This is a genomic window from Acidovorax sp. Root217 (genome assembly GCF_001428645.1).
Classification (GTDB): domain Bacteria; phylum Pseudomonadota; class Gammaproteobacteria; order Burkholderiales; family Burkholderiaceae_C; genus Acidovorax.
In genome coordinates, this window is the sequence record NZ_LMIH01000012.1 from 848,571 (window position 1) to 962,067 (window position 113,497).

General features: G+C 67.7%; 99 protein-coding genes and 1 pseudogene (1 of these 100 running past the window's edge). 48 read left to right on the forward strand and 52 right to left on the reverse strand.

Annotated elements, in window-relative coordinates; translation table 11 throughout:
- Positions 1–31 precede the first annotated feature (31 nt).
- From ASE31_RS13955 to ASE31_RS13980, 6 genes are read right to left on the reverse strand one after another with little or no spacing between them, the layout of a single operon-like run.
- Entirely contained in the window at positions 32–1,156 is a 1,125-nt protein-coding gene (locus tag ASE31_RS13955) for a lipocalin-like domain-containing protein (protein WP_082604142.1), read from the reverse strand.
- 10 nt (positions 1,157–1,166) lie between these two features.
- Complete coding sequence (locus ASE31_RS13960) at positions 1,167–2,246, reverse strand: PLP-dependent cysteine synthase family protein (protein ID WP_057202198.1); 1,080 nt, start codon at positions 2,244–2,246, stop codon at positions 1,167–1,169.
- A 40-nt stretch (positions 2,247–2,286) separates the two neighbouring features.
- Entirely contained in the window at positions 2,287–4,878 is a 2,592-nt protein-coding gene (locus tag ASE31_RS13965; protein ID WP_057202199.1) for an FtsX-like permease family protein, read from the reverse strand.
- Positions 4,879–4,898: 20 nt separating this feature from the next.
- Positions 4,899–5,555 (reverse strand): ABC transporter ATP-binding protein, encoded by a 657-nt coding sequence (locus ASE31_RS13970; RefSeq protein WP_057202200.1) that lies wholly within the window; start codon positions 5,553–5,555, stop codon positions 4,899–4,901.
- The gene (miaA, locus tag ASE31_RS13975) at positions 5,552–6,523 is read right to left on the reverse strand and encodes a tRNA (adenosine(37)-N6)-dimethylallyltransferase MiaA (protein WP_057202201.1); all 972 of its coding nucleotides are present in this window, start codon (positions 6,521–6,523) and stop codon (positions 5,552–5,554) included. Before miaA ends, ASE31_RS13970 begins: the two co-directional genes overlap by 4 nt.
- Positions 6,510–7,751, reverse strand: coding sequence for a multidrug effflux MFS transporter (locus tag ASE31_RS13980; protein ID WP_057202202.1), 1,242 nt, complete (start codon positions 7,749–7,751; stop codon positions 6,510–6,512). Before ASE31_RS13980 ends, miaA begins: the two co-directional genes overlap by 14 nt.
- A gap of 148 nt (positions 7,752–7,899) precedes the next feature.
- Between ASE31_RS13980 and ASE31_RS13985 the strand changes: the two genes are divergently transcribed.
- A complete protein-coding gene (locus tag ASE31_RS13985) occupies positions 7,900–9,288 on the forward strand; it encodes a serine hydrolase (RefSeq protein ID WP_157412464.1) in 1,389 nt (462 codons plus the stop codon).
- On the opposite strand, the gene ASE31_RS13990 is transcribed toward ASE31_RS13985, so the two are convergent.
- Both ASE31_RS13990 and gdhA read right to left on the reverse strand, forming a co-directional pair.
- Positions 9,248–10,159, reverse strand: a complete 912-nt coding sequence (locus tag ASE31_RS13990) for an alpha/beta hydrolase (protein ID WP_057202203.1) — start codon at positions 10,157–10,159, stop codon at positions 9,248–9,250. The genes ASE31_RS13985 and ASE31_RS13990 overlap by 41 nt on opposite strands.
- A gap of 139 nt (positions 10,160–10,298) precedes the next feature.
- Entirely contained in the window at positions 10,299–11,642 is a 1,344-nt protein-coding gene (gene gdhA, locus ASE31_RS13995) for an NADP-specific glutamate dehydrogenase (protein WP_057202204.1), read from the reverse strand.
- Between the two features lie 253 nt (positions 11,643–11,895).
- Here gdhA and ASE31_RS14000 point away from each other — a divergent pair, with 253 nt between their 5' ends.
- On the forward strand, positions 11,896–13,065 hold the full coding sequence (locus ASE31_RS14000) for a glycerophosphodiester phosphodiesterase (RefSeq protein WP_057202205.1): 1,170 nt from the start codon (positions 11,896–11,898) through the stop codon (positions 13,063–13,065).
- A 60-nt stretch (positions 13,066–13,125) separates the two neighbouring features.
- On the opposite strand, the gene ASE31_RS14005 is transcribed toward ASE31_RS14000, so the two are convergent.
- Together ASE31_RS14005 and mutL are read right to left on the reverse strand one after the other, a co-directional pair.
- A complete protein-coding gene (locus ASE31_RS14005; protein WP_057202206.1) occupies positions 13,126–13,806 on the reverse strand; it encodes a hypothetical protein in 681 nt (226 codons plus the stop codon).
- 65 nt (positions 13,807–13,871) lie between these two features.
- Positions 13,872–15,875, reverse strand: a complete 2,004-nt coding sequence (gene mutL, locus ASE31_RS14010; protein WP_057202207.1) for a DNA mismatch repair endonuclease MutL — start codon at positions 15,873–15,875, stop codon at positions 13,872–13,874.
- A gap of 96 nt (positions 15,876–15,971) precedes the next feature.
- Between mutL and ASE31_RS14015 the strand changes: the two genes are divergently transcribed.
- Positions 15,972–16,622 carry a DedA family protein gene (locus tag ASE31_RS14015; protein ID WP_057202208.1) on the forward strand — a complete coding sequence of 217 codons (651 nt, stop codon included), beginning with the start codon at positions 15,972–15,974 and terminating at the stop codon, positions 16,620–16,622.
- A gap of 85 nt (positions 16,623–16,707) precedes the next feature.
- Here ASE31_RS14015 and ASE31_RS14020 read toward each other — a convergent pair whose 3' ends face one another.
- Positions 16,708–16,953, reverse strand: a complete 246-nt coding sequence (locus tag ASE31_RS14020) for a glycine zipper 2TM domain-containing protein (RefSeq protein WP_057202209.1) — start codon at positions 16,951–16,953, stop codon at positions 16,708–16,710.
- Between the two features lie 283 nt (positions 16,954–17,236).
- On the opposite strand from ASE31_RS14020, the gene ASE31_RS33020 reads away from it, so the two are divergent.
- A complete protein-coding gene (locus tag ASE31_RS33020; RefSeq protein ID WP_057202210.1) occupies positions 17,237–18,820 on the forward strand; it encodes a methyl-accepting chemotaxis protein in 1,584 nt (527 codons plus the stop codon).
- A 9-nt stretch (positions 18,821–18,829) separates the two neighbouring features.
- On the opposite strand, the gene ASE31_RS14030 is transcribed toward ASE31_RS33020, so the two are convergent.
- The 3 genes from ASE31_RS14030 to tsaE form a co-directional block, all read right to left on the reverse strand.
- Positions 18,830–19,162: a cupin domain-containing protein gene (locus ASE31_RS14030; protein WP_057202211.1), complete on the reverse strand. Its 333-nt coding sequence runs from the start codon at positions 19,160–19,162 to the stop codon at positions 18,830–18,832.
- 98 nt (positions 19,163–19,260) lie between these two features.
- Positions 19,261–20,718, reverse strand: a complete 1,458-nt coding sequence (locus ASE31_RS14035; protein WP_057202570.1) for an N-acetylmuramoyl-L-alanine amidase — start codon at positions 20,716–20,718, stop codon at positions 19,261–19,263.
- A 4-nt stretch (positions 20,719–20,722) separates the two neighbouring features.
- Positions 20,723–21,277, reverse strand: a complete 555-nt coding sequence (gene tsaE, locus ASE31_RS14040; RefSeq protein ID WP_057202212.1) for a tRNA (adenosine(37)-N6)-threonylcarbamoyltransferase complex ATPase subunit type 1 TsaE — start codon at positions 21,275–21,277, stop codon at positions 20,723–20,725.
- Positions 21,278–21,289: 12 nt separating this feature from the next.
- Between tsaE and queG the strand changes: the two genes are divergently transcribed.
- Together queG and ASE31_RS14050 are read left to right on the forward strand one after the other, a co-directional pair.
- Positions 21,290–22,336, forward strand: a complete 1,047-nt coding sequence (gene queG, locus ASE31_RS14045) for a tRNA epoxyqueuosine(34) reductase QueG (protein ID WP_200961109.1) — start codon at positions 21,290–21,292, stop codon at positions 22,334–22,336.
- 83 nt (positions 22,337–22,419) lie between these two features.
- The gene (locus ASE31_RS14050; protein WP_057202213.1) at positions 22,420–23,733 is read left to right on the forward strand and encodes an ArgE/DapE family deacylase; all 1,314 of its coding nucleotides are present in this window, start codon (positions 22,420–22,422) and stop codon (positions 23,731–23,733) included.
- Positions 23,734–23,836: 103 nt separating this feature from the next.
- Here the strand turns inward: ASE31_RS14050 and ASE31_RS14055 are convergent, their stop codons facing one another.
- On the reverse strand, positions 23,837–24,652 hold the full coding sequence (locus ASE31_RS14055) for a helix-turn-helix domain-containing protein (RefSeq protein WP_057202214.1): 816 nt from the start codon (positions 24,650–24,652) through the stop codon (positions 23,837–23,839).
- 216 nt (positions 24,653–24,868) lie between these two features.
- Between ASE31_RS14055 and ASE31_RS14060 the strand changes: the two genes are divergently transcribed.
- The 8 genes from ASE31_RS14060 (at position 24,869) to ASE31_RS14095 (ending at position 33,445) form a co-directional block, all read left to right on the forward strand.
- Positions 24,869–26,458: an ABC transporter substrate-binding protein gene (locus ASE31_RS14060; RefSeq protein ID WP_057202215.1), complete on the forward strand. Its 1,590-nt coding sequence runs from the start codon at positions 24,869–24,871 to the stop codon at positions 26,456–26,458.
- 49 nt (positions 26,459–26,507) lie between these two features.
- A complete protein-coding gene (locus ASE31_RS14065; protein ID WP_057202216.1) occupies positions 26,508–27,497 on the forward strand; it encodes an ABC transporter permease in 990 nt (329 codons plus the stop codon).
- 18 nt (positions 27,498–27,515) lie between these two features.
- Positions 27,516–28,346: an ABC transporter permease gene (locus tag ASE31_RS14070; RefSeq protein WP_057202217.1), complete on the forward strand. Its 831-nt coding sequence runs from the start codon at positions 27,516–27,518 to the stop codon at positions 28,344–28,346.
- Positions 28,343–29,995, forward strand: a complete 1,653-nt coding sequence (locus tag ASE31_RS14075) for an ABC transporter ATP-binding protein (protein WP_057202218.1) — start codon at positions 28,343–28,345, stop codon at positions 29,993–29,995. The genes ASE31_RS14070 and ASE31_RS14075 overlap by 4 nt, the downstream gene beginning before the upstream one ends.
- Positions 29,996–30,068: 73 nt before the next feature.
- Complete coding sequence (locus ASE31_RS14080) at positions 30,069–30,995, forward strand: glyoxylate/hydroxypyruvate reductase A (protein WP_057202219.1); 927 nt, start codon at positions 30,069–30,071, stop codon at positions 30,993–30,995.
- 52 nt (positions 30,996–31,047) lie between these two features.
- Complete coding sequence (locus tag ASE31_RS14085) at positions 31,048–32,034, forward strand: alpha/beta hydrolase (protein ID WP_057202220.1); 987 nt, start codon at positions 31,048–31,050, stop codon at positions 32,032–32,034.
- A gap of 11 nt (positions 32,035–32,045) precedes the next feature.
- The gene (locus ASE31_RS14090) at positions 32,046–32,681 is read left to right on the forward strand and encodes an FMN-binding negative transcriptional regulator (RefSeq protein WP_057202221.1); all 636 of its coding nucleotides are present in this window, start codon (positions 32,046–32,048) and stop codon (positions 32,679–32,681) included.
- A 26-nt stretch (positions 32,682–32,707) separates the two neighbouring features.
- On the forward strand, positions 32,708–33,445 hold the full coding sequence (locus ASE31_RS14095) for a class II aldolase/adducin family protein (RefSeq protein WP_057202223.1): 738 nt from the start codon (positions 32,708–32,710) through the stop codon (positions 33,443–33,445).
- A 9-nt stretch (positions 33,446–33,454) separates the two neighbouring features.
- Here ASE31_RS14095 and ASE31_RS14100 read toward each other — a convergent pair whose 3' ends face one another.
- The gene (locus ASE31_RS14100; protein ID WP_235514447.1) at positions 33,455–34,114 is read right to left on the reverse strand and encodes a GDSL-type esterase/lipase family protein; all 660 of its coding nucleotides are present in this window, start codon (positions 34,112–34,114) and stop codon (positions 33,455–33,457) included.
- The gene (locus ASE31_RS14105) at positions 34,111–35,016 is read right to left on the reverse strand and encodes an AEC family transporter (RefSeq protein WP_057202226.1); all 906 of its coding nucleotides are present in this window, start codon (positions 35,014–35,016) and stop codon (positions 34,111–34,113) included. The genes ASE31_RS14100 and ASE31_RS14105 overlap by 4 nt, the downstream gene beginning before the upstream one ends.
- A gap of 127 nt (positions 35,017–35,143) precedes the next feature.
- On the opposite strand from ASE31_RS14105, the gene ASE31_RS14110 reads away from it, so the two are divergent.
- The 3 genes from ASE31_RS14110 to ASE31_RS14120 all read left to right on the forward strand — a co-directional run bounded on the left by ASE31_RS14110 (position 35,144) and on the right by ASE31_RS14120 (position 38,127).
- On the forward strand, positions 35,144–36,106 hold the full coding sequence (locus ASE31_RS14110) for a tripartite tricarboxylate transporter substrate binding protein BugE (RefSeq protein ID WP_057202228.1): 963 nt from the start codon (positions 35,144–35,146) through the stop codon (positions 36,104–36,106).
- Positions 36,107–36,172: 66 nt separating this feature from the next.
- Positions 36,173–37,072, forward strand: a complete 900-nt coding sequence (xerD, locus tag ASE31_RS14115) for a site-specific tyrosine recombinase XerD (RefSeq protein ID WP_057202230.1) — start codon at positions 36,173–36,175, stop codon at positions 37,070–37,072.
- A 47-nt stretch (positions 37,073–37,119) separates the two neighbouring features.
- On the forward strand, positions 37,120–38,127 hold the full coding sequence (locus tag ASE31_RS14120; RefSeq protein WP_157412465.1) for a tripartite tricarboxylate transporter substrate binding protein: 1,008 nt from the start codon (positions 37,120–37,122) through the stop codon (positions 38,125–38,127).
- A gap of 67 nt (positions 38,128–38,194) precedes the next feature.
- Here the strand turns inward: ASE31_RS14120 and ASE31_RS14125 are convergent, their stop codons facing one another.
- The 3 genes from ASE31_RS14125 to ASE31_RS14135 form a co-directional block, all read right to left on the reverse strand.
- Positions 38,195–39,475 carry an EAL and HDOD domain-containing protein gene (locus tag ASE31_RS14125; protein WP_057202232.1) on the reverse strand — a complete coding sequence of 427 codons (1,281 nt, stop codon included), beginning with the start codon at positions 39,473–39,475 and terminating at the stop codon, positions 38,195–38,197.
- A gap of 113 nt (positions 39,476–39,588) precedes the next feature.
- Positions 39,589–40,860 carry an EAL and HDOD domain-containing protein gene (locus ASE31_RS14130; RefSeq protein ID WP_057202233.1) on the reverse strand — a complete coding sequence of 424 codons (1,272 nt, stop codon included), beginning with the start codon at positions 40,858–40,860 and terminating at the stop codon, positions 39,589–39,591.
- An 82-nt stretch (positions 40,861–40,942) separates the two neighbouring features.
- The gene (locus ASE31_RS14135) at positions 40,943–41,746 is read right to left on the reverse strand and encodes a ferritin-like domain-containing protein (RefSeq protein WP_057202235.1); all 804 of its coding nucleotides are present in this window, start codon (positions 41,744–41,746) and stop codon (positions 40,943–40,945) included.
- A 103-nt stretch (positions 41,747–41,849) separates the two neighbouring features.
- Here ASE31_RS14135 and ASE31_RS14140 point away from each other — a divergent pair, with 103 nt between their 5' ends.
- The 3 genes from ASE31_RS14140 (at position 41,850) to ASE31_RS14150 (ending at position 44,117) form a co-directional block, all read left to right on the forward strand.
- On the forward strand, positions 41,850–42,374 hold the full coding sequence (locus ASE31_RS14140; protein ID WP_057202237.1) for a gamma carbonic anhydrase family protein: 525 nt from the start codon (positions 41,850–41,852) through the stop codon (positions 42,372–42,374).
- A 151-nt stretch (positions 42,375–42,525) separates the two neighbouring features.
- Positions 42,526–43,518 (forward strand): Hsp33 family molecular chaperone HslO, encoded by a 993-nt coding sequence (locus tag ASE31_RS14145; protein WP_057202239.1) that lies wholly within the window; start codon positions 42,526–42,528, stop codon positions 43,516–43,518.
- Between the two features lie 107 nt (positions 43,519–43,625).
- Entirely contained in the window at positions 43,626–44,117 is a 492-nt protein-coding gene (locus tag ASE31_RS14150) for a CZB domain-containing protein (RefSeq protein WP_057202241.1), read from the forward strand.
- Here the strand turns inward: ASE31_RS14150 and ASE31_RS14155 are convergent.
- The 6 genes from ASE31_RS14155 to ASE31_RS14180 form a co-directional block, all read right to left on the reverse strand.
- On the reverse strand, positions 44,077–44,553 hold the full coding sequence (locus tag ASE31_RS14155; RefSeq protein WP_157412466.1) for a hypothetical protein: 477 nt from the start codon (positions 44,551–44,553) through the stop codon (positions 44,077–44,079). The genes ASE31_RS14150 and ASE31_RS14155 overlap by 41 nt on opposite strands.
- A 32-nt stretch (positions 44,554–44,585) precedes the next feature.
- A complete protein-coding gene (locus tag ASE31_RS14160) occupies positions 44,586–44,864 on the reverse strand; it encodes a septum formation initiator family protein (RefSeq protein WP_057202245.1) in 279 nt (92 codons plus the stop codon).
- 103 nt (positions 44,865–44,967) lie between these two features.
- Positions 44,968–46,254 carry a phosphopyruvate hydratase gene (eno, locus tag ASE31_RS14165; protein WP_057202247.1) on the reverse strand — a complete coding sequence of 429 codons (1,287 nt, stop codon included), beginning with the start codon at positions 46,252–46,254 and terminating at the stop codon, positions 44,968–44,970.
- 167 nt (positions 46,255–46,421) lie between these two features.
- Positions 46,422–46,712, reverse strand: a complete 291-nt coding sequence (locus ASE31_RS14170; RefSeq protein ID WP_007859228.1) for a DUF1330 domain-containing protein — start codon at positions 46,710–46,712, stop codon at positions 46,422–46,424.
- Between the two features lie 3 nt (positions 46,713–46,715).
- The gene (gene kdsA / locus ASE31_RS14175; protein WP_057202249.1) at positions 46,716–47,573 is read right to left on the reverse strand and encodes a 3-deoxy-8-phosphooctulonate synthase; all 858 of its coding nucleotides are present in this window, start codon (positions 47,571–47,573) and stop codon (positions 46,716–46,718) included.
- Positions 47,574–47,609: 36 nt separating this feature from the next.
- Complete coding sequence (locus tag ASE31_RS14180) at positions 47,610–49,280, reverse strand: CTP synthase (RefSeq protein ID WP_057202251.1); 1,671 nt, start codon at positions 49,278–49,280, stop codon at positions 47,610–47,612.
- Positions 49,281–49,392: 112 nt separating this feature from the next.
- Between ASE31_RS14180 and coaBC the strand changes: the two genes are divergently transcribed.
- The 4 genes from coaBC (at position 49,393) to ASE31_RS14200 (ending at position 52,310) form a co-directional block, all read left to right on the forward strand.
- Positions 49,393–50,616, forward strand: coding sequence for a bifunctional phosphopantothenoylcysteine decarboxylase/phosphopantothenate--cysteine ligase CoaBC (coaBC, locus tag ASE31_RS14185; protein WP_057202253.1), 1,224 nt, complete (start codon positions 49,393–49,395; stop codon positions 50,614–50,616).
- A gap of 40 nt (positions 50,617–50,656) precedes the next feature.
- Entirely contained in the window at positions 50,657–51,160 is a 504-nt protein-coding gene (locus tag ASE31_RS14190; RefSeq protein ID WP_057202255.1) for a hypothetical protein, read from the forward strand.
- Positions 51,157–51,603: a dUTP diphosphatase gene (dut, locus tag ASE31_RS14195; protein WP_057202257.1), complete on the forward strand. Its 447-nt coding sequence runs from the start codon at positions 51,157–51,159 to the stop codon at positions 51,601–51,603. Before ASE31_RS14190 ends, dut begins: the two co-directional genes overlap by 4 nt.
- Before the next feature lie 209 nt (positions 51,604–51,812).
- A complete protein-coding gene (locus tag ASE31_RS14200; protein WP_057202259.1) occupies positions 51,813–52,310 on the forward strand; it encodes a glycine zipper 2TM domain-containing protein in 498 nt (165 codons plus the stop codon).
- 62 nt (positions 52,311–52,372) lie between these two features.
- On the opposite strand, the gene ASE31_RS14205 is transcribed toward ASE31_RS14200, so the two are convergent.
- On the reverse strand, positions 52,373–52,897 hold the full coding sequence (locus ASE31_RS14205) for a peptidylprolyl isomerase (RefSeq protein WP_057202261.1): 525 nt from the start codon (positions 52,895–52,897) through the stop codon (positions 52,373–52,375).
- 53 nt (positions 52,898–52,950) lie between these two features.
- Here ASE31_RS14205 and ASE31_RS14210 point away from each other — a divergent pair, with 53 nt between their 5' ends.
- Positions 52,951–54,090, forward strand: a complete 1,140-nt coding sequence (locus ASE31_RS14210) for a cupin domain-containing protein (protein ID WP_057202263.1) — start codon at positions 52,951–52,953, stop codon at positions 54,088–54,090.
- Between the two features lie 2 nt (positions 54,091–54,092).
- Positions 54,093–54,620: a hypothetical protein gene (locus ASE31_RS14215; RefSeq protein WP_157412467.1), complete on the forward strand. Its 528-nt coding sequence runs from the start codon at positions 54,093–54,095 to the stop codon at positions 54,618–54,620.
- Positions 54,621–55,170: 550 nt separating this feature from the next.
- Here ASE31_RS14215 and ASE31_RS14220 read toward each other — a convergent pair.
- From ASE31_RS14220 to ASE31_RS14245, 6 genes are all read right to left on the reverse strand, one after another.
- Complete coding sequence (locus ASE31_RS14220; RefSeq protein WP_057202268.1) at positions 55,171–56,007, reverse strand: MBL fold metallo-hydrolase; 837 nt, start codon at positions 56,005–56,007, stop codon at positions 55,171–55,173.
- 76 nt (positions 56,008–56,083) lie between these two features.
- Positions 56,084–57,181, reverse strand: coding sequence for an outer membrane protein assembly factor BamC (gene bamC, locus ASE31_RS14225; protein WP_057202269.1), 1,098 nt, complete (start codon positions 57,179–57,181; stop codon positions 56,084–56,086).
- A 42-nt stretch (positions 57,182–57,223) separates the two neighbouring features.
- On the reverse strand, positions 57,224–58,120 hold the full coding sequence (gene dapA, locus ASE31_RS14230) for a 4-hydroxy-tetrahydrodipicolinate synthase (RefSeq protein ID WP_057202271.1): 897 nt from the start codon (positions 58,118–58,120) through the stop codon (positions 57,224–57,226).
- A 32-nt stretch (positions 58,121–58,152) separates the two neighbouring features.
- Positions 58,153–58,707 carry a bifunctional 2-polyprenyl-6-hydroxyphenol methylase/3-demethylubiquinol 3-O-methyltransferase UbiG gene (locus ASE31_RS14235; protein ID WP_057202273.1) on the reverse strand — a complete coding sequence of 185 codons (555 nt, stop codon included), beginning with the start codon at positions 58,705–58,707 and terminating at the stop codon, positions 58,153–58,155.
- A 6-nt stretch (positions 58,708–58,713) separates the two neighbouring features.
- Positions 58,714–58,881 (reverse strand): hypothetical protein, encoded by a 168-nt coding sequence (locus ASE31_RS14240; RefSeq protein ID WP_157412468.1) that lies wholly within the window; start codon positions 58,879–58,881, stop codon positions 58,714–58,716.
- Between the two features lie 30 nt (positions 58,882–58,911).
- Complete coding sequence (locus ASE31_RS14245) at positions 58,912–60,129, reverse strand: MFS transporter (protein WP_057202277.1); 1,218 nt, start codon at positions 60,127–60,129, stop codon at positions 58,912–58,914.
- A 117-nt stretch (positions 60,130–60,246) separates the two neighbouring features.
- On the opposite strand from ASE31_RS14245, the gene ASE31_RS14250 reads away from it, so the two are divergent.
- The 7 genes from ASE31_RS14250 to ASE31_RS14280 all read left to right on the forward strand — a co-directional run bounded on the left by ASE31_RS14250 (position 60,247) and on the right by ASE31_RS14280 (position 70,174).
- The gene (locus tag ASE31_RS14250) at positions 60,247–62,229 is read left to right on the forward strand and encodes a DNA topoisomerase IV subunit B (protein WP_057202279.1); all 1,983 of its coding nucleotides are present in this window, start codon (positions 60,247–60,249) and stop codon (positions 62,227–62,229) included.
- The gene (locus ASE31_RS14255) at positions 62,229–63,212 is read left to right on the forward strand and encodes a hypothetical protein (RefSeq protein WP_057202281.1); all 984 of its coding nucleotides are present in this window, start codon (positions 62,229–62,231) and stop codon (positions 63,210–63,212) included. Before ASE31_RS14250 ends, ASE31_RS14255 begins: the two co-directional genes overlap by 1 nt.
- A gap of 49 nt (positions 63,213–63,261) precedes the next feature.
- On the forward strand, positions 63,262–64,215 hold the full coding sequence (locus ASE31_RS14260) for a hypothetical protein (protein WP_057202282.1): 954 nt from the start codon (positions 63,262–63,264) through the stop codon (positions 64,213–64,215).
- Positions 64,212–64,988, forward strand: coding sequence for a hypothetical protein (locus ASE31_RS31605; protein ID WP_157412469.1), 777 nt, complete (start codon positions 64,212–64,214; stop codon positions 64,986–64,988). Before ASE31_RS14260 ends, ASE31_RS31605 begins: the two co-directional genes overlap by 4 nt.
- Positions 64,989–65,065: 77 nt before the next feature.
- Positions 65,066–65,863 carry a lytic transglycosylase domain-containing protein gene (locus tag ASE31_RS14270; protein WP_157412470.1) on the forward strand — a complete coding sequence of 266 codons (798 nt, stop codon included), beginning with the start codon at positions 65,066–65,068 and terminating at the stop codon, positions 65,861–65,863.
- A complete protein-coding gene (parC, locus tag ASE31_RS14275) occupies positions 65,860–68,214 on the forward strand; it encodes a DNA topoisomerase IV subunit A (protein ID WP_057202289.1) in 2,355 nt (784 codons plus the stop codon). The genes ASE31_RS14270 and parC overlap by 4 nt, the downstream gene beginning before the upstream one ends.
- 208 nt (positions 68,215–68,422) lie before the next feature.
- Positions 68,423–70,174: a methyl-accepting chemotaxis protein gene (locus tag ASE31_RS14280; protein WP_057202574.1), complete on the forward strand. Its 1,752-nt coding sequence runs from the start codon at positions 68,423–68,425 to the stop codon at positions 70,172–70,174.
- 28 nt (positions 70,175–70,202) lie between these two features.
- Here ASE31_RS14280 and ASE31_RS14285 read toward each other — a convergent pair whose 3' ends face one another.
- Complete coding sequence (locus ASE31_RS14285; RefSeq protein ID WP_057202291.1) at positions 70,203–70,661, reverse strand: RidA family protein; 459 nt, start codon at positions 70,659–70,661, stop codon at positions 70,203–70,205.
- 147 nt (positions 70,662–70,808) lie between these two features.
- Between ASE31_RS14285 and ASE31_RS14290 the strand changes: the two genes are divergently transcribed.
- The 3 genes from ASE31_RS14290 (at position 70,809) to ASE31_RS14300 (ending at position 75,885) form a co-directional block, all read left to right on the forward strand.
- Complete coding sequence (locus tag ASE31_RS14290) at positions 70,809–73,376, forward strand: DNA internalization-related competence protein ComEC/Rec2 (RefSeq protein WP_082604144.1); 2,568 nt, start codon at positions 70,809–70,811, stop codon at positions 73,374–73,376.
- A gap of 92 nt (positions 73,377–73,468) precedes the next feature.
- Positions 73,469–74,926, forward strand: coding sequence for a circularly permuted type 2 ATP-grasp protein (locus tag ASE31_RS14295; RefSeq protein WP_007854621.1), 1,458 nt, complete (start codon positions 73,469–73,471; stop codon positions 74,924–74,926).
- The gene (locus ASE31_RS14300; RefSeq protein WP_057202295.1) at positions 74,926–75,885 is read left to right on the forward strand and encodes an alpha-E domain-containing protein; all 960 of its coding nucleotides are present in this window, start codon (positions 74,926–74,928) and stop codon (positions 75,883–75,885) included. Before ASE31_RS14295 ends, ASE31_RS14300 begins: the two co-directional genes overlap by 1 nt.
- 42 nt (positions 75,886–75,927) lie before the next feature.
- Here the strand turns inward: ASE31_RS14300 and ASE31_RS14305 are convergent, their stop codons facing one another.
- The gene (locus ASE31_RS14305; protein ID WP_057202297.1) at positions 75,928–76,860 is read right to left on the reverse strand and encodes a LysR family transcriptional regulator; all 933 of its coding nucleotides are present in this window, start codon (positions 76,858–76,860) and stop codon (positions 75,928–75,930) included.
- Positions 76,861–76,943: 83 nt separating this feature from the next.
- Here ASE31_RS14305 and ASE31_RS14310 point away from each other — a divergent pair, with 83 nt between their 5' ends.
- Positions 76,944–77,867 (forward strand): carbon-nitrogen hydrolase family protein, encoded by a 924-nt coding sequence (locus tag ASE31_RS14310; protein WP_057202575.1) that lies wholly within the window; start codon positions 76,944–76,946, stop codon positions 77,865–77,867.
- Here the strand turns inward: ASE31_RS14310 and ASE31_RS14315 are convergent.
- The gene (locus ASE31_RS14315; RefSeq protein ID WP_057202299.1) at positions 77,864–79,195 is read right to left on the reverse strand and encodes a PLP-dependent aminotransferase family protein; all 1,332 of its coding nucleotides are present in this window, start codon (positions 79,193–79,195) and stop codon (positions 77,864–77,866) included. The two genes, ASE31_RS14310 and ASE31_RS14315, sit on opposite strands and share 4 nt — an antisense overlap.
- Positions 79,196–79,286: 91 nt before the next feature.
- On the opposite strand from ASE31_RS14315, the gene ASE31_RS14320 reads away from it, so the two are divergent.
- Positions 79,287–79,904 carry a DJ-1/PfpI family protein gene (locus ASE31_RS14320; RefSeq protein WP_057202301.1) on the forward strand — a complete coding sequence of 206 codons (618 nt, stop codon included), beginning with the start codon at positions 79,287–79,289 and terminating at the stop codon, positions 79,902–79,904.
- A gap of 2 nt (positions 79,905–79,906) precedes the next feature.
- Here the strand turns inward: ASE31_RS14320 and ASE31_RS14325 are convergent, their stop codons facing one another.
- Positions 79,907–80,209: a VF530 family DNA-binding protein gene (locus tag ASE31_RS14325; RefSeq protein WP_057202303.1), complete on the reverse strand. Its 303-nt coding sequence runs from the start codon at positions 80,207–80,209 to the stop codon at positions 79,907–79,909.
- Positions 80,210–80,254: 45 nt separating this feature from the next.
- The gene (locus tag ASE31_RS14330; RefSeq protein WP_057202305.1) at positions 80,255–81,172 is read right to left on the reverse strand and encodes a LysR family transcriptional regulator; all 918 of its coding nucleotides are present in this window, start codon (positions 81,170–81,172) and stop codon (positions 80,255–80,257) included.
- 173 nt (positions 81,173–81,345) lie between these two features.
- On the opposite strand from ASE31_RS14330, the gene ASE31_RS14335 reads away from it, so the two are divergent.
- The 7 genes from ASE31_RS14335 to ASE31_RS14365 all read left to right on the forward strand — a co-directional run bounded on the left by ASE31_RS14335 (position 81,346) and on the right by ASE31_RS14365 (position 91,652).
- Complete coding sequence (locus ASE31_RS14335; protein ID WP_235514449.1) at positions 81,346–82,227, forward strand: alpha/beta hydrolase; 882 nt, start codon at positions 81,346–81,348, stop codon at positions 82,225–82,227.
- A 439-nt stretch (positions 82,228–82,666) separates the two neighbouring features.
- Entirely contained in the window at positions 82,667–83,911 is a 1,245-nt protein-coding gene (locus tag ASE31_RS14340; protein WP_157412471.1) for an efflux RND transporter periplasmic adaptor subunit, read from the forward strand.
- Positions 83,912–83,957: 46 nt separating this feature from the next.
- A complete protein-coding gene (locus ASE31_RS14345; protein ID WP_057202309.1) occupies positions 83,958–87,191 on the forward strand; it encodes an efflux RND transporter permease subunit in 3,234 nt (1,077 codons plus the stop codon).
- A gap of 19 nt (positions 87,192–87,210) precedes the next feature.
- Positions 87,211–88,695, forward strand: coding sequence for an efflux transporter outer membrane subunit (locus tag ASE31_RS14350; RefSeq protein WP_057202311.1), 1,485 nt, complete (start codon positions 87,211–87,213; stop codon positions 88,693–88,695).
- 153 nt (positions 88,696–88,848) lie between these two features.
- Positions 88,849–90,285 (forward strand): NAD-dependent succinate-semialdehyde dehydrogenase, encoded by a 1,437-nt coding sequence (locus tag ASE31_RS14355; protein ID WP_057202313.1) that lies wholly within the window; start codon positions 88,849–88,851, stop codon positions 90,283–90,285.
- A gap of 174 nt (positions 90,286–90,459) precedes the next feature.
- Positions 90,460–90,981 (forward strand): MarR family winged helix-turn-helix transcriptional regulator, encoded by a 522-nt coding sequence (locus tag ASE31_RS14360; RefSeq protein WP_057202316.1) that lies wholly within the window; start codon positions 90,460–90,462, stop codon positions 90,979–90,981.
- Complete coding sequence (locus ASE31_RS14365; RefSeq protein ID WP_057202318.1) at positions 90,978–91,652, forward strand: GNAT family N-acetyltransferase; 675 nt, start codon at positions 90,978–90,980, stop codon at positions 91,650–91,652. Before ASE31_RS14360 ends, ASE31_RS14365 begins: the two co-directional genes overlap by 4 nt.
- Before the next feature lie 46 nt (positions 91,653–91,698).
- Here ASE31_RS14365 and ASE31_RS14370 read toward each other — a convergent pair whose 3' ends face one another.
- The 14 genes and pseudogenes from ASE31_RS14370 to bfr all read right to left on the reverse strand — a co-directional run bounded on the left by ASE31_RS14370 (position 91,699) and on the right by bfr (position 109,340).
- The gene (locus ASE31_RS14370; RefSeq protein ID WP_369819459.1) at positions 91,699–93,909 is read right to left on the reverse strand and encodes a diguanylate cyclase domain-containing protein; all 2,211 of its coding nucleotides are present in this window, start codon (positions 93,907–93,909) and stop codon (positions 91,699–91,701) included.
- A pseudogene (locus tag ASE31_RS33110) lies at positions 93,901–93,990 on the reverse strand (MHYT domain-containing protein); the annotation flags it as partial. The gene ASE31_RS14370 and the pseudogene ASE31_RS33110, both read right to left, overlap by 9 nt.
- A gap of 334 nt (positions 93,991–94,324) precedes the next feature.
- Positions 94,325–96,436, reverse strand: a complete 2,112-nt coding sequence (locus ASE31_RS14375) for a TonB-dependent siderophore receptor (protein ID WP_235514473.1) — start codon at positions 96,434–96,436, stop codon at positions 94,325–94,327.
- 284 nt (positions 96,437–96,720) lie between these two features.
- Positions 96,721–97,437, reverse strand: a complete 717-nt coding sequence (locus tag ASE31_RS14380) for a TonB-dependent receptor (RefSeq protein WP_057202324.1) — start codon at positions 97,435–97,437, stop codon at positions 96,721–96,723.
- A gap of 154 nt (positions 97,438–97,591) precedes the next feature.
- Complete coding sequence (locus ASE31_RS14385; RefSeq protein ID WP_057202325.1) at positions 97,592–99,799, reverse strand: TonB-dependent siderophore receptor; 2,208 nt, start codon at positions 99,797–99,799, stop codon at positions 97,592–97,594.
- A gap of 33 nt (positions 99,800–99,832) precedes the next feature.
- The gene (locus ASE31_RS14390; protein WP_057202327.1) at positions 99,833–100,066 is read right to left on the reverse strand and encodes a hypothetical protein; all 234 of its coding nucleotides are present in this window, start codon (positions 100,064–100,066) and stop codon (positions 99,833–99,835) included.
- Complete coding sequence (locus ASE31_RS14395) at positions 100,063–101,250, reverse strand: PepSY domain-containing protein (RefSeq protein WP_200961110.1); 1,188 nt, start codon at positions 101,248–101,250, stop codon at positions 100,063–100,065. The genes ASE31_RS14390 and ASE31_RS14395 overlap by 4 nt, the downstream gene beginning before the upstream one ends.
- 212 nt (positions 101,251–101,462) lie before the next feature.
- Positions 101,463–103,547 carry a TonB-dependent siderophore receptor gene (locus tag ASE31_RS14400; protein ID WP_057202328.1) on the reverse strand — a complete coding sequence of 695 codons (2,085 nt, stop codon included), beginning with the start codon at positions 103,545–103,547 and terminating at the stop codon, positions 101,463–101,465.
- A 106-nt stretch (positions 103,548–103,653) separates the two neighbouring features.
- The gene (locus ASE31_RS14405) at positions 103,654–105,816 is read right to left on the reverse strand and encodes a TonB-dependent siderophore receptor (protein ID WP_157412472.1); all 2,163 of its coding nucleotides are present in this window, start codon (positions 105,814–105,816) and stop codon (positions 103,654–103,656) included.
- A 74-nt stretch (positions 105,817–105,890) separates the two neighbouring features.
- Positions 105,891–106,223 carry a DUF3325 domain-containing protein gene (locus ASE31_RS14410; protein ID WP_057202330.1) on the reverse strand — a complete coding sequence of 111 codons (333 nt, stop codon included), beginning with the start codon at positions 106,221–106,223 and terminating at the stop codon, positions 105,891–105,893.
- 10 nt (positions 106,224–106,233) lie between these two features.
- Complete coding sequence (locus tag ASE31_RS14415; RefSeq protein WP_057202332.1) at positions 106,234–107,952, reverse strand: PepSY domain-containing protein; 1,719 nt, start codon at positions 107,950–107,952, stop codon at positions 106,234–106,236.
- Positions 107,949–108,257: a hypothetical protein gene (locus tag ASE31_RS14420; RefSeq protein ID WP_057202334.1), complete on the reverse strand. Its 309-nt coding sequence runs from the start codon at positions 108,255–108,257 to the stop codon at positions 107,949–107,951. The genes ASE31_RS14415 and ASE31_RS14420 overlap by 4 nt, the downstream gene beginning before the upstream one ends.
- Before the next feature lie 101 nt (positions 108,258–108,358).
- Positions 108,359–108,535 carry a hypothetical protein gene (locus ASE31_RS31610; protein ID WP_157412473.1) on the reverse strand — a complete coding sequence of 59 codons (177 nt, stop codon included), beginning with the start codon at positions 108,533–108,535 and terminating at the stop codon, positions 108,359–108,361.
- 328 nt (positions 108,536–108,863) lie between these two features.
- On the reverse strand, positions 108,864–109,340 hold the full coding sequence (bfr, locus tag ASE31_RS14425) for a bacterioferritin (RefSeq protein ID WP_057202336.1): 477 nt from the start codon (positions 109,338–109,340) through the stop codon (positions 108,864–108,866).
- Between the two features lie 359 nt (positions 109,341–109,699).
- On the opposite strand from bfr, the gene ahpC reads away from it, so the two are divergent.
- The 3 genes from ahpC to ASE31_RS14440 all read left to right on the forward strand — a co-directional run.
- A complete protein-coding gene (gene ahpC, locus ASE31_RS14430; RefSeq protein WP_007854684.1) occupies positions 109,700–110,275 on the forward strand; it encodes an alkyl hydroperoxide reductase subunit C in 576 nt (191 codons plus the stop codon).
- 182 nt (positions 110,276–110,457) lie between these two features.
- The gene (gene ahpF / locus ASE31_RS14435; RefSeq protein ID WP_057202338.1) at positions 110,458–112,065 is read left to right on the forward strand and encodes an alkyl hydroperoxide reductase subunit F; all 1,608 of its coding nucleotides are present in this window, start codon (positions 110,458–110,460) and stop codon (positions 112,063–112,065) included.
- Between the two features lie 207 nt (positions 112,066–112,272).
- On the forward strand, positions 112,273–113,497 hold the 5' portion of the coding sequence (locus ASE31_RS14440) for a TonB-dependent hemoglobin/transferrin/lactoferrin family receptor (RefSeq protein WP_057202340.1). The gene runs 1,013 nt beyond the window's last position; only the first 1,225 of its 2,238 coding nucleotides appear in the window; it begins with the start codon at positions 112,273–112,275; the stop codon falls past the right edge of the window.

The following is a 113,497-nucleotide window of genomic DNA, read 5'->3' on the forward strand; positions in this document are numbered from 1 at the left end:
ACAAAGGCACGCTGCAAGCACCAAGCACCGACTACAACTTCAACGTGTTCGCATACCCCGTCATCTCCAGATACCCCTTCCCCACCACCGTCCCCTCCCGCACCAACTCCGACAATCCTTCCCAGTAGATAGCCCCCGTAGATGCACTGCTATCGAGCTCCTGGTCGTCCAGCAGACTCCTCACCAGAAACACCCCCACAGGCGTCTGCACCCGCCACTGCACCGGATAGCGCGCCCCGCTCACAGGACTCGTCCACCACCGCTCGGGCGTGAACACCACCTCGGCCGCATCGAACACGCGGGCCGCCTGCCCAGGGGCGCGGAACGACCCACCGGCCCACAGCGCAGACCCATCCGCACGCCGCAACCGGAACGCCGTGAGCGCACTGCCATCCAGTAGGTTCATCCCGATCCAGTCCCACCCCTGCGCCTCGGGGTGCAGCAGCGCCTCGCTCCACTCATGGTCCATCCAGGCGCGGCCACTGCCTGGGGCTATGGCCATGCGCTTGCCATCGAGCACGATGGCGCCGCCCACCGCCAGCTGCGGCTGGCTGTAGTAGTAGCTGGCCTGGGTGCTCTCGGGGCCCTTGCGCGAGAGGCCCTCGCGGCCCTGCAGCAGCACGGGCTGGGTGGCGTCGAATTGCAACTGCAGGCCGAAGTGCTCGCCCTGGATGCGCGCGGTATAGCGGCCGCCCCCGCCCCCCGGCAGGTCGCTGCGCACCAGGCTCCAGTCCTGCAGTCGGATGGCTGTGTCGGATTCACTCGCCTGGGCCACGCCGAAGCCTGCGCGGGCGATGCGCTGGTCGTGGTGCAGGCGCTGGCCCTTCAGATCGGTAAGGGCGGCATGCGCGAACAGCAGTTGCTTCGCGGCAAAGGTCGACCGGATGCCCTGCGCCACGTCTACGCGCGAGCGGAAGAACGTGACCTGGAAGCCCCATTCGCGGCCGCCCGCCTGCGCATGGCCGGTGATGTACCACCATTCGGTACGCTGCTCGGAGTGGCTGCCGTGGTCGCGGGGGAAGGCCAGGGTGCGGGCAGGCAATGCCTGGGCGTGGCCGCTCCACGCGCTACCCAGGGCACCGGCCAGGCCCAACACGAGTGCCTTGCGGCGTGAGGGTGCGGGAGGTACGCCAAAGAGCATTGGGTACGGCGGCATGCGGCCTGCCTCAGTCCATCAGCGCCTGTACTTTGCGCTGTGCCTCGGTGCAGTCGCCGAAACTCCGGGCCACCCACTCGGGGTTGAAGTACGTGGGCAGGTAGCGCTCGCCCGCATCACACAGCAGCGAAAGAATGGAACCCTGCTCGCCGCGCTCGCGCATCTCGCGCGCCAGGGTGAGCATGGCCACGAAGTTGGTGCCGGTGGAAGGCCCCACGCGCCGCCCGAGCAATTGCGAGAGGGCCTGCATGGCGGCCACCGATTCCACGTCAGGCACCTCCTGCATGCGGTCCACCAGGGTGCGGATGAAGCTTGGCTCCACACGCGGGCGGCCGATGCCCTCGATGCGCGAACCGGGCGCGGTCAGCGTGGCGTCGCCCGTGCGGTGGTAGGCGCTGAACACCGAGCCCGCAGGGTCAGCCACGCAGACCTCGGTGGCGTGCTGCTGGTAGCGCAGGTAGCGGCCGATGGTGGCGCTGGTGCCGCCCGTGCCCGCACCCACCACGATCCAGCGCGGCACGGGGTGGGGCTCTCGCGCCATCTGGGTGAACATGCTCTCGGCGATGTTGTTGTTGCCGCGCCAGTCGGTGGCGCGCTCGGCGTACGTGAACTGGTCCATGTAGTGGCCGCCCGCCTGCTCGGCGATGGCGCGGGCTTCTTCGTAGACCTGGCCGGGGCTCTCCACCAGGTGGCAGCGGCCACCGTGGAACTCGATCTGCGCGATCTTCTCGGGCGAAGTGGTGCGCGGCATCACGGCCACGAAGGCCAGGCCCAGCAGGCGCGCGAAATAGGCCTCGCTCACTGCGGTGGAGCCGCTCGACGACTCGACCACAGTCGAGCCCTCGCTGATCCACCCATTGCACAGCGCATACAGGAACAGCGAGCGCGCCAACCGGTGTTTCAAGCTGCCCGTGGGGTGCGTGGATTCGTCCTTGAGGTACAGGTCGATGCCATGCGCGCCATAGGCGGGCATGCGCAGCGGGATCAGGTGCGTGTCGGCACTGCGCTGGTAGTCGGCTTCGATGCGGGCAATGGCGTTGTGCAGCCAGGCGCTGGCATGCACGGGCGGGAGGGTCTTGGCAACGGTCATGGGGGGATTGTCTCGCAGTGCCCACCACCTGCCCATGGACTTACCAGTCTTCCTTGACGGCCATCACCGCATCGCGCCCCGCAGCGGCCCTCCCGGCCAGCCAGGCGGTCACCGTGCCCGAGATGACCACGGCCGCGCACAGCGCCGCCAGGCGCCAGCCCGGGATGCGCAGGTCCATGGTCCAGTGAAAGCTCTGCGGGTTCACCACGTATACCAGCACCACCGATACCGCCAGGCCCAGCAGCACCCCGGCCACGGCGCCCACGCCCGTCCAGGCGGCGCCCTCGGCCGCCACTACGGCCAGGATCTGGCGGCGCGTCAGGCCCAGGTGCGCCAGCAGGCCGAACTCCTTGCGCCGCGCCAGCACCTGCGCGCTGAAGCTGGCCGCCACGCCGAACAGGCCAATGCCGATGGCCACGGCCTGCAGCCAGTAGGTGACGGCAAAGCTGCGGTCGAAGATGTGCAGCGAGCGCTCGCGGATCGCGCTGGCGGACATGAACTCCAGGGGCAGCTCGCCTGCGCCACGGGCCGCCGCCAGGTCGCGGATGGCCTGCTGCAATGCCGCCAGGTCGGCGCCCTCGCGTGGCCACAGGGCCAGGTCGCTGGTGCGCGCGTCGCCCGTGAGGAGCAGGTAGTCGGCCCGGTCCAGTGCCACTGCGCCCGACTGGCGTGCATAGTCGCGCCAGACTCCGGCGACGAAGAAGCGCGGTGCGTCCACCCGGGTGCTGAACGCCCGCGACAGCCCATCCCACTGCATGCCGGCCGCCAGGCCATAGAGGTCCACCACGGCTTCGCTGATGTAGATGCCGATGCTGCCGGCGGGCACCGGCAGGGCCGTGCCCACCAGTGGCAGCTGGCGCGCCGGGTCGGCACCCAGCGGGCGGCTGATGAGCATGAGCGCAGGGCGCGAGGGGTCGAGCTGCAGCGGGCTGGCACGCAGCGACTGCACGCGCTCGATGTCCGGCAGCTGCGCCACGGCTTCGGCAAGGCCAGCGGGCAGCAGGGCGGCCTCGCTGCCTGCGCCGCCCAGCGCCGAGCGCACGTACAGCGGCGAGGGCAGCACCCCATCGAGCCACTGCGCGACCGAGCCGCGAAAGCTCGACACCATCACCGTGAGCGCCACGGCCAGGCTCAGGCTGGCCACCACACCGCCCACGGCAATGGCGGCGCTGCCGCGCATGCGGCGCGCGCGCTCCAGTGCCAGCAGGGGCAGGGTGTGTTGCGCGGCCAGCGGCTGCAGGCGTGCCAGCAGCGCCGCCATGCCGCGCGGCAGCAAGGCGATGCCGCCCACCAGCAGCAGCGCAATGGCGCCATAGGCTGCCAGCGGAATGCCGCCCAGGGGCGGCGCGAACGACAGCGCCACGCCTGCCGCCACCAGGGCCAGGCCCACGGTGCCCCGGTCGGCCCTGGTGGTGGCACTGCCCAGGCCCTTGAGCGTCTGCGCGGGTGGCAGGCTCTGCGCCGCGCGCGCGGGCCACCAGCCACCGGCCAGTGCGGCGGCAAGGCCCAGTGCGCCATAGATGGCCGCAGCCGGTGCGCTCCACTGCAGCGCCGGCTGCACGCCCGCGAAATAGCCGCCGCCCAGGTCCCCGCCCAGCAGGCGCAGCGCCGCTGCGGCCAGGCCCGTGCCCAGCGCGATGCCGGCCACGCTGCCCACCACGCCCAGCGCCGCCGATTCGGCCAGCACCAGGGCCAGGCGCTGGCGCGGCGTGGCACCCAGCACGGCCAGCAGCGCGAACTGCGGCCCGCGCTGTGCCACGCTGAGCGCCAGCACCGAGAACACCAGGAAGGCCCCCGTGAACAACGCCACCAGCGCCAGCACCGTGAGGTTGACGCGGTAGGCACGCGAGAGGTTGCTGATGCGCTGCGCCGCATCGCCCGGCTCGGCCAGTACGGCCTGCGCGGGCCAGCCGGGCAGGGCGCGCAGGCTCTGCATGAAGGCCTGGCGGTCGGTGCCCGCCTGCAGCTGCAGGTCGATGCGGGTCAGTTGCCCGGCACGGCCGAACAGATCTTGCGCGGCACCGATATCCATCACCGCCAGCGGCGCACCGCCTGCGCCCACCGTGCCTGCCACACGCACCGCCAGGCGCTGCAGGCCCGTGTGCAGGGTGATCTGCGGCAGCGGCGCCCCCGCGTCGGCAGGTGCGGTGGACAGCCCCAGTGCTTGCAGCGCCGAAGCATTGAGGAACACCGTGGCGGGCGAGAACAGTGCGAAGCGGTCTGCCTGGGCCCAGGGGCGCGGCAGGAGTGCCGGGGCCACGGCGGGCAGCAGCAACGCATCGGCCCCCAGCACGCGCAGCGGTACGCGCGCGGCTTGGGCGCCTGATGCACCCGCGGGCGCCGCCACCGCCGACAGCTCCAGCACCGGGCTGGCCCGGGCCACCTGCGGGTGCGTGGCCAGGCGACCGTACAGGGCTTCGTCCAGGCTGCCCTGCATCGCGCGCAGTTCCAGGTCGGGCTGGCCGTTGACGGCGCGCACCGCCTGCGAGAACTCATCGAGTGCCGAGGCATTGATCACATGCACCGCAAACGCCAGCGCCACGCCCAGCATGACGGCGACCACGGCTGCCAGGCTGCGCCAGGGGTGGTGGCGCAGGTCCTGCCAGGAGAAGGTGCGCAGCAGGGCGAGCATGGCGGGCGGGCCTGGCGCAGTCAGCCCGCGCCGATGCCGTCGCTGCGCAGCCGCAGTACCCGGTCGGCCCGCGCGGCGGCGGCGTCCGAATGCGTGACCAGCACCAGCGAGGCGCCGTGTTCGCGCGTTTGCGCGAGCAGCAGGTCCATCACCAGCGCGGCCGTGGTGGGGTCGAGGTTGCCTGTGGGCTCGTCGGCCAGCAGCAGGGCGGGGCGGTGCACCAGGGCGCGGGCAATCGCCACGCGCTGCAGCTGGCCGCCGCTGAGCTGCTGCGGCAGGCGTGCGCCCAGCTCGGCCAGGCCCACCGCCGCCAGCATGTGCTGCACGCGCGCGGCATCGTTCTGGCCCAGCAGCATCAAAGGCAAGGCCACGTTCTGCGCCACATCCAGGTGCGGCAGCACGTGGAAGGCCTGGAACACGAAGCCCACGTGCGCACGCCGCCACAGCGCCCGTGCCGTGTCGTCGAGCGTGCCCAGGTCGGTGCTGCCGTGCGTGATGCGCCCGGTGTCCCAGGTATCCAGGCCCGCCAGGCAGTTGAGCAGGGTGGACTTGCCCACGCCCGAGTCGCCCACGATGGCCACGAACTCGCCGGGCTGCACGGCAAAGTCGACACCGGCGAATACCGTGGCCTCGCCATAGTGCTTGCCCAATCCGTTGACGGTCAGTGTGGCCGTCATGGCGCGGCGGCATCCAGCCGTGCCAGCACGGCCCGCACCAGGGCAGCGGTGGCATCGGGCTGATCACAGGCGATGGCTTGGCGCGCGGGCATGCTGCGCAGCCAGGTGATCTGGCGCTTGGCCAGCTGGCGCGTGGCGGCAATGCCGCGCTCGCGCAGGCTGTCCATGGGGAAGGGGCCGTACAGGCTTTCCCAGGCCTGGCGGTAGCCTACGCAGCGCATGGAGGGCAGGTCCGGGTGCAGGTCGCCGCGTGTGTGCAGGGCCTTCACCTCGTCCAGAAAGCCGGCCGCCAACATGGCATCGAAGCGCAGGGCGATGCGCGCATGCAGCCAAGCGCGGTCCTCGGGCTCCAGGCTGAACAGGGCGGTGTCGGTCGCCACCTGGCTGGGGGCGCGGTCCTTGGCCGAGTGAAAGCTCGACAGCGGGCGGCCCGAGACATGCCATACCTCCAGCGCGCGCTGGATGCGCTGGCTGTCGGCCGGTGCCAGGCGCGCGGCGGTGACCGGGTCCACGCGCGCGAGTTCGGTGTGCAGTGCGGGCCAGCCCTGTTCGGCGGCCTGGGCTTCGATGCGCTCGCGCACGGCGGGGTCGGCAGCGGGCATGTCGTCGATGCCATCGAACAGCGCCTTGAAGTACAGCATGGTGCCGCCCACCAGCAGCGGCAGCGCGCCACGTGCGCGGATCTCGGCGATGAGCCGGGTGGCGTCCTGCACGAACTCGGCCGCGCTGTAAGCCTGCAGCGGGTCGCGGATGTCGATCAGGTGGTGCGGCACGGCAGCCAGCTCATCCGCCGTGGGCTTGGCGGTGCCGATGTCCATGCCGCGGTAGACCAGGGCCGAGTCCACGCTGATGATCTCCACCGGCATGCGCGGCGCCAGCACGGCTGCCAGCGCCAGGGCACCAGCGGTCTTGCCCGAGGCCGTGGGGCCGGCCAGCGCGATGGCCGCAAGGTGTTCAGGCGCGCTCACCGGGATCTCCGAATTTCTGCACCAGCGTCCACGAGATCACGGCCAGCACCACCGACCAGAACCAGATGCCGTTGACCAGCGGCCACACCGTGCCATCCAGGCGCAGGCCCAGCCAGCCGCCGATGGCGAAGGCCGCCAGCATCATCATGAAGCCGTTGAGCGCCGAGGCCACGCCCGCCGCTTGGGGAAACGGCCCCACGGCGCCGCTCTGCCCGCAGGGCTGGTGGATGCCATGGGCCAGCATGAACAGGTAGAACGGCAGCAGCAATGCCCAGGGCTGGTGCCAGCCCATGAAGGCGACCAGCCCCATCAGCGTGCCGCCTGCCAGGCTCAGGCCGCCCGCAATGGCCACGGAGCGCTTGAGTCCGAAGCGGGCCAGCAGCCCTCGGCACAGGAAGGTGCCCGCAAAATAGGCCACGCAGGCCGATGCCATGGCCCCGCCGTACTGCGTGCGCGACAGGCCCAGCACATCGATGAACACGAAGGACGATGACGCGAGAAAGGTGAACAGCCCGCCATAGGTGGCCGTGGTCTGCAGCGAAAAGGCCCAGAAGGTCGGGTGGCGCAGCACCTGCAGCCAGGTGGCCAGCAGGGTGCGGGGCTGCAGGGCGCGCGGGTTGCGGTGCACCAGGGTCTCGGGCAGGCGCAGGGCCACCAGGGCCAGCGTGGCCACGGCATACACCGTGAGGGCCGAGAGCGAGGCACGCCAGCCCAGCCACTCGGCCAGCAGGCCGCCCAGCGGCGCGCAGATGCAGGCCACGAAGCCCAGGCCGGTGAGCGCCTTGGACATGGCGCGTGCACCCTCCAGCGGGGTGTACAGGTCGCGCACGATGGCACGCGCGCACATCACCACCGAGCCCATGGCCGCCCCCTGGGCGATGCGCCACAGGATCAGCAGCGACATGCTGGGCGCCAGCGCGCTGCCGATGGAGGCCACGGTGTAGATGGACAGCCCCACCAGCAGGATGGGCCGGCGGCCGAAGCGGTCCGACAGCGGGCCCCAGACCAGTTGCGAAGAGCCGAAGGCCAGCAGCAGGCCGCTGAGGGTGAGCTGGGCGGCGGACACGGGCGCACCCAGGCTGCGCGTGAGGGCTGGCAGCGCCGGCAGGTACAGGTCGGTGGTGACGGGCTGGATGCTCAGCAGCAGTGCCAGGATCAGGATGGCCAGGGCCGGGGAAATGGCAGCGGGCGCGGCCGGATGGCCGGCGGTGGCGAAGGGGGCAGACATATCTGTCTGAGCGTACCAGATGGGTCGGGACAAACCCGCGCACGGGGCTTTCGCGTCGCTTGCACGACATTGCCGGGCCCATGCGCGCCCTACAGTGCATCGCGGCACTGGACGCCAGGCCCTCACCACAACAACAGGAGACAAGCACATGCACCGCAGCAATCACCCCTTGACCCCCTCCCCATTTCGCAACCCCCTGAGCACCCTGGCCCGTGCAGCGCTGGTTGCGCTGCTGGGTGCGGCCTTGGCAGCCGCCCACGCACAGGCGCCCGCTGCGGCGCCGGCTTCGCCTGCGGCCGCTCCCGCTGCACCGACCCTGCCGGCACCCGAGTCGGTCTCGCTCGACAAGCTGGGCTACATGGGTACTTTCCCGCCCGAGGGCGCGCAGCGTGTGGACCTGAGCAACTCCTACAAGTACCCGCAGATGCGCTGGGCCCTGCAGCACCTGCGCGAGCTGCAGCCCACGCGCAATATCCGCCGGGGCGCGGCCCCTGCATCGGCCCTGCCGGCCGACCCGCGCCCGCTGGGCGCGTTCTCGTTCGACGACGACAAGGGCCAGCCCATCACCGTGGACCAGTGGCTCACGCGCACCTACACCGATGCCATCGTCGTGCTGCACAAAGGCAAGGTGGTGTTCGAGCGCTACGACAACCAGATGAAGCCCTGGACGCCGCACCTGCTGTTCTCGGTCACCAAGTCCTTCACCGGGCTGATGGCGGCGCAGCTGGCGCACGAGGGCAAGATCGACCCCGAAGCGCTGGTCACGAAATACGTGCCTGAGCTGGCCGATTCGGCCTGGGGCGACATGAAAGTGCGCGAGGTCATGGACATGACCGGGGCCGTGCGCTTTCGCGAGGTGTACACCGACCCGACCACCGAGATCTTCGGCTACAGCTGGTCCGCCGGCATGCTGCCGCGCCCACCGGGCTACCAGGGTGCCACCAACATCTACGACTTCCTCAAGACCCTGAAGAAGGAGGGCGAGCATGGCGAAGGTTTCGTCTACCGCACCGTGCATTCCGAAGTGCTGGGCTGGATCGTCTCGCGCGCCACGGGCCGGCACTGGGCCGAGCTCATGGGCGAGAACATCTGGCAAAAGCTGGGCATGGAGGAGGACGCCCATGTGATGGTGGACAGTGTGGGCACGCCGCTGCAGGGCGCGGGCCTGAACGCCACGGCGCGCGACCTGGCGCGCTTTGGCGAAATGCTGCGCCTGGGCGGCAGCTTCAACGGCCAGAAGATCTTCGACAAGGCCGTGATCGACGACACGGCCAAGGGCGGCGACCGCACCAAGTTCCAGTTCCGGGGCATCCAGACCGCGCGGCCCGGCTACAGCTACCGCAACCAGTGGTGGGTGCTGCACAACGCCGACGGCGCCTACGAGGCCTCAGGCATCCATGGGCAGATGATCCATGTGAACCCGGCCGCCGAGATGGTGGTCGTCAAGCTCTCCTCGCACCCGGTGGCCAGCGCTGCGGCCACGCAGGCGCTCACGCTCAAGGCGTGGTCGGCGCTGGCGCAGGCCGTTCGGCGTTGAGGCCCACGATGGGCGCGGGATCGCCCTCGTAGCCGGGCGGCGTGAGATGGAACAGCGAGACCAAGGCCTCGCGGTACATCTCCATGCCCACGTCGTTGGTGTTGTGGTGCGAGCCGCCCTCCACCAGCACGAAGCGCTTGGGCTCCTGGGCGGCGTCGTACAGCTTGCGCCCGAGCGCCGGGGCGATCAGGCTGTCCTGGCTGCCATGCACCACGAGCAGCGGGGACCCGATCTCCGAGACCTTGCGCACCGATTCGAAGCGCTGCGTGATCAATGCCGACACCGGCAACCAGCCCCATTTGAAGGTGCTGAGCACCTCGGGGATGCTGGTGAAGGTCCCCTCGACCATGACGCCTTTTTCGTCCTTGACCTGGCGGGCCAGGTCGATGGCGATGGCCCCGCCCAGCGAGTGACCGAAGATGTAACGCGCCGCCTGGGGGTGGCGCTGGCCCAGCCAGTCCCAGGCAGCGTGCGCGTCCTCGGCGGCCATGGCCTCCGAAGGCAGGCCGGCGCTGCTCTGGCCAAACCCCCGGTAGTCGATGGCCAGCACCGAAAAGCCCAGTGCGTGCATGCGCCGGATGCGCGGCGATGAGCCTGCCACGTTCCAGCGTGCACCATGCAGGTACAGCAGCACCGGTGCGTCTGCACGGTCCGAGGGCATCCACAGCCCGTGCAGGCGCTCCGCCTTGTCCGTCGCTCGCGATGCGAAGTCGATCCACACGTCCTGCATGCCTTCGGTCACCCCCGTGCCGCCCCAGCTGCGGTTGCTGGGCTGGAAGATCCACTCGCGCTGCTTGGCATCGAGGGTCGAGCAACCAGCACTGACCGCCAGGGCCAGGACCAGTGAGAGCAGGAGGGCGGTGCGTTTCATTGCAGGAACTGACTCGCGTGCATGTAGGAAAGTTCTGATTTCCATTGCATGCATCGTGCCTGTTACGAAAAAGGGAGGCATTGCCTCCCTTTTGTTACCTATTTCCCGCTTTTGGCGGGATTTTGGATGCCGTTGATGGCTACACCACGCCTTGCGCCAGCATCGCGTCGGCCACCTTCACGAAGCCTGCCACATTGGCCCCGTCCACATAGCTCACGCTGCCGTCGGCGCGCTTGCCGTAGCGCAGGCAGGCGGCATGGATGCCCTGCATGATCTGCAGCAGGCGCGCGTCCACCTCTTCGCGTGGCCAGGACAGGCGGGCCGCGTTCTGGCTCATCTCCAGTCCCGAAGTGGCCACGCCACCCGCGTTACTGGCCTTGCCGGGTGCGTAGAGCACGCCCGCCGCCTCGAAGGCCTTGGCGGCCTCGATGGTCGATGGCATGTTGGCGCCTTCGGCCACGCAGATGACGCCGTTCCTGATCAGCACGGCCGCGTCGTCGGCATCGAGTTCGTTCTGCGTGGCGCAGGGCAGGGCCACGTCCACCGGCACATGCCAGGGGCGCACGCCGGCCTCGAACTTCGCGCCGGTGCGGGCCGCATAGTCGGCCACGCGCCCGTAGTGGTGGTTTTTCACGTCCATCAGAATGGCCAGCTTCTCGGTGGTGAAGCCTTCCTCATCGACGATGGTGCCGCTGGAGTCCGACACCGTGACCACCTTGGCGCCCAGCTCCAGGGCTTTTTCCACCGCGTACTGCGCCACATTGCCCGAGCCGGAGACCGACACGCGCAGGCCGTCGAAGCTGCGGCCCTTCTGCTTGAGCATCTCTGCCGCGAAGTACACCGTGCCGTAACCCGTGGCCTCAGGGCGCACCAGCGAGCCACCGAACGACAGGCCCTTGCCCGTGAACACGCAGTCGGACCGGTTGCTGAGCTTCTTCATCATGCCGGCCATGAAGCCCACCTCGCGCCCGCCCACGCCGATGTCGCCGGCCGGAACGTCGGTGTCCGCACCCACATGGCGGAACAGCTCCGAGACGAAGGCCTGGCAAAAACGCATCACCTCCCCGGGGCTCTTGCCCTTGGGGTCGAAATCCGAGCCCCCCTTGCCGCCGCCCATGGGCAAGGTGGTCAGCGCGTTCTTGAAGGTTTGCTCGAACGCCAGGAATTTGAGCACCGACAGGTTCACCGAGGGGTGGAAGCGCAAACCGCCCTTGTAGGGGCCGATCGCCATGCTGTGCTGGATACGGTAGCCGCGGTTGACCTGCACCGTGCCATGGTCGTCCACCCAGGAGACGCGGAACATCACCACGCGCTCGGGCTCCACCAGGCGCTCCAGCAGGCCATGCTCGGCATAGCGCGGGTGCTGGGCGATGAAGGGCCACAGGCTCTCCATGACTTCTGTGACAGCCTGCAAAAACTCGGGTTGATGGGGGTTGCGCTGCGCCACTTGCGCAAGGAAACTGCCAGCGGACTCGTACTTCATATCAGAGAAAGGCTTTCTTCAGGGAGGAGGAAAAGGCCCGGCGGAAATGGCCAGACCCGCGGGTTATGTCAAAAAGTCATGAACTCATGTGTGCAAATGCACAATTGTGGGGATTATGACGGCTGTATTGCTTCAATGTGGTGCGCAAGCCCTGGCTCTGATGGCTGAAATGCCCTGTAATGGGGCGTCACGGTCTTGTCACAAGCCGGCCCCACAGTTCGGCGATTCCAATCCACAACACGAGGAGAAGACGATGCACATTACTGGTGCGAAAGCCGGTTCATTGGCCCTTTTGGCCGCCGTGGCACTCACGGCCTGCGGTGGCGACAACGATTCCAAATACCCCACGCTCAATGGCGCCACGCCCCTGGTCATTGGCCACCGCGGTGCCAGCGGCTACCTGCCCGAGCACACGCTGGAAAGCTACCGCCGCGGCATCGAACTGGGCGCCGACTTCATCGAGCCCGACCTCGTGGCCACCAAGGACGGTGTGCTGATCGCGCGCCATGAGCCCAACATCACGGCCACCACCGACGTCTCGCAGCGCCCCGAGTTCGCCAGCCGCAAGACCCAGAAGACCGTGGACGGTGTGAAGGAAGAAGGCTGGTTCGCCAGCGACTTCACCCTGGCCGAGATCAAGACCCTGCGTGCCGTGCAGCCCATGGCCGACCGCGACCAGTCCAACAACGGCAAGTTCCTGATCCCCACCTACGAGGAAATCCTGGAACTGGCCAAGACCGAAGGCGCCAAGGCCAACCGCACGGTGGGCGTGTACACCGAGACCAAGCACCCTACCTACCACGTGGGCCTGAACCTGGCGCTCGAAGACCGCCTGCTGTCCATCCTGGCCAAGAACGGCTACACGGCCAAGAACTCGCCGGTGATCATCCAGTCGTTCGAGGTCGCGAACCTCAAGTACCTGCGCAGCAAGACCCAGGTGCGCCTTGTGCAACTGGTCGACGCGGACGACGTGAAGGCCGACGGAAGCATGTCGCTGGTGGCCCCCTACGACAAGCCTTACGACTTCGCCGTGGCCGGCGATGCCCGCACCTTCGCCAGCCTGCTGACCCCGGCCGGTCTGAAGGAAGTGAAGACCTACGCCGACGGCATCGGCCCCTGGAAGCCGTACCTGATTCCTTCGAAGCAGGTGGATGCCAACAACGACGGCAAGGCCGACGACCTGAACGGCGACGGCATCATCGACAACCGCGACCGCGTGATGCTGCCCCCGACCGACGTGGTGAAGAACGCCCACGCCGAAGGCCTGTTCGTGCACCCCTACACCTTCCGCAGCGAACCCAAGCAGCTCGCCTCGGACTTCAAGGGCGACCCCAAGGCCGAGTACAAGCTGTTCTTCAACCTGGGTGTGGATGGCCTGTTCAGCGACTTCCCCGACCAGGCCAAGGCCGCGCGCGACAATTGAGCTGTGTTGCTTTTGCCCTGAGCCCGCCGCGTGCGGGCTTTTTTCTGCGCGGGCGAACCCTCAGAAACCGCGCTGGATACCCATGCTCAGCAGCGTGCGGCCCTGCTGTCGGCCTAGGCTGCCGTCGATTTGCCACTGCGGTGCCCACTCCCACCGGGCCCCTGTCTGGAAGGTGGGGGCGCTGCCGCGCTGGCCAAAAGCCTCGGCGTGCACGGTGATGGGGCCCAAGGCGCGCTCCACCGCAAAGCCCCAGGCGGGAATCCAGTGCCGCGCTGGTAGCCGCAGGGCACCCAGGTTGGCATGCAGGGCGCCCCAGGCCGTATTGCAGGTGCCTACCAGGCCCAGGGCCAGGGTGTTGCCGGGTGCGTGGCGGGTGTGCAGCAGGCCGCCCGTGCTGGCGGCGTTGCATCCCTGCTCCTGCGACGCATTCCACAACCATTTGGCCTGCAGTCCCTGCACTGTGGCGTGGCCCTCGAAGTCGCGCGCCAGCACGGCGCCCAGCTCCACGCCCTGCCAGGGCGAATAGGCTGGGGCGAGGTAGGCGCTGCCCTTTGTGCCGCGGCCTCCTTCCCACCACGCTTCCAACTGGCCTCCTGCCTGTTCTGCAACGCCCGCATCGTCCACGCTCAGGGGGCGTCCGGCCTCTGCCGGCAGCACGATGGCCAGGGCGGCAGCAGTGCCCCATTGGCGGGCTCGGCTGGGAAGGCGGGCAAGGCCCCCGGGTGTCAGGTGGTTACGCATGGTGGTCGTAGGTTGGCTGAGGAGCGCGCTCTTGCGGCATGCTCCTTTGGCTATGCAGTCGGCGGCTAGCGCCCGCGCAGGAACAGCGCGTCCAGCTCGCGCATGGACAGCTGGCGCCAGGTGGGGCGGCCATGGTTGCACTGGTCCGAACGGTCGGTGGTTTCCATCTGGCGCAGCAGGGCGTTCATCTCGTCGATGGTGAGCCGGCGGTTGGCGCGCACCGCGCCATGGCAGGCCATGGTGCCCAGGATCTCATTGCGCGCGCGCTGCACCACCGTGGTGGCGTCGTGCGCGGCCAGCTCGGCCAGCACGCTGCGCGCCAGCTCCACTGCGTCGCCCTGGGCCAGCGTGGTGGGCACGGCGCGCACGGCCAGCGTCTTGGGCGAGAAGGGCACGACCTCCAGCCCCAGCATGGCCAGCACGTCCACGCTGGCCTCGGCCGTGGCCACCTCTTCGGGCGTGGCAGCGAAGGTGGCGGGGATCAAGAGGGGCTGGCTGGCAATGCGCGCACCGCTGTCCACCTGGGATTTCAGGCGCTCATAGACGATGCGCTCGTGCGCGGCATGCATGTCCACGATGACCATGCCCTGCGCGTTCTCTGCCAGGATGTAGACACCATGCAACTGCGCCACGGCCCGGCCCAGGGGCCAGGCGGATTCCTGGCCATCGCGGCCCACGGGCAGGGGGGTATCGCCCGCCGAGCGCTGGGGCAGCGGTGTCGCAGGTGCTGCCGCTGCAAGGCTGCTGGCAGGGAATGCCGTGCGCTCGGCGACCGGCGCATCGGCCTGCAGTGCTGCACTGGCGAAGCCGGTGGACGGGACCGGGGTGGCGGTTGCCGGCGTGCCCCACAACGCCTGCAGGTCTGTCACGCGGTGGCCCACGGGCTCCTCGAAGCGCATGGCCGACTGGGCGCGCCAGTCGGGCAGCGGCGACTTGGCCAGGGTGAAGGGGGCTGGTTCTGTGGCCGCAGGGGCCGCTTCTGCGGCCAGGGCGGCAGCGGCCAGGGCTGCGGCACGGGGCGCGGCCAGTGCATTCTCCACCGCGTGGCGAACGGCCTGGTGCACCTCGCGGCTGTCGCGAAAGCGCACCTCGATCTTGGTGGGGTGCACGTTCACGTCCACGCGGGCCGGGTCGATCTCCACGTACAGCGCATACACCGGCTGCTTGTGGCCGTGCAGCACATCCTCGTAAGCGCTGCGTGCCGCGTGCGTAAGCACCTTGTCGCGCACGAAGCGGCCGTTCACATAGCAATACTGGTGGTCTGCGCGCGAGCGTGCCGCGTCGGGCAGGCCGGCGCGGCCGGTCACGGTAACCGCGCCCGAGCGGTGCTGCACGGCCACCGATTGGGTCACGAAGTCTTCGCCCAGCACATCGGACAGGCGCCTTGCCAGCGCATCCTGCGCATCGCTGCCCTGGCCGGGCACGAAGGTGGCGCGCCACTGCTCGACCAGCTTGCCCTCGTGCCAGATGGCAAAGCCCACGTCGGGCCGGGCCAGTGCATGGCGGCGCACGGATTCAATGCAGTGCGCAAGCTCCGTGGAGTCGGTCTTGAGGAACTTGCGCCGCGCGGGGGTGGAAAAGAACAATTCCTTGACCTCCACCGTGGTGCCGGTGGCGCGTGCCGCAGGGCGCAGCTCGCCGCTGCGCGCATCGAGCAGAAAGGCCGTGGCCTGGCTGGCCGGGCGCGACAGCAGCGACATCTCGGACACCGAGGCCACGGCGGCCAAGGCCTCGCCGCGAAAGCCCATGGTGGCCACGGTCTCCAGGTCCGTGAGGTTGGTGATCTTGCTCGTGGCGTGGCGGCGCAGGGCCACCGGCAGCTCGTCCTGCGGAATGCCGCCGCCATCGTCCTCCACCGTGATCAGGCGCACGCCACCGGCCGACAGCCGTACGGTGACCTGCGTGGCACCCGCGTCCAGCGCGTTGTCCACCAGCTCGCGCACGACGGAAGCGGGGCGCTCGACCACCTCGCCGGCCGCGATCTGGCTGATCAGCTCGTCGGGCAGGTCGCGGATGGGACGGCGGGCGGAGGGTTCGGCTGCGGGGGAGGGAAGGGCGTTGGAGGTCACCCTGCGGATTTTAGGTCCGGTTGCCGTGGGGACTTGCCGGCAGGGGCTGGATGCCGGTGGGGATAATGCGCGCTGCCCTCAACAGCCCCGGACCCCATGGAACTCATCACCTTCCTGATCGACTTCATCCTGCACGTGGACAAGTACCTCGAGATGTTCGTGCAGAACTACGGGCCCTGGGTCTATGCGCTGCTGTTCATCATCGTCTTCGTCGAGACGGGTGTCGTGGTCATGCCCTTCCTGCCCGGCGACTCGCTGCTGTTCATCGTGGGCGCGCTGTGCGGTGCGGGGCTCATGAACTTTCCGCTGGCCTGTGCGGTGCTGATCGTGGCCGCCATCCTCGGGGACCAGTGCAACTACTCCATAGGCCGCTATTTCGGGCCCAAGGTCTTCCAGTGGGAGGACTCGCGCTTGTTCAACCGCCGGGCGTTCAACCAGGCCCATGAGTTCTACGAGCGCTATGGCGGCGTCACCATCGTGATCGCGCGCTTCATGCCCTTCATCCGCACCTTCGCGCCCTTCGTGGCCGGCGTGGCCGAAATGTCGCGCAGCAAGTTCACGGCGTTCAACGTGGGCGGCGCGCTGCTGTGGGTGCTGGGCATCGCCACGGCAGGCTACTTCTTCGGCAACTTCGCCTGGGTCAAGGAGAACCTGGACAAGATCATCTGGGCCATGATCTTCATTCCCGGGCTGATCGCGATTTTTGGTGCCTGGCGGGCCGGGCGCAAGGCCAAGGCTATGGCCTGATCCATTGCCCCCATGCGCAAAGCGCCGCCCATCGCGAGATGGCGGCGCTTTTTGCATGGTCGGGGCTGTGGTTCAGCCCTCCAGATCAACGGCGATAGTAGTGGCGTTGGTCGCGGTCTTCACCGATTTCGTGGCCCACCAAGGCGCCGGCGGCGGCACCGCCGATGGTGCCCACCGGGCCACCGAAGATGGCGTTGCCGGCTGCACCGCCGACCACGGCACCGACACCGGTGCCGACCTGTGCGTTGGTGGGGTTGGAGGCGCAACCGCCCATGGCCAGGGCGGCGGTGGCGGAAGCGGCGACGAGAAGGGTTCGAAGGGTATTGGTCATGGCGGGATTCCTTTGCGGTGGGTGGAGTCAGGCCTTGAAGTTCAAAAACCCGTGGGCTTTCGGTGTTCGACCTGTGCCTCTACTGTCACGCGCCAGGCGTTTTTGCGGTGTAGGTACCCGGGGGCAGCGGCTGTAGGACCCTGTCCGGGTGCCGTGTCCCCAAAAATTGTGCACGCGAGGCACTTGTCGATGGCCAGGTGGTGCCGGGGGAGGGTTATGCTGCGCTCATTCCAGCAGAAGACTGCTGCCGCCAACGCGGCCATAACAAGCAAGGAGACACACCATGGGCAACCCCGCACTTCCATCACCCCGCAGCAACAGCACCTGGGGAGGGCAACTCACGGTGGCCCAGCAGATCAGCCTGGTCGTGGCCCTGGCGGCGGCCGTGCTCATCGTTGTGCTGGCGCTCAGCCTGGTGCGTGTGCAGCACCTGGGTGCCACGGTGGACCACCTGGCCAGTGAGCAGGTGGAGCGCCTGCAACTGGCGCTGCGCTGGCGCAGCAACATTGCAGTCAATTCCACGCGGGTGTTCTCGGTCGTGCAATCCGATGGCGACGATCTGCAGAACTTCTTCAAGGACCTGATCGCAGCCACCACGGCCGACACCTCGCAGGTGCAAAAGCGCTACACCGAACTGGAGACCAGCCCCGAGGGCCTGCGCATCCAGGAGGAACTGGCCACGGTGCGCAAACCCTACCTGGAAGCGCGTGACAAATCCCTGGCGATCAAGAAAGGCGGGGATATGGCGGCGGCCAAGGCGTTTGCCCTGTCCACCTTTGTCCCGGTGGTCAACCAGTACAACGCGGTGGCCGACAAGATGGTGGCCTACCAGGTCCAGCGTTCGGCCGACCAGGCCGCCGAGGCTTCCGGCCTGATCCGCTCCTACCGCACCACGGTGCTGGTGGCCGGCGTGACGGGCCTGGCACTGCTGATGCTGCTGTCCTGGGTGGTGGTGCGGCGCATCCGCGCTTCGTTGAACGGGGTGGCCGCGGTGGCGCGCAACATCGGCGAGGGCGACCTGTCGCAGCACATCGCCGTGCAGGGCCGCGGCGAGGTGGCCGAGATGATGCAGGCCATGCAGCACATGCAGACGTCGCTGGTGCGCATCGTGGGTGCCGTGCGCCAGAGCAGCGACTCCATTGCCACCGGCTCCAGCGAGATCGCCATGGGGAACGCCGACCTGAGCCAGCGCACCGAGGAGCAGGCCAGCAACCTGGAAGAAACGGCGGCCTCGATGGAGGAGATCACCAGCACCGTGAAGAACAATGCCGACACCGCGCGCAAGGCCGCCACGCTGGCGGGTACCGCATCGCAGGCGGCGGTCAAGGGCGGCGAGGTGGTGGGCCAGGTGGTGGCCACCATGCAGGACATTTCGGTGGCATCGAAGAAGATCACCGACATCATCAGCGTCATCGACGGCATCGCCTTCCAGACCAACATCCTGGCGCTCAATGCGGCGGTAGAGGCCGCCCGGGCCGGCGAGCAGGGCCGGGGCTTTGCCGTGGTGGCCAGCGAAGTGCGCAGCCTGGCGGGCCGCAGCGCCGAGGCCGCCAAGGAGATCAAGGGCCTGATCGGCGCCAGTGCCGAACGCGTGGACAACGGCACCCGCCTAGTGGCCGATGCCGGCGCCAGCATGGAGGACATCGTGGCCCAGGTGCAGCGCGTGAGCGACCTGATCGCCGAGATCTCCAGCGCCACGGGCGAGCAGACCATCGGCATCGGCCAGGTCGGCGAGGCCGTGACCCAGCTCGACCAGGTGACCCAGCAAAACGCGGCGCTGGTGGAGCAGAGCGCCGCCGCGGCCGACAGCCTCAAGCACCAGGCCGCACGCCTGGCCGAAATCGTCAGCGTGTTCCGCCTGGCCTGACCTCGCAGGTCAGCCTGGCTGCAGGCAGATCGTCAGCAGCACCGACGAATCCTTGACCGCCTTGAGCGCATGCGGCGAGCGCGGCGCCAGGTGCACGAAGTCACCGGGCTGCAGCAACTGCACCGAGTCGCCCGCGTGGAACTCCACCGCGCCCTCCAGGCACTGCACGGTGGCCTCGCCCTGGGTCTGGTGCTCGCGCATGGCCTTGCCCGCAGGGAGCACGACGCGCATCACCTCCAGCTGCCCTGCCTTGAGGATGGCCGAGGTGGTGGCGCCGGCCAGCTGGTCGCCCAGGGGGCGCACGCTGGCCACCTGTCCGGATTGTGCGTGGGGCAGTGCCATGGTTTTTCTCCTTCACCGTTGTCGTGGGGACTACGGGTACCACTGTGCCTGCTTGGCTGGCATACCGCAAGCCAGCCAGCTGCCAAGGCGGTGAAGGCCTACACCGACCGGCTGCGCGCCAGCGGCGGGTTCTTGGCGAAGTAGCGCGTGATGCCGCGCATCAGTGCATCGGCCAGTTGCACCTGGTAGGCGCTGCTGCGCAGCTTGGCCTCTTCCTCGGGGTTGCTGATGAAGGCGGTTTCCACCAGCACGCTCGGGATGTCGGGCGCCTTGAGCACGGCAAAGCCGGCCTGCTCCACACGCGGCTTGTGCAGCTTGGCCATGTTGCCGATCTCGCCCAACAGCACGCTGCCGAGCTTGAGGCTGTCGTTGATCTGCGCCGTGGTGCTCATGTCCAGCAGCATGCGCTGCACGTGCCGGTCCTGGCTCTGCACGTTCAGGCCGCCCACCAGGTCGGCCTGGTTCTCCTTGTTGGCCAGCCAGCGCGCGGCCGTGCTCGATGCGCCGCTTTGGCTCAGCGCGAACACGCTGGCTCCACGCGCGGCGGGGGTGGTGAAGGCGTCGGCGTGGATGCTCACGAACAGGTCGGCCTGCACGCGGCGGGCCTTTTCCACGCGCGTGCCCAGGGGCACGAAGAAGTCGCCGTCGCGCGTGAGAAAGGCGCGCATGGGGTTGCCGCCCACGGTGGTGGCGTTGATGCGGTCGCGCAGCAGGTGGGCCACGCGCAGCACCACGTCCTTCTCGCGCGTGCCCCCGGGGCCGATGGCGCCGGGGTCCTCGCCACCGTGGCCAGGGTCCAGTGCGACGATGATGATGCGGTCGGTCTGCGTGGACGTGGCGCGGTTGCCGGCTTTCGCGGGCGGCGCCACGGCCACGGCGGGCGGTGGGGCGGGGTCCGCGGGGGCGGCGGGCGCCGGGCCGGGCCGGTTGGCGCGCTGGGCGATCAGCTCACCCAGTGGATCGCTCTCGGTCGCTAGTGGGGCCGGGGCCGCTCCGGGGGGACGGGCGGCAGGTTGCGCGGGGGCTGCGGCGACCACGGGGGGCGGCGCTGCACGGCCGCCCGTGGTGTCGCGCAGGCGCTCGGCGATCAGGGCCTCCAGCGGGTCCACGGGCTCGGCCGGGTACAGGTCGAACACCAGGCGGTGCTGGTAGGCAGCCACCGGGGGCAGGGTGAACACCTGGGGCATGGCAGGCTGCTTGAGGTCCACCACCAAGCGCACCACGTTGGGCGCATTCTGCCCCACGCGGATGCCGGCGATGTTCGGGTCGTCGGGCTTGACCTTGGCCACCAGCTCGCGCAGCTCGGGGCTCAGATCGATCCCCTCGATGTCCACCGCCAGGCGCGGCGGCGTGGTCACGAAGAACTGCTTGGCCACCAGCTTGCCATCGGACTCGATGGTCACGCGTGTGTATTCGGGGGCGGGCCACACGCGCACGGCCAATATGGTGGCGCCGCGGGCGATCTGCTGTGTGCCCAGCAAAAGCACCAGGCTGCCTGTCTGCAGCAGGGTGCGGCGAGACGGTTGGCGGGGCGCCGGGCGGGCGGGTGCCTTCATGCGTTCAGAGTCCTTGCAGCAGCCGTTGGCCGGCGGCGGTGTGTGCATGCACGGTGACTTGCCTTTCCGTGTCGTCAATTGCTTCAATGTGTATAGCAAGGTCCGCAGGCGGGGTCAGCGCTGCAGCCTTTTCCGGCCATTCTGCCACCTTGAGGCCCGGGTTGGCAAAAATGTCCCTGAATCCGGCGTCTTCCCACTCGCGCGGGTCGTCGAAGCGGTAGAAGTCGAAGTGCCACACGGTCGTGGCGTGCGGCGCCAGCCCCGGGGCCTCGTGCGGCTCCACCACGGCATAGGTGGGGCTCTTGATGCGGCCCTGCACGCCGAGCGTGCGCAGCAGGTGGCGCACCAGCGTGGTCTTGCCCGCGCCCAGGTCGCCGTGCAGGGTGACGAAGGAGTGGGCCAGCAGGGAAGGCTGTGCTGCCAGCGCCTGCGCAAACGTGGCAGTGTCGTCCTCGCCGTGCCAGTGCCAGGTGCGAGGGCTTTGCGTGCGAGGGCTTTCCTGCGCGGCCGTGGGCGCAGGGCTTTCTACAATCGGGCCGGTATGTGGTGCAACAGTCAACTCGTTCCTCAAATGCAGGAGTGGGCCCGCGAGCTGGGATTTTCCCAAATCGGCGTGGCGGGGGTGGATTTGTCTGCCGCCGAAGCAGGGTTGGTGCAGTGGCTGGCCCAAGGGTTCCATGGCGAGATGCATTACATGGCCTCCCACGGCACCCGCCGCGCCCGCCCGGCGGAGCTGGTGCCCGGCACCGTGAGCGTGATCACGGCACGCATGGATTATCTGCCGCGCGGCAAGTCCATGGACGACTGGCAGGCGATGGAGCTGTCGCGCCTGGCGCGCCCGGGTGAGGGCATTGTCTCGGTCTATGCCCGGGGCCGCGACTACCACAAGGTGCTGCGCGCGCGGCTGCAAAAGCTCAGCGACCGCATCGCCGAGGCCGTGGGCCCGTTCGGCCACCGTGTGTTCACCGACTCGGCACCCGTGCTCGAGGCCGAGCTCGCTGCGCGCAGCGGCCAGGGCTGGCGCGGCAAGCACACGCTGGTGCTCAACCGCGAGGCGGGCTCGATGTTCTTCCTGGGCGAAATCTACGTGGACATGCAGTTGCCCGAGAGCGCACCCGTCACCGCGCACTGCGGCAGCTGCAGCGCCTGCATAGCCATCTGCCCCACGCAGGCCATCATCGCCCCGCACCGCATCGACGCGCGCCGCTGCATCTCCTACCTGACCATCGAGCACGGCGGCCCCATCCCCGTGGAGTTCCGCGCGGCCATGGGCAACCGCATCTACGGCTGCGACGATTGCCAGCTAGCCTGCCCCTGGAACAAGTTCGCGCAGGTGAGCCGCCTGCCCGATTTCGACGAGCGCAGCGGCCTGTCGGGCCAGCAGCTGGTGCATCTGTTCGGCTGGGACGAGGCCACTTTTCTGCGCATGACCGAGGGAGGGCCCATCCGCCGCATCGGCCATGAACGCTGGCTGCGCAACGTGGCCGTATCGCTGGGCAATGCCCTGCGTGCGCAGCCCGACGACGAGGGCCTGCGCAGCGCGCTGCAGTCGCGCGCCGGGCATGAGAGCGCGCTGGTGCGTGAGCATGTGGCGTGGGCGCTGGCGCAAGCGCATTGACGCTTTTCAGATCGGCGCGATTGCGACAGTGCGCGGCCCGTTCTGAACAACGCGCCCGCTGGCCCGGTGAAAGAATGGTTTCCATGCAAGAAACCACCACCACCCCTGAATTCGTGGCGAGCGAAACCGCCATCGTTGCCGCCGCCCACGCGCTGCGCGGCGAAGCCGTCGCCATGCTCAGCGAACTGGTCACCCACCCCTCGCTGCTGGGCCAGGAGCAGAGTGCGCAGAGCTTCATGGCCAGGGCTTTCGCCGGCCTGGGTCTGCAGGTGGACGAGTTCCAGATCGACGAGGAGAAACTCAAGGCCCACCCCGGCTACTCGCCCTCCCTGGTCTCGTACGAGGGGCGCACCAACGTGGTGGGCATCCACCGCCCCAGCGGCCCGTTCAAGGGCAACTCGCTGATCTTCAACGGCCACATCGACGTGGTGCCCACGGGCGCCGAAGTGCTGTGGACCGGCTCACCGTTCTCCGGCCGGGTCGAGGGGGACCGCCTCTACGGGCGCGGCGCGTCGGACATGAAGGCCGGCATCGTGGCCTACACCATGGCCTACAAGGCGCTCAGGTCCATGGGCCTGGAACCTGCCTCGCCGGTGTACTTCCAGTCGGTGATCGAAGAGGAATGCACCGGCAACGGTGCGCTGGCCTGCCTGGTGGAGGGCTACCGAGCGGACGCCGCGGTGATCACCGAGCCGGTGGCGGACAACGGCGTCATGACCTGCCAGATGGGTGTGCTGTGGCTGGCCATCGAGGTGCTGGGCAAGCCCGTGCACGCCTCTGTGGCACAGACCGGCGTGGGCGCCATCGACTTCACCATGTACCTGTTCGGTGAACTCAAGAAGCTCGAAGCGCGCTGGAACGCGCCCAGCGCGCGCTACCGCAGCTATGCGCACCACCAGCACCCGGTGAACTTCAACCTGGGCAAGATCAGCGGCGGCGAATGGGCGTCGTCCGTGCCCTCGGCCTGCCGGGCCGACGTGCGCATCGGCTTCTATCCCGACATGAAGGTCGGCAAGGCCAAGGCAGAGATCGAGGCCGTGCTGGCCGCCGCCTATGCTGCCCACCCGGCGCACGCTGCGCTGAGCTACCAGGTGGTCTATGGCGGCTTCCAGGCCGACGGCTGCGACGTGCCGCCCGATGCGCCCATCGTCGTGGCCATCTCGCAATGCCACAAGGACATCGTGGGCACGGAACTGGTGCCCACGGCTTTCACCGGCACCACCGACGCCAAGTTCTTCAACCTCTACGGCGACACCCCGGCCATCTGCTACGGCCCCTCGGGCGGTGCCAACATCCACGGCATCGACGAGTGGGTTTCCATCGACAGCATGGTGCAGACGGTCGCGGTGCTCGCGGTCTTCATGGCGCGCTGGTGCGGGGTCAACCGCCTGGGCTGAAGTTGGCTGGCTGGGCAGAAAAAATCCCCGAATGGTGCTGGCCATGCGGGGATTTTTGACTTTCATGGTGCATCCACTGAACGGACTGCACCACTTCAGGGTGTCAATCCAGGTCCATGTCGCTGCGCCCCAGGTAGTGGCGCGGCGTCTTTCCCATCACGCGGCGGAACATGGCCGAGAAGGCACTGGGGCTCTCGTAGCCCAGGTCGAAGGCCACCGTGGTGACGGGCGTGCCCGATGACAGGCGGCGCAGCGCCTCCATCAGGCGCACCTGCTGACGCCACAGCGTGAAGGTGATGCCGGTCTGGTCGCGGAACAGCCGCGTGAGCGTGCGCCGGCCCAGGGCGCCATGGTGCGCCCAGTACTCGATGTCGCCGTCGTGGCTGGGGTCGGCCAGCAACGCCCGGCAGATGCGCAGCAGGCGCGCATCGCGCGGCATGGGCACGTGCAGCGGGATCTTGGGGGCGCCGCAGATCTCGTCGAGGATCAGGCGCATCACGCGGCCGTCGCGGCCCGCCTCGTCGTAAAGCAGGGGGATGTCGATGGCCTCGATGATGAGGTGGCGCATCAGCGGCGACACTTCGATCACGCAGCACTCGGTGGGCAGGTCGGGAGAGGCGTCGGGCTGGATGTAAAGCGAGCGGTTGGATACCGCCTGGCCGCGCGCATGCATCTCGTGCTCCACCCCGCCGGGCACCCACACGGCGCGGTTGGGCGGCACGAGCCAGGCGCCTTCTTCGGTGTGCAGGGTGAACGTGCCCTTGACCGAATAGGCCAGTTGCGCGCGCGGGTGCGAATGCCGGGGAACGATCATCGACGGCTCGGGGTCGTGCTCCACGATGATCATGGAGACCGGCCTCGGGATGTCCTGGTAGTCCTGGAAAACGACGCTGCGGGCGGTGGTCAAGCGGTTGTTCATCACTCCCTCTCGGCACGCAAGAAGCGCGCCAAAGCAATGCAGCGGACTGTGACGCGCGCAAGTCCCGCCGTCAAGCCATCGCAAGGATGGCCCAAGCGAAACAGAACTCGGCTCGAAACGCGCCGCCTTGGCGGGGCCGGCTGCCTACACTGAATTCGCGATCAACACACCGCGCAACCCGTGCGGCAGTCCACGTCCAACCCCCTGAGGATCAGCATGAACAAACGTGAGTTCCACAAGTACCTGCTTGCGACCGGCGCCCTGGGCCTGGCAGAGTTTCCGCTGGGTATCACCGCAGCGCACGGCCAGACGCGCGGCGGCACGCTCAACTCCATCGTGCAGCCCGAGCCGCCGATCCTGAACCTCGCGGTGAGCCAGCTCACGCCCACGCAGATGGTCTCGGGCAAGATCTTCCTGAGCCTGCTGACCTACGACGTCAACCTCAAGCCCATGCCCAGCCTGGCCAGGAGCTGGACCATCTCGAGCGACGGCAAGACCTACACCTTCAAGCTCGAACCCAATGCCAAGTGGCACGACGGCAAGCCCCTCACGTCCGAGGACGTGCTCTACACCGTCAAGGAGTTCCTGCCCATCACGCACCCGCGCGCCAAGGCCATCTTCGGCCGCTGCGAGTCCATCACCGCGCCCGATGCGCAGACCGTGGTCTTCAAGCTGACGGAGCCCTTCGGCCCCTTCATCGGCGCCTTCGACATCTCCAACCTGCCGGTGATGCCCAAGCACATCTATGCGGGCACCGATGTCGTCAAGAACCCGGCCAACCTCAACCCCATCGGCTCGGGCCCCTTCAAGCTCAAGGAGTGGGTGCGCGGCTCGCACATCCACCTGGTGCGCAACGAGAACTACTTCAAGCCCGGTCTGCCCTACCTGGACGCCATCATCTACCGCGTGGTGCCCGATGGTGCATCGCGCGCCCTGGCGCTCGAAAACGGCACCGTGCAGCTCACGCAGTGGACCGACCTGGAGCTATTCGACGCCAACCGCCTGGCCAAGAAGGACAACCTGGCCGTCACCACCAAGGGCTACGAGTACTTCGCGCCCATCATGTGGCTGGAGATCAACAACCGCACGGCACCGCTGAACGACAAGCGCTTTCGCCAGGCGGTGATGCACGCCATCGACCGCAATTTCATCAAGGACAAGATCCTCTACGGCTTCGGCAAGGTCGCCACCGGCCCGGTGAACTCCAAGACCAAGTACTACGAACCCAACGTCAAAAAGTACGATTTCTCCATCGACAAGGCCAAGGCCCTGCTCGACGAAATGGGCCTCAAGCCCGACGCCAAGGGCGTGCGCACCACCGTTCGCCTGCCGGTCTCGCCCTACGGCGAGATGGTGCAGCGCACCTGCGAGTACATCCGCCAGTCGCTGGCCAAGGTGGGCATCGCCGTCACGCTGGAATCCACCGATCCCGGCAGCTACACGCAGCGCATCAGCAACTGGGACTACGAGCTCAACCTCTCGTGGCTGTACCAGTTCGGGGACCCGGCCCTGGGCGTCACGCGCAACTACGTGACCTCCAACATCCGCAAGATCCTGTTCACCAACACCGTGGGCTACTCCAACGCCCAGGTCGACAAGCTGGCCGACCAGGCTGCGGTGGAGGTGGACGAGGCCAAGCGTGGCGCGCTGTACAGCGAGATGCAGAAGATCATCGTCGACGAGGTGCCCATCGCCTGGCTGGTGGAGATGGACTTCCCCACCATCCACGACAAGCGGCTGCAGAACCTGGTGACGAGCGCTATCGGCATCCACGAGAGCTTCGACACGGTCTACTTCAAGGGCTGATGGGACACGGGTGCGGCAGCGTGCCGCGCCCCGCGCCCGGGCATGACTTATGAATCTTCAATGGCTCAAGGGCCTCGGCGCGCTCGGCGTGCGGCTCGCAAAGATGGTGGCGGTGATCCTGCTGATCGCTATCTTCAATTTCATGCTGGTGCGCGCCGCGCCCGGTGACCCGGCCCTGGTGATGGCCGGGCAGTCCGGCGCCACCGACGCGGCCTTCCTCGAACGCGTACGCGCCGACTACGGCCTGGACAAACCCATGGCGACGCAGCTGGTCACCTACCTGGGCAAGATCGTCACCCTGGACCTGGGTTACTCGCACCGCCAGCAGCGCACCGTGGCCAGCGCCATTGCCGAGCGCCTGCCGGCCACGCTGCTGCTCACGCTCTCGGCCTTTGCCATCTCGCTGGTGGGCGGGGTGGTGCTCGGTGCGCTGGCCGGCGTGCGCGCCGGCAAGCTGTCGGACACGCTGATCAGCCTGCTCGCTCTGGTGATCTACGCCACGCCGGTGTTCTGGCTGGGCCTGATGCTGGTGCTGCTGTTTTCCGTGCAACTGGGCTGGCTGCCGGCTTTCGGCTACCAGACCATCGGCACCAGCATCAGCGGCTGGGCCGCCGTGGTGGACAAGCTCAGGCACCTGGCGCTGCCGGCCTTCACCCTGGGCATGCTCTACCTGGCGATCTATGCGCGGCTCATGCGCTCGTCGATCATCGAGGTGAGCCACCAGGACTACGTGAAGACAGCGCGCGCCAAGGGCGCCTCCGAAGGCCGCATCCTGTGGCGCCACATGCTGCGCAACGCGCTGCTGCCGGTGGTGACCATGGCCGGCGTGCAGGCCGGCACCCTGATCGGCGGCTCGGTGGTGATCGAGACCGTGTTCGCCTGGCCGGGCCTGGGCCGCCTGACCTACGACGCCGTGCTGCAGCGCGACTACCAGGTGATGCTGGGCGTGTTCCTGGTGCTGTCGGTGCTGGTGATCTTCTTCAACTGGGTGACCGACCTGCTGTACCGCGTGATCGACCCCCGCATCCAGGCTGCCTGAGCGGCGCGGAGAACCCCGATGAAACAGACCCTCAAATCCTTCCTGCGCCACCCGAGCGGCATGCTCGGCCTGGTGATCCTGCTGGCGGTGATCGTGCTCGCGGCCAGCGCCCCCTTCTTCTTTCCGGGCGACCCCTGGGACACGGTGGCCGCGCCGTTCACGCCGCCGCAGACCGAGGGCATGCTGCTGGGCAGCGACAGCCTGGGCCGCGACATCGCCGCCGGCATTGCGCACGGCACGCGGGTGTCGTTGATGATCGGCGTCACGTCCACCCTGGTCGCGCTCATCATCGGCGTGGTGGTGGGCTCGCTCTCGGGCTATGTGGGCGGGCGCGTGGGCGAGTGGCTGATGCGCTTCACCGAGCTGTTCCAGACCATTCCGGCATTCATGCTGTGCATCTTGCTGGTGGCCATCCTGGAGCCCTCGATCCGCACCGTGGTGGTGGCCATCGCGCTGGTCAGCTGGCCGCAGGTGGCGCGCCTGACGCGCGGCGAGTTCCTTGCGCTCAAGGAGCGCGAGTTCGTGCTGGCCGCGCGCTGCCAGGGCGAGTCGCCGCTGTCGCTCATCGTGCGCTACATCCTGCCCAATGCGCTGTCGCCCATCATCGTGGCGGGCTCTCTGAGCATCGCCAGTGCCATCCTGATCGAGAGCGCGCTGAGCTTCATGGGCCTGGGCGATCCCAACCTCATGAGCTGGGGTTTCATGATCGGCGCAGCGCGCACCATGCTGCGCCAGGCGTGGTGGATGAGCTTCTTCCCCGGCATCGCCATCCTGCTCACCGTGCTGGCCATCAACCTCGTGGGCGAAGGCCTGAACGACGTGCTGAACCCGAGGATCTCCCGCCAATGACGACCGCCACCAACCCCGCCGCGCCCCTGCTGTCGATCCAGGGCCTGTCCATCGTGCTGCCCAGCTCGGGCGACCGCAACTATGCGGTGGACCGCCTGTCTCTGGACATCGCCGAGAACGAGATCGTCTGTCTGGTGGGCGAATCGGGCTCGGGCAAGTCCATGACGGCGCACGCCATCCTGGGCCTCTTGCCGCCACGCGTGGGCATCGACAAGAACAGCCGCATCCTGCTCGACGGCACCGACCTCACCGGGCTGACCCCGCCGCAGATGCGCAAGCTGCGCGGCGAGCGCATCTCCATGGTCTTCCAGGAGCCCATGAGCGCCCTGAATCCGTTGCAGCGCATCGGCGCGCAGGTGGCCGAGGCGCTGCAACTGCACAACGCCGAGCACCTCGGTGCCACCGCCATCGAGGAGCGCTGCATCGCCATCATCGACGCAGTGGGCCTGCCATCACCCCGGCAGATCGTGCGCAGCTACCCCTTTCAGCTCTCGGGCGGGCAGCGCCAGCGCGTGATGATCGCCATGGCGCTCTTGAACAACCCGCGCCTGCTGCTGGCCGACGAGCCGACCACGGCGCTGGACGTGACCACGCAGCGGCAGATCCTGGACCTGATCCAGAAGGTGCAGGCCGAGCGCAAGATGGGTGTGCTGTTCATCACCCACGACTTCGGCGTGGTGGCCGACATTGCCGACCGCGTGGTGGTGATGCGCCACGGCCGCGTGGTGGAGGAGGGCACGCGCGACGCCATCCTGCGCAACCCGCAGCACGAATACACCCGCGCGCTGATCGCCGCCGTGCCAGGCCGCCAGGCGCGCAGCACGGCCAGGCCCGCAGCGCAGGCCGAACCGCTGCTCAAGATCGAGCAGTTGAAGAAGACCTTCGTCTCCAAGGCGGGCCTGTTCGCGCCACCGCGCACGGTGGTGGCGGCCGACGGCATCGACCTGGCCATCGAGGAGGGCGAGACGGTGTCGGTGGTGGGCGAGTCCGGTTCGGGAAAGTCCACGCTGGGCCGCATGGTGATGCGCCTGATCGAGCCCGACAGCGGCGGCATCACCTTTGCGGGCAAGCCCGTGTTGGGGCAGGATGCCGCGGCGCTGCGCGCGTACCGGCGCCAGGTGCAGATCATCTTCCAGGACCCGTTCGCCTCGCTCAACCCGCGCCAGAAGGTGGGCGATGCGATTGCGCGCGGCCCCATGATCTACGGCACACCACGCGCCGAAGCGCTCAAGGCCGCTGCCGCGCTGCTCGACCGGGTGGGCCTGGGGGCCTCGGCCATCGACCGCTTTCCGCACGAGTTCTCGGGCGGGCAGCGCCAGCGCATCTCCATTGCCCGGGCGCTGGCGCTCAAGCCACGCCTGTTGATCGCGGACGAAGCGGTGTCGGCGCTCGACGTCTCCATCCAGGCGCAGGTGCTGGCCTTGCTGGCCGAGCTCAAGGCCGAGCTCAACCTGACCATGATGTTCATCACCCACGACCTGCGCGTGGCGGCCGAGATATCGAACTCGGTGGTGGTCATGCAGCGCGGCCAGATCGTCGAGCGCGGCGCGCCGGGCCAGCTCTTCAGCAACCCGCAGCACGCCTATACGCGCACGCTGCTGGCGGCCATGCCGGGGCTGGATTTCTTCGAGCACAGGCTGGCGGCTTGACTACCATGCAAGTCCCTTCCACCCCGATGTCGGCCCACCCCGCGCTGGCACAGCACCTCATCGCATCCTCGTCATGACCACCGTTGCCCTTCTGAGCCGTACCGCCAACCTCGACTTCCTTCGCCCCCTGCTGCAGGCGGCCGACCCCACCCTGGACGTGTGCACCTGGCCCGACCCGCGTGCGCTGCAGGCCGAGGTGGCCGTCTGCTGGCAGACGCCGCCCGACCTGTATGCGCAGATGCCCCACCTCAAGCTCGTGCACAGCATCGCAGCTGGTGTGGACAATGTCGTGGCCGGGCAGGACCTGCGCGGCCTGCCGGTGTGCCGCGTGGTCGATCCCATGCTGGCCGAGGGCATGCTGCAGTTCGTGCTGTGGGGCGTGCTGTACTTTCACCGCAAGCTCGATGCCGCGCTGGCCAGCCAGCGTGTGCGCGAATGGAAGCGCCCGCTGCAGACACCGGCCGCCACCTGCCGCATCGGCCTCATGGGCCTGGGCGAGCTGGGCGGCCTGATCGCCGCGCGCCTGCCCGCGCTGGGCTACACCGTGAGCGGCTGGGCGCGTTCGGCGCGCGAGGTACCCGGCATCCAGGTCTTTGCCGGGGAAGAGCAGTACGACGCCTTCCTGGCGCAGACCGATGTGCTGGTGTGCCTGCTGCCGCTGACCGAGCAGACGCGCGGCATCCTGGGCCGCCGCACCTTCGATGCACTGCCCAAAGGTGCGGCGCTGATCCATTGCGGCCGGGGCGAGCACTTGGTCGAGGGCGACCTGATCGCCGCGCTGGGCAGCGGCCAGCTGCGCGGCGCCGTGGTCGACGTCTTCGAGCAGGAGCCCCTGCCGCAGGACCACCCGCTGTGGACCACGCCGGGCGTGGTCGTCACGCCCCACATGGCCACCATGGCCACCTACGATGTGGTCGCCGGCCAGGTGGCCCGCAACATCGCCCAGATGCGCTCCGGTGGCGCGCTCTTCAACCAGGTAGACACCGCGCGCGGGTACTAGCACCGCCGCCCGCACGGGCCTTTCGATCCATCCACTGCAAACACACCCCAACATGAACCAGCCCGACCCCGCCTTCGCTGCACCCACCCAGGGCGCAAAGCCTGCGCCCCTCGATCCGCAAGTCCAGCTGTTCGTGCAGCGCATGGCGGCGGATGCGTCGAAGTTCCCGCGCCGCGACACGGTGTCCATAGCCGAAGGCCGAGACATCGCCGAGAAGGTGCGCGCACCCTGGACTGCGGGCGGGCCGGTGATGGCACGCACCACCGAGCGCCAGGTGCCCACGCGCCACGGCGAGGTGATGATTCGCACCTACTACCCCAAGGAGCAGCGCATGCCCGGCGCCTTCTTCTACATCCACGGCGGTGGCTTCGTGCTGTTCAGCGTGGACACGCACGACCGCCTGATGCGCGAGTACGCCGAGCGGGCCGGCATCGTGGTCATCGGCATCAACTACACGCGTGCACCCGATGCGAAGTTCCCCCAGCCGATCGAGGAGTGCATCGACACCGTGGACTGGCTCATCGCCCATGCCGGCGAGATCGGCTTCGACAAGGACCAGTTCTTCATCGGCGGCGACTCGGCCGGCGGCAACCTCTCGCTGTGCACGGCGCTGCATTTCCGCGACCTGGGTCCAAGCCCCATCCGCGGCATGGTGCTCAACTACACGGGCTTCAGCACCGACCTGTACCAGGACTCGGTGGTGCGCTACGGCGCGGGCGACTACGGGCTGTCGCTGCACATGATGGTCTGGTTCTACCGCAACTACCTGGGCCGCAAGGAGGACTACACCGACCCGCGCATGAACCTGCTCGATGCCGACCTGCGCGGCATCCCACCCGCCTTCCTGGTCATCACCGAGTGCGATCCGCTGTACGACGGCAACATCGACATGGTGGCCAAGATGAAGGCAGAGGGCGTGGACGTGCAGTCCAAGGTCTACAAGGGAACGGTGCACAGTTTTCTCGAAGCCGTCTCGGTGGCCGACGTGGCGGGCGTGGCCTTCGATGACACGGTGCGCTGGTTCCACCAGCACGCGTAAGGAGCCGCGCCATGTACACGCCCCCCGCCTATGCGGAAAAGGACGAGCCGCTGCTGCGCGAGCGCATGCGCGCGTGGAGTTTCGCCACCCTGGTGACCCAAGGCGCGCAGGGGCTCAACGCCACGCACCTGCCCTTCCTGGTGGACGAGGAGGGCGGGCCGCACGGCCTGCTGACCACGCACCTGGCGCGTGGCAATGCGCAATACCATGACCTCAAGGCCGGTGCTCCGGCACTGGTCATTTTCCAGGGCCCTCACGCCTTCATCTCGCCGAGCTGGTATGCCAATCGGCTGACCTTCCCGACCTGGAACTACACCGCCATCCACGTGCGGGGCACGCCCGAAGTGGTGGAAGACGTGGCAGCGATCCACGCGGTACTCACGCGCACCGTGGCCACCTACGACACGCCGCTGGGCGGCGAATGGACCTTTGAAGGCGTGCCCACTGACCATACCGCATCGCGCCTGCGCGCCATTGCAGCCGTGCGCATTCCCATCGCCCGCATCGAGGGCAAGATGAAGCTCAACCAGGACAAGTCCGTAGCCGACCGACTGGGCGTGATCGCCGCGCTGGAGGCCCAGGGCGACGCGCAGAGCCTTGCCGTGGCGGCCATGATCCGCCAGCAGCCGGACCTGGCACTGGCCTGACGACAACTGCAAACCAGCACACCACCATGACCACCCACCACACTGCGGCATCCGTGGATGCCGAAACCCAGACCCGGCGCGACCTCGCGGCACTGTACCGGCTCATTGCGCACTTTCGCATGACCGACCTGATCGACACGCACATCAGCGCGCGCATTCCGGGCACGCCGGACCACTTCCTCATCAACCGCTACGGCGTGCTGTTCCACGAGATGCGGCCCGAGGACCTGGTGAAGATCGACCCCAGCGGCGCGGCGGTGGAGGTCGGCGATGCGGCCGAGCGCGTGAACGCGGCGGGCTTCACCATCCACTCTGCCGTGCACATGGCACGCCATGACCTGGCCTGTGTGATCCACACGCACACGGCCGACGGCATTGCCGTGTCGTGCCAGGAGGAGGGGCTCTTGCCCATCACCCAGCATGCGCTCAAGTTCTATGGCCATATCGGCTACCACGCCTACGAGGGCATCGCCCTGGACCTGGAGGAGCGCGAGCGCCTGGTGGCCAGCCTGGGCGCGCACCGTGTGATGATCCTGCGCAACCACGGCCTGCTGGCCGCGGGCCGCACCATTGCCGAGGCCTTCCTGAACATCTACTTCCTGGAGCGTGCCTGCCAGGCGCAGACCAAGGCCCTCGCGGGCGGCCGCACCATCACCTACCCGCCGGTGGCGGTGTGCGAGCGCACGGCGGCGCAGTTCAACCGGGAAGAGGGGCTTTCCCACGCGCAGATGGCCTGGGAGTCGGCGCTGCGCCTGATCGCCTGATCTCGCACCCTACCGGGCGAGCAGCCCGGTGTCCTTCAGGGTGTCCACAAGCCCCTGGGTGAACAGTTCGTACCCGGCGGCGTTGGCGTGTATGTTGTCCGAACGCAGCCTGGCGTCGGCCAGCACGCCCGACCAGCCCTTGCGGTGCAGGGGAATCCCCAGCTCCTTGGCGATGTCTTCGTACATCGCATGGTCACTCAACTGGCCCAGGGTGGCCAGGATCGTCAGCTCGGGTATCGCCACCAGCAATACCTGCGCACCGGCGGCGCGGGCCTGCTCGCAGATCTTGTACACGTTGGCGCGCGTGGCGCTGGCGCTCTGGCGGCGCAGGAAGTCGTTGCCCCCGATGCTGACGATCACCAGCGCGGGCTGGTGCTTTTGCAGAAGCTCCGGCAGCCTTTGCAGGGCCTGGGCCGAGGTGTCGCCCGAGATGCCACCGTTGATGACCTTCCACCCCGTCAGGCGCTGCAGCACGGCGGGGTAGGCCGTGTCGGCAGAAGCGCCCACGCCAGAGGTTAGCGAGTCACCCAGCGCGAGCACGGTGGCCCCGGACGGGACGGCCTGCCCACGGCTTGGTTTGCGTCCACAAGCGGCCAGCGGTGCGATGCCGGCCGCCAGCAGGCCGGCCGCCAGCACGCGTCTGCGTACCAGGGCGTGGAGGGCATTCACCGCAGGACACCCAGCGCAAATGGCAGGCTCACCACCCCGAGCAGGGTGGACAGCGTCACCAGCCCGGCCACGTAAGGGCCGTTGTAGCCCATGCGCGCGGCCAGCACGTAGCAGGTGCTGGCCGTGGGCAGGGCCGAGAAGGCCAGCAGCACGGTGGTCTGTACCGGGTTGAGCGCGAACAGGTGCGCCAGGCCGAAGGCGATCACGGGCAGCACCAGGTGGCGGATGGCCAGCACCGAGATGCTCAGCGCCTTGCCGCGCGTGAGCAGCCCGAACTGCATGCCCGCACCCGCCGCCATCAGGCCCAGGGCCAGCGAGGCGGCGCTGATGCGCGTGACGGTGGGCTCGATCCAGGCGGGGATCTGGAACCCGAGCAGGTTGGCCACCAGGCCCGAGAGCGTGGCCACGATCAGCGGGTTGCGCGCTAGCTCGCGCACGAAGCCATGCTCGCCCTGCCGTGCCATGGGCCACACGGCGGCCACGTTGAACAGCGGCACGCACACGCCGATCAGCACGGCGATCATGAGCAGGCCCTGCGCGCCCGCCAGCCGCTCGGCAATCGCCAGGCCGATGAAGGAGTTGAAGCGGAACGCGATCTGCGCACTGGCCGCGTGGTCGCGCAAATCCAGCTGTTTGCCCAGCCAGGGCCAGTGCGGCATGCTGTAGGCTAGCGCAATGCCGGCGATGCCGGTGAGCATGCCGGCGGCGATCAGTCCGGATGCGGCGCCGATGTCCACCGGGCTCTTGACGATGGACTGGAACAGCAGCACCGGGAACAGCAGGTAGTACACCAGGCTCTCGACCGGCTGCCACACGGCGCGGTTCAGTGCGGTGAAGCGGCACACCAGATAACCGCACAGGATGAGGGAGAAATCGGGGAGCAGAAGCTGGGCGTAATTCACACTCCGAGAATACCCGAGACGCAGCACCGTCCACGGGTAAGCACCTATGTGAAATCCATAAGGCGCGGTGGTTGCCATTGCGCATACCATCATCGCTGTCTGTTACCCCCTCATGAAGGAGAAATCAATGCATCGTCGTCAATGGCTCGCGCTGACGCTGGTGGCTGCCGCAGGATCTGCCGCCGCCCAGGGATACCCCAACAAGGTCATCAAGCTGCAGGTGCCCTTTGCCCCCGGTGGCACCACCGACATCATTGCGCGCGTGATCGCCGACCCGCTGGGCCGTGCCCTGGGCCAGAGCGTGATCGTGGAGAACAAGGCCGGTGGCGGCGGCATCGTGGGTGCCAGCGAAACCGCCCGCTCGGCGCCTGATGGCTACACCCTGGGCATCGCCACTGTGTCCACCACGGCGGCCAACCCGGCCATCAACCCCAAGACGCCGTACAACCCGATCACGGACTTCACGCCCATCACCAATATCGCGGCCACGCCCAACATCATTGCGGTGAACCCGAGCTTTCCGGCCAAGGACTACAAGGCCTTCGTGGCCGAGCTCAAGAAGTCGCCGGGCAAGTACTCGTACTCGTCGTCGGGCACGGGCGGCATCGGCCACCTGCAGATGGAGCTGTACAAGAGCCTGTCGAACACCTTCGTGACGCACATCCCCTACCGGGGTGCGGGCCCGGCGCTGAACGACACGGTGGCCGGCCAGGTCCCGATGATCTTCGACAACCTGCCCTCGGCCTTGCCCTTCATCAAGGACAACCGCCTGGTGCCCATCGTCGTCGCGGCGCCCCAGCGTGTCGCCGCCCTGCCAAACGTGCCCACGTTCAAGGAACTGGGGCTGGAGCCCGTGAACCGCATGGCCTACTACGGCATCGTCGGTCCCAAGGGCCTGCCCAAGGAAGTGGTCGACAAGGTCAACGCCGCCGTGCGCAAGGCGCTGGAAGATCCGGCCGTGAAGAAGCGCATCGAGGAGACCGGCTCCATCGTGATCGGCAACACGCCCGAGCAGTTTGCCGAGCAGATCAAGGCCGAATTCGCGGTCTACAAGGACGTGGTGGTCAAGCAGAAGCTGACGCTGGAATAAACCAGGCGCGCCCACGCTGTACCCAAGCCGCCCACGGGCGGCTTTTTTACGTGCTATGGTTTTGGCATGCTCACCGCCAGCCTGAACGCGATCGATACCTTTGTGGACGCCCTGTGGCTGGAGGACGGCCTCTCGCGCAACACCCTGGCCGCCTACCGGCGCGACCTCACGCTGTATGCGCAGTGGCTGGCCGAGCACCATCCCGGGCTGGCCCTGGACGGCACGGCCGAGCAGCACCTGCAGGGCTACTTCGCGGCACGGCATGAAGAGACCCGCGCCACCTCGGCCAACCGGCGCCTGACAGTGCTCAGGCGCTACTTCCACTGGGCGCTGCGCGAGCGGCGCATCAGCGCCGACCCCACCGTCCGCTTGCAGGCGGCGCGCCAGCCTCTGCGCGTGCCCAAGACCCTGTCGCAGGCGCAGGTGGAGGCCCTGCTCACCGCGCCCGATCTGGGCAACCCCCTGGGCCTGCGCGACCGCACCATGCTGGAGCTGATGTACGCCAGCGGCCTGCGCGTGACCGAGCTGGTCACGCTCAAGACCTTCCAGCTCGGGCTCAATGAAGGCGTGCTGCGCGTCATGGGCAAGGGCAGCAAGGAGCGCCTGGTGCCTTTTGGCGAAGAGGCGCGCCAGTGGCTCGACCGCTACCTGGCCGAGGCGCGCGGCGCCATCCTCGCGGGCCAGCAGACGGACGACCTGTTCGTGACCCATCGCGGTGCCGGCATGACGCGCGTGATGTTCTGGATCATCGTGAAGAAATGGGCGGCCGTGGCCGGCATCACCACGCCGCTGTCGCCGCACACGCTGCGCCATGCCTTTGCCACCCACCTGCTCAACCACGGTGCCGACCTGCGCGTGGTGCAGTTGCTGCTCGGGCATGCCGATATTTCCACCACCACCATCTACACCCATGTGGCGCGCGAGCGGCTCAAGGCCCTGCACGCGCAGCACCACCCGCGTGGGTGATCGGGCCACAATCCCCCGAGATATTGAATCCAAAAAAAGGACTGAACATGGAATCCGACAACCATACCGTGAACTCCAGCCGGCGCGCTGCGCTGGGAGGGTTGGCCGGCAGTGCCGCGCTGCTGCTGGCGCCTGCCTTGGCGCATGCCCAGGCGCCGACCTGGCCCATGCGGCCGGTGCGCATCGTGGTGGCCTACCCGGCCGGGGGCGTGAGCGATGTGGTGGCGCGGCTGCTGGCCGACAAGCTGGCGGGCCCGCTGGGCCAGCCGGTGGTGATCGAGAACAAGGCCGGGGCCAGCGGCAGCATCGGCCTGGATGCCGTGGCCAAGGCGACGGATGGGCACACCCTGGGCTTTGCGGCGATCAGCCCGCTTGCGCTGAATCCGCACCTGGGGGCATCGCCCTTCGATCCGGCCAAGGACATCGTGCCCGTGGCCACCGTGATGTACTCGCCCGTGCTGCTGCTGGGCACGCCGGCCAGCAGCGCGCGCGATTTTCGCGACCTGCTGGCGCAGGCCAAGGCCAAACCGGGCGCCATCCGCTGGGCCACCTCGGGCCAGGCGTCGCTGGGCCACATCATGCTGGAGCAGGTCATGCACACCAGCGGCGTGCAGATGACGCACATCCCCTACAAGGGCGGCGGCCAGCAGATGAACGACGCGCTCAGCGGCCAGTTCGAGATCCTGTCCACCAACGCCGGGCCGGCGGTGCTGCAGCACATCAAGAGCGGCAAGCTCAAGGCCCTGGCCGTGGGCGCGCCCGACCGGCTCGACACCCTGCCCGACGTGCCCACCCTGGCCGAGCTGGGCCAGGGCGCTGCCAATCTGTCGTCGCTGTTCGGGGTGTTCGCACCGGCGGGCATGCCAATGGCCGTGGTGGCGCGCCTGAATGCCGAGATCAACAAGGTGTTGGCCCTGCCCGAGGTGCGCAGCAAGCTCGATGCCTCCGACAACGTGCCCCTGGGGGGCTCGGCGAGCGATTTCGCCCGGCGCATCAGCCTCGAGTCCGAGAGCAACCTGCGCATCATCCGCGCGGCGGGCATCAAAGGGCAGTAAGCGCCGAAGAATGCAAAAGGGGAGCCACTCTGGCTCCCCTTTGTCGCATGGTGCGGTCGGTGCGCGATCAGTCTGCGTTCAGGCTTTCGGCCCAGGTCAGGGCCTGCAGGTGGGCCCAGTTGACCTGGCGGTTCGACAGGTGCAGGGCTTCTGCCGTGCGGGCAAACACCACTTCGTCGCCGCTTTCGCAGGCCTTGGTGAGCTCCAGGAACGGGGCGAACACACCGGTGTTGTGCAGCAGCGCGTCGGTCACGGCCTGGGGCAGGGCCACGGATTCCAGGGCCTTCTCAATCGGCACGTTGAGCATGGTGTCCAGGAGCGAGAACACGCCCACCACGAAGGCGTTGTCGCACTCTTCGGGCGGCAGCAGTTCGGTGGCCAGCAGCTCCATCAGGCGGCCGCGCACCACGGCGGTCTGGCCCACGGCCGGCGGCGAGCCGTCGGCGCGCGAGGTAGTCATGAGCAGCGCCGCCCAGCGGAACAGCTTTTTCAGGCCGAGGATCATCACCGCGTGCCGGAACGAGGTGATCTCGCACGACAGGCCGAAGCCCGAGGAGTTGATGAAGCGCAGCAGGTTGAAGGACAGCGTGGGGTCCTTCTTGAGCAGGTCCTCGATCTCGGAGGTGCTGGCCTGTTTGCGCACCAGGTTGATCAGCTGGATGATGGTGGCCTGCGAAGGCCGGATGGTGGTGGCCTTGACCAGCGAGGGCTTGGCGAACCAGAAACCCTGGAACAGCTTCACGCCCAGGTCGAGCATCATCTTGAACTGCTCGGGCGTCTCCACCTTTTCAGCCACCAGCGTGGCCTTGGCGTAGTTGCCGGCAAACTTGACCAGCGGGCCTGCCAGCTCGGGCTTGAAGGCCTGCATGTCCAGCTTGATGTAGGCCGCCAGCGGCATCCAGCTGGCATAGGCCCGGCGCAGGGCATGCTGGTTGAACGCCAGGCGAAAGCCACGGGCGCGCAGCGACTCGAGCACGGGAACGCGGCCGTCGATCTCTTCCTGGGTGGCACTGTCGGGCAGCGGGGGCACTTCGAGCACCACCTTTTCGGGGTGGATCAGCTCCAGGTGGCCGCCCGCCAGGCTGTCGTGCGTGCAGTTGATGAAGACGGTCTTCTTGCCCACCAGGGCCTCGGTGCCTGCGTACGACAGGGCGTTGAACAGCAGGGCGGCATCGCTGGCGGCGGTGTGCGAGGCGGTGGCGGTGGAGCGGTCGAACAGCTCGTAGCCATACACGGCGCGGTGCTGGTCCACGATGGGCTGGCGCGCAATGATGGCCAGATTGCTGTCTTCGACGTTCTCCTGGGTCGGATCGACTTCGGAGGCGGCTTGTTCAGGGGTGGTCGACATGGGCGCTTGGATAGGGATAGACAGAGAGGGCTACTGGATCGGATTCTAGACCCGCTGCAGTAATCCTTCTGTATGCATCTTGCACGTCTCTCGACCGCAGGGTCAATCCTCGGTCAGTCCTCGGTCAATTGGTCGGCCCAGGCCAGGGCCTGCAGGTGGGCCAGGTTGATCTGCTGGCTGGACAGGTGCAAGGTGCCGGCGGCGCGGTCGAAAACGGCGTCGTCGCTGGACTCGCAGGCCTCGGCCAGGTTCAGCAGGTCACCGAGGAAGCCCTCGCGGCGCAGCAGGGCCGCAGCGGATGCGTCGGGCACGTTGAGCAGGCCGATGGCCGATTCCATGGGGATGGAGAGCATCACGTCCAGCAGGGAGAAGATGCCCACGACGAAGGCCTGGTCGGCCTCGTCGGGGGGCAGGGTCTCCAGCGCCAGCAGTTCCATCAGGCGCCCGCGCACCACGGCGGTCTGGCCCACGGACGAGGGCGCGCCGCTGGTGCGCGAGGCCGTGAGCAGCAGGGCTGCCCAGCGGAAGAGCTTTTTCAGGCCCATGAGCATCACCGCCTGGCGGAAGGAGGTGATCTCGCGGTTCATGCCGAAACCGGCCGAATTGATCAGGCGCATGAGGTTGAAGGCCAGGCCCGCATCCTTCTTGAGCACCTCTTCGATCTCGTCGGTGCTGGCCTGTTGGCGCACCAGGTTGATCAGCTGGATGATGCTGCTTTGCGCCGGCGTGAGCAGTTTCGCCTCGACCAGTGCTGGGCGGGCGAACCAGTAGCCCTGGAACAGCTGCACGCCCTGGGTGGAGACCGTGTCGTACTGCTGGGCGGTTTCCACCTTCTCGGCGATCAGTTCGGCCTGGGAGTGGCGCCCGGCATAGCTGATCAGCACCGCCAGCTGGTCGACCGCCAGCACCGACAGGTCGAGCTTGATGTAGTCGGCCAGCGGCAGCCAGGGGGCATAGGTCGATTGCAGCACCGTATGGTTGAACGCCAGGTGAAAGCCGCGTTCGCGCAGGCCGCTGAGGATGGGCAGGCGGGCAGCCACCTCATCGGTTGCGGCGTGGCCCAGGGGCGGTATCTCCAGCACCACCTTGTCCGGGTCCAGCAGCTCCAGGTGGCCGCCCGAGAGGCTTTCGTGCGTGCAGTTCACGAAGATCAGCTTCTTGCCCACCAGCTCTTCGGTGCCCGCATGCGAGAGGGCATTGAAGATCAGGATCACATCGCTGGCCGCCGTGTGGGCGGCTTCGGTGCGCGAGCGGTTGAACAGCTCGTAGCCGACCACGATCTGCTGGCCATTGACGATGGCCTGGCGCGCGATCATTGCCACGGAAGACTGGCCAGGCGCAGGCCGGGCTGGGTAGGTGGTTCCATGGGCAGGGTGGGTGGACATGGATCGTGGATGCGTTGGCTGTGCATGAAGGGAGGGGGAACGCGAGGCATTGTAGGGAAGTTCGGGTGTCCGAGCAGCCTGCTCAGCCCTGCTGGAGCCACAGGAGCTCGGTGTCGGTGAAACCGGCTGCGCGGCGGGCGGCATCGTTGAACGGCGGCTTCAGGCGCGGCGCCTCGTATTGGCGCGCCAGCACGCTGTAGTGCGCCTCGGGCTCCAGCCCCTGGCGCGTGCACAGCCAGCGGTACCAGTGGTTGCCGATGGCCACGTGGCCCACCTCGTCGCGCAGGATGATCTCAAGGATGTCCACGGCGGCCAGCGCATCGGGCGAGCCCACCTGGCGCAGCTTGCGCTGGATCTGCGGGGTGGCATCCAGGCCGCGCGCCTCCATCGTGCGCGGTACCAGAGCCATGCGCGCCAGGACATCGTCCTGCGTCTTCTCGCACATGGTCCACTGGCCCTGGTGGGCCGGGAAGTCGCCATAGTCATGGCCGTGCGTGCGCAGGTGTTCGCGCAGCAGGTTGAAGTGGGTGGCCTCCTCGGCCGCCACGCGCAGCCAGTCCAGGTAGTAGGCGCCGGGCATGCCATCGAAGCGCCAGACGGCGTCGAGCGCCAGGTTGATGGCGTTGAACTCGATGTGGGCGATGGCGTGCAGCAAAATGGCCCGGCCTTCGGGCGTGGCGGGGGAGCGGCGGGCCAACTCGGTGTGCCGCAGCAACACCGGGCGCTCCGGGCGACCGGGCAGCACGCCTGGTTCCGTAGGGCCTTCAGGGGCTTTGTCTGCTATTGAAAGCTGAGCGGCCTGCGCGTGCAGGCTCAGCGACTGCGCCGCTTTTTGTTCGGGGTCTGTAAGGCACAAGACCTGCAGTGCACGTTGGCGTAGCTCCATCCTTACAATTCTAGGCCCTGCCATCTGCAACGCCGCAAACGCTTTGTAACCATTGGCAGGCCCCGATGCGGGCAATATTTTCTTTCTGTCTGGAGTCTGCGGTATGGCGATTTACGAACTCGATGGTGCGATTCCCCAGGTGGCCGCTTCGGCCTGGGTGGCCGACAGCGCCCAGGTCATGGGCAACGTGGTGCTGGGCGAGGACGCGAGCGTCTGGTTCGGCACCGTGGTGCGTGGCGACACGGAAAGCATCACCATCGGCGCCGGCTCCAACATCCAGGATGCCAGCGTGCTGCACGCCGATATCGGCAAGCCGCTGGTGGTGGGCGAGCGCGTGACGGTGGGCCACCAGGTCATGCTGCACGGCTGCACCATCGGCGACGAGTCGCTGATCGGCATCGGGGCCATCGTGCTCAATGGCGCCAAGATCGGCAAGCACTGCCTGGTGGGCGCCGGCGCGCTGGTGACCGAGGGCAAGGAGTTTCCCGATGGCTCCATGATCATCGGCAGCCCCGCGAAGGCGGTCCGCGAACTGAGCCCCGAGCAGATCGAGGGCCTGCGCCAGAGCGCGCAACACTACATCGACAATGCGCGCCGCTTCCAGAGCGGCCTGCACCGGATCGGCTGATGCGGATTGGCCTTCCACCGTATAACGTCGTTGGGGACCCTTGCCGTGCTACAGCACTGTCTGCGGCTCCCCGCCTGGTTATCCGATTGAATGCCAATCCGCATGGGAGCACCTCTCCACCGATCCTTGTATTTACCTGGAACCCTGCTTAGTGTCTGAACTCCACAAATTCCTCTTCGATGGCCTGCCTGTGCGCGGCATGCTCGTGCGCCTGACTGACGCCTGGACCGACATCCTGGCCCGGCGTGCCGGCAACTCGGCCACCGGCGCCTACTCCGCCCCGGTCACCGAACTGCTTGGCGAGATGGCGGCGGCGGGCGTGCTGATGCAGTCGAACATCAAGTTCAATGGCGCGCTGGTCCTGCAGGTGTTTGGCGACGGGCCGGTGAAGCTGGCCGTGGCCGAGGTGCAGTCCGACCTCTCCCTGCGCGCCACCGCCACCGTCACCAGCGAGGTGCCGGCCGATGCGCGCCTGAGCCAGATGGTGAACGTGGGCGGCGGCGGGCGCTGCGCCATCACGCTCGACCCCAAGAACCGCCACCCCGGCCAGCAGCCCTACCAGGGCGTGGTGCCGCTGCACGGCGACCACCACGAGAAGCTCGATCGCCTGTCGGACGTGCTGCAGCACTACATGCTGCAGTCCGAGCAGCTCGACACCGTGCTGGTGCTGGGCGCCAACGACAAGGTGGCGGCGGGCCTCTTGATCCAGCGCATGCCCATCAAGGGCGAGGGCAATCTGGCGGCGGGCCTCACGCACCGCGAGAACGAAGACCAGATCGGCCACAACGAAGACTACAACCGCATCGCCCACCTGGCCGCCAGCCTGACCCGCGAGGAACTGCTGAGCCTGGACGTGGACACCATTCTGCGCCGCCTGTTCTGGGAGGAGAAGCTGGTGCGCTTCGAGCCCCAGCAGGGCGAGACGGGCCCGCGCTTTGCGTGCACCTGCAGCCGCGAACGCGTGAGCGCCATGCTGCGCAACCTGGGCGCAGAGGAGGCCGAGAGCATCCTGGCCGAGCGCGGCGAGATCGAGGTGGGCTGCGAGTTCTGCGGCCAGCAGTACCGCTTCGATGCGGTGGATGCGGCGCAGATCTTCGTGGAGCCGGCCATCATCCAACCGCCAGCGCCCACGGGCATGCAATAGGGGCGGTGGCCGCCGCACCGGGCTGGCCATCTGACCATCGTTGACAATCGCGGCCGGCACGTGCAGCGCGGCGGGTCTACCATCAAGGCCTGTTACAAAGGGCTGTCATGGGGTTTCTGAGTCGCGTCATGGGCATGGGTGCCCGCCACAGGGGAGTGCCGCCACTGGCGCTTTGCGAAAGCTCGCTCGCGCAGGACTCCCGGCGTGCCGACACGGTGCTGGCCGTGCTCGACCTGGACGCCGCCATCAACGCCCACGAGCGCTGGAAAGAGCGGCTGATGGACTACCTCGAAGGCCGCTCCTCCAAGGGGCTGGACCCGGCCATGGTGCGCCGCACCGACCAGGACGCCCTGGGCCGCTGGCTGCACGGTGTGGGTGCCGAACTGCTGGGCGACCGCCCGGCCTTCACCCTGCTGGTGGCGCGCCACGAGTATTTCCACGAACAGGCCGCCACCATTGTCGAGCTGGCGCAGCAGGGCGAATGGCCGCGCGTGGTGCAGGTGCTCAATGGCGGCTACCGCCACGGCTCCAGCCAGGTGGTGTTGCTGCTCAAGGAGCTCAAGCGCAGCCTGGCGCAGGAGGCCGGGTCAGCGCAGTGAACAGCCGGTGCTCGCACACCGGATCGCTGCATTTTTCGCACCCATATGCGCGTAGACGGACCGCGCGGGATTCGTTGGCCTGCACGGCATCGCTTTCAGGCACGCCCAGCACGGCGCCTAGCGCTCGCAAGGCGCTGGCCAGACGGGCCGGCCCTGTTCCATACACCACCCGGTAGGGAACGCCCGCCGCATTGAGCGCCGCGCGCAGCTGCGCGTCGGCCGCCTGCTGCGCGGGCTGCTGGTCTGGCGGGCAGGGCAGGTCCAGGCCCATTAGCAGTGCCATGGAGGCGGTCTGGTCCAGGGCGGAGAAGTCCGCCAGCACGACCAGAGTCACGGGTGTGGAGGAGGGCGTGGCGGCCAGGTGCGCCGCCAGGGCGTCGGCCAGAGCCTGTGCGCCGGTGCCGGGCGCGCCCAGCAGCACGATCTTCAAAGGCACGAGAGGGGGCCGTGAGAGGGCGCTGACACCGCTCAGCGCGGCGTGAACTGCACGTAGATTTCGTTGGGCCTGACCATGCCCAACTCGCTGCGCGCCTTTTCCTCGACCATGTCCAGGCCCTCCTTGAGGTCATGCACCTCGGAGGTCAGGCGCTCGTTGGCCTGCTGCGCCTGTGCGTTGGCGGCCTTTTGCACGTCGATCTGGCGCTGCATCTCGTTCACGCGCGGCAGGCTGCCGCGCCCCAGCCACAGCTGGGCGTGCACGGCTGCCAGCAGGGCCAGCAGCACAACGGGAACAAGGCGGTTGACCATGGCGCTTCAGCTTACCAGCCACGCACCATGGCCACCGCGCCGCCCCGTGGGGGGCGGGCGGCGCGCAACAGGGCGGGCGGCCGGGCCGGCATGCGGGCAGAGGTCAGCGCAGGTTGTAGAACGCAGCGCGGCCGGGGTAGTGGGCGATGTCGCCCAGGTCTTCCTCGATGCGCAGCAGCTGGTTGTACTTGGCGATACGGTCCGAGCGCGACAGCGAGCCGGTCTTGATCTGGCCGGCGTTGGTGCCCACGGCGATGTCGGCGATGGTGCTGTCTTCGGTTTCGCCCGAGCGGTGCGAGATCACGGCGGTGTAGCCGGCGCGCTTGGCCATCTCGATAGCGGCGAAGGTCTCGGTCAGCGTGCCGATCTGGTTGATCTTGATCAGGATCGAGTTGGCGATCTTCTTGTCGATGCCTTCCTTGAGGATCTTGGTGTTGGTGACGAACAGGTCGTCGCCCACCAGCTGCACGTTCTTGCCCAGGCGATCGGTCAGGATCTTCCAGCCATCCCAGTCGCCTTCGTGCATGCCGTCTTCGATGCTGATGATGGGGTACTTGTCGCACCACGATGCCAGCATGTCGGTCCACTGTGTGGCCGTGAGCTTCAGGCCACCTTCGCCTTCGAGCACGTAGTGGCCGTCCTTGTAGAACTCGCTGGCCGCGCAATCGAGGCCCAGGGCGATCTGCTCGCCCGCCGTGTAGCCGGCGGATTCGATGGCCTGCAGGATCAGCACGATGGCCGCTTCATGGTTCTCGACGCTGGGGGCAAAGCCGCCTTCGTCGCCCACGGCGGTGCTGATACCCTTGTCGTGCAGGATCTTCTTCAGTGCGTGGAACACCTCGGCGCCCCAGCGCAGGGCTTCGCGGAAGGTGGGTGCGCCCACGGGGATGATCATGAACTCCTGCAGGTCCAGGCTGTTGTTGGCGTGTGCGCCGCCATTGATCACGTTCATCATGGGCACGGGCAGCTGCATGCTGCCCATGCCGCCCAGGTAGCGGTACAGCGGCAGGCCGGATTCTTCGGCGGCTGCACGGGCCACGGCCATCGAGACCGCCAGCATGGCGTTGGCGCCCAGGCGGCCCTTGTTGTCGGTGCCATCCAGGTCGATCAGCGTCTTGTCCAGGAAAGCCTGCTCGGAGGCATCCAGGCCCAGCACGGCTTCGGAGATCTCGGTGTTGATGTGCTCGACCGCCTTGAGCACGCCCTTGCCGAGGTAGCGGCTCTTGTCGCCGTCGCGCAGCTCGATGGCTTCGCGGCTGCCGGTGGAGGCGCCCGAAGGCACGGCCGCACGGCCCATCACGCCCGACTCCAGCAGCACGTCGCATTCGACGGTGGGGTTGCCGCGGCTGTCCAGCACTTCGCGGCCTACGATGTCAACAATGGCACTCATGATCTTCCTTGAGGGTTTTTGAAATTCATCCGGACGGGCAGGCAGGAGGGGCAAACCACCTGCGGTGCCTGGCGCCGCCGCGCGTCGGTCGCGATTCTATGCTACCGATTTGATAGTGTTCGGGGCAGGTGCGGTACGTACCGGGTACGTATTGCGGCCTGCGGTGGCTATACGCCTTCTACGCAGACCATGCGCATGATGGCGGCGCCTTCGCGCGCCGCCTTGGCTTTCTGGTATTCGGGCGTGTCATAGAAAGCGCGGGCCGCTTCGAAGCTCGGAAACTTGAGGATCACGGTGCGGCCGGGGTTCCAGTCGCCTTCCAGCACTTCGACCTTGCCACCGCGCACGCAGACTTCGGCGCCATGGGCCTGCATGGCGATGGTGCTCCACTTGCGGTACTCCTCGTACTGTGTGGGGTTGGTGACGGTGACCGATGCGATGACGTAACCACTGCTCATGTCTCAGGCTCCAAAGTTGTTTTCGAGAAAACCGTTCTTCTTGGTGATGCCGTCCAGCGCCACCAGCGTCTCCAGCAGCGCCTTCATGTGCTTGAGCGGCACGGCGTTGGGCCCGTCGGACAGGGCGTTGGCCGGGTCCGGGTGGGTTTCCATGAACAGGCCGGCAACGCCCACGGCCACGGCCGCGCGTGCCAGCACCGGCACCATCTCGCGCTGGCCGCCGCTGCTGGTGCCGTTGCCGCCGGGCAGCTGCACCGAATGCGTGGCGTCGAACACCACCGGGGCGTTGGTCTCGCGCATGATGGACAGGCTGCGCATGTCCGACACCAGGTTGTTGTAGCCAAAGCTCGCGCCACGCTCGCAGGCCATGAAGCTGTCCTCGGGCAGGCCGGCGTCCTTGGCGGCAGCGCGGGCCTTGTCGATCACGTTCTTCATGTCGTGCGGCGCGAGGAACTGGCCCTTCTTGATGTTCACCGGCTTGCCCGACTGCGCCACGGCACGGATGAAGTCGGTCTGGCGGCACAGGAAGGCCGGCGTCTGCAGCACGTCGACCACCTTGGCGGCCTCGGTGATGTCGTCCTCGGTGTGCACGTCGGTGAGCACCGGCACGCCCAGGTCCTTGCGGATCTTGGCCAGGATTTCCAGGCCCTTGTCGCGGCCCGGGCCGCGAAAGCTGGTGCCCGAAGACCGGTTGGCCTTGTCGAAGCTGCTCTTGAAGATGAACGGAATGCCCAGGGCGCCCGTGATCTCCTTGAGCTGCCCGGCCACGTCCATCTGCAGTTGCTCGGACTCGATCACGCAGGGGCCCGCGATGAGGAAGAAGCGGTGTGTGAGGCCGACATCAAAGCCGCAGAGTTTCATGGCAGGGTCTCTTCTTTTCTGGATGGGTTGTGCCGATCAGGCCGCCACGGCGGGCTGCTGCAGGCTCTTTTGGTGCTCCACCGCCGCCTTGATGAAGGCATTGAACAGCGGGTGGCCGTTCCAGGGGGTGGACTTGAACTCGGGGTGGAACTGCACGCCGATGAACCAGGGGTGCACGCTCTTGGGCAGCTCGACGATCTCGGTGAGCTGCTCGCGCTGCGTCAGTGCCGAGATCACCAGGCCCGCCTTGCGCAACTGGTCCAGGTAGTTCACGTTGGCTTCGTAGCGGTGGCGGTGGCGCTCGGTCACGATGTTGCCGTAGATCTCGTGCGCCAGCGTGCCGGCCGAAACGTCCGAGCTCTGCGCGCCCAGGCGCATGGTGCCGCCCAGGTCGGAGTTCTCGTCGCGCTGCTTGATGGTGCCGTCGGCGTCCTTCCACTCGGTGATCAGGGCGATCACGGGGTGCGGCGTGGCAGGCTCGAATTCGGTGCTGTTGGCGTCCTTGAGGCCGGCCACATGGCGCGCATACTCGATGGTGGCCACCTGCATGCCGAGGCAAATGCCCAGGTAGGGCACCTGCTGCTCGCGGGCAAAGCGGGCGGTGCTGATCTTGCCTTCCACCCCGCGTGCGCCAAAGCCGCCGGGCACCAGGATGGCGTCGTACTTGGCGAGCTTCTCGGCCGCGTCGGCGGCGTTGATGGTCTCGGAGTCCACGTGCTCGATCTTCACGCGCACGTGGTTCTTCATGCCGGCGTGGCGCAGCGCCTCGTTCACCGACTTGTAGCTGTCCGACAGGTCCACGTACTTGCCGACCATGGCGATGGTGACCTCGCCCTGTGGGTGCTCGGTTTCGTACACCAGTTGGTCCCAGCGCTTCAAGCTCGTGGGCGGCGTGTTCAGGCGCAGCTTGTCGCAGATCAGGCCATCAAGTCCCTGCTCGTGCAGCATGCGCGGCACCTTGTAGATGGTGTCCACGTCCCACATGCTGATCACGCCCCACTCGGGCACGTTGGTGAACAGCGAGATCTTGGCGCGCTCGTCCTCGGGCATGCGGCGGTCGGCACGGCACAGCAGCGCGTCGGGCTGGATACCGATCTTGCGCAGCTCCTGCACGGTGTGCTGGGTGGGCTTGGTCTTGAGCTCGCCGGCCGCGGCGATCCACGGCACGTAGGTCAGGTGCACGAAGGCGGCATTGTTCGGGCCGAGCTTGAGGCTCAGCTGGCGCACGGCTTCGAGGAACGGCAGGGACTCGATGTCGCCCACGGTGCCGCCGACTTCCACGATGGCCACGTCCACGGCGTCATCGGTGCCGACGCCTGCGCCGCGCTTGATGTACTCCTGGATTTCATTGGTGACGTGCGGGATGACCTGCACGGTCTTGCCCAGGTAGTCGCCCCTGCGCTCCTTTTCCAGCACGCTCTGGTAGATGCGGCCGGTCGTGAAGTTGTTGGTCTTTTTCATGCGCGTTTCGATGAAACGCTCATAGTGACCCAGGTCGAGATCGGTTTCGGCGCCATCGTCCGTGACGAACACTTCGCCATGCTGGAACGGTGACATGGTGCCCGGATCCACGTTGATGTACGGGTCGAGCTTGATGAGGGTGACTTTGAGGCCCCGCGATTCGAGGATCGCGGCAAGGGAGGCTGAGGCGATTCCCTTGCCCAGGGAAGACACCACACCGCCGGTGACGAAGACAAATTTGGTCATGTCTTTTTTGGTGGTGGGAAATTGGGATTATAGATGGCCGCCCGGCACCGGGCCTGCCAAGGTCTTTCAAAGCCATGCACCGGCAGGCTGGCCGTCTGCTAAATTCGCGCCCATGAATGAGCTTGCTGGCAAACACATTGTTCTGGGACTGAGCGGAGGCGTGGCTTGCTACAAGTCGGCCGATTTGTGCCGCCAGCTGATCAAGGAGGGCGCCACCGTGCAGGTGGTGATGACCGAGGCGGCCGCGCAGTTCATCACGCCGGTGACCATGCAGGCCCTGTCGGGGCGGCCCGTGTACGGCTCGCAGTGGGACGCGCGCGAGCCCAACAACATGCCCCACATCAACCTGAGCCGCGAGGCCGACGCCATCCTGATCGCGCCCTGCAGCGCCGATTTCATCGCCCGGCTCGTCGAGGGCCGCTCCGACGAGCTGCTCAGCCTGCTGTGCCTGGCGCGCCCCATGGACCGTGTGCCGCTGCTGCTGGCGCCCGCCATGAACCGCGAGATGTGGGCCCACCCCGCGACCCAGCGCAACCTGGCCCAGGTCGCGAAAGACGGCGCCCGGGTGCTCGGCGTGGGCAATGGCGACCAGGCCTGTGGCGAAACCGGCGACGGCCGCATGCTGGAGCCGCTGGAGCTGCTCGACGAATTGATCGCCTTCTTCACGCCCAAGCCCCTGGCCGGGCGCAAGGTGCTGATCACGGCGGGCCCGACCTTCGAGGCCATCGACCCGGTGCGCGGCATCACCAACCTGTCGAGCGGCAAGATGGGCTTTTCCATCGCCCGTGCCGCGCGCGAAGCGGGTGCAGAGGTGACCCTGGTGGCTGGGCCCGTGCACCTGCCCACGCCGCGTGGCGTGCAGCGGGTCAACGTGCAGTCGGCCCAGCAGATGCTGGCTGCGGTGATGGCGCTGGCGCCCACGTCCTCGGTGTTCATCGCCACGGCGGCCGTGGCCGACTGGCGCCCGGCCACGCAGGCCGATGAAAAGATCAAGAAGGACGGCTCGGGCCAGGCCCCGACGCTGGCCTTCGTCGAGAACCCCGACATCCTGGCCACCGTGGCCCGGTTGCCAGAGGCGCTGTCCGGCGAACTCTATTGCGTGGGTTTTGCAGCAGAGAGCCACGACCTGCTGGCCCATGCCACAGCCAAGCGCCTGCGCAAGAAAATTCCGCTGCTGGTGGGCAACATCGGCCCTGCCACCTTCGGCCAGGACGACAATGCCCTGCTGCTGGTGGATGAGCATGGCCACCGCGAACTGCCCCTGGCGTCCAAGCGCTCCCTGGCGCAGCGCCTGGTGGCCGAGGTGGCTGCGCGGCTGCCCGCGCGGCGCGGCTGATGGTTTTTCGCCCATTTCTTGAGCCCTGCGGGGAGGCCCTATGACGATGCACTCGATCAAGCCCGAATGGGACACCCCGCCCAATGGCGACTTCGCCAGCTATGTGGAGCGGCTGAGCGCATCCCAGGCACTGCAGTCGGGGCGGGCGCAGGCGGCCCATTCCGCGCAGGTGACGCAGCAGCATGCATTGCCCGGCGGCGTTGCGCCCGGGTCCGCGCAGGCGGCCGCCCGCCAGGGCGGCGCCAGCCCGGCGCCGCTGGCCGTGGCCTTGCCGCCCGATCTGCTGAAAGTGGTCGCGCCCTTCATCGGCCTGGTGCGCATCGCCCGCACCCTGCTGGCCGTGATCGCCGCGGTGCATGCGCTCACGCTGCTGATGGCGGGTCAGGGCTCATGGTTCGTCTTGGCGGTGATGGCCGGCCTGTGGTGGTTCATGGGCATTGTGGTCAATGCCGCGTCGGCAGGCACCGTGGTGGTACTGCCCGCGGCCGTGAAGGAGCGCCAGCGGCAAGCAGCCCAGCAGCGCAAGACAGGAAACAAGAAGTGAAGATTGACGTCAAGATTCTCGACCCGCGCATGGCGGACCAGTTGCCCACCTACGCCACACCCGGCAGCGCGGGGCTCGACCTGCGGGCCTGCCTGGATGCGCCGCTCACCCTTGAACCCAATGCCTGGCAACTGGTGCCCACGGGCATATCCATCTACCTCAAGGACCCCGGCTACGCCGCACTGATCCTGCCGCGCTCGGGCCTGGGGCACAAGCACGGCATCGTGCTGGGCAACCTGGTGGGCCTGATCGACAGCGACTACCAGGGGCAGCTCATGGTGAGCGCCTGGAACCGCAGCAGCACGGCCTTCACGCTCGAGCCCATGGAGCGGCTGGCGCAACTGGTCATCGTGCCCGTGGTGCAGGCGCAGTTCAACGTGGTGACCGAGTTCACCGCGACGGAGCGCGGCGAAGGTGGTTACGGCTCGACCGGCAAGGCCTGACCCCACGCCTGCCATTTGTCATCTTCTGAACAAACGCTTGCGGGCGGCCTGGCAGGCTTCCTATCCTGTAGGTGATGGCTGACGCGGCCTCCCGCTGCCGGATGGCGCCGGGAACCCTTGGCCGGTGATTCAATCTCAGCATGGTCGGGCAAGGACCGCTGCGCTGGTGCAGTTGGTCGCCCGCCGAGATCCATTTCCAGGAGATTGCAATGAACAAGACGACCCGTATCGCCACGCTGACTGGCTCCCTCATCCTGATCGGGAGCCTGGCCGCTTGCGGTGCTCCCCCGCGTTCGCAGGAATACTACGCCGGCGGCGGCTACCAGACCCAGGCGCCGGTCTACTCGTCTTCCAACCCGGTTCCCACCGAGTTTGGCCGCGTGGCGAATATCGAGGTGATGCAGTCCCAGGGCCAGGGGCGCACCTCGGGCGCCGGTGCCATCATCGGCGCTGTGGTCGGCGGTGTGATCGGCAACTCGATCGGTGGCGGTTCGGGCCGCGCCGCAGCCACGGCCGTGGGCGTGCTCGGCGGTGCGGTGGCCGGCAATGCAGTCGAAGGGCGCAACAACAGCGGGTACACCCAGGCGTACCGGGTCTCCATCCAGCTGGATCATGGTGGCTACCGCGCCTATGACGTGCCATCGCCCGGCGACCTGCGCGTAGGCGATCGCGTGCGCCTGTTCGACGGCCAGATCTCGCGCATCTGATCCATCCGGCGACCGCTCGCGCTGCGAGCAACGAACGGGCCCTCTTGAGGGCCCGTGGTCGTTCAGTGCAGCAGGTCGTTCCCGGGTGCCTGGGGCTGAACGCGGAAGAACCCGGTTCCCGCACTACCCTGGCCGATTTCGTCTTCGGTGGCTTCGCGCACCGACTGCACCGTGAGCTGCAGGCGCAGCGCGATGCCCGCCAGCGGGTGGTTGCCATCCAGCACCACATGCTCGGGGTAGATCTCGGCCACCGTGTACAGCACGTCGCGCGGTGCGTCGGGGTTCACGCCTTCGGGCAGGGCTGCGCCATCGAAGGTCATGCCTTCCTCGATTTCCTGCGGGAACAGCGAGCGCGGCTCCAGGAACAGCAATTGGTCGTTGAAGTCGCCAAAAGCGTCCTCGGGCTCCAGGTGCAGCGCCACCGAGGCGCCTGCGCTGTGGCCCTGCAGGGCCTCTTCGATACGGGGCAGCAGATCATCGCCCCCCACCAGGAACTCCACCGGCTCGTCGAGCACGTCGAGTTCCTCGCCAAGGGTGTCCTTGAGGATCCAGGTCAGGGCGACCACACATTGTTCGGTAATTTCCATAGGAGAATTGTCGCAGTTTGACCAACCGCCCTGCAATGGGCCACACAGTACCCATGGACGCCCACCAACCCCTGACCCTTCTGGGCGGACTCACCCCTGCCCAGTTCATGCGCCGCCATTGGCAGAAAAAGCCGCTCCTGGTGCGCCAGGCGATCCCGGGCTTCACGGCACCGGTGCAGCCTCGTGCACTGTTCGACCTGGCAGGCCAGGAGGGGGTGGAGTCGCGCCTGGTGCAGCAGGTCAAGGGCGTCTGGAAGCTTCGCCAGGGGCCGTTCACGCGCCGCGCGCTGCCCTCGCTCAAGCAGCCCGACTGGACGCTGCTGGTGCAGGGCGTGGACTTGCACGACCAGGGCGTGCATGCGCTGATGCAGCAGTTCCGCTTCGTGCCCGAGGCGCGGCTGGACGACCTCATGATCAGCTACGCCAGCGATGGCGGCGGCGTGGGCCCGCACTTCGACAGCTACGACGTGTTCCTGCTGCAGGCCCATGGCCGGCGGCGCTGGCGCATCGGCCGCCAGAAGGACCTCACGCTCAAGGAGGGCATACCGCTCAAGGTGCTGGCGCAGTTCGAGCCCGAAGAGGAGTTCGTGCTGGAGCCCGGCGACATGCTCTACCTGCCGCCGCGCTATGCCCACGACGGCATTGCCGAGGGTGAGTGCATGACCTATTCCATCGGCTTTCGTGCGCCGGCTCGGGCAGAACTGGCCAACGAGCTGCTGGTGCGCCTGACCGAAGAGGCCGAGGACGGCGATGCCCGCGTGCTCTACCGCGACCCGCGCCAGGAGGCGGTGGAGCAGCCCGCGGCCATCCCTGCCAGCCTGCAGGACTTCGCGCGCGAGGCATTGGCCCGGGCCCTGGCCGAACCGCTGGCACTGGAGCGCGCGCTGGGCGAGTACCTGACCGAGCCCAAGCCCAACGTCTGGTTCGACCCTGATGCATCGGGCGCCATGATCGAGGGTGTGGTGCTGGACCGCCGCACCCGCATGATGTATGACGCGCAGCATGTGTTCATCAACGGCGAGAGCTACCGCGCCGCTGGCCGCGATGCCACGCTGATGCGCCGCCTGGCTGACCACCGGCGCCTTACCGAGCGGGAGCTGGCGCGCGCCAGTGACGACGCGCTGGAGCTGATTTCGTCCTGGTGCGATGCAGGATGGGCTCATTCCTATACCGAGGACACCGAGGAGGACTGACCGTGACGCACGATCCCAGCAACCCACCGCCTGCCGCTTTGCCGGGCGAGCTGCCTTCGGGCCGCTTCGCCAGCCGCGAGACCTTTATCCAACTGGTGCGCGATGCGCTGGCCACGGCGGCGCGCGACGGCTGGGAGGAGATCGTGGTCAGCGATGCCCATTTCCATGACTGGCCCCTGGGCGAGCGTGCGGTGGTGGAGTCGCTGCAGGCCTGGGCGCGCACGGGCCGGCGCTTCACCATGCTGGCGCGCTCGTACGACGAGGTGATCCGCCGCCATGCGCGCTTCGTGCGCTGGCGCGGCACCTGGGACCACATCATCACCTGCCGGCGCAGCGCCTCGGCCGACCCGCTGGACATTCCCAGTGTGCTATGGTCGCCGCAATGGGTCATGCACCGGCTGGACCCGGAGCGCTGCGTGGGCGTGACGGGCCGCGAGCCCGAGCGCCGCGTGCTGGTGCGTGAGACACTCAATGAATGGCTGCACGGAAAAAGTGCACCGGGCTTTCCTGCATCGACGCTGGGCCTGTAGGACAAACGCCCGACTTGGTGTTTCCAGGCCTTGCACCATGTGAAGGCACGGTAAACCTTGCATCCGTGTTAGTCAGTATTGACTAAATGCCAATATAATCGGCGGCTGCGCCGAAATGGTGCTACTCAAGTGCACTGTGCCAATGCGCAAAGGCTTTTTTGGAGCCGGGCGCTGTGGCTTTTCAAGATTCTGTCTGTCCCAACTAGGAAAAATCGCAATGAAGAACTCTCTCGTTCTGGCCGCCCTGATCGCTGCTGCTGCCCTCGCCGCTTGTGGCAAGAAGGAAGAACCCGCTCCAGCACCAGCACCCGCACCCGTGGTGGTTCCAGCTCCTGCTGCTGATCCAGCACCTGCAGCTGCCGCTTCCGAAGCAGCTTCTGCCGCTTCGGACGCCGCTGCCGCTGCCAACGCAGCTGCCACGGCCGCTACCGCTGCTGCCAGCGCTGCTTCGAACTAAGCACGCCTGAACCCTGGCCGCGCCACGGCGCCGGCCTTTGGTTCGGAAGCCCTGCCCTCGTAAGAGAGCAGGGTTTTTTTTCGCCTGCGTTGCTCAGAACAGCGAGGTGGCCGGGGGTGGCGGCGACAGGTGGCCGCAGGGCACGGGCTGCTCTCCCACGGTCAGCCAGCCCGTCCCCTGGGCCTGGTCGGCCACCACGATGAGCTCCGGTGCCCATTGCAGCGCGCCCGCAAGCGCCAGCCGGGCCAGGTCGGGCGTGTTGTTGCGCGCGCTCAGGTGGGCGGCCACCACCCACTGCAGGCCATCGTGCCGCACGGCCTGCACGATGGCGGCGCTGGCGTGGTTGGCCAGGTGGCCATAGGCGCCGCCCACGCGGCGCTTGAGGAAGGCCGGGTAGGCCGAGGCCGCCAGCAGGTCGGGGTCGTGGTTGGCTTCGATGAACAGGGCGTGGCAGCCCTGCACCTGCTGCAGCACATGGGGTGTGGCGTGGCCCAGGTCGGTCAGCAGAGCCAAGTGCATGGCGCCATCGCTGCAGCGCAGCTGCAGGGGCTCGCGCGCATCGTGTGGCACGGTGAAGGGCTGCAAGGACAGCGGCCCCAGCGCAATGGCCTGCATGTCGCAGGCCAACTGCAGCAGCCCGTCGAAATCCGGCGCGCCGATGGCCATGTGCGTGCCTTGGCTCATCCACACCGGGATGCGGTGGCGCAGGGCCAGCAGGTGCGCGCAGCCGATATGGTCCGAATGCTCGTGGGTGATGAACACGCCGTCGATCTGCCCCAGCTGCAGGCCAGCCGCAGCCAGGCGGGTCTGCAGCTGGCGTATGCCCAGCCCGCAATCGACCAGCAGGCGGCGCGTGTGCAGGCCATCGCTGGCCTCCACGATGGTCGCATTGCCGGCACTGCCGCTGGCCAGGTTCTTCAAACGCAGCATGTGGAAATGAATTGCGCCTGGGCCCCACCCCGCAGGGTGGCGTCCAGGCGCATGCAGTCAGGGGTGTCGGTGTGGCTTACTTGAGCTCGTCTGCGATCACGCGCACGATGCGCTCGGCGTTGGCCGAGGCTTCGGGCGTGCCGCCTTCGTTGAGCACGGACACCGTGGTCGCTTCACCCTGGCTGCGCACGACGATGCGGTACTTGAGCGGCGGCACGGCGTCCGGCGAGCGGGTGAACAGCTTGCCGAAGAAGCCGGACTCCTTCTTGTCCGCATTGGGCGCCACATAGCGCACGAAGTACACGCCATCGTTGCGGTTGCGGTCTTCCACGGTGAAACCGGTGCGGTCCAGCGCCACGCCGACACGGCGCCAGGCGCGGTCGAAGCCTTCCTTCATCTGCACCACGGGCACGTTGTTCACCGTGGCCACGGTGGCCGATTGCGCCACGGGCGCGGCTGCGGCGGCCACGACGGCCTTGGATTGCTCCTGGCTCACACCCAGCCTGACCATCAGGCGGCGCAGGAACTCGGTTTCCAGCTCGGGGTCGGCCGCGCGGGGCTGCCAGACGGTCTGGTCCTTGGTGGTGTTGCTGTAGACCTCGATCATGCCGCGGTGCGTGATGTAGACCTCGGTGCCGCCAGAGGCATTGCGCTCCAGGCGGGTGCGGAAGCGGTCGCGCTCACCCGTGGAGTACAGCGAATCGATGACCTTGCCTAGCGTGGAGCGGATCAGGTCCTGGGGCAGCTTGGCGCGGTTTTCGGCCCAGTCGGTTTCCATGATGCCCAGGTTGGCCTGGTCCAGGTCCAGCGTGAAGCCGTTCTCCAGCCAGAAGTCGCGCACGGGCTCCCACAGCTTGTCGGCGGGGCGGTCGATCACCAGCCAGCGCTTGTTGCCGTCGCGCTGGATGCGCACGTCGCCCAGCTGCGTGGCGGCCGCATTGGCCGTGCCCGAGGGTTGGGCGGCCTGGCTGGCCTGCATGGCAGCAGCCGAGACGGCGCCGCCCGGCACGTTGTAGCGGGAGTCGCGCGAGAGCTGGGTCAGGTCCGGGGGCACCTCCAGCGTGGAGCCCTTGGCGGCGCTCTTGTAGTCGATCTTGTCGCCTTCGAGGGCGGAGCAGGCAGACAGGGCCAGGGCGAGGGCCAGCAGGCCCACTCGGGTAGTAACAGCGTTCACGCGAATATCCTCGGAGTGTTCTTGGTACAGGCGCAGCCAGGGTTAAATCAGGCTGGCGGAGCGCAGTGCCGCCTCGACCACGGCTTCATTGCCCTGGCTCAGCGGTGTCATGGGCAGGCGCAGTGTGCCACCGCACAGGCCCATGCGGGCCACGGCCCACTTCACGGGAATGGGGTTGGCTTCGACGAAGAGCTGCTTGTGCACGGGCATCAGCTGGAACTGGATTTCCATGGCGCGCTGCACGTTGCCGGCAATCGCCGCCACGCACAGCTCGTGCATCAGGCGCGGGGCCACGTTGGCCGTCACGCTCACATTGCCATGGCCGCCGCACAGCATCAGCGCCACGGCGGTCGGGTCATCGCCCGAGTAGATGCCGAAACCCTTGGGGGCTTCGCGGATCAGCCACTGCGCGCGTTCGATGTTGCCCGTGGCCTCCTTGATGCCGATGATGCCGGGCACCTGGGCCAGGCGCAGCACGGTGTCGTGCTGCATGTCGGCCACGGAGCGGCCAGGCACGTTGTACAGAATGGTGGGCAGGTCGCCCACGGCTTCGGCGATGGCCTTGAAATGCTGGTACTGGCCCTCTTGCGTGGGCTTGTTGTAGTAGGGAACGACCTGCAGCTGCGTGTCGGCGCCCACCTTCTTGGCAAAGCGGGCCAGCTCGATGGCCTCGGCCGTGGAGTTGGCGCCGCAGCCGGCCATGATGGGCACGCGCTTGGCGGCCTGCTCCACCGACACGCGGATGATCTCGCAGTGCTCTTCAACGTTCACCGTGGGCGATTCGCCCGTGGTGCCCACGACGCCGATGCAATCGGTGCCTTCGGCGATGTGCCAGTCGATCAGTTTGCGCAGCGCGGGGTAGTCGACGCTACCGTCCTCATGCAAGGGGGTGACGAGGGCGACGATGCTGCCAGTGAGTGGCACTAAGGAAGATGTCATGTCCGCAGTGGTGAACGGGATAAAAGAGCATTCTAACTAGCCGCACTGGCCAGCAGATGTCTTGAGGGTGCCCCGGCGTCCGCAAGTTCCCTGATGGCCGTGATGCGCTGCACGAAACGCGCGGGTTCTTCGAGGAAGCCGTCCTCGTAGGCCACGGTGCGCAATCCGCTGCAGGCGGCCAGCAATTCGCCCGGCTGCAGCAGAAATTCGGGCCGCGCCGGGCGGCCCACCGTTTCGTTACCGTGTGCAAAGGTCTCGTAGACCAGTACGCCGCCCGGCGCCAAACTGGCCACCAGCGTGGGAAACAGCGGGCGCCACAGGTAATTGGTGACCACCACGGCACCGAACTGGCGCCCGGCAAAGGGCCAGGGGCCGTTTTCGATGTCGGCGCAGACCATCTCTCCGAGCAGGGCTCCTGCGGCAACGGCTTCGGGCGATCGGTCCACGCCCACCACCGCATGGCCCAGGCCGTGCAGCCAGCGCAGGTGGCGCCCCGCGCCGCAGGCCACGTCCAGCACGGTGCTGCGGGGTGCTATCAGGGTCGACCAGCGGCGCACCCAGTCCGAGGGCTTGTCAGATCCATGCATGGGCAATCAGAAGCAGTTCCACACCTGGTCGGCCAGCATCACCATGAACTCGGGCACGGTGTACATGGCAAACACGGCCAGGCACGCCAGGATGGCCACGGCCCAGGCCAGCACCCGCCACGCCAGCGGCAGGGCCGGGGTGCGGTGGGGGGCGTGCTCGGGGGCGGCTGGCATGGTGATGGGGTGCAAAGGTTCAGTCCGCCATCATGCCGGCACGGGGGCTGCGCGCTGGATAGGGCTTTCCTTGACCGGCAGGTTCACCAGGGCGGCGAACACCCCCAGGGCGATGGCGATGTACCAGACGATGTCGTAGCTGCCCGTGGCGTCGTACAGGTAGCCGCCCAGCCAGACGCCCAGGAAGCTGCCGATCTGGTGGCTGAAGAACACGAAGCCGCCGAGCATGGACAGGTGCTGCACGCCGAAGATCTGGGCAATGGTGGCATTAGTGGGCGGAATGGTGGACAGCCACAGCGTGCCCATGACGGCCGAGAAGATGTACACCGAGGCCGGCGACAGCGGCACCGCCAGGAACACCGCGATGGCAATCGCCCGCGCAAAGTAGATGAAGGCCAGGATGTAGCGCTTTTGCAGGCGCTGGCCCAGGGTGCCCGCAATATAGGTGCCGAACACGTTGAACAGGCCGATCAGCGCCAGCGCGTAGCTGGCCACCTGGGGTGACAGGCCCTGGTCCTTGAGGTAGCTGGGCATGTGCACGCCGATGAACACCACCTGGAAGCCGCAGACGAAATAGCCTGCCATCAGGAGTGAAAAGCTCGGGTAGCGGAAGGCCTCTAACAGCGCCTGGGTGATGGTCTGGTCGCGCTTGGGCGGGGCCGCGCCCTTGAAACCCGGTTCGCGCAGGCCGAAGGCCAGGGGCATGATGAGCAGCACCGCCAGCGACAGCGCCAGCAGCGCCTGCTGCCAGCCAAAGCTGGCGATGAGCCAGCCTTCCATGGGCACCATGAGGAACTGGCCGAAGGAGCCGGCCGCTGCCGCCACCCCCATGGCCCAGGAGCGCTTTTCGGGCGCGATCTGGCGGCCCAGCACGCCATAGATCACGGCATAGGTGGTGCCCGCCTGGGCTGCACCGATCAGTACCCCGGCCGTCAGCGCGAACAGCGTGGGCGTGGGCGACAGGGCCATGCCCGCCAGGCCGGCCGCATACAGGGCAGCGCCGGCCAGCAGCACGCGGAAGGCGCCGAAGCGGTCGGCTGCCATGCCGGCGAAGATGCCGATCAGGCCCCACGAGAGGTTCTGGATGGCGATGGCCAGGGCAAAGGACTGGCGCGTCCAGCCCATGTCCTGGGTGATGGGCAGCAGCCACAGGCCAAAGCCGTGGCGGATGCCCATGGACAGGGTCACGATGGCCGCGCCGCACGCGAGCACCTGGAACATGGACAGTTTCGGAGGATGCATAGACATGCGCAGAATGTAGCCAGATTGGCCACAATCTGCCCGCACACTGCCGAACAGTACAGTTGGGGGTGGTGAAGCTGTATTTTTATCCAGTCTTTGCTGCGCCGCACTACAATCCGCCGCATGTCTGCCAAACCGTCTTCCGTCTCCGCCAGCGAATATTCCGAAGGGTCGATCCGTGTGCTCAAGGGCCTGGAGCCCGTCAAGCAGCGCCCGGGCATGTACACCCGCACCGACAACCCCCTGCACATCATCCAGGAGGTGCTGGACAACGCCGCCGACGAAGCGCTGGCCGGGCATGGCAAGAAGATCAAGGTCACGCTGCACACCGACGGTTCGGTCAGCATTGAGGACGATGGGCGCGGCATCCCCTTCGGCATGCACCCCGAAGAGAACGCCCCGGTGATCGAACTGGTGTTCACCCGCCTGCATGCGGGCGGCAAGTTCGACAAGGGCAAGGGCGGCGCCTACAGCTTCTCGGGCGGCCTGCACGGTGTGGGCGTGAGCGTGACCAACGCGCTGGCCACCCGCCTGGAAGTGAGCAGCCACCGCGAAGGCAAGGTCGCGCGGCTGGTGTTTTCGGCCGGCGACGTGGTCGAGCCCCTGGTGACCCGCGCGCTGGAAGCCGGAGAGCGCAAGCAGGGCACCACCGTGCGCGCCTGGCCCGATGCCAAGTATTTCGAATCGAGCGCGCTGCCCATGGGCGAGCTCACGCACCTCTTGCGCAGCAAGGCGGTGCTGATGCCCGGCGTGTCCGTGACCCTGGTCAACGAGAAGACGCGCGATACCCAGACCTGGCAGTACAAGGGCGGCCTGCGCGACTACCTGATGCAGACGCTCAACGGCGAACCGGTGATCCCGCTGTTCGAGGGCGAAGGCTTTGCCGACCGCAACAACGAGAGCTTTGCCGAAGGCGAGGGCGCATCCTGGTGCGTGGCCTTCACCGAAGATGGCCAGCCGGTGCGCGAAAGCTACGTCAACCTGATCCCCACCAGCGCCGGCGGCACGCACGAAAGCGGCCTGCGCGACGGCCTGTTCAATGCCGTCAAGAGCTTCATCGAGCTGCACAGCCTGCTGCCCAAGGGTGTGAAACTGCTGCCCGAAGACGTGTTTGCCCGCGCCAGCTACGTGCTCAGTGCCAAGGTGCTGGACCCGCAGTTCCAGGGCCAGATCAAGGAGCGCCTGAACTCGCGCGATGCCGTGCGCCTGGTCTCGGGTTTCGTGCGCCCGGCGCTCGAGCTGTGGCTCAACCAGCATGTGGACTACGGCAAGAAGCTGGCCGAGCTGGCCATCAAGGCCGCGCAAACGCGCCAGAAGGCTGGCCAGAAGGTCGAAAAGCGCAAGGGCTCGGGCGTGGCCGTGCTGCCCGGCAAGCTCACCGACTGCGAAAGCCGCGACCTGGCCCACAACGAGGTCTTCCTGGTCGAGGGCGACTCGGCCGGCGGCAGCGCCAAGATGGGCCGCGACAAGGAAAGCCAGGCCGTGCTGCCGTTGCGCGGCAAGGTGCTCAACACCTGGGAGGTGGAGCGCGACCGACTGTTTGCCAACAACGAAATCCACGACATCTCGGTGGCCATCGGCGTGGACCCGCACGGCCCTAACGACACGCCCGACCTTACGGGCCTGCGCTACGGCAAGATCTGCATCCTGGCGGATGCCGACGTGGACGGCTCGCACATCCAGGTGCTGCTGCTCACGCTGTTCTTTCGCCACTTCCCCAAGCTCATCGACGCCGGCCATATCTATGTGGCGCGCCCCCCGCTGTTCCGGGTGGACGTGCCGGCCCGTGGCAAGAAGCCCGCCGCCAAGATGTATGCACTGGACGACGGCGAGCTCACCGCCATTCTCGACAAGTGCGCCAAGGACGGCGTGGCCCGCGAGAAGTGCCAGATCAGCCGCTTCAAGGGCCTCGGTGAGATGAACGCCTCGCAGCTGTGGGAGACCACCCTCAACCCCGACACCCGGCGCCTGCTGCCCGTGCAGCTGGGCAGCACGGACTTTGCCGCGACCGAGGGCCTGATCACCAAGCTCATGGGCAAGGGCGAAGCGGCCTCGCGTCGCGAGCTGATGGAACTGCATGGTGATGCAGTAGAAATCGACATCTGATGGCCTGGCTGCATCTGGGGCGTGTGCTCGGCATGGTGGCGCTGATGGGGGCTTTGCTTCCTGTGGTGACTTCTTTCGCCGATGGCCGTCCCGCCCGGATGCTGGTGGCTGGCGCCTTGATGCTGCTGGGCCTGACGGTCGCCGTGGTGTGTGACCGCGCCCTGGATGCAGCCCTCGACCTCAAGCTGCGGCGCGAGCAGAAGCAGGGACAGGACTTCAACGGAGCGCAGTTGCTGGTGGGGTTACGCTGGTTTCGATGGCTTCTTCAGGTCGCTGTCTTCGGAGGCTTTGCATTGCTGTTCTCGCTCTTTGCGTGGGAGGCGTGGAAAGCGGACTCCCTGTTGATTGGAGCGTTGGGAGCCGGGGTCGCTGTTGTGTTCCTGGTTGCCTTGGTGGCATTGCTTGTGCTGGCGTTGCAGGTGATGCGCTCCGGCCATCTGCTTTGCGTCGGTGCCGCAGGTTTTTCGGTGGCTGGTGAAAGCACTGTCGCTTGGCCGGTGGTACGGGGACTGGACATGCAGTATGGATCTGCAGGATTTCGCCATGCCGGAGAATCCATCAACCGCCCTTACCATCTGCAACTGGCGGTCGATGCACCATCCGCACAGGCCGCCGGTGTCGGGGCAGGATACTGGCCATGGCGGTGGAATCGGCCTCGTCTCATCGCAGAAGGACGCATTTTGGACCTGCCGCTGTATTTGTACGCAGCCAGCCCGTATGTCATCGAAGGTGCTGTGCGAGTGCTGTGCAAGCGGTATGGCGAGCGCTTTCTCGACCAGTGGAGAAGTGCCCATGCGCGCCCCGATCAGATCGCGGATCTGGAACGCGCAGATGGGGAGAATAAGCGGCAGGAGCAGGTGTTCGTCGTCGCCAATTCGGTACGCTACGAAGACATCGCGAAGCTGCCTGCGGCAGAGCGCAGGCAGAAGATCCAGGCCGCCATGGTTGGCTTGAAAGAGCTCGGTTTTCTCAAGACAAAGTGAAGCCCAAAATGCCTGGACTTTTCTTTCGGCTTTCACGCGGGGGCATCTAATGTCCTTGATGCATCTTGGGCGTGTGCTCGGTGTTACTGTCAGCGCAGTGGGCTTGGTTTCGCTGGTGAAGCCCATCGCGGAAAAGCCTGCGCACATGCTGCTGGCCTTTGGCTGCATGGTGGCGGGTCTGCTGTTGAGTGTTTTCTGCACCCAGTCGCTCGCTGCCGCGGACAAGCGCGAGCAGGATCGGGCGCGCGAGCAAGGGGAGCATCTTGCACAAGCGCATCTTGAGATTGGCGTGCGCTGGTTTCGGTGGTCGCTTTGGGTGGCCATGGTTGCAGTGGTAGAGGCAGTTCTGGTCGTCGTCTGCCTTGAACTCTGGCGCCACGGCTCCTTGTTGTGGGCTGCCATGGCCGCAGCGGGCGTATTCCTGCTGGCGGGCATGTTGTGGTCTTATTTTTCGGTTGCCTGGCATGCAGTACGGCGTGGTCATCTGCTGCGCATGGACGAGCGAGGCCTTGAAATCGCAGGGGACTGTTTCATCCCCGGGCCGCAATTGCGTGGCTCGGATTTGAGGGTGCACGAAGCCAAGGGTAACAAGCGCTATATCCTGTGCCTGGCGGTGGAGCCTGTGCCCGCCATTGTGGTCAAAGGTGGTGCCTGGCCATGGCAGTGGGGGCGTAGCAGGCTCTCTGCCGGTGGCTCTGTCGTGTCCGTGCCGCTTTTCATGCTGGCAGTGGATCCGCAATTCCTGGATGGCGCTGTGCGCCGGTTTGGCCGGCAATACGGCGCGGGCTACATGGATTTCTGGAAGCAGTTCCTGTCACCTGCTCAAACGGCTGAAATGGCGCAACTGGAAGACAGGATGCACCGCTTTGACCAGATGACCTGTGAAATTCTCGCGCGGGATGCTGCGAAACCGCCGGTTGCGGAGGAGGGACGAGTTTTGCAGGAGAGCTTTAACGGCTTGGACGCACGGCGCCTATCCCAAAACGAGCGGGTTTCGTCATGAGTCCTGAGCACGTAGTACCGCTTTCAACGCAGGGCGTGGGCGAGAGTGAAGTGGCTGGCAAGGAATTCTCGCAAGCGCCATTGCTGGTTGGAATGCGGTGGCCTCGATGGCTGCTGACGGTGGCTTTCCTCGCAGGTATGGGCGTACTGGTGGTGCTGTTCGGAACAGCGCATGCGCGCAGAGACCCTGTGTTCGGCATTGCGCTGGTGACCACTGTACTGCTGCTCGCAATCCCGCTCTGGACGCATGTATTGCAGGCCACACGCGCTGTCCGGTGCGGTTATCTGCTGCGTGTAGATCAGCGTGGATTCCATGTGGTCGGTGAGTGTTTTGTTCCTTGGTCGAAGTTTCATGATGCGGCAGTGAGGCACAGCAACTTTCTGCAACTGCAATTGGTGGTTGATCCTTCGGCGGCAGTTTCTCTGAAGGGCAGGGAGGGCGAGTGGCCTTGGCAATGGGGGCGTCCTGTGGTTGCGGCACATGGCCGGCTCATCCAGGTGCCGCTGCGTCTGCTCGATGTGAGTCCGAATTTTCTGGAAGAGGCCGTGTACGCTCTTTGCAAACGCTACGCCACGGGGGAATTTTGGGATCGCAATGGTTTCGCCCGCCTGGAGCGCAGTCTGGAAGCGATCCAGCACGATTTGAAGGTTCTCGATTCGATCCATCTGGAACGCATCAGGAAAATGCCTGCTGCAAAGCAGGAAGAAATTCTTCAAGCGGGCCTGGATTCCCTGGAGAAAACGAGTGCGCCCGAAAGGGCAATGGGTCCATGATGGCTTGGTATTTTTCACTTCTGCAAGGCTGTGGCGTGGCTTGGCGCCGTGCTGGAACGGGCGCAGCCTTGTGCCTGGTGACGGGCCTTGGCCTTTTTTCAGGCCCCGCCCATGCCGACCTCTGGGCCTTCGTCGATGCGCGCGGCGTGACGCATTTCGCGCCTGAGCAGGTGGATGCCAACTACCAGCTGTTCTTCAAGGGCAACGAATTCGACTCCACGCGCGACGCGCCCGGCGATGCGCCGGCCATGCCCTATGCCCTGCCGCCTGCGGGGGCGCGGCTGCTGGCCTTTTTCGACATTGCGCCGGACTTCAAGCGTGTGAAGCACCACCTGCGTGCCGCTGCGGTCAAGCACGCCGTGGACTACGAGTTGCTGCAGGCGCTGATCGCGACCGAATCGGGCTTCGATGCCGATGCCGTGTCGCCCAAGGGGGCGGTGGGCCTCATGCAGGTGATGCCGGCCACGGCCACCCGCTTTGGCGTGAGCGCCGATGCCAAGCGCTCGGTCGAGAAGAAACTCGCCGATCCGGCGGTGAACGTGCCCACCGGCACCCGCTACCTGCGCCACCTGCTGGACCTGTTTCCCAACCGCCTGGACCTGGCGCTGGCCGCCTACAACGCGGGCGAGGGAGCGGTGCAGCGCGCGGGCAACCAGATCCCGGCCTACAAGGAAACGCAGAACTACGTGCGCACCGTGATGGGCCTGTACACCCAGCTCAAGCCGCCGGCACCCGTGCTGGCCCAGCGTGCCGTGCCCGGGCGCGTGCGCATGGAGCTCTCGGGCGGCGCCCTGAACCGGGGCAACCTGCCGCCCGCCCGCGTGGCACAGACGCCCGCAATGACTGAACCTTCCGAATCCAGCAAGAACGAATGAGCGACCAACCCACTCTCGATTTTCCGGCCTCCGACGACGGCGGCGATTCCCTGGGCCTGGCCAGCTACGCCCAGCGGGCCTACCTCGAATACGCGCTCTCGGTCGTCAAGGGCCGTGCCCTGCCGGACGTGTGCGATGGCCTCAAACCCGTGCAGCGGCGCATCCTGTACTCCATGGACCGCATGGGCCTGGGGTACAGCGGCCCGACGCGCAACACGGCGGCCAAGCCGGTCAAGAGCGCCCGAGTGGTGGGCGACGTGCTGGGCCGCTTCCATCCGCATGGCGACCAGTCGGCCTACGATGCGCTGGTGCGCATGGCGCAGGATTTTGCCCAGCGCTACCCGCTGATCGATGGCCAGGGCAACTTCGGCAGCCGCGATGGCGACGGCGCTGCGGCCATGCGCTACACCGAGGCGCGCCTGTCGCGCATCACCAGCCTGCTGCTCGACGAGATCGACGAGGGCACGGTCGATTTCATGCCCAACTACGACGGCAGCACCGAGGAGCCGCGCCAGTTGCCCGCGCGCCTGCCGTTCGCGCTGCTCAACGGTGCCAGCGGCATTGCCGTGGGCCTGGCCACCGAGATCCCGAGCCACAACCTGCGCGAGATCGCCGACGCCTGTGTGGCGCTGATCAAGACGCCTTCGCTCTCGGCAGAGGACCTGCTGGCCCTGGTGCCTGGCCCCGACTACCCCGGTGGCGGGCAGATCATCAGCGCTGCCTCCGACATCGCCGACGCCTACCGCACGGGCCGCGGCAGCCTGAAGGTACGCGCGCGCTGGAAGATCGAGGACATGGCGCGCGGCCAGTGGCAACTGGTGGTCAACGAACTGCCGCCGGGCGTGAGCTCGCAGAAGGTGCTCGAAGAGATCGAGGAGATCACCAACCCCAAGGTCAAGGCCGGCAAAAAGGCGCTGAGCCTGGAGCAGACGCAGCTCAAGGCCAGCATGCTGGCCGTGCTGGACGTGGTGCGCGACGAGTCGAGCAAGGACGCGCCGGTGCGCCTGGTGTTCGAGCCCAAGACCGGCAAGACCCCGCAGCAGGAGCTGATCACTGCACTGCTGGCCCACACCAGCCTGGAGACTTCGTCGCCGATCAACCTGACAATGATCGGCCTGGATGGCCGGCCTGTACAGAAGTCGCTGCGCCTGATGCTGGAGGAGTGGATCTCCTTTCGCCAGAGCACCATCACCCGCCGCACGCAGCACCGCCTGGGCAAGGTGCTGGACCGCATCCACATCCTCGAAGGGCGGCAGATCGTGCTGCTCAACATCGACGAGGTGATCGCCATCATCCGCCAGGCAGAGGACCCCAAGGCCGCGCTGATCGAGCGTTTTGCGCTGTCGGACCGGCAGGCCGAGGACATCCTGGAAATCCGCCTGCGCCAACTGGCGCGGCTCGAAGCCATCAAGATCGAGCAGGAGCTCAAGGAGCTGCGCGAAAGCCAGGGCAAGCTCGAAGACATCCTGAACAACCCCGGCTCGCTGCGCCGCCTGATGGTCAAGGAAATCGAGGCCGATGCCAAGACCTTTGCCGATGACCGCCGCACGCTGATCCAGGCCGAGAAGAAGGCCGTGGCCGAGGTCAAGGTGGTGGATGAGCCGGTGACCGTGGTGGTTTCGCAAAAGGGCTGGGTGCGCGCGCGCACCGGCCATGGCCACGAGGCAGGGAGCTTCGCCTTCAAGGCCGGCGACGGGCTGTACCGCACCTTCGAGTGCCGCACGGTCGACACCTTGCTGGCCTTTGGCAGCAATGGCCGGGTGTACTCGGTGCCGGTGTCGGTGCTGCCGGGGGCGCGCGGCGACGGCCAGCCCGTGACCACGCTGGTCGAGCTCGAATCGGGCACGCAGCTCTTGCACTACTTTGCCGGCCCGGCCAGCGCCAGCCTGCTGCTGTCCAACTCGGGGGGCTATGGTTTCCTGGCCTCGGTGGAGAACATGGTCTCGCGCCAGAAGGGCGGCAAGGCCTTCCTCACGCTGGGCGAGGGCGAAACCGTGTGCCCACCCTCGCATGCGGCGGGCAGCACCGGCGGCCAGCCGCTGGCAGCGGCCACGCACGTGGCCTGCGCCTCGGCGGGCGGGCGCATCCTGACCTTCGAGATCAGCGAGCTCAAGACCATGGCCAATGGCGGGCGCGGCCTGATGCTGATCGACCTGGAGCCCAAGGACACGCTGGCCGGTGCGGCGGCCTACACGCGCAGCATCCGCATCGAGGGCATGGGCCGGGGCGGCAAGGAGCGCGAGGAGACGCTGGAGATCCGCTCGCTCAACAATGCCCGGGCCGCGCGCGGGCGCAAGGGCAAGGCGGCGGACCTGGGCTTCAAGCCCGCGTCGGTGACGCGCGTCGAATAGCGGTCACCCCCCGACTGCCAGGAAGCCACCCACCCGGGTGGCTTCTTTTTTGGTGCATGGCAACACTCCACGGGTTGCTACGGATTGGACGAAAGCCTGGAACGGGCGCACCATATGTAAAGAAGTGTCTGCAATGGCGCCAGGCGCGGGTTTTGCCCCGGTGGTGGCGGGCAGGCCCTGAAAAAATCGACAACGACAGGAGACCATGATGTTCCAACGCATCCGCATTGCCCAGAAACTGTGGCTCGCCGTCATCTTCATTGTGGTCATGCTGGCCGGCGTGGTGGGTTTTTCGGCCTACCGTTCGGCCAAGGTGCAGGCCGAGGCCGATGAAGTTGCCAGTGAAATGCAGACCCGTGTCGGCGCTGCGATCCGCTGGGCCGGCCTCACGGAGACCAATGCGGCCCGCACGCAGGCGCTCATCGTCAGCAGCGATGCGGCGGTGGAGGCCGAGTTCAAGGACGTGATCACCGCCACCTCGGCGCAGATCTCCGAGGTGCAGAAGTCGCTCGAAGGCATGGCCCTGTCCGACGCGGACAAGGCGCAGATGGCCAAGATCGCCGACGCCCGCAAGACCATGCTCGATCTGCGCGTCAAGGCCCGCCAGCTCAAGACCGATGGCAAGGCGGAAGAAGCCGTCACCCTGATCAAGCAGACCTACAACCCGGCCGTCGCCGCCTACCTCAAGACCCTGCGTGACTTCGTGGAGCTGCAGCAAAGCACCGCGCAGACCCGGCTGGCCGAGATGGCGGCCTCGCGCATGCTCACGGTGAAGATTGCGGCGGTGGCGGTGGGCGTCCTGCTGCTGGCCATCGTCGCCGGGGCGTACTACCTGATCGGCCATATCCAGCGGCCCCTGGCGCAGGCCAATGACCTCGCGGCCAAGATCGCTGCCGGCGATTTGAGCGAGCAGGGGTCCGTCACGCGCGGCGACGAGTTCGGCGACCTGCTGCGCTCGCAGTATGCGATGAGCGACTCGCTCGGGCGCATGGTGCACCAGGTGCGCCAGAGCACCGACAGCATCGCCATTGCCAGCGCCGAGATCGCCACCGGCAACCACGACCTTTCGGCACGCACCGAGCAGACATCGAGCAACCTGCAGGAGACGGCGGCGGCCATGGAGCAGTTCACCAGCACCATCGCGCAGAGCGCGACAAGTGCCCGCCAGGCCAGCACCCTGGCCGCCAGCGCCACGGGCGTGGCCGAACGCGGTGGCGCGGTGGTGACCCAGGTGGTCTCCACCATGGAAGACATCAACCACAGCAGCAAGAAGATCTCGGACATCATCGGCACCATCGATGGCATCGCCTTCCAGACCAACATCCTGGCGCTCAACGCGGCGGTGGAGGCGGCGCGTGCCGGCGAGCAGGGCCGGGGCTTTGCCGTGGTGGCAAGCGAGGTGCGCAGCCTCGCCCAGCGCAGCGCCGAGGCAGCCAAGGAGATCAAGGCGCTGATCAGCGCCTCGGTGGAAAAGGTGGAGACCGGCAGCCGCCTGGTGGCCGATGCGGGCACGACCATGACCGACATCGTGCGCTCGGTGCAGAGCGTGACCGACATGATCGGCGAGATCACCTCGGCATCGTCCGAGCAGAGCCTGGGCATCAACCAGGTCAACCAGGCCGTGGGCAACCTCGATCAGATGACGCAGCAGAACGCCGCATTGGTGGAAGAGAGCGCCGCCGCAGCCCAGAGCCTGCGCGAGCAGGCCGAGCACCTGGCGCAGGTGGTGTCGGTGTTCAAGGTCAACGGGGCCGCCTATGGCGGCGTGGTGCCGCCGATGCGCACGGCGCACATTCCCGCATCCCCGGCCAGACCGGCTGCCGTCAGCAAGGCCAGTGCGCCCCGCATTGCCCAGGCAGGCAACAAGCCGGCAGCCAAGGCTGCGGCAGCCCCTGCCAAGCCCGCGCCAGCGCGCTCGCCAGCGATGGCAGGCGCAGAGGAGGACTGGGAGTCGTTCTGACCAGTCTGTCAGCCGGTCAGCAAGTGCTTCAGGCCAGCTCTGCGATCAGCTCGATTTCCACGCAGGCACCCATGGGGATTTGCGCCACACCGAAGGCGCTGCGTGCGTGCACGCCCTTGTCTCCGAACACCTGGCCGAACAGCTCGCTCGCGCCATTGGTCACCAGATGCTGCTCGGTGAAGTCGCCGGTCGAGTTCACCAGGCTCATCACCTTCACGATGCGCTTGATGCGGTTCAGGTCGCCGCCGGTGGCCGCATGCAGCGTGCCCAGCAGGTCCACGGCCACGGCGCGTGCAGCGGTCTTGCCTTCTTCGGTGCTGATGTTCTTGCCGAACTGGGCGGCCCATGGCTTGCCGTCCTTGCGCGCAATATGGCCGGAGAGGAACACCAGGTTGCCGGTCTGCACGTAGGGCACGTAGGCGGCCGCGGGCACCGACACCGGTGGCAGGGTGATGTTCAGTTCGGAAAGCTTGTCGTAAACGCTCATGGTCGTTGTCCTTCGGTGGAGGTGGTGGTTGACATTGGCCTGGGGCGGCGCGCGGCACCGGGCCGGGCCAGGGCAGCACCTGAGTGTTACATACCCGCGCCGCGTGCCTGGCGAAGGCCTGCTGTCTTCGCGGTTTAGCATCGGCGCATGCCGGAGCTGCACGCCACTGTGATAGCTGCAACCGCCACGGGGACTCCGGTGGCCGTTGCGCGCAGCCATGCGCCGGCCCTGTGGCGCCTGCCCGCGTTGCTGGCGGGCAGCCTGCTGGGGGCTGCATTGCAGCTGCAGCAGCCGGTGCTGTGGCACTGGCATGGCTACGCACTGGTGCTGGCGTGTGCGGTCGCGCTGTGGGGCTTGTCGGGCCTGCTGGCCCGGTCCGGCGGCGCCCGCCTCTGGCTGCGCCAACTGCTGGTGGCCTCTGCGGGCGCCGCGTTGCTGTTTGCCACCACCGGCCTGCGCGCCACGGTCTACCTGCAGGGCGCGCTGGACCCGGCGCTGGAGGGGCAGAACATCCGTGTCATCGGCACCATCGCCGCCATGCCGCAGGTCAACGAGGCGGGGGTGCGCCTGCGCCTGGAGGTGGAATCGGCCTGGCTGCCGGGCGAGGGTGCTGGGGCCGCACGCAAGCCTGTTCAACTGCCCGAGCGCATGGACGTCGCCTGGTACGGCGGCTTCTTCTTCGGTGCCACCAGCGCCACCACCACCGTGCGGCCGCTGGAGCCGCAGCGCCGCCCGCCGGCCCTGCATGCGGGCGAGCGCTGGGAAATGACCATCCGCCCTCGCGCGCCGCATGGCCTGAGCAACCCGCACGGCCTCGACTACGAGCTGTGGACCTGGGAGCAGGGCGTGCAGGCGACAGGCACGGTGCGAACGGGCCCCAAGGACCTGGCGCCCGTGCGGCTGGCCAGCACCTGGCAGTACCCGGTGGAGCAGGCGCGCCAGTCCGTGCGCGATGCCATCCTGGCGCGCCTGGCCCCGGGCCTGGACCCCGACGACCCCGGCCGTGCGCGCATGGCAGGCGTGGTGGCCGCCCTGGTCACGGGCGACCAGCGGGCCATCGACCGGGCCGACTGGGATGTGTTCCGCGCGACCGGCGTGGCGCACTTGATGAGCATCTCCGGGCTCCACATCACGCTCTTCGCCTGGCTCGCTGCGCTGTTGGTGGGTGCCCTGTGGCGCCGCTCGCCGCGCCTGTGCCTGGCCGTGCCGGCACCCACGGCGGCGCTGGCGGCCGGGGTGCTGCTGGCGGCCGCCTATGCGCTGTTCAGCGGCTGGGGCGTGCCGGCGCAGCGCACGGTGACCATGCTGGCCACGGTGGCGCTGCTGCAGCTCTCGGGCCGCCGCTGGCCCTGGCCCCAGGTGTGGCTGCTGGCCTGCGCGGCCGTGGTCTGGGTGGACCCGTGGGCGCTGTACCAGGCGGGCTTCTGGCTCAGCTTCGTGGCGGTGGCGGTGCTGTTCGCCACCGACACGCGGGCCGTGGGCGGCGCGCCCCCCAAAGGCCGGGCGCGCGTGCTGGCGTTGCTGCGCGAGCAGTGGGTGGTCACGCTGGCACTCACGCCGCTGTCCCTGCTGCTGTTCGGCCAGGTGTCGCTGGTGGGTTTTGTGGCCAATCTGGTGGCGATCCCGTGGGTCACGCTCGTCGTCACGCCGCTGGCGCTGGGCGGGGTGCTCTGCGTGCCCCTGTGGAATCTGGCGCTGTGGAGCCTGCAGCCCCTGTCCGCCCTGTTGCAGTGGCTGGCGACCTGGCCGATGGCGGTGCTGTACCTGCCCGTGGCGCCACTGTGGGCCGGCGCGGCGGCCCTGGCCGGCGGCGTGCTGCTGGCCATGCGCCTGCCGTGGCGGCTGCGCCTGCTGGCCCTGCCGCTGGTGCTGCCCGTGCTGTGGTGGCAGCCGGGGCGGCCCGCGCCGGGCCAGTTCGAGCTGCTGGCCGCCGACATCGGCCAGGGCAATGCAGTGCTGGTGCGCACGGCCAGCCACACCCTGCTGTACGACGCAGGCCCGCGCTTCAGCCTGGAGAGCGACGCCGGCCACCGCGTGCTGGTGCCGCTGCTGCGCGCCCTGGGCGAGCGGGTGGACGTGCTCATGCTCAGCCACCGCGATGCCGACCACACGGGCGGCGCCGCCGCCGTGCTGGCCCAGCAGCCGGGCGCCAGGCTCACGGGCTCCATCGAGGCCGGGCACGAGCTGCAGGCGCTGCGCCCGGCCACGCCCTGCCTGGCGGGCCAGCGCTGGGAGTGGGACGGCGTGGCCTTCGAGGTGCTGCACCCGGCGCCTGGAGATGCGGGCGCGGCCGTGCGCGCCAACCACATCAGCTGTGTGCTGCGCATCGTGGCGGCTGGTGCGCAGGCGCCCGTGGCGCTGCTGGCGGGCGACATCGAGACCGGGCAGGAGCAGGCCCTGGTGGCGCGTGGCGTGCCGCTCAAGGCCGACGTACTGCTGGTGCCGCACCACGGCAGCAAGACCTCGTCCACCGGCGGCTTCCTGGATGCCGTGGCACCTCGCACCGCTTTGGTGCAGGCCGGCTACCGCAACCGCTTTGGCCATCCGGCGCCCGAGGTGGTGGCGCGCTACCAGGAGCGGGGGATTGCCGTGGTGGAGTCGGCGCGCTGCGGAGCGGCCACCTGGTCGTCGGCACGGCCGGATGGGGTGGCCTGCCAGCGCGAATCCGGCCAGCGGTATTGGCAGCACAGCATGGTGCCAGCTTTGCCGCGCTGAGTCTTGAGGGCCGGTGATGGCACAGTGCCTTGGTAGGCCGATTCGGGAAACTGGGCGCACAACTTGCTATCCTGCAAGCAGGAGGCCAGTTCATGCAGAAATTTGATGAGATGTACGCCATGCTGCCTTTTGACGGCAGCGACGTGCGAGAACACTACAAGCGCTACGCGCAATGGCTGTCCAGGCAGCCGGTGGACGTGATGCAGGCCCGCCGGGCCGAGGCGGAGATGATCTTTCGCCGCGTGGGGATCACCTTTGCCGTCTATGGCGCCAAGGACGAGGACGGTGCCGGCAACGAGCGCCTCATCCCCTTCGACCTGATACCCCGCATCATCCCCTCGCACGAGTGGGCCAGCATGCAGCAGGGGCTGGTGCAGCGGGTCACGGCGCTCAACCGCTTCATCCACGACGTGTACCACGGGCAGGACATCATCCGCGCCGGCATCGTGCCGGCCGACCTGGTGCTCAACAACGCCCAGTACCGCCCGGAGATGGCGGGTGTGCAGGTGCCACAGAACATCTACGCGCACATTGCCGGCATCGACATCGTGCGCGCCCCCAACGCCCAGGGCGAGGGCGAGTACTACGTGCTCGAGGACAACCTGCGCGTGCCCAGCGGCGTGAGCTACATGCTGGAAAACCGCAAGATGATGATGCGGCTCTTCCCCGACCTGTTCAGCATGCACAAGGTGGCGCCTGTGGCCCACTACCCCGACATGCTGCTCGAAACCCTGCGCGCCAGCGCCCCTGCCACGGCCGACGAGCCCACGGTGGTGGTGCTCACGCCGGGCATGCACAACAGCGCCTACTTCGAGCATGCCTTCCTCGCCCAGCAGATGGGGGTGGAGCTGGTCGAAGGCCAGGACCTGGTGGTCAAGGACCGCTTCGTCTACATGCGCACCACGCGCGGCCTGCAGCGCGTGGACGTGATCTACCGCCGCGTGGACGACGACTTCCTCGATCCGCAGGTGTTCCGCCGCACCTCCACGCTGGGCTGCGCGGGCCTGATGGAGGCCTACCGTGCAGGCAACGTGGGCATCTGCAACGCAGTGGGCACGGGCGTGGCCGACGACAAGTCGGTCTACCCCTATGTGCCCGAGATGATCCGCTTCTACCTGGGCCAGGAGCCCATCCTGAAGAACGTGCCCACCTGGATGTGCCGCAAGCAGGACGACCTGCAGTACGTGCTGGACCACCTGCACGAGTTGGTGGTCAAGGAAGTGCACGGCGCAGGTGGCTACGGCATGCTGATCGGCCCGGCCGCCACCAAGGCCGAGATCGAGGACTTTCGCCGTGCGCTGCTGGCCAATCCGGCCGGCTACATCGGCCAGCCCACGCTCAGCCTGTCGAGCTGCCCCACCTATGTGGAAAGCGGCATCGCCCCTCGCCACATCGACCTGCGCCCCTTCGTGCTCAGCGGGCGCGAGGTGCAGATGGTCGCCGGCGGCCTGACCCGCGTGGCCCTGCAGGAGGGCTCGCTGGTCGTCAACTCATCACAAGGCGGGGGCACCAAGGACACCTGGGTTCTCGGAGAAGGAGGGACCCCATAATGCTCAGCCGTACCGCCGACCACTTGTTCTGGATGTCCCGCTACACCGAGCGGGCAGAGAACACCGCCCGCATGTTGAATGTGAGCTACGAGACTTCGCTGCTGCCCCAGTCCGCTGCTGTGGCGCAGGAGGGCTGGGAAGGCCTGCTGTCCATCAGCGAGCTGATCCCCGCCTACACCGCCAAGCATGGCGAAGTGACGCCCGAGCGCGTGCTGCACTTCATGGTGCGCGATGGCGAGAACCCCTCGTCCATCGTCTCCTGCCTGCGCGCTGCGCGCGAGAACGCCCGCGCCGTGCGCGGCGCGCTGACCACCGAGATCTGGGAAACCCAGAACCAGACCTGGCTGGAGTTGCAGCGCCTGCTCAAGGGCGATGCCTACGAGCGCGACCCGGGCCAGTTCTTCGAGTGGGTCAAGTACCGCTCGCACCTGTCGCGCGGCGTGACGCTGGGCACCATGCTGCAGGACGAGGCCTTCCACTTCCTGCGCATGGGCACTTTTCTCGAACGCTCGGACAACACGGCGCGCCTGCTGGACGTGAAGTTCCATGCGGTCAAGAAGGACTTCTTTGGCCGCGCCAGCGAGCGCAACCAGGAGAACGACTTCTACCACTGGAGCGCCATCCTGCGCAGCGTCTCGGCCTTCGAGGTCTACCGCAAGGTCTACCGGGACGTGATCACGCCAGGCCGCGTGGCGGACCTGTTGATCCTGCGCCGCGACATGCCGCGCTCGCTGCATGCCAGCATGCGCGAGGTGGTGGACAACCTGGCCGTGCTGGCCAACGACCATTCGTCCGAGACCCAGCGCCGCGCCGGCCGCCTGCTGGCCGACCTGCAGTACGGCCGCATCGACGAGATCCTGTCGACCGGGCTGCACGCCTTCCTCACGCAGTTCCTGGACCGCGTGAACGACCTGGGTGGCGGCATCAGCCGCAACTTCCTGGTCGCCAACGGGGACTGAGGCCCTGGCCCCGCATCTGCCGCACGGCGGATGCGGGTGCCGTCATTCTGCCGAGGGTGTGGGCATGCGCCCCCATTGCCCGGCCACCACCGACCGCACCTGTGCCACGGCCGAGTCGCGCAGCCCATCTGTGCGCCAGCCCAGCTCCACTGCATAGCGCGGCATTGCCACGGGGCAGGGCAGTACGGTCAGGCCGGCAAGGCGTGTCATCGCATGGGCTGCATGCACGGGCACTGTGGCCACGGCCTGGGTGCCCTTGAGCAGGTAGGGCAGGGCGGCGAAGTGCGTGGTCGATGCCACCACGCGCCGCTTGTGGCCCAGGGCGGCCAGCACCTCGTCCACCACGCCGATGAAGCCGCCCGATGAAATGAGGATGTGGTCCCGCGCCACGTAGTCCTCTACCGTCAGGCGCAGTGGCGCCTTGCGCCGGCCGGTGGGTGCGTCGACCACGCAGGCATAGCCACCTTCGCCCAGCGACTGGTGGCTCAGCCAGCGCGTGGCAAAGCCCCCGGCCGTGATGGCCAGGTCGATCTCGCGCGCCATCAGCATCTCGGCCACGATGTGGCTGTGGGTCTGCCTGAAGGCCAAGCGCAGGCCCGGCGCATGCTGCGCCAGCAACTGCACCAGCCACGGGCCCATGGCGATCTCGAAATCGTCCGACAGGCCCAGCACCACCGAGCGGCCCTGGTAGCGCGCCGCGGGCGATGTGCCCAGGGCCAGGCTCTCGCGGCATTTGTTGAGTGCCTCGCCGATCACGGGCTTGAGCTCCTGCGCGCGCAGCGTGGGCGCCAGGCCGCGCCCCGTGCGCGTGAACAGCGGGTCGCCGTAGACCTTGCGCAGCCGCCCCAGCGCCGCACTCACGGCGGACTGCGTGAGCGACAGGCGCAGTGCGGCGCGGGTGGCGCCACCCTCCTCGTACAGCGCCTCGAACACGCGCAGCACGTTCAGATCGAACCCGATATCAATCTCGTTCATATCAATCAGCAATGGAGAGGCATTGATTCATCTTAGGGCCTTGGCAACACTGGGGTCATCTTCACCCCCAAAGGATGTTTGCCATGGCCCTTTCCACCGTCGCCGCCCTGCAGATCGGCTCCTCCCCCGAGGGCACCGCCCAGACCCTGGCCAATGTGCTCGCCTTCGAAGGCGAGATCAAGGCATCGGGGGCCCGCCTCGTCGTCATGCCCGAGGCGCTGCTGGGTGGCTACCCCAAGGGCGAGATCTTCGGCACCCGCCTGGGCTACCGCTTGCCCGAGGGGCGCGAGGCCTATGCGCGCTACCACGCCAGTGCCATCGACCTGCCTGGGCCCGAGACCGAGGCCCTGGCCGGCCTGGCGCAGCGCACGGGTGCCACGCTGGTGCTCGGCGTGATCGAGCGCGCGGGCAGCACGCTGTACTGCACAGCGCTGTACCTCGACCCCGAGAAGGGCCTGGTGGCCAAGCACCGCAAGCTCATGCCCACGGGCACCGAGCGCCTGATCTGGGGCCAGGGAGACGGCTCCACCCTGCCGGTGGTCGAGTCGGCCGCCGGCCGCGTGGGCGGCGTGATCTGCTGGGAGAACCACATGCCCCTGCTGCGCACGGCCATGTATGCCCAGGGCGTGCAGATCTGGTGTGCACCCACGGTGGACGAGCGCGATATCTGGCAATGTTCGATGCGCCACATCGCGCACGAGGGCCGCTGCTTTGTCATCAGCGCCTGCCAGGTGCAGCCATCGCCGCGCGAGCTGGGCGTGGATGCCCCCGGCTGGGACGCCGACCGACCGCTGATCCGCGGCAACAGCGTCATCGTGGGGCCGCTGGGCGATGTGCTGGCCGGCCCGCTGCAGGGCAAGACGGGCTTGCTCACCGCGCAGATCGACACGGCCGAACTGGTGCGGGCGCGCTACGACTTCGATGTGGTGGGCCACTACGCACGGCCCGATATCTTCAGCCTGCACGTGGACCGGCGCGCACGCCAGACGGTGGCCTTTACCGACTAGGAGGAGTCCTGCTCCACGGCCTGCCGCACCAGCGCCAGGGCGTGGGGCAGGTCCTCCAGCGCCACCGAGCCCAAGGCCACGCGCAGCGCCTGGGGCACGTGGGTCGTGGTGGCGAATGCTTCGGCGGTGGAGACGGTCACGCCGCGCTGCAGCAGCGTGGCTGCAATGCGGTCGGCGCGCTGGTCGTCGCCGAGCGGCAGCCAGACGAAGTAGGAGTGCGGGTGGCGCACCATCGGCAGGCCGCGCAGCGCGCTGGTCACCAGGGCCTGGCGCTGCGCAGTGTCGGCGCGCTTCTCGGCCTCCAGCCGGGCCACGGTGCCGTCCTCGATCCAGGCGCAGGCAATCGCCGTGAGCACGCCGGCCGTGTTCCACGAGGTGGCGCGGATGGCGCGCTCCAGCGGCGCGATCAGCGCGGGCGCTGCTGCGACAAAGCCGAAGCGCAGGCCGGTGGCCACGTTCTTGGACAGGCTGGAGACATACACCGTGCGCTCCGGCGCGAGCGCGGCGATGGGCACCAGGGCGTCGCCTGCCAGGTAGGCGTAGGGTGCGTCCTCGATCACCAGCAGGTCGTGCTGGCGCGCAATCATCGCCAGCCGCCCGCGTGCGCGCGCCGGCATCACGCAGCCCAGCGGGTTGTGCAAGGTGGGCATGGTGTAGATGGCGCGCACGGGCCGTGCATGGCACAGGCGCTGCAGGGCGTCGAGGTCGGTGCCTTCGGGGCCGATGGGCACGGGGGCCAGGTCCAGCCGCAGGCGCTCGGCCAGCACGCGAAAGCCGGGGTAGGTGAGTGCATCCACGGCCACGATGTCGCCGGGGTTGAGCAGGCCCAGCGCCGCAATGGCCATGCCGTGCTGCGCGCCGTTGACGATGAGCACCTGCTCGCCGCTGACCTTGAGCAGCCTCGACTCCAGGTGCTGCGCCACGATGGCGCGCTCGTGCAGGCGCCCGCCATAGGGCTGGTAGTGCAGCAGCGACTCCAGGTCGCCCGATGCCGCCAGCTGGCGCAGCGCCTCGCGCAACTGCTCGGTCTGCCCGGGCACGCTGGGGTTGTTGAACGACAGGTCGATGGTGCTGGCCTGTGGCGCGGTGAGATCCGCCCCCGGCCGCGGGTACGAGGGGTCGCGCACGAAGGTGCCGCGCCCTGTTTCGCCCACCACCAGGCCGATGGCCTCCAGCTCCGCGTACACCCGGCTGGCCGTGCCCAACGCGAGGCCGTGCCTGGCGGCCAGTTCACGGTGCGTGGGCAGTCGGGTGGCAGGCCGCAGCCGGCCGGCGCGGATGTCGGCCGCGAGCGCATCGACCACCTGCTTGTACCGAACCACACCCATGGCAATCCCAATGTATCTATGACAATTCTTTGATTGTACTAAGTGCTTTGCCTACGATGGCGGCTCCATCCCCTTCCAACGGAACCCCACCATGCGCATTGCCCTGCTCGCCTTCGACGGCTTCAATGAACTCGACTCCCTGATTGCCCTGGGCATCCTCAACCGGGTCAAGCGCCCGGGCTGGGAGGTGGCGCTGGTCTGCCCCCAGGCCCGCGTGCGCTCCATGAACGGCATCGTGGTCGAACCGCACCATGCCTCGCTGGCCTGGGCCCAGGGCGCCGATGCGGTGCTGGTGGGCAGCGGCATCCAAACCCGCGAGGTGGTGGAGAACGCGGCGCTGATGGGAGAGATGCAGTTCGACCCCAGCCGCCAACTGCTGGGCGCCCAGTGTTCGGGCGCGCTGGTGCTGGCAAAACTCGGGCTGCTCGATGGCGTACCCGCCTGCACCGACCTGACCACCAAGCCCTGGGTGCAGGCGGCGGGCGTTACGGTGCTCGACCAGCCACTGTTTGCCCGGGGCAACGTGGCCACGGCGGGGGGTTGCCTGTCTTCGTCCTACCTCGCCGGCTGGGTGATTGCCCGTCTGGCAGGCGCCGAAGAGGCGGCGGCCGCTCTGCATTACTTCGCCCCGGTGGGCGAGAAGGAAGAGTACGTGGCCCGCGCCATGGGCCATATCGAACGCTATCTGCCGGTGGCAGAGCTGGCCTGACCTTATTCCTTGGTATTGCGCCGGTAGTCGCGCAGCATGTAGAGGTACAGGCTTTCGACCTTTTCGCGCGCCCAGGGCGTCTTGCGCAGGAACTTGAGGCTCGAGGCCACGCTGGGGTCGCTCTGGAAGCAGCGCACAGGGATGCGCTGCCCCAGTTCGTCCCAGCCGAAGTATTCGACCAGGGCCGTCACCATGGCCTCCAGCGTCACGCCGTGCAGCGGGTTGCGCGGCTGGGCGGGTTTGGCGGGCGTGGCTTCTGGCGGGGTCCCTGGTTCGGGCGTCGGGGTGTCGGGGGCGTCGCTCATGTCCCAAGCATACCTTGGGGGATGGCGCGCAGCGGCTCCGGGGAGTCAGGTCGTGCGCTGCAGGTGCGAGTTGCGTTGGACCAATTCGGCCGTCCAGTCCACGAAGGCACGCACCTTGGCGCTCAGGTGGCGGTTGGGCGGGTAGACCACGTAGATCGGCAGGAGCGCCTGCGTCCATTCGGGCAGCAGGCGCACCAGCGTGCCGCTCTCGAAGTGGCGCGTGGCCTGGAAGCTGGTGATCTGCCCGATGCCCAGGCCCGACACCACCGCCGTCACATAGGCATTGGTCTCGTTCACGCTGACCTGGTAGGGGCCGGTGATGTCCACGGACTCCTCGCCCTTGCGGAACTCCAGCGGGTAGTGGCGCCCGCTCTGGGGCGAGAAATAGACCACGATGGAGTGTTTCTCCTCGATCTCCAGCGGGTGCGTGGGCGTGCCGTGGCGCTCCAGGTACTCGGGCGAGGCCACGGTGATGAATTCCAGGTTGCCAATGCGCCGCGCCACCAGCGACTGGTCGGTCAGCTCGCCCCCGCGGATCACGCAGTCCACGTTGTCGCTGATCAGGTCCACCATGCGGTCGCTCACGCCCAGGTCCACCTGGATGTCGGGGTAGCGCGCATGGAACTCGGCCAGGTTGGGCAGGATGAGCAGTTGTGCCATCGAGGTGCCCACGTCGATGCGCAGGCGTCCGCGCGGGTTGGAGCGGGCGTTGGTCATGCTCGCCTCGATGTCATCGAGGTCGGTGAGCAGGCGAATGGTGCGCTCGTAGTAGGCAGCGCCGTCGGCGGTCACGGTGACGCGGCGCGTGGTGCGGTTGAGCAGCTTCACGCGCAGGCGCTCCTCCAGCGCCTGCACATGCTTGGTGACCGTGGCCTTGGGCAGCGAAAGCGAATCCGCTGCCCTGGTGAACGTGCCGGCCTCCACCACCCGCACGAATATGCGCATGGCCTGTATCTGGTCCATGGGCTCTCCTTGTACTTTGTACTTGCACCCACCAGTGGGTGCAGGGCAATTCTCACACGCGGCCTGCGCTCGATTGTTGAGCTTTTGGAAACAGTGCAGTGGTGTTTGGCCTGTTTATCCGAAAGCGGCAAGGTACTACATTTCATCCATCGTCAATCCAATGGGTCCATGCCATGCAGCCCGATCGTCCGTCCCCCACATCGTCGCCCACCCGTGCCGGAGCCTCCTCCAAGGCCCCTGGCGCCGCAGTGGGCGCCCCCCAGCGCAGCGATGCCACCATTGAGGTGGCCAAGGGCGAAGAGGTGGCGGTGCGCGTCTACGGCCGCAAGCAGCCCGGCAAGCCTTCGCCGCTGGTGGTTCACTTCCACGGCGGCGCGTTCACCACGGGTGACCTGGATACCGGATGTACCGTGGCCGACCTGCTCGAACGCGCCGGCGCCGTGGTGGTGTCGGTGGCTTACCCGCTCACACCCTTCCCCCAGCCCGTCAACACCGGCTACGGTGTGCTGCAGTGGGCGTTTCGCAACCGCGTCAAGCTCGGCGGCCAGGGCGCGCAGATCTACCTGGCCGGCGAAGAGGCCGGTGGCAACCTGGCCGCAGCCGTCTCGGTGATGGCGCGCGACCAGTCGCACCCGCCGCTGGCCGGGCAGATTTTGCTGTCGCCCATGCTCGACCCCTGTGTCGGCACCGCGTCGGTGCGCGAAGCCACGGGCGATGCCACCGGCTGCAAATGGACTGAGGGCTGGCGCAACTTCCTGCGCTGTCCGCGCGATGCCGAACACCCCTATGCCGTGCCTGCCACTGCGCACCGCCTGGCAGGCCTGCCGTCCACGCTGGTGATGGTGGGCGACACCGACCCCATGCACGACGAGGCGCTGGCCTATGCCGCGCGCCTGGAGTCCGCCGGCCTGCTGGTGCGGCGCCATGTGTTTCCCAAAGTCGGAGAGATGCCCGAGGCCCTGGAGGCAGAGCAGCGCGAATGCCCCTGCGCCGAAGGCGCGCTGTTGCAGATCCGGCAGTTTTTCGAGGACACCCGATGTCCAGCCCCCACCTGAGACCCCAGGGTTTGTAGGATGTGGTTGACCTCAACTTAAGTTGAGGTTCGATACTCCCGCCACCCACAACAACCGAGCAGGGCTCACCCCGTAATTTCCGGCCATTGGTGCCGGCGGGGAGAGGCTTTGCCTGTGACTGGCCAAGAGCTGGTGCAAGTGCCGTCTGCGAGCGGTACCGGCCGGCTGTTGCCCGCGCTTTTTGACGATCTGTTTTGCCCATATCAACGACACGGAGGAATTGCCCATGAACACCATCCACCTGCAGGCGGCTGCACCCGGGAGCACTGCCACTGCCGACACCCAGGCCGCCACCGCACGCCGCCGGTGTTGACCTTGCCACCGTGTCATTGCCCAGACTTCGTTTGCATCCATTCCACCCGATCTTGAAAACCGCAACGGGGCGTGTTCCACGAGAACTGCCCCGCCACTGAAAGTCACCATGAACTTCCATCTTCCCTTCCCCAAGCGCCCCCTGGGCCTGGCCACGCTGGCCACCGCTGTCACCGCCGTGGTGGCTTCGTCCGTGCTGGTGTTCCAGTCTCCTTCCGCCCAGGCGACTGACGGCGCAGCGCAGCCCCAGGCCGTGCCCGTGTCGGTGGCCGCCGTGCTGCAGCAGGACATCGCCCTGTGGGACGAGTTCTCGGGCCGGCTCGAAGCCGTGCAGCGCGTGGACATCCGCCCGCGCGTCTCGGGCGCGGTGCAGGCCGTGCACTTCCGTGAAGGCTCGCTGGTCAAGCAGGGCGACCTGCTGATCACCGTCGACCCGGCCCCCTACGCCGCCGAGGTGGACCGTGCCGACGCTCAGGTCGCCGCAGCGCAGGCCCGCGTCTCCTACACCCGCAGCGAAATGGAGCGCGCCACGCGCCTGTTGCAGGAAAGCGCCATCGCCCAGCGTGAGCACGACGAACGCCAGAACGCCCAGCGCGAGGCCGATGCCAACCTGCGTGCCGCCCAGGCGGCTCTGCAGGCCGCGCGCCTGAACCTCGGCTACACCCAGGTGCGGGCCCCCGTAGCGGGCCGCGTGGGCCGCATCGAAGTCACCGTGGGCAACCTGGTGGCCTCGGGCGCCGGCGCGCCGGTGCTGACCACGCTGGTCTCGGTGAGCCCGATCTACGCGAGCTTCGACTCCGACGAGCAGATCGTGGTGAAGGCGCTGCAGGACCTCAAGTCCGGCAGCAGCGCGCGCACCCTGATCGAACGCATCCCCGTGCAGATGGGCACCGGCACCTCGGGCGGCACGCCGCACGTGGGCAAGCTGCAGCTCATCGACAACCAGGTCGATGCCAAGAGCGGCACGGTGCGCGTGCGCGCCGTTTTCGACAACGCCGACGGTGAACTCATCCCCGGCCAGTTCGCCCGCATCCGCATGGGCCAGTCGCGCAGCTCGCAGGCCATCCTGATCAACGAGCGCGCCGTGGGCACCGACCAGAGCAAGAAGTTCGTGCTGGTGGTGGGCGAGGGCAACAAGGCCGAGTACCGCGAAATCACGCTGGGCGCACCCGTCGAGGGTCTGCGCGTGGTCACCTCGGGCCTGAAGGCCGGCGAGACCATCATCGTCAACGGCCTGCAGCGCGTGCGCCCCGGCGCCGTCGTCGCCCCGCAATCCGTCCCCATGACCGCCAAGGCCGAGATCCCTGCTGCCGACCGCAAGGAAGCCCGCGCCGCGAAGTCGCCTGCCGCATGAACGGGCGCCCGCCTGAACGCCACGCCCGCATGCTGAAAGACCTGCCATGAATCTATCCCGCTTCTTCATTGACCGCCCCATCTTCGCCGGGGTGCTGTCGGTGCTCATCTTCCTCGGGGGGCTGATCGCGCTGCGCAGCCTGCCGATCTCCGAATACCCCGAGGTGGCTCCCCCCTCGGTGGTGGTGCGCGCCCAGTACCCGGGCGCCAACCCCAAGGTCATCGCTGAAACCGTGGCCACGCCGCTGGAGGAATCCATCAACGGTGTGGAAGGCATGCTCTACATGGGCAGCCAGGCCACGACCGATGGCGTGATGACGCTGACCGTGACCTTCGCCCTGGGCACCGACCCCGACAAGGCCCAGCAACTGGTGCAGAACCGCGTCTCGCAGGCCGAGCCGCGCCTGCCCGAGGAAGTGCGCCGCCTGGGCGTCACCACGGTCAAGAGCGCGCCCGACCTGACCATGGTCGTGCACATGGTCTCGCCCAACGGCCGCTATGACATCGACTACCTGCGCAACTACGCCGTGCTCAACGTCAAGGACCGCCTCGCGCGGATCCAGGGCGTGGGCCAGGTGCAGATCTTCGGCGGTGGCGACTACTCCATGCGCGTCTGGCTCGACCCGCAGAAGGTCGCGCAGCGCGGCCTCTCGGCCAGCGACGTGGTGGCTTCCATCCGTGGCCAGAACGTGCAGGCCGCTGCCGGCGTGGTCGGCGCATCGCCCGGTCTGCCCGGCGTGGACCTGCAACTGTCCATCAACGCCCAGGGCCGCCTGCAGACCGAAGACGACTTCGGCGACATCATTGTCAAGACCGGCGCCGACGGCGCGGTGACGCGCCTGCGTGACATCGCCCGCCTGGAACTGGGCGCGGCCGACTATTCGCTGCGCTCGCTGCTCAACAACGACCCGGCCGTCGGCATGGGCGTGTTCCAGGCCCCAGGCTCCAATGCCCTGGACATCTCGGCCAACGTGCGCAAGACCATGGACGAGCTGCAGAAGAACATGCCTGAAGGCGTGGAGTTCCGCATCGCCTATGACCCGACGCAGTTCGTGCGCGCATCGATCAAGTCCGTGATCCAGACCCTGCTCGAAGCCATTGCGCTGGTGGTGGTGGTGGTGATTCTGTTCCTGCAGACCTGGCGCGCCTCCATCATCCCGCTGCTGGCCGTGCCGGTGTCGGTGGTGGGCACGTTTGCCGTGCTGCACCTGCTGGGCTTTTCGATCAACGCGCTGAGCCTGTTCGGCCTGGTGCTGGCCATCGGCATCGTGGTGGACGATGCCATCGTGGTGGTAGAGAACGTGGAGCGCAACATCGAGGCCGGTCTGACCCCGCGCGAGGCGACCTACCGTGCCATGCGCGAAGTCTCCGGTCCCATCATCGCCATCGCGCTGGTGCTGGTGGCGGTGTTCGTGCCGCTGGCCTTCATCAGCGGCCTCACGGGCCAGTTCTACCGCCAGTTCGCGGTCACCATTGCCATCTCCACGGTGATCTCGGCCATCAACTCGCTGACCCTGTCGCCCGCGCTCAGCGCGCTGCTGCTCAAGGGCCACAACGAGCCCAAGGACGCACTCACGCGCGGCATGGACAAGGTGCTGGGCGGCGTGTTCCGCGGCTTCAACCGCGTGTTCCACCGCGGCTCCGAGGCCTACAGCGGCGGCGTCAAGCGCGTCATCGGCCGCAAGGCGCTGATGCTGGTGATCTACCTGGTGCTGGTGGGTGCGACCTTCGGCCTGTTCAAGCTGGTCCCGAGCGGCTTCGTGCCCGGCCAGGACAAGCAGTACCTGATCGGCTTTGCCCAGTTGCCCGACGGCGCCACGCTGGACCGCACCGAGGACGTGATCCGCCGCATGGGCGACATCATGAAGAAGAACCCCAACGTGGAAGACGCCATCGCCTTCCCCGGCCTGTCGATCAATGGCTTCACCAACAGCTCCAACTCCGGCATCGTCTTCGCCACGCTCAAGCCCTTTGCCGAGCGCAAGCGTGCCGACCAGAGCGGCGGCGCCGTGGCGGGCCAACTGAACCAGTCGTTCGGAGCCATCCAGGAGGCCTTCATCGCCATGTTCCCGCCGCCACCGGTGGCGGGCCTGGGCACCACGGGCGGCTTCAAGCTGCAGATCGAAGACCGTGCATCGCTGGGCTACGAAGCCATGGACGGCGCCGTCAAGGCCTTCATGGCCAAGGCCTACCAGACCCCCGAGCTGGCCGGCCTGTTCACGAGCTGGCAGGTCAACGTGCCGCAGCTGTACGCGAACATCGACCGCACCAAGGCGCGCCAGCTGGGTGTGCCGGTGACGGATATCTTCGAGACGCTGCAGATCTACCTGGGCAGCCTGTACGCCAACGACTTCAACCAGTTCGGCCGCACCTACAGCGTGCGCGTTCAGGCCGATGCGGCCTTCCGTGCCCGCAGCGACGACGTGGGCCTGCTCAAGGTGCGTTCCACCACCGGCGAGATGGTTCCGCTGTCGGCGCTGATGAAGCTCGAGCCGAGCTTCGGCCCCGAGCGTGCCATGCGCTACAACGGCTTCCTGGCCGCCGACGTGAATGGCCAGCCCGGTCCCGGCTTCTCGTCGGGCCAGGCGCAGGATGCCATCGAGCGCATTGCCGCCGAAACGCTGCCCAAGGGCATCGGCTTCGAGTGGACCGAGCTGACCTACCAGGAAATCCTAGCCGGCAATTCCGCCATGCTGGTGTTCCCCATCGCCATCCTGCTGGTGTTTCTGGTGCTGGCCGCGCAGTACGAAAGCCTGACCCTGCCGATCGCCATCATCCTGATCGTGCCCATGGGCCTGCTGGCCGCGATGACCGGTGTGTGGCTCAGCAAGGGCGACAACAACGTGTTCACCCAGATCGGGCTCATCGTGCTGGTGGGGCTATCGGCGAAGAACGCGATCCTGATCGTGGAGTTCGCCCGCGAGCTGGAGTTTGCCGGGCGCACGCCCGTGCAGGCCGCCATCGAGGCCAGCCGCCTGCGGCTGCGCCCCATCCTGATGACCTCGCTGGCCTTCGTGATGGGCGTGCTGCCCCTGGTGCTGTCCACCGGTGCCGGCGCCGAGATGCGCAGCGCCATGGGCGTGGCGGTGTTCGCCGGGATGATCGGCGTGACGGCCTTCGGCCTGTTCCTCACGCCCGTGTTCTACGTGGTGCTGCGCCGCCTGGCGGGCAACCGCCCCCTGCAGCAGCACGGCAGCCATGTCGCGCCGCTGACGGATGCCTCCGGCCCCGGCGCCGTGGCCCACCCCATATTGGCTGCACCGCGCGGCCATGACGAATGAGCGCAAAGGAGCCTTTGCAATGAATGCGACTACGATTTTTTCCGACCCTTCCCTGACCGTGCGGCGCGCCGCGCGCCTGGCGCCGCTGGTCGCGGCCCTGGTGCTCGCTGGCTGCATGGGCACACCCATCGCGCCGCAGCCCGAGCATGCCGGTGTGGCCGTGCCCGCCAGCTTCAGCGTGGCCGATGGCGCGCCGGCCTGGACCACCGCCGCCCCTGCCGAGGCGCAGCCGCGCGGTGAGTGGTGGCTGGGCTTCCAGGACCCGGTGCTCAGCAGCCTGGTCGAGCGCGCAGCCAGCGGCAACACCAGCATCCAGGAGGCCGCGGCCCGCCTGGCCGAGGCGCGCTCGCTGTTGCGCTCGGCCGATGCGGCCCGGGCTCCCCAGGTGGGTGCCTCGGCGGGCGCCAGCCGCCAGGCCGGTGCGGGCACCACGGGCAGCACGCAGGCGTCCACGCTGACTACGGCCGGCCTCAACGTCTCGTACGAGCTCGACCTGTTCGGGCGCCTGTCCAAGGCCAGCGATGCGGCGCGCCTGGATGCCCAGTCCCGCGATGCGCTGCTGCAGAGCACGCGCCTCATGGTGCAGGCCGACGTGGCGCAGACCTACCTGCAACTGCGCTCGGTGCAGGCCGAGCAACTGCTGCTGCAGGGCAGCCTGTCGGCCTACCGCGACACGCTGCGCCTGACGCAGCGGCGCTTTCAGGCCGGCGACGTGGCCGAGCTCGACGTGGCGCGCGTGCAGACCGAGGTCGCGGCCACCGAGTCCGAGGCCTTGGCCCTGGAGCGCCAGCAGGCGCTGCTGTCCAACGCCCTGGCGGTGCTGGTGGGGGACGTGGCCACCGGCTTTGCCGTGGCCCCGGCGGGCAGCGATGCGGCCCTGCCCGTGATCCCGGCCGGCGTGCCCGGCACGGTGCTGGCGCGCCGGCCCGACGTGTCGGCCGCCCAGGCCTCGGTGCTGGCGGCGCAGGCACGCGTGGGCGTGGCCGAGGCGGCCTGGTTCCCGGCCATCACGCTCACCGGCAATGCCGGGCAGGCCTCGCCCGAGCTCGGTGACCTGTTCAAGTGGTCGGCCCGCTCCTGGGGCATCGGTGCGCTGTTGTCGCTGCCGATTTTCGACGGTGGCCAGCGCAAGGCGCAGGAAGAGGGCGCCCGCGCCCGGCTGGAGGCGGCCATGGCTGCCCACCGTGGCCAGGTGCTGGTGGCCTTTCGCGAGGTGGAGGACCAGCTGAGCGCACTGCGCCTGCTGGCCGGCCAGTCCGAGGCGCAAAGCCGTGCCGTGCAATCGGCCGTGCGCGCCACGCAGCTGTCGGACTCGCGCTACCGCAACGGCCTGGTGAGCCAGCTCGAACTGCTGGACGCGCGCCGCAGCGAGCTGCGCAACCGCCGCCAGGCCCTGCAGGTGCGCACCGCGCAGTACACGGCCACCGTGGGCCTGATCCGCGCGCTGGGAGGCGGCTGGGGCGATGGCAAGGGCGCAGCCCTGGCGCAGGCACCCGCCCGTTGAGCGGTCGTTGTCGCGGGCGGGCTTGACAGGGGCTTTCCGGGGTGCCCGCCCCGGCCTGCTGCAAGGGGCCTATAGTGCCGGGTGTCGCCGCTCGACCGATGGGTTGGTTTTGCGGCCGTCCCCCTCACTTCCCTTGCACGCAGGAGCATCCGCATGAGTTATCCCGATACACGCCTTTTCATCGCTGGCCAGTGGCAGGACGCCGCCGACGGCAAGACCATCGCCGTGCACAACCCCGCCACCGGCAAGGAAATCGGCCGTGTGGCCCATGCCGGCAAGGCCGATCTGGACCGCGCGCTCGAAGCCGCCCAGAAGGGCTTCGAGGCCTGGCGCGACATCCCCGCAGCGGACCGCGCCAAGACCATGCGCCGCGCCGCCGTCCTGATGCGCGAGCGCGTGGACGCGATCGCCGCCATCATGGTGCAGGAGCAGGGCAAGCCCCTGGCCGAAGCCAAGGTCGAGACCATGGCGTCTGCCGACATCATCGAATGGTTCGCCGACGAATCCATGCGCGTCTACGGCCGCATCGTGCCCTCGCGCAACCTCAAGGCCCAGCAACTGGTCATCAAGGACCCTGTGGGCCCCGTGGCGGCGTTCACGCCCTGGAACTTCCCGATCAACCAGGTGGTGCGCAAGCTCGCAGCCGCGCTGTCGGCCGGCTGCTCCATCCTCGTCAAGGCGCCTGAAGAAACCCCGGCCAGCCCGGCCGAACTGATCCGTGCCTTCGCCGATGCCGGCGTGCCCGCCGGCACCGTGGGCCTGGTCTACGGCGATCCGGCCGAGATCTCCAACTACCTGATTCCGCACCCCATCATCCGCAAGGTCACGTTCACCGGCTCCACGCCGGTGGGCAAGCAGCTCGCGGCCCTGGCCGGCAAGCACATGAAGCGCGTGACCATGGAGCTCGGTGGCCACGCCCCCGTGATCGTGGCCGAGGACGCCGATGTGGCCCTGGCCATCAAGGCTGCCGGTGGCGCCAAGTTCCGCAATGCGGGCCAGGTCTGCATCTCGCCCACGCGCTTTCTGGTGCATGAAAGCATCCGCGCCGAGTTCGTGGCCGCGCTCACCAGCCACGCCCAGGGCCTGAAGGTCGGCGACGGCATGGTCCAGGGCACGCAGATGGGCCCGCTGGCCAACCCGCGCCGCATCACCGCCATGGCCGACCTGCTGGCCGACGCCGTGCAGCAGGGCGCCCAACTGTCCGCCGGCGGCGAGCGCATCGGCAGCGAAGGCAATTTCTTCCAGCCCACCGTGCTCGACAACGTGCCGCTGTCGGCCCGCATCTTCAACGAAGAGCCCTTCGGCCCCGTGGCCGCCGTGCGCGGCTTCGAGAAGATCGAGGACGCCATTGCCGAAGCCAACCGCCTGCCTTTCGGCCTGGCCGGCTATGCCTTCACGCGCTCGCTCAAGAACGCGCACCTGCTGTCCCAGCGCCTGGAAGTGGGCATGCTGTGGATCAACCAGGCCGCCGCGCCAGCGGCCGAGCTGCCCTTCGGCGGTTTGAAGGACTCGGGCTATGGCTCCGAAGGCGGCTCCGAAGCCGTCGAGGCGCACCTGAACACGCGCCTGGTCTCGATCATGAACGTTTGAGCCTGTTCCCTCGTTCCCCGGACTGCACAAGCCGTGCGGACCGGGCGGATGGGGACCGCCATGCGCGTTGGCAGCCGGGCGAAGGCCCGGTTGCCTGTCTACCTGCCGGATTGCACGAAGCTTGACACCGGTTCGGTAAATACATATCATGATATATATCAAAAGATTAATACCATGGTCCACGACACTGTCAAGGAACTCGGATTCCTCACGCTCGGCACCCGCTTTCGGCGCATCGGCGAGTCGCTGCAGGCGCAGACCCAGGCGCTCATGGCCCGGCATGGCATCGACATGCCCGCGGCCCATTTCCCGCTGCTCGCAGCGCTGGACCGGCATGGCCCGCTGGGCGTGGGGGAACTGAGCACAGCGGTCGGTGTCAGCCAGCCGGTGGTCACGCGCTCACTGCGGGGGCTCGAGGCCAGCGGGCTGGTGGAATCCCGCTCCCTGAAGGACGACCGGCGCATCCGCAAGGTGCAACTCAGCGAGGCCGGGCATGTGTTGGTCGAGCGTGCCCGGCGCGAGGTCTGGCCGGTGATCGAGGCCTCGGTGGCCCAGATCTGCGCACCGCTCGAAGGCCCGCTGCTGGAACAACTGGCCGCGCTGGAGGCGGGCCTGGAACATACCTCGCTGCTGCAGCGTGCCGCAGTGTCCATCGCGGCACAGCCCGCGCGATTCCAAGGAAAGGCATCCCGATGAACAGCCCACTCGACCGCCCTGTGTGGGCCTCTCTGCTGCATGCGCCGCAGCTCGCCGAAGGCAGGGACCTCGCCAGGCGCTACCGGCGCGACGTGAACCTGTTCGCGTCCGCGCGCGATGACGACAGCGCCAGCCTTGCGGCGCTGGCGGACTTGGTGGGGACGGGAGAATCCGTCTACTTGGCGCAGGTTCCACCCGTGCAGGTACCGCCGGGCCTGCAGATCGTGCGCAGTGCCCAGGGCGTGCAGATGCTGGCCATGCAGCCCGTCACGCCCGAGCGGGGAGAAGAGGCCGTGCTGGCACTGGGCGATGCGGATGCGCCCGAGATGCTGGCGCTCGCGCAACTGACCGAGCCCGGCCCCTTTCTGCCGCGCACGCACACCATGGGTCGCTTCGTCGGCGTGAGGATCGGGGGGCGGCTGGCCGCGATGGCTGGCGAGCGCATGCATTTTGCGGGCGCCACGGAAGTCAGCGGGGTCTGCACCCATCCCGACTTCCGGGGGCGCGGCCTCGCGCGCCAGCTGTCGTCGGTGGTGGCGCACGCCATCCAGCAGCGTGGCGAACAGGCGTTCCTGCATGCCTGGACCACCAACCACGCGGCCATCGCGCTCTATGAAAGCCTGGGTTTCCAGACCCGGACGGAGGTGCAGGTGGCCGTGCTGGCGCGGTAGTCCCGGGCGAGGTTGCCTGCAAACGCTTGCCCGGGCCGCGCCGGCCTTACCTGGAGCGCAGGGGCTCGGCCATGACGAAGCGCCGTTTCCCCGCCTCCTTGGCCCGGTACATGGCGTTGTCGGCCTGCTGCAGCAGGGCCTCGCAACTGGCCAGGCCGGTGGTGGCATGCGGGCCGTAGCTGGCACCGCCGATGCTCGCGGAAATCTGCAGCACCAGGCCCTCGATCAGGAACGGGGATGCCAGGCTTTCCACCAGCTTGCCAGCCACCTTGGCCGTGCCCCGCAAGCCCGGCTGCACCAGTGCCACGGCGAATTCGTCGCCCCCCAGCCGTGCAACCAGGTCGCCGCCCCGCACCTCCAGCAACAGGCGCTGGGCGGCCTGCTGCAACAGGGCGTCGCCGACCGCGTGGCCGTGGGCGTCGTTGATGCCCTTGAACCCATCGAGATCGACGAACAGGATGGAGACGTTGCCGCCGTTGCGGTGGGCCTGCGCCAGCTGCTGCTGCACGATCTGCCGGAACAGCGTCCGGTTGGCCAGGCCCGTCAGCATGTCATGGTGGGCCTCGTGCTTCGCCGTGTCCAGCAGGTGAGCGGCCTGGCGCAGTGCGTGGCCCACCTTGTCGGCCTCCGTCAGGCCCAGGGGCGGCACCACGATGGGGGCGCCCGAACCCAGGGCCAACGCCGGCCCGGTCAAGGCCTGCACGGCATTGGCGATGCTGCCGCCGATGCGCCAGGCCAGGAGCAGGCTGGCGGTCAGCATCAGCACCAGGCCTGCGATCAGCCACGCGACCGTGCTCAGCAGCGGGGTGCTGAGGCTGTTGCTTGGAATGCCGATGGAGACCGCCCAGCCCGTGGCGGGTGAGCGGCTGAAAGCCGAGAGCACGGGAATGCCTTCCAGGGTCACGGCATCCACCGAGTCCTCATCCACCTGGGCCAGCCGCTCCAGCAGCCGCGGGGCGCCCTTGGCCCCGACAAACCGCCGCATCTCGTGGCTGCGCGCGACGATGCTCCCCTCGGCGTCGTGGATGGAGACGATCCAGTCCCTGGCCAGGTGCTGGTTGTTCAGCAACTGGGTCAGCCGTTCGGGCCACAGGCTGGCCCTCAGCCACTGGTCCGAAGCAGGGGCCTTGCCGGCGTTTCCGGGCGCCACGGGCACTGCGTTCGTGACGGCAGTCTCCTTCTCGAAACGGGTTTGCAGAAAGGCCGCTTGCGAGAAGGAGGATGAGGCTGGGCGGGGGCCGTGCGATGGGGTGGTGGAGTGGGTGCCTGGCGGCAGACGGGTGTCCATCAGCACGCTGCCATGGCCGTCCTCCAGCACGAGGGCCGCCACGTGCAGGTGGCCCAGCGCATCCTCGGCCTGCAGCTGGAAGGCGGGCAGGTTGCCGTCCAGCAGCGACCGGGACGTGGACAGCACCCTGAGGCCCGACTCGACACCGGCGAGGTCCTTGTCCACGGTGGCAATGATGGCGCGGGCCGTGACCACCAGCGCCCTGGCCTGCTGCTCGCGCAGGCGCTGGTAGTCGTAGACCATGACCACCACGGCCATCAGGGACACGGGCAGGCTGGCCGCCACCACCAGGAACACCAGGCGCGAGCGGATGGTCGGTGGCATGGCGCCATAGACAGAAATCAGCAGCGTGGTGACCAGGAACAGCGCCACCAGCCCGCTGATGATGAAGCCCAGCCAACTGCCACCGATGCCGGCCGGCCCTGCACCGCAGACGCTGCCGGGGGCGAAGTTGGCGGCCGCCATGCCCGTGTAGTGCATGCCGGCGATGGCGGCCCCCATGACCAGTGCGCTGGCAGTTTTCTTGCGAAAGCCCGTCAGCACGGTTTCGTGGCGCAGGCGAAAGCAGATCAGCAGCGCTGCGCTCGAGGCCGCGATGGCGACGAGCACCGAGAGGCCAAACAGCCAGGGGTCGTAGGCGATGCGCGGGCGCATCTGCATCGCTTCCATGCCCAGGTAGTGCATGGCGGCGATACCCAGGCCCATGAGCGTGCCCGCAACCAGCAGGCGTTGCCAGCCCAGGTGCCGCCGGCTGACCGTGTGCAGGGCCAATGCCGAGGACAGCACGGCGACCAGCCAGGATGCCAGCGTGGTGCCGGCGTCGTAGGCCAGTGGCACCGGCAGCGAAAAGGCCAGCATGCCCACGAAATGCATGGACCAGATGCCGGTCCCCATGGCCAGGGCGCCGCACCCGAGCCACAGCAGTGCGCGGCGCGCATTGCCGATGGCTGCTGCCACCCGCGAGGCCATGTCCAGCGCCACGAACGATGCCACCACCGCCGTCGCGACCGACAGCAGCACCAGCACCAGGTCGTAGCTACCCTGCATGGGCGCCCGGGATCCGGCCCCTGTGCGGGGCGGCTGGCATGCGCAGACTCATCGACACCTCCCCTGGGAAACGCGTGGACATCCTCCTCGGACAACCATGCTAGCGGTTCCCTGCGGCGGCTGAAAGCTTTGCTTTGCACGCCGCCGCCGCAGCAGCAGCGGCTGGACCGGTGCCTCAGAGGCTGGGAATTTTTTGGCCGTGTCCGAAGTGCGCGCCACAACGCCTCGGATCTAGGCGTAAAGCACAGCCATAGCTCGGGCTATGGCGAGCATTTGCAACGACGATCCGGGGTGTTTTGGCGTGCAAGGCGGGCGTGGACGAAAGATTCTCAGTCTCTCAGAACCGGTAGGTCGAGGTCAGTGCGTAGGTGCGCCCCTGCCCATAGAAGCAGTCGCCCCGCGCCAGGCACTGAGTGATGTGCACCTTGTCGGCCAGGTTGGTCACGTTGAAGGCCAGGCGCCAGTCGCCCGCGTCGTAGGCCAGCAGGGCATCTGCCAGCGTGGCCGAAGGGGTGGTGATGGCAGACGTGCCGCTCCACTGCGAGCCGGTGTAGCGCACGCCGGCGCCGACGGTCCAGCCGCCGCGCCCTTCGGAGGCAAAGCGGTGCGACAGCCAGGCCGATGCCGTGTGCTTGGGCACGCTGGCCACGGGCAGGCCCTGGTCGCCAGCGTTGCTGCGAGAAATCTTGGCATCGGTGTAGCCGTAGGCCAGGGTGGCGTCCCAGTGGCTGGCCAGGCTGGCGGTGATCTCGGCCTCCAGCCCGGTGACCTTGACCTCGCCGATCTGCAGGCTGTTGAGCGGGTCTGCCGGGTCATTGGTCTTGCGGTTGGTCTCGCGCAGCTGGTAGGCAGCGACAAAGGCCGAGATGCCCTGGCCTGGTGGCTGCCACTTCACGCCGGCCTCCCACTGCTTGCCGCGCGTGGGCTTGTAGGGTGTGCCGTACACGTCCACGCCGCCCAGCGGCTGGAAGGACTCGGAGTAACCCACGTACGGGGCCCAGCCACCATCCATCTGGTAGGTGGCGCCGGCGCGCTTGGTCCAGGCCTTGTCGTCCACGGCGGCCACGGGGCGGCCTTCGGTGTCGGTCTTGGCGCTGTCGTGGCGCAGGCCCAGCGTGGCCGTCCATCGACCCCAGGTGATCTGGTCCTGGGCATAGAAGCCGAGCTGGCGCTGCGCCACGCCGGGCTGGCGCACCAGGGCCGATGCATTGGGGGCTGTGAAATTGCCGTAGACGGGGTTGTACACGTCGATGGACGGGGCCAGCGCACGCCAGGCCGACTGGCCCGAGTGGTTGCGCTGCATGTCCAGGCCTGCCAGCAGCGTGTGTTGCGTGGCGCCCGCATTGAGCTTGCCCTCGAGCTGGGTGTCGATGAGCAGCATGCGGCCGGTGTTGAGGTTCCAGGAGGCATCGCGCACCACGCTGCGGTTGTCGCTGTTGAACACCGGGCGCGCTGGGCGGCCCGTGGCGGCATTGGCGGCGAAGCTGGTGTAGATGGTGCGGTAGTCCACCTCGGTCACGGTGCGGCGCAGGTTCTGGCGCACGGTCCAGGCATCGTTCAGGCGGTGGCTGAACAGGTAGCCCCAGGAGCTGTTCTCGGTGTTGAAGGCATCCCAGCCCGGCTCGCTGATGAAGGCCGAGCGCGGGATCTGGCCATAGGGGCTGGGCAACTGCGTGCCTTGCCAGGGGAAGAAACCGATCAGCGATCCGCTCTTGTCCTTCTGGTACAGGCCCTGCAGCGTGAGCGAGGTGTCCGCGCTGGGGCGCCAGGTCAGAGAGGGGGCCAGCACCGTGCGGTCATCGGCCACATGGTCAACCTGGGTGCCACTGTCGCGGCCCACGGCCACCAGGCGGTACAGCCACTGGCCATTGGCATCGAGCGCGCCGGTCAGGTCGGCGGCGATCTGCTTGCGTGCATGGCTGCCCACCTGCACCTGCACTTCGCGCGCGGTCTCGGCCTGGGGGCGCTTACTCGTGAGGTTGAGCACACCGCCCACGCTGCCCTGGCCATAGAGCACCGAGGTCGGGCCACGCAGGAATTCCACGCGCTCCAGCGTGTACGGATCGGGCCGGCTGCTGTTGTAGGTGCCGTAGGTGCGCAGCAGGCCGTCCTGGTACTGGGACACATTGGCGCCGCGCGCGCTGAAGCTGTCCACGCGGCTGTCGAAGTAGTTGGAGACGGCGCCGGCGGTGTAGGCGGTGACCTGGCGCAGCGTCTGCACGCCCTGGGCCTCCATCTGGTCACGGGTCACCACGCTGATGGCCTGGGGTGTTTCGAGCAGCGGCGTGTCGGTCTTGGTGGCGCTCAGGGCGCGCTTGGCCACGAAGCCGGCGACCGGCGCCGTGGGGTTCTCCCGCTCTGCGCCGGATTGCACGGTCACGGGGGCGAGGGTGGCTTCAGCGGCGGGGGGCGTGGCGGTCTGGGCCTGTGCACAGGCGCTGCAGACCATCAGGAACGCGGCGTGTGCAATGGCAGTGCGCGGAAGCCGCGCGAGGCAATGGGATGGCATGGTTGTCGATGGCAGTGGTGCAGCCTGCGGCCATGCGGCGGCGAAGGCTGGTTGGCTGGGGTGTGGCGGTGCGCGGCCGGCGCCGTGAAGGCTGCCGGTGGCAGTGGCTGGCGAGAGGAAAAGGGGCCGGGTGCAGGTCCGGATGCCCTGGAAATCCCCCTACCAGGTTCGATGGCCCTGCAGCCACCTGTGTCGGGGGTTGGCGCCCCTTCGGGCGCGGGTGGTCAGTGCTTTTCGGGTGCGGGTGGCAGCGGTGGCGATACGGCGCCCTCGGCCTGCACGAAGCTCAGCGTGGTGACGTAGCTGGCTTCACCGTACTTTTCGCCCTGCGCTTCGCCCGGGGTCTTGTCGGTGTGATGCACTTCGGCCACGTACTGGCCCTTCCAGGGGGTCAGGAACTCCACGGTGCCGTCGGCGGCGGACTCGGCTTCGCGGCTCCAGCCGGCGGGCGAGACCAGCTGTACCTTGGCCTTGGGCAGGGGGTTGCCGTTGAACACGACCTTGAGCTGACCGGGCTTGCCGGTGGGCACCAGGTCCAGCGTCTGGCCGGGGGTTACCGGTTGTGCCAGGCTGGCGACCCAGCGGGCCGAGGGCTGCCAGTACATGGCGGGCAGGTTGCGCTTGCTGCGGTCGATCAGCGGGTACGTGGCGGCGGCGAACAGCGTGTCGGCATTGCCGGTCACGGTGTAGGCGAAGGCGTCCTTGGTGAGCTTGCCCTCGACCTTCTGGCTGGCGGTGCCGGCGCGCTGCTCTAGCACGGGCACACCCTTGAACTTGTCCAGCGAGCCGGGGGATGTTTCGCGCAGGTTGTCATTGAACTCGCCGAAGTGCAGGCGGGCTTGGCCGCCGGCGTTTTCGAGCCACACTTGGTGGGCCTGGGCCGTGGTGGCGCCGGCGATCAGCAGGGCGGCGGCCAGCAGGGGTTTCAGGGAGGATGTCATGGAAGTCTTCCTTTCAAGGGTTGGATGCAGAAAAAAACGGACTCGAACAATCGCTCCACCCCTGCCGAAGCGGGGACGGGGTATGTGGCTCGCTGCGCCGGGCGCAGCCGGTGGCAGTGGCTGACCGACCCCCTGCAGGCGGGGAACCGGAAAATCAGAAATCGACGCTGGCGCTCAGGCTGAAGGCGCGGGGAGCACCCACCACCAGGTAGCCCGAGCCTGGGTAGCCGCCCACCGAGGCCCAGTAGTTCTTGTTGGTCGCGTTGTCGATGCGTGCGCGCAGAGTGACCAGCTTGCCGCCCATCTCGGTCAGGTAGCGGGCACCCAGGTCCAGGCGGTTCCAGCCGGCCACGCGCAAGGTGTTGGTGCCGTTGGCATAGCTCGATCCGGTATGCACCAGGCGGCCATCCAGGGCCAGCCCGCGCACGCCGGGCACGTCCCACTCCAGCCCCAGGTTGGCCTGCAGCTTGGGCACGCCGATCACGCGCTGGCCTTCGGTGAGGGCCGAGCCGGTGCGCTGTTGCTTGGCATCGAGCCAGGTGGCACCGCCGAGCACGCGCAGGCCGCTCACGGCCTCGCCCTGCATGGCCAGTTCCACACCTTGGTGGCGGTCCTTGCCGCTCGCGCTGAAGATGCCCGCTGCATCAACCACGGAGCGTGGCTTGTCGGTGGAGAACAGCGCCAGGCTGCCGCCCACGCGGCCGGCGTCGTACTTCACGCCGATTTCCTTTTGCTTGGACACGTAGGGTGCCAGCATCACACCCCGGTTGGATGCGGTCGACGGGGCGGTATCGCCCTGGCTCAGACCTTCGGCGTAGTTGGCGTACACCGACAGGCTCTTGTCCAGCTTGTACAACGCAGCCAGCAGGGGGCTGGTGCGGCTTTGGTCATAGCGGTCGCTCTGGGCGCCGGTGGCGTAGGCGAAATTGGCGATGTCGAACTTCTGGTGGCGCAGGCCCAGCGTCACGAGCAGGCGCTTGTCCAGCATCGACAGCGTGTCACCCAGCGCCACGCTGCTCAGTTTGATGCGGCCTGTGGTCAGCGGGTTGTTCATCACCCCGCCGCGCAGCGCGGTGCCGCTGTAGGCCGGCGTGGCGGTGTACAACGGGTTGTAGAGGTTGGTGGCCTGGGTATTGCCGAAGTCCATGACATAGGCGTTCTTCTTGTCCAGGCTGAATGTGGACGCCGCGAGCACCCATTCGTGGCCCACGCTGCCGGTCTGCAGCTTGCCGCGCAGGCCCAGCTCGCCGGTGTTCACATTGTCCTTGCGGTTGTTGTCGAAGCGGTAGGTCGTACCTGCGCCGGTGGCCGCATTGGCCACCGAGAGGTTGGCCAGCGAGTTCGATTCGGTGCCGCTGCGCGCGCCGGCAGCTGCCCAGGCGGTGATGTCGGAACTGATGTCCCACTCGCCGCGCAGCGTGCCGAAGGTGTCGCGCTCGTTGGAGAAGGCCCAGGGCTGCGCGAAGTTGGTGTTGCCGTCGGGTGCGGTCGGCACAGCGGTCACTGCGCCGAGCGTGACGTTGGTGCGGGTGCGGTTCAGCTTGTGGTCCTGCCAGCCGATGTCGCCCGACAGGCGCACATCGCGGCTGCGCCAGTCCAGGCCCACGGCGGCCAGGCCGAGCTTGGCCTTCTCGTCGTCGACGGCGGTGCCGCCATTGTGCGAGGCCACGTTCACGCGGATGCCGGCACTGCCATCGGGGCCGAAGCGGCGGGCGATGTCGGCTGCCACATCACTGTGGCCACCGCTGCCTACGCCGACACTGACCCGGCTCAGGGGCTCGTTGGGGGCGCGCTTGGGCAGCAGATTGATGGCACCGCCCAGGCCGCCGCCACCGGGGTTGGCACCGTTGAGGAAGGACGATGCGCCGCGCAGCACTTCCACGCGCTCGAACAACTCGGTGGCGATGTACTGGCGCGGCAGCAGGCCATACAGGCCGTTGTAGGCCGTGTCGTCCGAGCCCAGGATGAAGCCGCGGATGAAGTACGACTCCTGGAAGTTGCCGAAGCCCCGGGCCACGCGCACCGTGGGGTCGTTCTGCAGCACGTCGCCCACGCTGCGGGCGTGGCGGTCCTGGATCAATTCATTGGTATAGCTGATGGCGGAGAACGGCGTCTCCATCGCATCGCGTGTGCCCAGGATGCCGACGCGGCCGCCGCGCGCCACCTGGCCGCCGGGATAGGCGGGCGACAGGCCTTGCGCCGATGCGTCGGCACTGGCGTTCACGGTGACGGTGGAGAGCGTCTTGTCGCTGCCGGCAGCGGTCTGCGCGAGTGCTGCGGGCAGGGCCAGCGTGCACAGCAGGGCGGCGGCCAGGGCCGCTGGCGTGCGTGGGACCAGAGGGAAGCGTGGGGAGTGGTGCATGGCGGTCAGAGGAAGTGAACGGAGTGGGCGGTGTCAGAAAGGGGCGGCAGGGTCATCGCCGGGGTCGGGATCGGCTGGGGATGCGGCCGGCGTGGGCCGCCAGGCGAACCAGGCCATCACGGCCACGGGCAGGCCCAGGCCGACCCAGGACCACCAGTCGCCCCAGGTGTCCGAGATGAGCGCGGTGGCCAGGCCGCTTGCGATGAGCAGCCCCAGCACGATGGGCCAGCCCCACAGGGTGCGAAACGGCGTGGGTGCGTTTTTCATGCGGACTGCTCCGGGCGGGCCATGGTGGCCGTGGCGCCGGCGGGCAGGCCGGTGGCCGTGGCGGTTGCAGGCGCGGCGGCCGAAGCAGGCGCCCTGCGGCGCAGCCACAGGTACAGGCCGCTGCCCAGCACGACGATGGTGGCAATGTCGAGCAGCGCCCAGAGAATCTTCATGGGCATGCCGCCGTAGTCGCCGAAGTGCAGCGGCTGCGAGACCAGCAGCGCCGTGAGGTACCACGGCAACTGCGGCGCGGCGGTGACCTGGCCGCTGTGCGCATCGACCAGCACCGGCTGCAGCAGGCGCGAGGTCAGGGGCTCGGCGCCGCGCAGGAACACGGTGTTGTGGTGCGGGCTTGAGAACGAGGTTCCGGGGAAGGCGATGAACGACAGTTTGTTACCTGGCGCGTGCGTGCGCGCGGCGTCCACTGCCTGCTGCAGCGGCCCGCGCTGGTCCATGGCGATCACGGGCTTGCCCTTGTAGGGCGCCAGCAGGGTCGACAGCTGGTCGTACTGCCAGTACTTGATCATCAGATCGGCCCAGGTGTTGATCATGCCGGTGGCGCCCACCACGAGGGCCCAGACCAGGGTGACGACGCCCAGCAGGTTGTGCAGATCAAGCCACTTCACCCGTGTGGAGCGCTCGCGCCGCACGTCGCCGAACTGCAGCTTGCGCATGAAGGGCGCATACAGCACCACGCCGGTGACGATGGCCACCAGCAGCAACAGGCCCATGAAACCGAGGAACAGCTTGCCCGGCAGGCCCGCGAACAGGTCCACGTGCAGCCGGAACATCAGGTTCATGAAGCCCTGGTTGGTGGGAATGTCGGACAGCACCTTGGCGGTGCGCGCATCCACCGCGACGGACTTGAAGTCCTCGGTCGGATCGGGCGTGTGGGTGAGCGTGACGAACCAGACCTTGTCGTCGTCCTCGGCTTGCGAGACGAACTGCACCATGCGCCCGGGGTGCACGGCCTTGGCGGCGGTGATCACGGTATCGAGGCTGGCGCGTGGCGTGCCCTCGGGCATGGCGGGCGCCTCGACCTCCGTGCCCAGCAGGTGGCCGATTTCGTGGTGGAAGATCAGCGGCAGGCCCGTGAGGCACAGCAGCAGCATGAAGATGGTGCAGACCAGGCTGGACCACTTGTGGGTCCAGGACCAGCGGCGGATGGCGGTGGATGACAGCATGGTTCGGGGCTCGGTGGACCCCCTTTGGGTCATGTCGATGGACGAGGGCCGCCACGGCTGCAGGGCCGAGACGGCATTTGGGCCCGAATTTTACAATGCAAGTAAGAATGATTTGTTTTTGCGTTGTCTTTGGCTTGTTGTTTTGATGCCCAAAAAAAGCCCGGCGTCCCTGGGGAGCGCCGGGTTTTGCCAACGCCGCAGGGTGGGCGTGATCAGTACCTTGCCTTGAGCGCCAGCGTCACGCGGCGCGGCTCGCCGTAGAAATTCTGGCGCCCGACGCCCGAGACCTTCTCGTAGTAGGTCTTGTCGAACAGGTTGTCCACCGAGAGGTTCAGCGCCAACTGGTCGTTGATCTGGTAACCCACCTGGGCGCTGGCCAGCACATAGTCACCCGAGGTGATGCGAAGTGCGCCGCTTTGCACATAGAACTCGCTGCGGTAGGAGATGCCGCCACCGATGCTGAAGCCGCGCAGCGCGGGCGAGGTGAAGGCATAGCGCGTGAACAGGTTCACGCTGTGGCGCGGCGTGACGGGGCTGAACACCTGGCCCTGCTGGGCCACCGGTGCCTTGAGGTAGAGCGTGTCGTTGTAGGCGTAGCCGGCCACCACGTCCCAGCCGGGCTGGGGCTGGCCGCTGACCTCGGCTTCGAAGCCTTGCGAGCGCACCTTGCCGCCGGCGTAGAAGGCGCCAGCCAACCGGGAGTCGGCGATGGCACGGTCTTCGTCGATGATGCGGAAGATGGCGGCATGCGCCTGCAGGCGCTTGTCCAGGAACTCGCCCTTCACGCCCACTTCCACCTGCTTGCCGGTGCGGGGATCGAGCAGCTGTTTGTCGATGTCGAGCTGGCTCTGCACCACGAAGGTCTCGGAGTAGCCCGCATAGGCCGTGTACTGCGGGTGGAAGTCGTACAGCACCGCCACCGAAGGCACGAACTGGCGGCCCGGGTCGGCCACGCTCGTGGCGGCGCCGGTGCTGGTGCTGCGCGTCACCGCGTCGGCCCAGCTCAGGCGCCCGCCGGCCAGGACCTTGACGGCGTCCGCCACGCTGACCTGCGCCTGGCCGTACAGCGCGTTCTCGGTGCGCGTGGTGATGGCCGTGTAGCCGGGCAGCACAAGCGCCGGGTAGGGGGCGCTGTAGTTGGGTGAGAGCAGGTTGGCCTGGGTTGGGGTGCCGTAGACGAAGTTGTTGTCGTAGCTTTTGCCCTCGTTGCGGCTGGCGCCCACCAGCAGGCGGTGGGTGCGGCCCGCCATGTCGACCGGCAGGCTGGCGAACAGGTCGTAGTTGCGTGTCTTCACATGGGTCAGGCCATCCACCATTTCCATGGTGAAGTTGCCGTTGGGGGCGAGGGCGCTGTTGGCGCGGGCGGCACTGTAGAAGGCGGTGCGGTCCACATCGCGGGCCGACAGGCGCACCGTGCCGCCACCCGACAGGCGGTGCTCCAGTTCGGCAAACAGGTCGGTGGTCTCCAGGTCCTGGCGGTTGGACGCCAGGCCCGAGAAGGCGCTGCGCGGCAGGCTGGCCAGGCGGCCATCGGCGTAGGTGGGCAGGCCCTGATCGATGGAGGCGCGCACGCGCTGCTGCGCGCCGCCGATGGACAGCGTGGTGGACGGGGCAATGTCCCATTCCAGCGTGCCGTAGCCCATGCGCTTGTTGTTGAACAGCGTGTCGACATGGCTGTCGCGGTCTTCTGCCACGGCCACTGCGCGGGCGCGCACTGTGCCGCTGGCGTTGAGGGCTCCGCCCACGTCCACCTCGCCGCGGCGCAGGCCGAAGGAGCCTACGGACGCATCGGCGTTGAGCATCAGCTTGCCCGGCGCGCGCTTGCGCACCAGGTTCACGGTGCCGCCCGGCTCGCTGCCGCCCTGCAGCATGCCGGCGGGGCCGCGCAGCACCTCGATGCGGTCGTACATGGCGGCGTCCAGCGTGCTGTAGTTGCCCTGCGGGATGGGCACACCGTCGAGCTGGATGGAGCCCAGGTCGAAGCCGCGCGACTGGAAGGTGTTGTAGTTGCCCGCGCCATCGAAGCGGGTCACGTTGATGCCGGTGCTGAACTTGACCGCGTCTTCCACCTTGGTGACGTTGCGGTCATCGAGCTGCTGGCGCGTGATGACGCTGATGGACTGCGGAATCTCGCGCGGCGCCTGCTCCATCTTGCCCACGCTGAGCTTGCGGGCCGTGTACTGGCCCGTGCCTTCGGTGGTGTCGATGGAGTTGGTCACCTTCACCTCGGGCAGGGCGGCATCCTGCGCATGGGCGGTGGCGGCTATCAGGCAGCTGCAGGCGGCCATCCGGGCCATGGTGGTCAGTGGAAATGAGGGCACTTTGGATGCGCGAAGGCGGTGGGTGGAAAGGCGGCGTTGTGTCATGGCATGGGCACGGTGGGTGACGGTTGAAATAAAAGACTCAGAAGCGCGTGCGCAGCGTGACCTGCAGCGCACGTGGCGAGCCGGGCAGGATCAGGTTGTCGTTGCTGCCATGGGCCGACACGTAGTACTTGCGATTGGTGAGGTTCTTCACGTTCACGTCCAGGCCCCACTGGCCCAGCGTGTACTGCAGGGCGGCGTCCACCGTGGTGTAGGCGGGCAGGGTGACCAGGTTGGTCAGCGACGTGTAGCGCTCGCCCACGTGGCTCACGCCGCCGCCCAGGCGCAGGCCGTGGCCCACATCCTTCATGGCCCACAGGAAGGCCGAGTTGCGCGGCGTGAGCGCGGCCACCTTGCCCTGCGAGGGCACGTTCACCGTGGGCAACTGGCTGCTGGCGGCCGTGGCCAGGGACTTGGTCATGCGGCCATTGAGGTAGGCATAGCCTGCGCTCACGTCCCAGCCGGACAGCCGGCCGCTGCCGGTGAGCTCCAGCCCGTTGGTGCGCTGCGTGCCCACGTTGATCTGGCGCGCAGGGTTGGACGGGTCGGTGTTCTTGATGTTGGTGCGTTCCAGATTGAAGAGCGCACCAGTGAGGTTGAGGCGGCCATCCAGCAGGTCGAGCTTGACGCCGATCTCCTTGTTCTGCGTGATCTCGGGCTCGTTGGCCGTGTTGTTGGCCGCCAGTGCGAAGGTCTCGCCCGAGGGCTGGAAGGACTTGCTGTACGACACGTAGTACGACACCTGTTCGCTGGGCTGCCAGACCAGGCCGGCGCGCGGGCTGAATTTCCTGTCGGTGCGCTCAAGGCTGGCCAGGGTGCGGTCAAAGCGGGTGTCCTGCTTGAAGACGTCGTAGCGCGCGCCCACCAAGGCCTTCCACTGCGGTGCCAGGGTGATCTGGTCCTGCAGGTACAGGCCCATGGTGCCCTGTTCGGTGTGGCTGGGGATGGCGCCGGTGGCGGTGTAGGCGCTGGCGGGAATGGCAGGCGTAGGCACGTTGCCGGGGTTCAGGATGCTCACGCGGTCCACCACGCCACCCGAGATGGATTCGGCGCGCTTTTTCTGCTGGCCCAGCTCCATGCCCATCAGCCATTCCTGGCGCAGCCCGCCCAGGTGGTTGCGCCAGGTCACGTCGGTCTGGTTGAACACGCCGCTCTCGTCGCGAAAGACCAGGCTGCGGGTGCGGCCCACGGTCATCGTGACCGGGTCGGTGGTGCCGCTGGGCAGGGTGTTGTAGCGGTCCAGCGTGTAGTCGTACACGCGGGTGACGTTGCGCACCGACCAGTCGTCGTTGAAGCGGTGGTTGAGCGTGGCCGTGAAGGACTGGACGTTGCTGGTGCTGGTGTCGTCCTTCACCGCCGTGCCCGAGCCGTAGTAGGTGCCGGCCGGCACGTTGACGGGGCGGCCGTTGAGCGCGGGGATGCCGAAGTCCGTGAGCCGCTGGTCGCGGGCGTTGGTGTACTGCAGCAGCAACTGGGTCTCGGGTGCGAGCTTGAGCGCCAGCGAGGGTGCGAAGTTGTGGCGTTTGACGAACTGCTGGTCGCGGTAGCTGCCCGAATCCTCGCCCGCCAGGTTCAGGCGCAAGGCGGCGGCATCGTTGATGCCCAGGTTCACATCGGCCGTGGCGCGGCGAAAGGCGTGGCTGCCCAGGCCCACGGTGGCTTCGCCAAAGGTGGTGCCGAAGACGGGCTTTTTGGTCACGCGGTTGATGAGCCCGCCCGACGAGCCGCGCCCGTAGAGCACGGCGGCGGGGCCCTTGAGCACCTCGATGCGCTCGATGTCGGCCAGGTCGCGGAAGTACAGCGCGTCATCGCGCACGCCATCGACGAACTGGTCGGCGATGGCCGTGAAGCCGCGGATCACCACCTGGTCGCGCTGGCCGTCGCCATGGCTCATGGCCACGCCGGGCACGTTGCGCAGCGCGTCTTCCATGGAGCGCGCGCCCTGGTCGCGCAGCAGTTGCCCGGGGACCACGTTGACGGCCTGGGGCACATCGCGCAGCGGGGCGCTGCCCTTGGTGGCCGTGGTGCTGGCAGCGGGGGCGTAGGCGTCGTCCGCAGCGCCCGACTTGATGGTGACCTCGCCCAGCGTCTGGGGCGCGCGGGGCGCGGGGACGGACTGGGCCAGAACAGGGGTGCCGAAGGCGGCGATCAGGGCCGCAGCCACAGGCGTGCGTACGTCAGAGAGCAGGGGATGCAGGGGCATGGGATACCTTGGGCGGGACACAGCGATGGAAGAAAACGAAACCGGAGAGGGGGCGGGCGGGGATGGATAGCCCATCACCACCCGGCGGCCCAGGCGGCCAGCCCGGCCAGCAGGGCTGCGCCGGCCAGCGTTGGCGCGCGACGGGGCTGCCAGGTCATCACTGCGGTGACGGCCACGGCGGCCACCGACAGTGCGATGGTCCAGGCCGTCAGACCCAGCGATGAGGGGGTGCCCGAGTGGGGCCGCGCGGCCAGCCACAGCGAGAGGGCCAGCAGCAGCCAGCCCACGCGACGCAGTTGCGCCAGGCGGGGTGTGGCGGTCTCGCGGCCCAGGGCATCATCGTGGTGGCGGTCCATGCCCAGAGCAATGGCAGACCAGGCGGCAAAGCAGAAGAAAAAGGCGGACATGGCGACTCGTTCAGGCCTGGGAGGCCGGCAGGGCATCGGGTGTGGCCATGGCTGCGGCGCGGGTGGGTACCTCGGCCTTGCGGCCTGCCTTGCCCGGCAGCGGCCGGCCCGGGCGCAGGCGCCAGGCGAGCCAGGAGAGCAGCGCACCGGTGGCCAGGAAGCTGAGGTCCATGCCGGCCCACAGCCAGTCGCCCGCAGGCAGGCTGATGCCCAGGTGGGTGGACGTGGTCAGCGCGTTGAGCAGCGGCAGCGCTGCCCAGGCGGCGCCGGCAAGGGCCAGCACCAGCGACCAGCCGCGCCGGTTGGGGAAAAGCACCCCCCAGAGCAGGGCCACGCCCCAGGCGCCGAAGAAGTACGACAGCTCGGCATCGGGCCGTTCGGGCGCGTCCAGTGGAATCAGCCGGTTGGACGCCATGTACACGGCGCAGGCCAGTGGCAGGCCCGCGAGCGAGGCGATGTTGAGGCTGGCCACCAGGCGCTGGCCGAATGGCAGGCGCAGCGGCCCATCGGCTGCAGCGCTGCCCTTGCGCTGGCCCTGTGCGCTGCGCTTGACCGACCACAGCACCATGCCGGTGGCGATCATCAGGCTGCCCAGCAGGCCGAAGCCCATCAGCACCCAGCGCATGCCCGGGCCGGCAAAGCGCCCCAGGTGCAGGCCGTAGAGCACGCCGTAGGTCACGGCGGCGGGCGTGGTGGCGTCGGTCTGCTCCAGCACGGCGCCGGTGGTGCCGTGGAACAGCATGCGCTCGGGCCGGTACTGCAGGCGGTCGCCTTCGTGGCGCGTGACCTCCACCACCGGCGTGCCCTGTGCGTCGCGCCGCGCCTGGATGCCCCCGATGCGCCCGCCCTCCCAGCGCTGGCGCGCGGCTTCCAGGATGGCGGCAAGCGGCATCGCTGCGGGCAGCGGTTCCACCTTGTCGCCGGGGTTGCGGCGCACGCGGCGCTCGGGCTTTTCGCCCTGCAGGTCGGCGAAGTAGGTCTGCGAATCCACGCCCTTGGGGCCCTGGTAGGCCGCAGCGATGCCCGAGGGCATGTAAAGCGTGTGGAAGATCATCAGCCCGCTGAAGGTGATCATCAGGTAGAACGGCAGCACCAGCACGCCGGTGACGTTGTGCGCGTCAAGCCAGGCGCGCTGCCCGCCCTTGGCCGGGCGGAAGGTGAAGAAGTCCTTGAAGATGCGCCGGTGCGTGACCACGCCAGTGAGCAGGGCGATGAACATCAGCATGGTGGCCACGCCCACCACCCAGCGGCCTTCGATGGCCCAACGGCTTTTCTGCGCGGTGCGCAACTCGTAGTGGAAGCGGTAGAAGAACTCGCCGCCCATGGTCTTGCGCGCGTCCACCGTCTCGCCGGTCTGCGGGTTCATGAGCAGGGTCTCGAAGCGGCCATTGCCCGTGTCGCGCCACAGCAGCGTGACGGCATTCTGGCGCTCGTCGGGCATGCGCAGGATCCACTGCGTGACGTCGGGCACTTTCCTGTTCATGGCGGCCACGGCGCGCTCGGCCACGTCGGCGGTGGCGGGCGGCATGCCGTGCAGCTCGGGCCGCATCCACAGGTTCAGCTCGGTCTTGAAGAACGACAGCGTGCCCGTGAGGAAGATGGCAAACAGCAGCCAGCCCAGCACGAGCCCGGCCCAGGTGTGCAGCCAGGACATGGCCTGGCGAAAGCCTTCGCGGGCCTGTTCGCGCGCTGCCCGCAGTGCAGGGGAGGAGGCGGTGGCGTCGGTCATTGCAGCGTCTCCAGCCAGCGCGGCGCCATGGCGCCGGCGCCCAGCAGCAGCGCGGGTAGCAGGGTGCCGCCCCAGGCGCCCCAGGCCGTGCGCGCGTAGAAGGCCCAGCCTGCGGCGCCCGCGTAGACCAGCCAGGCCAGCATGGTGGCGGTGAGCACCGCTTCCACGCGCGGCATGGCCTGGGCCAGGGCGAGGGACAGGGCGGCGGTGAAGGCGGCGGCCAGCGCATACCCGCCAGCGGTGGCGGCCAGCGCGCGCGAGGTGATGGCCAGGCGGTAGCGCCAGCCGGGATGGGTCGTTTTCATGACGAGCCTCCCTGCCTCAGAAGCCGCCGCGCCGTGTGGGCGAGGCGGTGCACGGGCCCAGGCGGTGGTGGTCGTTCTGGTGGGGCAAGCGGCGGTGCATGTCAGTACTCCCTGGTGTCGCGTTCGGTGGTTGCTTGCGGCCAGGGGTGTTGGTAGTGCTTGCATGGCAGGCGCGGCGTCACCCAAGGCGTGGCACCCGAAGGCGGCGGCGCCATGACGACGGTGCGCAGCCAACGGATGAAGGCCGCGCACAGGCGCGGCGCGGGATGCGGGGGCATCCCGGAATTCATGGTTGGCTGGCAGGAGAGGGTGCGTGAACGAACGCGCCCCCGTGCTGGGGACGCGCTGTGGAGGCGGGCTGCTGGCTGGGCCCGTAGTTTACTTAATTGAGAACGGTTCTCATTGTTTGTTTGCAACGTGTGTGCGTTTGCAACAACGTTGGCGCCGTCGAGCCACTGTTGTCCGGCGAGCGGGCATAAAAAAACGGGCCGAGGCCCGTTGTGGAAGGTGTGGGGTACTTGTCGTTGGCGCTGGTTTGTCAGTCTTTTTATGGTCGAGTCTGCTTTTTCTACTGTCTTCGTGGGGCGACTCGTGAACGGGGAAATCTCAGTCTTCTTCGCTCATCTGCGACTGCAGGTAGTTCTGCAGGCCGACCTTGGCGATCAGCTCGATCTGGGTTTCCAGGAAGTCGATGTGCTCCTCGGTGTCGTCGAGGATCTTTTGCAGGATGTCGCGCGAGACGTAGTCGCGCACGGTCTCGCAGTGGGCAATGCCCTCCTTGATGGTGGCCTGGGCGCCTTTTTCGGAGCTCAGGTCGCAGGCCAGGATCTCCGGCACGTCCTCACCGACCTGCAGCTTGGCCAGGTCCTGCAGGTTGGGCAGGCCGTCGAGCATGAAGATGCGGTCCATGAGCACGTCGGCGTGCTTCATCTCGCCGATCGACTCCTGGTATTCCTTCTTGGCCAGCTTGTCGAAGCCCCAGTGCTTGAGCATGCGGTAGTGCAGGAAGTACTGGTTGATGGCGGTGAGCTCGTTCTTGAGCTGGGCCTGCAGATGGCCGATGACCTGTGCGTCGCCTTGCATGGGGAGACCTCCTTGTTATGTGATTCGCCGCTGATTGTCGTGAGCGCGGGCGCCGCACGCAAGGCAAGCCCCCGTACCTTTGCATTGGCTGCGTGTGATGCTGAGTTGTGTTCGCGTTCGGTGCTCTTCGCGGTGCCTCGGCCAGGGGTTTTCGCCAAAAATTCACAGAAGCTGCCCACAGTCATGCCGGGGACCCAGGCGCCTGCAACAGCCGCTTTCAACCCGCAACAGACGCAGGGCCGGGTTTCTAAGTATAGTCACAGGCAATTGATTCAATCAAATCAATTAATTGGATTGATGGCCTCAGAAGGCCTAAACTTCATTCCGTAGTCAGTTCAACCACCCTTAAGGAAACAGCAATGTCCCTGATCAACACGCAAGTTCAACCCTTCAAGACCACCGCTTTCGTCAACCGCAATGGCAAGGGCGAGTTCATCGACCTGACCGAAGCCGATCTCAAAGGCAAGTGGTCCGTGCTGATCTTCATGCCTGCCGCCTTCACCTTCAATTGCCCCACCGAAATCGAAGACGCGGCCGACAATTACCCCGAATTCCAGAAGGCTGGCACCGAGGTCTACATCGTCACCACCGACACGCATTTCTCGCACAAGGTCTGGCACGAAACCTCGCCCGCCGTGGGCAAGGCCAAGTTCCCCCTGGTTGGCGACCCAACGCACCAGTTGACCAATGCCTTCGGCGTGCACATCCCTGAAGAAGGCCTGGCACTGCGCGGCACTTTCGTGATCAACCCCGACGGCATCATCAAGACCGCCGAAGTGCATTCCAACGAAATCGCCCGCGACGTCAAGGAAACCGTGCGCAAGCTCAAGGCCGCCCAGTACACCGCCGCCCACCCCGGTGAAGTGTGCCCCGCCAAGTGGAACGACGGCGCCAAGACCCTGGCTCCTTCGCTGGACCTGGTCGGCAAGATCTGATCGGCTGATTGCATCGGCAGAGCGGCCTTGGGGCCGCTCCCCAGCCGGACAGCGTCATGGCGCGCGTGCGCCATGCCGTCCGGCTTTTTTTCGCCCATTTTTTACGCTCTGTTGCGGACCCAGGCTTGCCACAAGCGGCCTTGGCCCCCACCCTATAAGCCAGAACTCGAAAGGACACCACCATGCTCGACGACCAACTCAAGACCCAGCTTGCCGCCTACCTGGAGCGCGTGACGCAGCCGTTCGAACTGGTGGCCTCCCTGGACGACAGCGCGACCTCGCGCGAGATGCTGGAGCTGTTGACCACCATCCAGTCCCTGCGCAGCGACAAGATCAGCCTGCGCACCGATGGCCAGGACGCACGCAAGCCCTCGTTCAGCCTGCAGCGCGTGGGCAGCACGAATTCGCTGCGCTTTGCCGGCCTGCCCCTGGGCCATGAGTTCACCTCGCTGGTGCTGGCCCTCTTGTGGACCGGTGGCCATCCGCCCAAGGTCGAGCCCGAGGTGATCGAGCAGATCGCCGCGCTCGACGGCGACTTCGAGTTCGACGTCTACATGAGCCTGACCTGCCACAACTGCCCGGACGTGGTGCAGGCGCTGTCGCTCATGTCCATTTTCAATCCCAAGATCAGGACCACGGTGGTCGAGGGCGGTGCCTTCCAGCAGGAAGTGGCCGACCGCGAGATCATGGCCGTGCCCATGGTGTTCATGAACGGCAAGGTCTTCGCCTCGGGCCGCATGTCGGTCGAGGAGATCATCGCCAAGCTCGACACCGGCGCGGCAGCCCGCGACGCCGCCAAGCTGTCGGCCAAGGCGCCGTACGACGTGCTCATCGTCGGTGGCGGCCCTGCCGGCGCCGCCGCGGCGGTGTACGCCGCCCGCAAGGGCATCCGCACCGGCGTGGCGGCCGAGCGCTTCGGCGGCCAGGTCAACGACACGCTGGCCATCGAGAACTACATCTCGGTGCTGGAGACCGACGGCCCCAAGTTCGCCGCTGCCCTGGAAGCCCACACCCGTGCCTACGACGTGGACATCATGAACCTGCAGCGCGCCGACAAGCTGATCCCCGCCAGCGAGCCCGGCGGCCTGATCGGCGTGCAACTGGCCAACGGTGCCACGCTGCATTCCAAGACGGTGATCCTGTCCACCGGCGCGCGCTGGCGCAACGTCAATGTGCCCGGCGAAGCCGAGTACAAGAACAAGGGCGTGGCCTACTGCCCGCACTGCGATGGTCCGCTGTTCAAGGGCAAGCGCACGGCGGTGATCGGCGGCGGCAACTCGGGTGTCGAGGCCGCCATCGACCTGGCTGGCCTGGTGGCCCATGTCACGCTGGTCGAGTTCGCCGACCAGCTCAAGGCCGATGCCGTGTTGGTCAACAAGCTCAAGAGCCTGCCCAACGTGAGCATTCACACCAACGCGCAGACCACCGAGATCACCGGTGCCGATGGCAAGGTCAATGGCCTCAAGTACAAGGACCGCGTCACGGGCGAAGAGCACCTGGTGCCGCTCGAAGGCGTGTTCGTGCAGATCGGCTTGGTGCCCAACACCGAATGGCTCAAGGGCACGGTGGAGCTGTCCAGGTTCGGCGAGGTCATCGTCGACTCGCATGGCCGCACCAACCTGCCCGGCGTGTTCGCCGCAGGCGACTGCACCACGGTGCCGTTCAAGCAGATCGTGATTGCTGCTGGCGATGGCTCCAAGGCTGCCCTGGCCGCCTTCGACCACCTGATCCGCATGCCGGTGGTGGCCAAGGCCACGGCTGAGGCAGTGCCCGAGGCTGTGGCTGCGTGATTCTGCAGGCCCAGCATGGGATGAACGGGAGCCTTCGGGCTCCCGTTTCTGTTTTATGGACTGGGCAATGGGCAGAGTCAATTCGTATTGATAATTATTCTCATATAATGCAGCGGTAGCCAGCCATTGCCAGCCCTTTGAAAGGGCCTCCCGGCGTCCGAAGCCAGCTCTGTTTCCATCCGTCTCAGAGAAAAAGGGTTTCCTGCCGTGGCGCAACCAATCGACCAATCCCCCCGTTTCGCCCTCCGTCCGCTGGCCTTGCTGGCTGCGCTGGCGTGTGCCTCCTTCACCGGCGCCCATGCGCAGGCCACGGCCGACGCGCAGCTCGTGGCGGCAGGTCCCGCGCTCAAGGAGGTGGTGATCAGCGGCTCGCGCAGCGAGCAGAACCCCGACGAGCTGCCCATGAGCATCGACGTGATCAATGCGCGTGCGCTCGAAGAGGGCCAGGTGCGCGATATCCGCGATGCGGTGCGCGAGCTGCCCAACGTGTCGGTCACGCGCTCTCCCGCGCGCTTCTCGCTGGCCAGCGGCTCCACGGGCCGCGAGCAGAATGCGGGCTTCAACATCCGCGGGCTGGACGGCAACCGCGTGCTGATGATGGTGGACGGCATCCGCCTGCCGCGCAGCTATGTGTTCAGCGCCAACGCCTTCGGCCGCGACTACCTGGACATGGGCCTGCTGCAGCGCATCGAGGTGGTGCGCGGCGCCACTTCGGCGCTGTACGGTTCGGACGGCATGGCCGGCCTGGTGAACTTCATCACCGTGGACCCCGAGAACTTCCTCAAGGACGGCAAGGCCCTGGGCGGCCAGGTGAGCGCCGGCTACGACGGCGACGACCACGGCAAGCGCCTGGGCGCCACGGTGGCCGGCCGCGCCAACGACACAGTGCAGTGGCTGGTCAGTGGCAGCGTGAACCGTGCGCGCGAGCTCGACAACATGGGCACCAACGACTCGGCCAACGCCGACCGCACCTTGCCCAATCCGCAGAAGGACCAGGGCGGCGCGCTGCTGGGCAAGGTGGTGCTCACCCCCGGCGGCGGCCAGCGCCACGCCTTCACGCTGGAGCATGTGGACAAGACCTCCGACTACGAGCTGCTCACCGCGCGCTCCAAGCCGCCGCTGGCGGCCACCTCCACGCTGGCATCCAACTCCTCCACCGACATGCAGCGCACGCGCGCCACGTGGGAGGGCCACTGGCGCCTGAACACCGGCTTCGCCGACGATGTGAAGGCCACGCTGAGCTTTCAGGACGCGAATTCGCGCGAGTACGCCTTCGAGGACCGCAGCACCGCCGCCGACCGCGTGCGCGACGTGACGTACGACGAACGCAGCTGGCAGGCCAATGTGCAGGGCAGCAAGCTGCTGCGCACGGGCGGCAACTGGGTGCAGAAGATCACCTACGGCATCGACCATTCGTCCGCCAAGGTCACCA

Excerpts from the sequence above, each read along its gene's own strand:
- ASE31_RS14030 (WP_057202211.1), bottom strand. The coding sequence starts at position 19,162 with ATGGCACTGCCCCACGCACAATCCGGACAGGTGGCCAGCGTGCGCCCC.
- ASE31_RS31605 (WP_157412469.1), top strand. The coding sequence starts at position 64,212 with ATGAGTCCTGAGCACGTAGTACCGCTTTCAACGCAGGGCGTGGGCGAG.
- bfr (WP_057202336.1), bottom strand. The coding sequence starts at position 109,340 with ATGCAAGGCGACGCACAGGTCATCGGCCATCTGCAGGCCCAGCTCAAG.
- ahpF (WP_057202338.1), top strand. The coding sequence starts at position 110,458 with ATGCTCGACGACCAACTCAAGACCCAGCTTGCCGCCTACCTGGAGCGC.
- eno (WP_057202247.1), bottom strand. The coding sequence starts at position 46,254 with ATGAGTGCCATTGTTGACATCGTAGGCCGCGAAGTGCTGGACAGCCGC.
- ASE31_RS14120 (WP_157412465.1), top strand. The coding sequence starts at position 37,120 with ATGGAATCCGACAACCATACCGTGAACTCCAGCCGGCGCGCTGCGCTG.
- ASE31_RS14345 (WP_057202309.1), top strand. The coding sequence starts at position 83,958 with ATGAATCTATCCCGCTTCTTCATTGACCGCCCCATCTTCGCCGGGGTG.
- ASE31_RS14135 (WP_057202235.1), bottom strand. The coding sequence starts at position 41,746 with ATGGAGCTACGCCAACGTGCACTGCAGGTCTTGTGCCTTACAGACCCC.
- ASE31_RS14405 (WP_157412472.1), bottom strand. The coding sequence starts at position 105,816 with ATGCCCCTGCATCCCCTGCTCTCTGACGTACGCACGCCTGTGGCTGCG.
- ASE31_RS14085 (WP_057202220.1), top strand. The coding sequence starts at position 31,048 with ATGAACCAGCCCGACCCCGCCTTCGCTGCACCCACCCAGGGCGCAAAG.
- ASE31_RS14360 (WP_057202316.1), top strand. The coding sequence starts at position 90,460 with ATGGTCCACGACACTGTCAAGGAACTCGGATTCCTCACGCTCGGCACC.
- dapA (WP_057202271.1), bottom strand. The coding sequence starts at position 58,120 with ATGACATCTTCCTTAGTGCCACTCACTGGCAGCATCGTCGCCCTCGTC.
- ASE31_RS14235 (WP_057202273.1), bottom strand. The coding sequence starts at position 58,707 with ATGCATGGATCTGACAAGCCCTCGGACTGGGTGCGCCGCTGGTCGACC.
- ASE31_RS14320 (WP_057202301.1), top strand. The coding sequence starts at position 79,287 with ATGCGCATTGCCCTGCTCGCCTTCGACGGCTTCAATGAACTCGACTCC.
- ASE31_RS14300 (WP_057202295.1), top strand. The coding sequence starts at position 74,926 with ATGCTCAGCCGTACCGCCGACCACTTGTTCTGGATGTCCCGCTACACC.
- ASE31_RS14260 (WP_057202282.1), top strand. The coding sequence starts at position 63,262 with ATGTCCTTGATGCATCTTGGGCGTGTGCTCGGTGTTACTGTCAGCGCA.
- ASE31_RS13960 (WP_057202198.1), bottom strand. The coding sequence starts at position 2,246 with ATGACCGTTGCCAAGACCCTCCCGCCCGTGCATGCCAGCGCCTGGCTG.
- ahpC (WP_007854684.1), top strand. The coding sequence starts at position 109,700 with ATGTCCCTGATCAACACGCAAGTTCAACCCTTCAAGACCACCGCTTTC.
- ASE31_RS14210 (WP_057202263.1), top strand. The coding sequence starts at position 52,951 with ATGGACGCCCACCAACCCCTGACCCTTCTGGGCGGACTCACCCCTGCC.
- ASE31_RS14160 (WP_057202245.1), bottom strand. The coding sequence starts at position 44,864 with ATGGTCAACCGCCTTGTTCCCGTTGTGCTGCTGGCCCTGCTGGCAGCC.
- xerD (WP_057202230.1), top strand. The coding sequence starts at position 36,173 with ATGCTCACCGCCAGCCTGAACGCGATCGATACCTTTGTGGACGCCCTG.
- ASE31_RS14350 (WP_057202311.1), top strand. The coding sequence starts at position 87,211 with ATGAATGCGACTACGATTTTTTCCGACCCTTCCCTGACCGTGCGGCGC.
- ASE31_RS14150 (WP_057202241.1), top strand. The coding sequence starts at position 43,626 with ATGGGGTTTCTGAGTCGCGTCATGGGCATGGGTGCCCGCCACAGGGGA.
- ASE31_RS14325 (WP_057202303.1), bottom strand. The coding sequence starts at position 80,209 with ATGAGCGACGCCCCCGACACCCCGACGCCCGAACCAGGGACCCCGCCA.
- ASE31_RS14080 (WP_057202219.1), top strand. The coding sequence starts at position 30,069 with ATGACCACCGTTGCCCTTCTGAGCCGTACCGCCAACCTCGACTTCCTT.
- ASE31_RS14240 (WP_157412468.1), bottom strand. The coding sequence starts at position 58,881 with ATGCCAGCCGCCCCCGAGCACGCCCCCCACCGCACCCCGGCCCTGCCG.
- ASE31_RS14200 (WP_057202259.1), top strand. The coding sequence starts at position 51,813 with ATGAACAAGACGACCCGTATCGCCACGCTGACTGGCTCCCTCATCCTG.
- ASE31_RS14305 (WP_057202297.1), bottom strand. The coding sequence starts at position 76,860 with ATGAACGAGATTGATATCGGGTTCGATCTGAACGTGCTGCGCGTGTTC.
- ASE31_RS14070 (WP_057202217.1), top strand. The coding sequence starts at position 27,516 with ATGAAACAGACCCTCAAATCCTTCCTGCGCCACCCGAGCGGCATGCTC.
- ASE31_RS13990 (WP_057202203.1), bottom strand. The coding sequence starts at position 10,159 with ATGAAACGCACCGCCCTCCTGCTCTCACTGGTCCTGGCCCTGGCGGTC.
- ASE31_RS14420 (WP_057202334.1), bottom strand. The coding sequence starts at position 108,257 with ATGAAAACGACCCATCCCGGCTGGCGCTACCGCCTGGCCATCACCTCG.
- ASE31_RS14020 (WP_057202209.1), bottom strand. The coding sequence starts at position 16,953 with ATGACCAATACCCTTCGAACCCTTCTCGTCGCCGCTTCCGCCACCGCC.
- ASE31_RS13980 (WP_057202202.1), bottom strand. The coding sequence starts at position 7,751 with ATGTCTGCCCCCTTCGCCACCGCCGGCCATCCGGCCGCGCCCGCTGCC.
- ASE31_RS14140 (WP_057202237.1), top strand. The coding sequence starts at position 41,850 with ATGGCGATTTACGAACTCGATGGTGCGATTCCCCAGGTGGCCGCTTCG.
- ASE31_RS14205 (WP_057202261.1), bottom strand. The coding sequence starts at position 52,897 with ATGGAAATTACCGAACAATGTGTGGTCGCCCTGACCTGGATCCTCAAG.
- ASE31_RS14280 (WP_057202574.1), top strand. The coding sequence starts at position 68,423 with ATGTTCCAACGCATCCGCATTGCCCAGAAACTGTGGCTCGCCGTCATC.
- ASE31_RS14290 (WP_082604144.1), top strand. The coding sequence starts at position 70,809 with ATGCCGGAGCTGCACGCCACTGTGATAGCTGCAACCGCCACGGGGACT.
- ASE31_RS14385 (WP_057202325.1), bottom strand. The coding sequence starts at position 99,799 with ATGCACCACTCCCCACGCTTCCCTCTGGTCCCACGCACGCCAGCGGCC.
- queG (WP_200961109.1), top strand. The coding sequence starts at position 21,290 with ATGCAGGAGTGGGCCCGCGAGCTGGGATTTTCCCAAATCGGCGTGGCG.
- ASE31_RS14370 (WP_369819459.1), bottom strand. The coding sequence starts at position 93,909 with ATGGCCTCGCGGGTGGCAGCAGCCATCGGCAATGCGCGCCGCGCACTG.
- ASE31_RS14000 (WP_057202205.1), top strand. The coding sequence starts at position 11,896 with ATGCACATTACTGGTGCGAAAGCCGGTTCATTGGCCCTTTTGGCCGCC.
- kdsA (WP_057202249.1), bottom strand. The coding sequence starts at position 47,573 with ATGAAACTCTGCGGCTTTGATGTCGGCCTCACACACCGCTTCTTCCTC.
- ASE31_RS14380 (WP_057202324.1), bottom strand. The coding sequence starts at position 97,437 with ATGACATCCTCCCTGAAACCCCTGCTGGCCGCCGCCCTGCTGATCGCC.
- ASE31_RS14220 (WP_057202268.1), bottom strand. The coding sequence starts at position 56,007 with ATGCTGCGTTTGAAGAACCTGGCCAGCGGCAGTGCCGGCAATGCGACC.
- ASE31_RS14050 (WP_057202213.1), top strand. The coding sequence starts at position 22,420 with ATGCAAGAAACCACCACCACCCCTGAATTCGTGGCGAGCGAAACCGCC.
- ASE31_RS14055 (WP_057202214.1), bottom strand. The coding sequence starts at position 24,652 with ATGAACAACCGCTTGACCACCGCCCGCAGCGTCGTTTTCCAGGACTAC.
- ASE31_RS14125 (WP_057202232.1), bottom strand. The coding sequence starts at position 39,475 with ATGTCGACCACCCCTGAACAAGCCGCCTCCGAAGTCGATCCGACCCAG.
- ASE31_RS14340 (WP_157412471.1), top strand. The coding sequence starts at position 82,667 with ATGAACTTCCATCTTCCCTTCCCCAAGCGCCCCCTGGGCCTGGCCACG.
- ASE31_RS13970 (WP_057202200.1), bottom strand. The coding sequence starts at position 5,555 with ATGACGGCCACACTGACCGTCAACGGATTGGGCAAGCACTATGGCGAG.
- ASE31_RS14180 (WP_057202251.1), bottom strand. The coding sequence starts at position 49,280 with ATGACCAAATTTGTCTTCGTCACCGGCGGTGTGGTGTCTTCCCTGGGC.
- ASE31_RS14130 (WP_057202233.1), bottom strand. The coding sequence starts at position 40,860 with ATGTCCACCCACCCTGCCCATGGAACCACCTACCCAGCCCGGCCTGCG.
- ASE31_RS14255 (WP_057202281.1), top strand. The coding sequence starts at position 62,229 with ATGGCCTGGCTGCATCTGGGGCGTGTGCTCGGCATGGTGGCGCTGATG.
- ASE31_RS13965 (WP_057202199.1), bottom strand. The coding sequence starts at position 4,878 with ATGCTCGCCCTGCTGCGCACCTTCTCCTGGCAGGACCTGCGCCACCAC.
- ASE31_RS14295 (WP_007854621.1), top strand. The coding sequence starts at position 73,469 with ATGCAGAAATTTGATGAGATGTACGCCATGCTGCCTTTTGACGGCAGC.
- ASE31_RS14110 (WP_057202228.1), top strand. The coding sequence starts at position 35,144 with ATGCATCGTCGTCAATGGCTCGCGCTGACGCTGGTGGCTGCCGCAGGA.
- ASE31_RS14075 (WP_057202218.1), top strand. The coding sequence starts at position 28,343 with ATGACGACCGCCACCAACCCCGCCGCGCCCCTGCTGTCGATCCAGGGC.
- ASE31_RS14060 (WP_057202215.1), top strand. The coding sequence starts at position 24,869 with ATGAACAAACGTGAGTTCCACAAGTACCTGCTTGCGACCGGCGCCCTG.
- ASE31_RS14090 (WP_057202221.1), top strand. The coding sequence starts at position 32,046 with ATGTACACGCCCCCCGCCTATGCGGAAAAGGACGAGCCGCTGCTGCGC.
- ASE31_RS14365 (WP_057202318.1), top strand. The coding sequence starts at position 90,978 with ATGAACAGCCCACTCGACCGCCCTGTGTGGGCCTCTCTGCTGCATGCG.
- ASE31_RS14035 (WP_057202570.1), bottom strand. The coding sequence starts at position 20,718 with ATGAAGGCACCCGCCCGCCCGGCGCCCCGCCAACCGTCTCGCCGCACC.
- ASE31_RS13985 (WP_157412464.1), top strand. The coding sequence starts at position 7,900 with ATGCACCGCAGCAATCACCCCTTGACCCCCTCCCCATTTCGCAACCCC.
- ASE31_RS14335 (WP_235514449.1), top strand. The coding sequence starts at position 81,346 with ATGCAGCCCGATCGTCCGTCCCCCACATCGTCGCCCACCCGTGCCGGA.
- parC (WP_057202289.1), top strand. The coding sequence starts at position 65,860 with ATGAGCGACCAACCCACTCTCGATTTTCCGGCCTCCGACGACGGCGGC.
- ASE31_RS14400 (WP_057202328.1), bottom strand. The coding sequence starts at position 103,547 with ATGGCCCGGATGGCCGCCTGCAGCTGCCTGATAGCCGCCACCGCCCAT.
- coaBC (WP_057202253.1), top strand. The coding sequence starts at position 49,393 with ATGAATGAGCTTGCTGGCAAACACATTGTTCTGGGACTGAGCGGAGGC.
- ASE31_RS33020 (WP_057202210.1), top strand. The coding sequence starts at position 17,237 with ATGGGCAACCCCGCACTTCCATCACCCCGCAGCAACAGCACCTGGGGA.
- ASE31_RS14190 (WP_057202255.1), top strand. The coding sequence starts at position 50,657 with ATGACGATGCACTCGATCAAGCCCGAATGGGACACCCCGCCCAATGGC.
- ASE31_RS14245 (WP_057202277.1), bottom strand. The coding sequence starts at position 60,129 with ATGTCTATGCATCCTCCGAAACTGTCCATGTTCCAGGTGCTCGCGTGC.
- ASE31_RS14065 (WP_057202216.1), top strand. The coding sequence starts at position 26,508 with ATGAATCTTCAATGGCTCAAGGGCCTCGGCGCGCTCGGCGTGCGGCTC.
- ASE31_RS14395 (WP_200961110.1), bottom strand. The coding sequence starts at position 101,250 with ATGCTGTCATCCACCGCCATCCGCCGCTGGTCCTGGACCCACAAGTGG.
- ASE31_RS14015 (WP_057202208.1), top strand. The coding sequence starts at position 15,972 with ATGGAACTCATCACCTTCCTGATCGACTTCATCCTGCACGTGGACAAG.
- ASE31_RS14410 (WP_057202330.1), bottom strand. The coding sequence starts at position 106,223 with ATGTCCGCCTTTTTCTTCTGCTTTGCCGCCTGGTCTGCCATTGCTCTG.
- ASE31_RS14285 (WP_057202291.1), bottom strand. The coding sequence starts at position 70,661 with ATGAGCGTTTACGACAAGCTTTCCGAACTGAACATCACCCTGCCACCG.
- ASE31_RS14355 (WP_057202313.1), top strand. The coding sequence starts at position 88,849 with ATGAGTTATCCCGATACACGCCTTTTCATCGCTGGCCAGTGGCAGGAC.
- ASE31_RS14330 (WP_057202305.1), bottom strand. The coding sequence starts at position 81,172 with ATGGACCAGATACAGGCCATGCGCATATTCGTGCGGGTGGTGGAGGCC.
- ASE31_RS14315 (WP_057202299.1), bottom strand. The coding sequence starts at position 79,195 with ATGGGTGTGGTTCGGTACAAGCAGGTGGTCGATGCGCTCGCGGCCGAC.
- ASE31_RS14170 (WP_007859228.1), bottom strand. The coding sequence starts at position 46,712 with ATGAGCAGTGGTTACGTCATCGCATCGGTCACCGTCACCAACCCCACA.
- ASE31_RS14390 (WP_057202327.1), bottom strand. The coding sequence starts at position 100,066 with ATGAAAAACGCACCCACGCCGTTTCGCACCCTGTGGGGCTGGCCCATC.
- ASE31_RS31610 (WP_157412473.1), bottom strand. The coding sequence starts at position 108,535 with ATGCCCCCGCATCCCGCGCCGCGCCTGTGCGCGGCCTTCATCCGTTGG.
- ASE31_RS14415 (WP_057202332.1), bottom strand. The coding sequence starts at position 107,952 with ATGACCGACGCCACCGCCTCCTCCCCTGCACTGCGGGCAGCGCGCGAA.
- ASE31_RS13955 (WP_082604142.1), bottom strand. The coding sequence starts at position 1,156 with ATGCCGCCGTACCCAATGCTCTTTGGCGTACCTCCCGCACCCTCACGC.
- ASE31_RS14310 (WP_057202575.1), top strand. The coding sequence starts at position 76,944 with ATGGCCCTTTCCACCGTCGCCGCCCTGCAGATCGGCTCCTCCCCCGAG.
- ASE31_RS14005 (WP_057202206.1), bottom strand. The coding sequence starts at position 13,806 with ATGCGTAACCACCTGACACCCGGGGGCCTTGCCCGCCTTCCCAGCCGA.
- ASE31_RS14095 (WP_057202223.1), top strand. The coding sequence starts at position 32,708 with ATGACCACCCACCACACTGCGGCATCCGTGGATGCCGAAACCCAGACC.
- ASE31_RS14375 (WP_235514473.1), bottom strand. The coding sequence starts at position 96,436 with ATGGTCTGCAGCGCCTGTGCACAGGCCCAGACCGCCACGCCCCCCGCC.
- ASE31_RS14250 (WP_057202279.1), top strand. The coding sequence starts at position 60,247 with ATGTCTGCCAAACCGTCTTCCGTCTCCGCCAGCGAATATTCCGAAGGG.
- gdhA (WP_057202204.1), bottom strand. The coding sequence starts at position 11,642 with ATGAAGTACGAGTCCGCTGGCAGTTTCCTTGCGCAAGTGGCGCAGCGC.